This window comes from Pseudomonas graminis (assembly GCF_900111735.1).
GTDB classification, from domain to species: Bacteria; Pseudomonadota; Gammaproteobacteria; order Pseudomonadales; family Pseudomonadaceae; genus Aquipseudomonas; species Aquipseudomonas graminis.
In genome coordinates this window covers 1-115,343 of record NZ_FOHW01000010.1, presented here as the reverse complement: position 1 = coordinate 115,343, position 115,343 = coordinate 1, and the positions used below count along the sequence as shown (strand labels likewise).

The window sequence follows — 115,343 nt, the reverse complement described above, 5'->3', positions numbered from 1 at the left end:
CCCTGCAAATGCGCCTGAACGCTGAAGACCCTGCGCGGAATTTCTTCCCGAGCCCAGGCCTGGTCGAGGAGCTGATCTGGCCGAACGGCGAAGGCATTCGCGTCGATACGCATCTGTATCAAGGCTACCGTGTGCCGCCTTACTATGACTCGCTGCTGGCCAAACTGATTATTCACGGTGCGGATCGAGACGAAGCCTTGGCGCGAGCGCGAATGGCCGTGGCGCACACCACCCTCACCGGCATGGCCAACACCCTGGCGTTGCACGGTGAATTGTTGGAACAACCGTGGCTGCACAGTGCCGACTTTAACACCGGCACCCTGGAAACCTGGCTGGCCGAGCGCCGCAGCGGAGGTGAAGCATGAGTACCCCCATCCGCTACAGCTTTGGCGCCGATGAGCACTTGTTTGCCGAAGTCAGCGACAGCATGTCCCTGGACGCATTCTTCAAAGGCCTCGCCGTCACCCGCGCCGTGGAAGGGCTGGCGCTGGATGGCGTACTTGATATCTGCCTGGCCAACGCGTCATTCCAGATCCGTTTCGACCCGGATCGCATCGCCCCTCACACCTTGCTCGAAGCGGTCAAAATCGCCGAGGCCGGCGCTGTTGCCGAGCGCACGCTGCAGACGCGGATTATCGAGATTCCAGTGCTCTACAACGACCCCTGGACCCACGAAACCCTGATGCGTTTTCGCGACCGCCATCAAGACCCGAGTGCAACGGACCTGGAATACGCCGCACGCATAAACGGTCTGGCCGACGTCGAAGCATTCATCGCGGCCCACAGTGGCGCGCCGTGGTTTGTCTCGATGGTGGGCTTCGTTGCCGGCCTGCCATTCATGTTCCAGATGGTCGAGCGCGAGCGTCAGTTGCAGGTGCCCAAGTACCTGCGCCCGCGCACCGACACGCCGAAATTGACCCTTGGTCACGGCGGTTGCTTTGGATGCATTTACTCGGTGCGCGGCGCCGGGGGTTATCAGATGTTTGGTGTTACCCCCGCGCCGATCTACGACCCGCAACAGAACCTCGCGTATCTGAAGGAACACATGGTGTTTTTCCGTCCAGGCGACATCGTGCAGTTCAAACCGATGGACCGTGAAGCGTACGACCACGCGGTGGCCGAAGTGGAAGCCGGTCGCTTTGATCTGCGGATTCGGCCGGTGGAGTTTTCGCTGGACGCGTTCCTCGCCGATCCCGTCGGCTATCCCAAGTCGTTGCAGGAGGTGTTGGCATGATCAAGGTTCTCAAACCCGGCCTCGCCACTTCGGTACAAGACTTGGGCCGCGAAGGGTATTACCACCTGGGCATTCCGCCATCCGGCGCGCTTGATCAATACGCATTGAGCGCGGCCAATCAATTGGTAGGCAACCCGGCAGGTTTGGCGGCGCTGGAATGCACGCTACTCGGGCCTGAGCTGGAGTTTCAGCAGGATGCTTTGGTTGCGGTCAGCGGTGCGCACATGACGCCTCGGGTCGATGGCGTGGAAATGCACCTGGACACCGCGTTCACCGTGAAGGCCGGGCAGGTGCTGAGTTTTGACTTCCCCAGGGCGGGGGCCCGCGCTTATCTGGCGGTGGCCGGTGGCATTGATGTGCCGGTGGTGCTCGGCAGTCGCTCCACCTATGCGCTGGGCGCGCTCGGTGGTTTTCAGGGAAGACGCCTGATTGCAGGTGACCAATTGCCGGTGGGCATCGCCAGTGGCAAGAGCCGCGCAGGGGCCAGTTTGCCCATGGCGTTACGGCAATCGTTGGCTGGCGAAATCACCTTGCGGGTGGTGCCCGGTTTGTACTACCACCGCTTGACCGAGTCGGCGGCGAAGAGCTTTTTCGCCGAGCCCTGGACGGTCGGTTCGGAAGCCGACCGCATCGGCTATCGCTTCAAGGGCGGCAGCGCGCTGAGCTTTCAGCCCCGGGAGCAGCCGTTCGGCGCCGGTTCTGATCCGTCGAACATTGTCGACAGTTGCTACCCGATTGGCTCGATTCAGGTGCCCGCCGGGCTCGAACCCATCGTGCTGCACCGTGACGCAGTGTCCGGTGGCGGCTACGCAATGATTGGCACGGTGATCAGCGCCGATCTCGACTTGATTGGCCAGATGCAACCCAACCAGAAAGCCCGCTTTGTGGCGGTAACCCTCGAAGAGGCGCTGGAAGCGCGACGGTCTTACAAGAAAAAACTCAGCTGCCTGAGCAAGCTGTTCCCTTCCTGATACTGCCGGCCGCTGCCGCGGGCAAGCGCGCTCCGGCAGGATGCTGTGAAAGAGGTGACCGGGCTGGTTTCAGATGAGGCCAGCACAGCCTTTACTCACGGAAAGTCGATACTGGCCACTGCTGGCCCGCGAACCAACTGCCGTTTTGCCTATCACAGCTATCGCCGCCCACTCTGGCGGCAGCTCAGGGAGCGTTTCAATGGCAGATAAACAAAAGGTTTTTTGGTACGGCACTGCGGGTAAGGATGAGTTTTTCAGTACATTCGATCTCAATGTTATCTACGGCGGTGCTGGCGACGATTACATTGAGGGTCGAGGTGACAGCGTACTGATCGGCGGGGCCGGTTCGGACAGTTTCTATGCCTATGGAAACGCCGTACTGCGCTATGCGTCCATCAGCGACAGTAGCGGCTCGCAAGTCGACTATATCGATTATTTCGATAAGGCTGATCGCCTTGACCTGACCGCGCTAGGTATTTCCGGCATTGGTGACGGCACACACGGAACCGTTCAGATCGTCAGCAATACAGATGACGGCTATTACCGGACGATTCTCAGAAGCGACGATGTCGATGAAAACGGCAACCGGTTCGAGCTGCTCCTGAGTGGCGATTACACCCTGACCAACGCCAACTTCCAGCGCCTGATTGCAGGCAGCGATGCGGGCGACAGCGTTGTCGGCACCTCGGCGGGCGCAGAAACCCTGATGGGCTACGAGGGGCGCGATACCTTGTCTGGCCTGGCCGGCGATGATCGTCTGGTAGGCGGCCTGGGCGGCGATACCCTGACTGGCGGCACCGGCGCCGACGAGTTCGTATTCAGTTCCGTGTCCGACAGCATCCGCACTTCGACAGGTTCTGCGCACACTGCCGGTCGGGATCTGATCACTGATTTCAATGCAGCTGAAGGCGATCTCGTGGATCTGTCCAGCCTGGGGTTCAGCGGCTTGGGCAATGGCTTCAATGGCACTCTGAAGGTCGTGGTCAACGGCGCAGGTACGCAGACAGCCTTGAAATCGCTGGAAGCCGATGCTGACGGCAATCAGTTTGAAATTCTGTTCAGCGGTAATCTCAAGGCCGACCTGAATCGCGACACGGTGGATTTCGGTAACACCACCGGGCCCAAGATCGTCAATACGATGACCCGCGATAACATGGATGTGCTGGGCACCGGCGGCAATGACATCCTGGCCGGCGGCGTGGGCGATGATCAGATGGTGAGTTTTCAGGGCAACGACATCATAAACGGTGGCGCTGGTAACGACGTCATGGCCGGTGGCATGGGCAAGGACACACTCACCGGTGGCAGCGGCCTTGACGACTTCGTCTATTACCGCATGACCGACAGCTATCGCACGGCGGACGCCAGTCATTCGGACCTTATCACCGACTTTGAAAGCGGAGACCGTCTGTTCATTCTCGATCTGGGGTTCGACCGCACGGGCGATGGACGAAATGGCACCTTGAAGCTCGACTACAACGAAGACCAGGACAGGACCTACCTGCGCTCCTTTGAAGCCGATGCAGACGGGCGTTTCTTCCAGATTGCACTGAGCGGCAACCACACAAGCGTTCCGGTCCTTTATGACGGCCTTTATCTGGATGAACCGCTGATTTCTATTGTCGGCATCAATCCAGCCGAGCCTGCGCCTGTGTAAACGGTCTTAACGCCTGAAGAGGCGGTGAAGAAAGTGGAAGAGCAGGCCCGGGTGCTCAAAAGCAGCGCAGGGCCTGTCATGACACCGCACTGGAATGCGCTGATTCGCGAATGAAAGCGCCGTTAGCAGGAACCGTGAGCCACAGCCTTTGTTCACGCCACCTTTTCGTTCTTCTCCTGCTCGCGTCGCGCGATCAGTTTGCGCGTCAGCGGGATCAGCTTTTTGCCGTAATCGACCGCATCTTCCAGCGGATCAAAACCGCGAATCAGGAACGTCGTGATCCCCAGATCGTAATAATCCAGCAGCGCCTCGGCGACTTGCTCTGCGGTACCCACCAGCGCCGTGGAATTGCCTTTCGCGCCGAGCAACCCGGCAATGCCGGTCCACAAGCGTTTGTCCAGGCGCGCGCCTTTGGCCGCGGCGTCCAGCAAACGCCGCGAACCTTCATTCGGCGGCTCGCGACGCTCGATCCCTGACGCCTGGGCCAAGGCCTTCGCCCGCTCCAGAATACTGTCTGCACGCGCCCAGGCCTTTTCCTCCGTCTCCGCCAGAATGGGCCGCAACGACAAACTGAAACGCACCGTCCGCCCATGCCTGGCGGCTTCGGCCCGCACCTGTTTGACGATGTCCCTGACTTGCTCGTAGGTCTCGCCCCACAGCGCATAGACATCAGCGTGTTTGCCCGCAACTTCCAGCGCCGCCTGCGAGGCACCCCCGAAATACAGCGGAATGTGAGGCTGCTGCGCTGACTTGACCAGCGAATGAGCGCCCTCGAACCGGTAGTAATCTCCCTGATGATCGAACGGCTTGTCGGCCGTCCATTCCTGGCGCACCACGCCGAGGTACTCGTCCGTGCGGGCGTAGCGCTCATCCTTACCGATGAAACTGCCGTCAGCGCGCAGCTCCTGATCGTCGCCGCCGGTGATGATGTGCACAGCGATACGCCCGCCAGTGAACACATCCAGCGTAGCGAATTGCCGAGCGGCGACGGTGGGTGAGATAAACCCCGGCCGGTGTGCGACGAGAAACTTCAATGTTGTCGTGACGCTGGCCGCGTACGACGCCACGAACGCGCTGTCCGGGCTGTTTGAGTGATAAGCGACCAGTGCCCGGTCAAAGCCGGCCTCTTCATGGGCTCGGGCGACTTTCTCGACATACTCAGGCTGAACGGCCGTCCCGCTGCGAGGATGAATTTCCGATCCAGGCTGGGTAGCGATATAACCGATGAACTCGACGCTCATGACAACTCCTTGTACTGATGGGCCAACCGACGCGAGAGGACACGCGTGGGCAAGTCAGCAACATAGGGGCAAGCGAAGGGTCTGTGAAATTCGATTTGGCGCTAAGCTAATTATAAAAAATATGCATTTAGCTCGGCGGTAAGATCAGGAAATGTTTTGTTGGCTGGATGTTTACGGTAAAGCTCAAGCATGACGCGGAGCGTCACAGGATGCATTCCCACGCAGAGCGCGGGAACGATCTGCATCAAAAGCTTCCCGGCTAAAGCCGGTCCCACGAAGAGCAGCCCGTGCAGTCAGTAGGACCGGGTTCAGACGGGAAGCCTTTGATCTGCCATTGATCTTGATCTTGATCTTCATACGCAGAAGGTCCAGACACCGCAGAACGCGACTTGGGCGCAGGCCGAACGCAGACGATGCGCAGTGGGTCGAGCCGCATGGATGCGGCGAGAGCGCCGTCAGGACATGGATGTCCGTTCGGCGCGGGCCCACGGAGCGTCGTCGGAGTGAGGGTATCCCGACGGAGGAGGGACCTAGCCAGGAGCAAGCACCCTTGGTTACTTGGGGTGCTTTTCCAAGTAACTCGCCGAAGGCGAAACAGTACGCCCCCAGGCGGACGCTCTTGATGTTGATCCGGATAGCTTCAGATCAATGCTTGGACTCAGACTGCGACATCGCCAACAACTGCTTCTCCTGATTCCAGTCAAACGGCTCATCGTTCTCCATCGCCTCAAAGCGACGCTCCTCCAGCGCCGTATACAAATCAATCTCATCGTCCGGCATGAAATGCAGACAATCGCCCGCAAAAAACCACAACAAATCCCGCGGCACCAAATGCGCAATCTGCGGATAACGCTGAATCACCTGACACAACAAATCCTGCCCCAGATACTGACTCTCGATCGGATCAGCCGGCAACAGCGTCAGCAACTCATCGTACCGCTCCAGAAACAGCGCATGACTTTCTTCGGGGACCTGCTCGGCCTCTCCCAGCGCGACCAGGATGCCGCGCAAATGCAACAGCAGATTCATGATGTGGTCGAGATTGGCGTCGGCCATGATGAAGCCCTCAGAGACAAAAACAGGCGCGGGAGTATAGAGGGCCCCGCCGCCTGCGGCTATCTCAATGCCACAACCCGGCCAGATACCGGTGGCCTGCTTCAGTGAGGGCGAGGTGCGCAAAGGTCCGGTCGGGACTGGGCAGACGGGTGACGAAGCCCATCATCAGAAGGGTTTGCAGCGTTTGTGTTGGCTTGCCGCTGGAAAGATCCTCCCCCGAGGCGATTTCGGAGAGCAGGCAGCGATGGGTCAGGCGTTGGTCGATCATGATGCGTCCCCTTGGTGTTTTCTTGTTGTTACCAAGGAGTGTAGGACAATTCGCCAGAGCGGTGTATGTAGACGTAAGTCGTGGGCAGCGCCTGTAGGAGCGCGCTTGCCCGCGAATGTTGCGTGTCAGCTAACGTTTATGGTGCTGACCCACCGCAATCGCGGGCAAGCGCGCTCCTACAGGGTTTGCCTCAATTAATCAGCGGATTTTGCCTTCGGTGGCGACCAGCTCCTCCTTGTCGAAATCATCCACATCAATCACCTTGCGGCGCGCCGCCTCTGCAGCGCGCAAGGTTTCCGCTTCCGCTGCCTGCAAAACGCCCGCGTTGAGCGCGGCGTCGATCAGATGCGCGCCTCCTTCAGGCTTGACCTGACCGCTTTTCACCGCGTGATGAAGTTTGCCGCGAATAGCCTTGGCGCCGCTGAGCAAGTCGCTCGCGTGCTGCAACGCACCGACCGGATCCTCTGAGTCGGTCGGGCGATAGCAACCGGCAAGCACCGATTCCAGCGCCGGGTCGCCTTTGGCGCGACCAAGGATCTCCGCGACCTGGGCATCAAGCCGGTCCGATGGCCCTTTGTGGCGACGGCCGAACGGGAACACGATGACCCGCAGCAGCCCGCCGAGAATCCAGTTCGGGAAATTGCTCAGCAACTCGTCCAGCGCACGCTCCGACTCACCCAGCGCTTCTTCCATGGACCAGCAAAACAGCGGCGCCAGTGCTTCGGGGTAATCCAGATCGTGGTAACGCTTGAGCGCGGCGGACGCCAGGTACATGTGGCTCAGCACATCGCCCAGGCGTGCCGAGAGACGCTCGCGACGTTTCAGTTCGCCGCCCAGCAGCATCATGCTCAGATCAGCCAGCATTGCGAAAGCGGCCGCCTGACGGTTCAGCGCGCGGAAATAACCCTGACTCAGGCGATCGCCCGGCACGCTTTCGAAATGCCCAAGGCCCAGGTTCAACACCAGCGTACTGGCCGCGTTACGCACGGCGAAACCAATGTGCTGCATCAGCAGGCCGTCGAATTCCACCACCGCCCGGTCATGATCCTGACGACCGGCGAGGGCCATTTCCTTCAGCACGAACGGATGGCAACGAATGGCGCCCTGACCAAAGATCATCAAGTTGCGCGAGAGAATGTTCGCGCCTTCCACGGTGATAAAGATCGGCGCGCCCTGCCACGAGCGGCCCAGATAGTTGTTCGGGCCCATGATGATGCCCTTGCCGCCGTGCACGTCCATCGCGTGGGTGATGCACTCGCGGCCGCGCTCGGTCAGGTGGTATTTCAAAATTGCCGACAGCACCGAAGGCTTCTCGCCCAGGTCGACCGCGTTGGCAGTCAGGATGCGTGCGCTGTCCATCAGCCAGGCGTTGCCGCCGATTCGCGCGAGGGATTCCTGAATCCCTTCGAACGCTGCCAGGGGTACGTTGAACTGCTCGCGAACCTGGGTGTACTGGCCGGTGACCAGGCTGGTGAACTTCGCGGCGCCGGTACCGACTGCAGGCAGGGAAATCGAACGCCCGACCGACAGACAATTCATCAGCATCATCCAGCCTTTGCCAAGCATGTCCTGGCCGCCGATGAGGTATTCCAGCGGAATGAACACGTCCTTCCCGGAGTTCGGCCCGTTCATGAACGCCGCGCCCAGTGGCACATGACGACGACCGATCTCGACACCAGCGGTGTCGGTCGGAATCAGCGCCAGGGTAATGCCCAGGTCTACTTCTTCGCCCAGCAGATGCTCAGGGTCGTAGGCCTTGAAGGCGAGGCCGAGGAGGGTAGCCACCGGGCCAAGGGTGATGTAGCGCTTTTCCCAATTCAGGCGCAGGCCGATGACTTCCTCCCCTTCCCACTGGCCCTTGCAGATGATGCCGGTGTCCGGCATCGCCCCTGCGTCGGAGCCAGCCAGCGGGCCGGTCAATGCAAAGCACGGGATCTCGTCGCCACGGGCCAGGCGTGGCAAGTAGTGATTGCGCTGCTCATCGGTGCCGTAATGCAACAGCAGCTCTGCCGGGCCCAGCGAGTTGGGCACCATCACGGTGGAGGCCAGATCGCCGCTGCGGGTCGCCAGCTTCATCGCCACTTGCGAGTGGGCGTAGGCCGAGAACCCCTTGCCGCCGTATTCCTTGGGAATGATCAAAGCAAAGAAGCCGTGCTCTTTTATATGGGCCCACGCTTCTGGCGGCAGGTCCATGGCCTGACCGATTTCCCAGTCGCTGACCATGGCGCAGAGTTCTTCGGTTGGGCCATCAAGGAAGGCCTGCTCTTCGTCGGTCAGCGTGCTCTTAGGGTAGCTGAGCAGGGTGTTCCAGTCCGGTCGGCCGCTGAACAGCTCGCCATCCCACCACACCGTGCCGGCGTCAATGGCGTCGCGTTCGGTAGCGGACATCGGCGGCAGCACTTTCTGAAACCACGAGAACATTGGCGCACTGAAGTGTTTGCGGCGCAGGTCCGGCAGCGCCAGCAGCAACGCGACGCCCAGCCACAACACCCATGGGATGACCATCCAGCCGTGGGCATGGCTGAACGCGCCCATTGCCAGCAGGTACACGGCGACGATGCCCAAAGCGGGGAAGGGCGCAATTCTGCGATGGGCCAGCCAGGCCACGCCAACCACCAACACTACGATCCACAGCAACAACATAAACAGCCCTCCATGATGACGGCGCGATAAGCGCGACCGGCTGCGCAGTCGACCGCTCTGGTCCGCGCATCGATAGTGACCCCGTGCTACCAAGGGAGTTCGGGGGCTGGCCGATGCGCAGGAAGTTGTGGCTTGAACACCCGCATCCCGGAGTAGACTGTGGCCCGCCGCAAACGCCACTCATCGCTCGTTGACCACACGGAGAATGACAACATGTTGAAGATCTGGGGCCGCAAGAACTCGTCCAATGTGCGCAAGGCATTGTGGATCGCCGAGGAACTGGGGCTCGACTACGAGTCGCTGAATGCCGGCGGCGCCTTTGGCATCAACGATCAGCCCGAGTACCTGGCGAAGAACCCCAACGGCGTGGTGCCGATGATCGAAGATGGCGACTTCGTGCTGTGGGAGTCCAACACCATCGTTCGCTACCTGGCCGCGCAATACGCGCCGGACTCTGCTCTCTATCCGGCCAGCCCCAAAGCGCGTGCCCAGGCTGAAAAGTGGATGGACTGGACCACCTCGACGCTCGCCGGCCCCTTCCGCCCTGTGTTCTGGGGCGTATTACGCACGCCAGCCGACAAACAGGACTGGACGCAGATCAACGCGGCGAAAGCCGAGGTCGAGCGCCTGCTGGTCATCGTTGACGCAGCACTGGCGCATCAGCCGTACCTCTCGGGCGACGAATTCGGCGTGGGTGACATTCCTCTGGGCTGCTTCGCTTATCCCTGGTTCGAAATGCCGATTGAACGCCTTGAGCTGCCCCACCTCAAAGCCTGGTACGAACGTTTGCAGCAGCGTCCGGCGTATCAGAAGGCCGTGATGACCGCGCTCACCTGAGTTAAGCCCGTGTCGAGTTAATACTGACTATCAACCGATGTCGCTGTACTTGGGCGGCATCGGCCCGCAACATTGCGGCCGCTGCATTTGTAGCCTTGTGTCGCGCCTGATATTCCAGCTGCGCGGCACGGTAAATGTCAGCGCGCCGCTGAGCCCGGCAACTGCACGTTCGTATTCGTTTATCTTCCCTTTTCATTTCTATTGGTGTGTGTTCAGTCATGAGTTCAGCTCTGTCCATCCGGCAGCTAACCAAGACCTACGGCAACGGTTTCCAGGCCCTCAAGGGCATTGATCTGGACGTCGCCGAGGGTGATTTCTTCGCATTGCTCGGCCCCAACGGCGCCGGCAAATCCACCACCATCGGGATCATCTCGACCTTGGTCAACAAGACCAGCGGCACGGTGAACATTTTCGGCCACGACCTTGATCGCAATCCGGCGCAGCTCAAGCGCTCGATCGGCGTGGTACCGCAGGAATTCAATTTCAATCAGTTCGAGAAGACCTTCGACATCGTCGTGACCCAAGCGGGTTATTACGGCATTCCGCCGAAGATCGCCAAAGAGCGTGCCGAGCAGTACCTGACCCAATTGGGGCTGTGGGACAAGCGCGATGTGCCTTCCCGTTCGTTGTCCGGCGGCATGAAGCGCCGTTTGATGATCGCCCGCGCACTGATTCACGAGCCGCGTCTGTTGATCCTCGACGAGCCTACCGCCGGCGTTGACATCGAGCTGCGCCGTTCGATGTGGACCTTTCTCACCGAGCTGAACGAGAAAGGCATCACCATCATCCTCACCACCCATTACCTGGAGGAGGCTGAGCAGCTGTGCCGCAACATCGGCATCATCGATCACGGCACGATCATCGAAAACACCGGCATGAAGACGCTGCTCAACAAACTGACCGTCGAGACCTTCCTGCTGGACCTGCGCGATCCGCTGCAAGCGGCGCCTCAGCTCAACGGCTATCCGGTGAAACTGGTGGACAACCAGACGCTGGAGGTGCAGGTCGACAAAACCATCGGCATCACCTCGCTGTTCAGTCAGTTGTCCCTGCAGAACATCCAGGTGTTGAGCCTGCGCAATAAAACCAATCGCCTTGAGGAGTTGTTCGTGGGTCTGGTCGAGAAGAATCTGGCGAAGGTGGCGATATGAGCTCGGAGCTGCGCCCCAATCTGATTGCCTTGAACACCATTGTTTACCGTGAGGTCCGGCGTTTTATGCGGATCTGGCCGCAGACCCTGCTGCCGCCGGCGATCACCATGGTTCTGTACTTCGTGATCTTCGGCAACCTGATCGGTCGGCAGATCGGCGACATGGGTGGCTTCACCTACATGCAGTACATCGTGCCCGGCCTGATCATGATGTCGGTGATCACCAACTCCTACGGCAACGTGGTCTCGAGCTTCTTCGGTGCCAAGTTCCAGCGTTCGGTTGAAGAGTTGATGGTTTCGCCGGTGTCGCCGCACACCATTTTGATCGGCTACACCATCGGCGGCGTGCTGCGCGGGCTGGCGGTGGGGGTGATCGTCACGATGCTGTCGATGTTCTTCACCGACCTGCAGGTGCATCACCTGGGCATCACCATCATCGTGGTGCTGCTGACCGCGACGATTTTCTCGCTGCTGGGCTTCATCAACGCCGTGTTTGCGCGCAACTTCGATGATATTTCGATCATCCCGACTTTTGTGCTGACGCCGTTGACCTACCTGGGCGGGGTGTTTTACTCGATCAACCTGCTGCCGCCGTTCTGGCAAACCGTGTCGCTGGCCAACCCGGTGCTGCACATGGTCAACGCGTTTCGCTTCGGTATTCTCGGCGTGTCGGACATCAAGATCAGCATCGCCCTGGCGTTCATGGTCGTTGCGACCATCGTGCTGTACCTCGGCTGCGCGCGGCTCCTGGTGAGCGGGCGCGGGATGCGTCAGTAACGGATTTCAGAACGATCGTTCCCACGCTCCGCGAGGTAATGCCGCCCCCAAACGCTCTGCGTTGCCAGTGACGCGGAGCGTCATAAGAGGCATTACCACGCGGAGCGTGGGAACGATCATTTCCTGTGTCCTTGCTATTGGCGTTTAGCCTTGCGCGCCTTCCACTGCCGTCCGACCCACCAGCGCCAATACGCCATCGTCCCGAAATACCCCGCCACCCCCAGCACAATCCCCGCAACCACCGATCCCAGCAAAAACGGCTGCCACAAGGTCGACAGCTGTCCGCTGATCCAGTCCCAGCTCAGTTCGTCCGGGAAATGCCGCGGCGGCAAACCCATCAGCAGTGCGCCGATTTTATAGGTGCAATAGAACACCGGCGGCATCGTCAGCGGATTGGTCAGCCAGCACAGACTGACGGCGATCGGCATATTGGCCCGCACCCAGATTGCCAGCACGGCGGCCAGCAGCATCTGCAACGGCATCGGCATCAAAGCGGCGAACAGCCCGATCCCCATCGCGCGTGCCACGGAATGTCGATTGAGGTGCCAGAGGTTGGGATCGTGCAGAAGAGAGCCAAGAAAGCGTAAGGATTTGTGTTCCCGGATGCTGTTCGGATCGGGCATGTACCGCTTGATCAGGTGACGTGGCATACGGGAATCCGGGGATGTGGGCGGGAAATTCGGGGAAGTATGCACGGATAGTCGCAAACGCAAATTCAGACTTTGTGACAATTAATAAGCGCGCGTGCCGGGGCATCGACTAAGCCATGGAGGTCGATTTCACCCGCAGACAAGGAAAGCCTCATGCGCACAGGGATGCTCGCCCTCGCACTCGGATTGCTGACGCTACGATTTTTGCCCGCATTACCGCCGGTCTGGTTGCTGCTGGCGATGCCCGTGATGGCGCTGATGCTGCTGCCGTTTCGCACCTACCCCTTGGCGTTTTACCTGCTCGGCCTGACCTGGGCCTGCGTCTCGGCGTCGTCGGCGCTGGACGACCGACTGGCCGAGCGCCTCGACGGGCAGACGCTCTGGCTGGAAGGCCGCGTCGTCGGGCTGCCGCAGACAATCGACGGCGTGGTGCGGTTTCAGCTGGATGATCCCGTATCACGACGCGCGCAGTTGCCCGAACAGATCCGCATTGGCTGGTATGGCGGTCCGCCGATCAGCAGCGGCGAGCGCTGGCGTCTGGCGGTCAAGCTCAAGCGACCCGGTGGACTGGTCAATCCCGGCGCCTTCGATTACCAGGCGTGGCTGCTGGCCCAGCGCATTGGCGCCACCGGCACCGTGGTGGACGGCCAGTTGCTTGAACCGGCCCGGGGCAACTGGCGCGACGGGATTCGCCAGCGCCTGCTCAGTGTGGATGCTCAGGGGCGACAGGGCGGGCTGGCTGCTTTGGTGCTCGGTGACGATTCCGGACTGAGCGCCGCCGATTGGCAAGTCCTGCAGGACACCGGAACGGTTCACTTGCTGGTCATTTCCGGAACGCACATCGGCCTGCTCGCCGGCTTGCTCTACGGCCTCGTCGCGGGGTTGGCCCGATGGGGCGCGTGGCCGCCGTTTCTGCCCTGGCTGCCCTCGGCGTGCATCGCGGCGTTCGCGGGCGCGTTGGCCTACGGCGTGCTGGCGGGCTTTGAAGTGCCGGTGCAGCGGGCTGTCATCATGCTGGGTCTGGTGCTGGTCTGGCGCCTGCGTTTCCGCCATCTGGGCACTACGTGGCCGCTGTTGCTAGCGCTGAATCTGGTGCTGATCGCCGAGCCGCTGATCACGTTGCGGCCGGGGTTCTGGCTGTCGTTTCTGGCCGTCGCCATCCTGATGCTGATTTTCAGCGGGCGACTCGGGCGGTGGAGCTGGCTGCAGAGCTGGACCCGCGCGCAATGGCTGATCGCGGTGGGGCTGCTGCCGGTGCTGCTGGCGCTGAACCTGCCGGTGAGCGTGAGCGGCCCGGCCGTCAATCTGCTCGCCGTGCCGTGGGTGAGCCTGTTGATTTTGCCTCTGGCGTTGCTCGGGACGCTGCTGCTGGCGATCCCGCTCATCGGCGAAAGCCTGCTGTGGCTGGCAGGCGGCGCGATGGACGGCCTGTTTCGATGGCTGACGTTCATGGCCGATCTCGCCCCTGCCTGGACCGGCCCGCATGTGCCGGTGTGGGTCTGGCCGCTCAGCCTGCTCGGCGCCGCGCTGTTGTTGCTGCCCAAAGGCGTGCCCATGCGGCCGTTGGGCTGGCCGATGCTGTTGCTGTGCGTCTTCCCGCCGCAGAAAACCGTTCCCGCCGGGCAAGTCGAAGTGTTGCAACTGGACGTGGGGCAGGGGCTCTCCATTCTGCTGCGCACCCGCGACCACACACTGTTGTATGACGCGGGGCCGCGTTTCGGTGATTTCGATATCGGCGAGCGCGTGGTGTTGCCGGCCATTCGCCGCGCCGGAATCAGACAGCTGGATACGCTGCTGCTCAGTCATGCCGATTCCGACCACGCTGGTGGCGCCGCCGCCGTTCGAAAAGGCCTGCCGGTTGCAAGAGTGCTGGCGGGTGACGTAGGGCGCATGCCTGCCGAGTTGTCAGCCGAGTCCTGCCGTAACGGAGAAACATGGACGTGGGATGAGGTCAATTTCTCCACCTGGATATGGGAGCAAGCCGCCGAGGGCAATCAAGCCTCTTGCGTGCTCAGCGTCGAAGCCAATGGCGAGCGGCTGTTGCTCACCGGTGATATCGACGTCGAGGCGGAACGCGCGATGCTCGACGACGGGTTCGACGTCCGCGCCCAATGGCTGCAATCTCCTCACCACGGCAGTCGCAGCTCCTCGTCCCGGGCGTTCCTGCGCGCGGTCGGGGCGCGCGATGTGCTGATTTCCCGCGGCCGCAATAATGCGTTCGGTCATCCCCATCCTCTAGTGATGTCGCGGTACGCGTGGTCAGGGATGGAGATTCACGACAGCGCAGAACTGGGCGCCATCACCCTGCAGTTGGGCGCCTACGAAGAAGCTTGGGCAGAACGCAGGACGCGACGCTTCTGGCGTGATTGAAAGGGAGGGTTATTCATCGACACGTTCGGCGAGGCGCCGACGCTATGTTAGAGTGGCGCCACTTTTTTTCAGGGGGTGGACGCTGTGTGGGAGCTGGTCAAATCAGGTGGCTGGATGATGCTGCCGATCATTTTGAGTTCCATTGCCGCCGCCGGAATCATCATTGAACGCCTCTGGACCCTGCGCGCCAGTCGCATCACACCGCCGCATTTGCTCGGCCAGGTGTGGCGCTGGATTCAGGACAACCAGCTGAGCGCCGAGAAGCTCAAGGAGCTGCGCGCCGACTCGCCGCTGGGTGAAATCCTCGCCGCCGGTCTGGCCAATTCCCGTCATGGTCGCGAGATCATGAAAGAGTGCATCGAGGAAGCCGCGGCCCGGGTCATTCACGAGCTCGAGCGCTACCTGGCAACACTCGGCACCATCGCTGCCATGGCGCCATTGCTGGGTCTGCTGGGCACCGTCCTCGGCATGATCGATATCTTCAGCTCATTCACCAGCAGCGGCATGACCGGCAACGCCGGTATGCTCGCCGGCGGTATCGGCAAGGCGCTGATCTGCACCGCCTCGGGCCTGACCGTCGCGATTCCCGCGATCTTCTTTCACCGCTATCTGCAAAGCCGGGTCGACGAGTTGGTGGTCGGCATGGAACAGGAAGCAATCAAGCTGGTGGAAGTCGTGCAGGGCGATCGTGACGTCGACCTCACCGACGCCAAGCCCGACATCAAGGCTGCCGCGCGTGGCGAGGGCAAGAAGAAGTGAAATTCCGCCGTCGCAAGCCCAGGGAGACCATCGACATCAATCTGGTGTCGCTGATCGACGTGGTGTTCATCCTCCTGCTGTTCTTCGTCGTGACCACGACGTTCACCCGGGAAACCCAGCTGCGCGTCGACCTGCCCCAGGCAGTCACCGGTGCTTCGGCCGATGACGTCGACAAAAAACACCTCGACATCACCATCAATGCCGACGGCGTTTATTCGGTGAACAACACCCTGCTGGGCGACAGCAAACTGGAAACCCTCATCGATGCCCTACAGAAGGAATCCGAGGGCGACACCAGTCTGCCGCTGTCGATCAGCGCCGATGGCAAGACGCCCCATCAGGCGGTGATTACCGCCATGGACGCCGCCGGCAAGCTCGGTTTCGCTCATTTGCGCATGACCACCGTCGAGGCCGCATCGGCTAACTGATGGCATTCACGGACCGACTGCTCGACGCCTGGTACAAAGGCCATCCGGCGCTGGCGCTGCTGCGCCCGCTCGAATGCCTGTACCGGCGCGTGGTGAACCGCAAGCGCGCGCGTTTTCTTGCAGGGCAGGGCAACAGCTATCAAGCGCCCGTCCCGGTCGTGGTCGTCGGCAATATCACCATTGGCGGCACCGGCAAGACGCCGCTGATTCTCTGGATGATCGACCATTGCCGGGCGCGCGGGCTGCGCGTCGGTGTGGTCAGCCGGGGTTACGGCGCCAAGCCCCCGAGCCTGCCCTGGCGGGTACTGCCGCAACAGCCCCCGGAGCACGCGGGCGATGAGCCGCTACTGATCGTCAACCGCACCGGCGTGCCGCTGATGATCGACCCGGACCGCTCGCAAGCCGTGCGCACCTTGCTGGCTGAAGAGTCCCTCGATCTCATCCTTTCCGACGACGGCCTGCAGCACTATCGCCTGAACCGCGACCTCGAACTGGTCCTGATCGATGCCGTCCGCGGCCTCGGCAATCGCCGCTGCCTGCCGGCGGGCCCGTTGCGCGAACCGGTGGAGCGGCTGCACAGCGTGGATGCGCTGCTTTACAACGGCGCGGCCGCGGATCGCGAAGACGGCTTTGCGTTTCAGCTCAAGCCCTCCGCGCTGGTCAACCTGGTCACCGGTGAACGCCGGCCGGTCGATCATTTCCCGCCCGGGCAGCAGGTCCATGCGGTGGCCGGGATCGGTAATCCGCAACGTTTCTTCAACACCCTCGAAGGACTACACTGGCGGCCTGTTCCACATGCGTTCGCCGACCACGCCGTGTTCAGTGCCCAGGCACTGTCGTTCACCCCGGCATTGCCCGTGGTCATGACCGAGAAGGACGCCGTCAAATGCGCATCCTTCGCCGCACCGGACTGGTGGTACCTGGCCGTGGAAGCCGTGCCTTCGCCGGCGTTCGTCAGTTGGTTCGATTCGCAGTTAACCCGTCTTTTGCCATGACTCGCTCAGGATTTCTTATGGACACCAAATTGCTCGACATTCTTGCCTGCCCGATCTGCAAGGGTCCGCTCAAGCTCAGCGCCGACAAAACCGAGCTGATCAGCAAAGGCGCCGGCCTTGCCTATCCGATTCGCGACGGCATCCCGGTAATGCTGGAAAGCGAAGCGCGGACCCTCACCACCGACGAGCGTCTGGACAAATGACCGCAGCGTTTACCGTTGTCATTCCGGCGCGCTACGGTTCGAGTCGCTTTCCGGGCAAGCCGCTGAAAACCATCGCCGGCAAGCCGATGATCCAGCACGTCTGGGAACAGGCGCGAAAGAGCAGCGCAGAGCGTGTGGTGGTTGCCACCGATGATCAGCGCATCGTTGAGGCTTGCCAGGCCTTCGGCGCCGAAGTGCTGATGACCCGCGACGATCACAACTCCGGCACCGACCGCCTGGCGGAAGTCGCCGCCAAGCTGGGTTTGGCCGACGACGCCATCGTGGTCAACGTCCAGGGCGACGAACCGATGATTCCGCCCGCCGTGATCGATCAGGTCGCCGACAACCTCGCCGCGCACCCTGAAGCGCGCATGTCGACCCTCGCCGAGCCGATCGAGGACGTGGCATCGCTGTTCAACCCCAACGTGGTCAAGGTCTGCTCGGACCTCAATGGCCTGGCGCTGACCTTCAGCCGCGCGCCGCTGCCCTGGGCTCGCGATGCGCTCGCGAAGACCCGCGACGAGCTGCCGCAAGGCGTGCCGTATCGCCGCCATATCGGCATTTATGCCTACCGCGCCGGGTTCCTCCACGACTTCGTCAGCTGGGGCCCATGCTGGCTGGAAAACACCGAAAACCTCGAGCAGTTGCGTGCACTCTGGCACGGCGTGCGCATTCATGTGGCCGACGCCCTTGAGGCGCCCCCGGCCGGCGTAGACACCGCTGAAGACCTGGAACGCGTTCGTCGTCTGCTGGAGGTTTGATGAGCATGGCTCTGGTCGTTCTTCCACTGTTTTCGCGGATGCACCCATGACGCTGAATGTGCAACACGAGGTGTCTCTCAAAGCCTACAACACGTTCGGCGTGGATGTGCATGCCCGGCGTTTTGCCGAGGCGTTCAACGACGACGACGTTCGCGAGGCCCTCGCGTATTCGGCCAGCCACGACGTGCCGTTGATGGTCATCGGCGGCGGCAGTAACTTGCTGCTGACCCGTGATGTCGATGCCCTCGTGTTGCGCATGGCCAACCGCGGCATCCGGATCGTTCACGAGGATTGCGACGGCGCCATTGTCGAAGCGGAGGCGGGCGAGCCCTGGCATCCTTTCGTGCTGGACACGCTCGCCCAGGGGTTGGCCGGGCTGGAAAACCTCAGCCTGATCCCCGGTACCGTCGGCGCTGCACCGATGCAAAACATCGGCGCTTACGGCGTTGAGCTCAAGGATGTTTTCCACAGTCTCACGGCGATCGACCGACACAGCGGCGAGTTGCGGGAATTTGCCCTGGCCGACTGCGAGTTCGGTTATCGGGACAGCCTGTTCAAGCATCAGCCAAATCGCTGGCTGATCCTGCGGGTTCGCTTCAAGCTCAGCTATTCGGCCAACCTTCATCTCGATTACGGTCCGGTGCGTCAGCGCCTGGAAGAGCAAGGCATCAAACAGCCTTCGCCGATGCACGTAAGCCGGGCGATCTGCGCCATTCGCAGCGAAAAACTGCCGGACCCCGCGACGCTGGGCAATGCCGGGAGCTTCTTCAAGAACCCGCTGGTGTCCGCCGAGCGTGTTGCTGCCATCAAGCTCACCCATCCTGGCGTGGTCGGCTACCCTCAGGCCGATGGTCAGGTAAAGCTGGCGGCCGGCTGGTTGATCGAGCAGGCGGGCTGGAAGGGCTTTCGTGACGGCGACGCTGGCGTTCACGCGCTGCAGTCGTTGGTACTGGTCAACTATGGCGAGGCATCCGGCGGGCAATTGCTCGGCCTTGCGCAGCGGATCCAGGCGGACATTCTCGAACGCTTCGGCGTTGCGCTGGAAATGGAACCCAATCTGTATTGAGCAAGAACCGGGGATCGCCTTTCCCCGGCTGAGCTTCAGTCATCGTGTATCCCATGAGGGTTGAACATGAGTGACACCCTGTGTGCCATCGTGCTGGCTGCGGGCCTCGGCAGCCGTTACCGAGCGGTTGCCGGTCACCACCGCAACAAACTGCTCGCGCAATGCGTCGGGCGTGATGGCATGGAGCGATCGGTGCTGGAACAGGTGCTCGCCAACGTAAAACCCTTCGCCGACAAAACCGTCCTGTTGACCCGATCCGACTACTGCAGCGTTGCCGAGTTGGGCCTGCGCCATGGCTATGAAGTGGTGGTGCTGGATTCCCCCGGCATGGGCGACAGCATCGCCGCTGCCGTCTCGGCCGAGCCCGCCCATCGCGGCTGGTTGATTGCCTTGGGCGACATGCCCTTCATTCATGTGGACACACTCGAGCGCTTAACGCGTTCGGTGGAGGACGACGCCATCAGCGTGCCGGTCCATGGCGGACGGTATGGGCATCCTGTCGCTTTTGGTCGTGCGTTCGGGCCAGCGCTCATGGCACTGGCTGGGGAGAAGGGCGCCAAGCGGCTTTTCCAGGGCGCGCGGATCAAGGAGGTCGAGGTCGACGACCCGGGTGTGTTGTGGGATGTAGACGTGCCTGCTGCGTTGACCTTTAAACCGCGCTGATCTCAGTCAAGCCCAACCGCGCTAACTTCCACACTCCTAAACGCCAGGCATAAAAAAGCCCCACCTGCTCACACAGGTGGGGCTTTTCATTTACCGGCGATTAAACGAGCGGCTTAGGCTCATCCGAGGCTTGCGCCTCTTTCTGCTGACGCTCGGCTTCCAGACGACGGCGGCGCACTTCACGAGGATCGTTCGGTGCACGGCCATTGCTGGCAACCGGAAGCGCTGGCGTCTCTTCAGCAACAGGTTCTGCAACCGGCGCCTGAGGAGTTTCGACTGCCACTGGTGCGGCGACGATTTCCGGTGCTGCGGTCTGAGCTGGCGCTTCGACGGCTGGCGCGATGACCGGTTCAGCCGCTACAGGCTGTTGGGCAGCCGGTTCAACCACTGTTGGCGCATCGATTTCCGAGGCCTTGGCCTGCACGGGCTCTGCAGCTTGTGCAGGTTCAGTAATCTGAACGAGCTCAGGTGCTTTGACAGGCTCTGCCGCCTCAACAGGCTCCACGACGTGAACCGGCTCAGCGACGGCCACTTCAACGACCTCGTGGACCGGTGCAGAAGCCGGAGCTTCCATGAACGCGGGCACGTCAACAGCGACCGGGATCTCGGCACTGGCTGGCGCGTCGTTCGATTCGGCTTCAGCAGCTGCTTTCACCTGACGTTCGAACGGGCTCAGCGAGGCGTCGAATGTGGCCACTTCAACTTCCGGCATAACCGAACGCTTGGCTTCAGGCGCAGGGGCCTCGACGACCGGTGCTTCTGGTGCTGCTTCGAAAGCCTGAGCGGCCGGTGCAGCGTCAGTCGCGCTGGCGTCAACGGATGCGGTGGCGCGTTCAGCCTGGCGGTGGGCATCGGCTTCGGCAGTGGCGCTGATAACGCGCTCCGCTACGGCAGCAACGCTTGCACTGGCGGCGACATTGCCGCGGTCTGCGTTCGCGTGCACTTCGTCATGGGACTCATGACCGTGCTCGTTGCCTTCGCCGTTAATGGCTTCAGAACCTTCTGAACCCTCAACGCCTTCGCTGCCTTCGATTTCATTGCCGTTGGCATCACGCTGACGCTCGCGACGGTTGCTGCGACGACGCTGACCGCGTGAACGACGACGAGGGCGATCGCCTTCGGCGTGCTCCTGGTTGTCATCCTGTTGCTCTTCGGTGGTCAGCAGGGCTTCGTCTTCGACAGCAACTGGAGCCTGTTCAGCTCGTGGTTGGCGCTCTTCACGCGGCGCACGTGGCTGACGCTCTTCACGCGGGGCGCGCTCAGGGCGTTCTTCGCGGGGCAGATTGACAGCCGGAGCGGCATCGATCGGCTCACGCAGTTCACGCACACGCTCTTCACGAGGCTTGCGGTCTTCACGCGAGGTACGTGGTTGACGCTCTTCGCGCGGCGCACGGGCCGGACGCTCTTCGCGTGGTGCAGTGGTTTCGTCACGGGTCTCACGCGGCTCGCGCGTTGCACGCTCTTCACGAGGCGCGCGCTCCTCACGTGGGGCACGTTCTTCACGAGGTGCGCGTTCTTCGCGATCGGCACGCGGCGCACGTTCTTCACGCGGCTTGCGTTCCTCGTCACGGCGACCGTTACGGCTGCGGCTCTGCTGACGGCCATTACGGCGCTCGTCGTTGCGCGCAGGACGCTCGGCAGCCGGTTTTTCGACCACGGCCGCAGGCGCGGGAGCAGGCTCTTCCTTGGAAGCGAACAGGCTGACCAGCGATTTCACCAGACCTTTGAACAGGCTTGGCTCGTGGGCGACCGGTGCGGGGGCAGCGGCGACCGGCGCAGCGGCTTCAACCGGAACCGGTGCATTGGCGCGGGCCGGGGCGGTCTTGACTGCCGCTTCCTGGCGAACCAGGGTGCGGGTAGCGGCGGCAGGCGGTGCCACTTCTTCCACTTCAGCAGCAGCGGCAGCGATTTCATAGCTGGTCTGCAGGCTGTGAGCTTCCGGACTGTCATCACGCAGACGCTGCACTTCGAAGTGCGGCGTCTCGAGATGGTCGTTCGGCAGGATGATGATGCGCGCGCGGGTGCGCAGTTCGATCTTGGTGATCGAGTTGCGTTTTTCGTTGAGCAGGAACGCAGCGACCGGGATCGGCACTTGAGCACGCACTTCGGCAGTGCGGTCTTTCAGCGCTTCTTCTTCGATCAGGCGCAGGATGGCCAGCGACAGCGATTCAACGTCACGGATGATGCCGGTGCCGTTGCAACGCGGGCAGACAATGCCGCTGCTCTCGCCCAGGGAGGGACGCAGACGCTGACGGGACATTTCCAGCAGGCCGAAGCGCGAGATGCGACCGACCTGAACGCGGGCGCGGTCGGCCTCGAGGCTTTCACGGACCTTTTCTTCCACGGCGCGCTGGTTCTTGGCCGGGGTCATGTCGATGAAGTCGATGACGATCAGACCGCCGATGTCGCGCAGACGCAGTTGACGGGCGATTTCCTCAGCCGCTTCAAGGTTGGTCTGCAGGGCGGTCTCTTCGATGTCGCTGCCTTTGGTGGCGCGCGCCGAGTTGATGTCGATGGACACCAGGGCTTCGGTCGGATCGATGACGATGGAGCCACCGGAAGGCAGTTCGACGACACGCTGGAAGGCGGTTTCGATCTGGCTTTCGATCTGGAAACGGTTGAACAGCGGAACGCTGTCTTCGTAGAGTTTGATCTTGCTGGCGTACTGCGGCATCACCTGACGAATGAACGTCAGCGCTTCTTCCTGGGCTTCAACGCTGTCGATCAGCACTTCGCCGATGTCCTGGCGCAGATAGTCGCGGATGGCGCGGATGATGACGTTGCTTTCCTGATAGATCAGGAACGGCGCGGAGCGGTCGAGGGAAGCCTCTTTGATCGCGGTCCACAGTTGCAGCAGGTAATCGAGGTCCCACTGCATTTCTTCGCTGCTGCGGCCAAGACCGGCAGTACGAACGATCAGCCCCATGTCGGCAGGGGCGATCAGGCCGTTCAGCGCTTCACGCAGTTCATTGCGCTCTTCGCCTTCGATACGACGCGAGATGCCGCCGGCGCGCGGGTTGTTCGGCATCAGGACCAGATAACGGCCTGCGAGGCTGATGAACGTGGTCAGGGCCGCGCCCTTGTTGCCACGCTCTTCTTTCTCGACCTGAACGATGACTTCCTGGCCTTCGCTCAGGACGTCCTTGATGTTGACGCGGCCTTCAGGCGACTTCTTGAAGTATTCGCGGGAGATTTCTTTCAGCGGCAGAAAGCCGTGACGCTCGGAGCCGAAGTCGACAAACGCGGCTTCAAGGCTGGGTTCGATACGCGTGATCCGGCCTTTATAGATGTTGGCCTTCTTCTGTTCGCGGGCCCCGGATTCGATGTCCAGGTCGTAGAGGCGCTGGCCGTCTACCAGCGCAACACGCAACTCTTCGGGTTGAGTTGCGTTAATCAGCATTCTTTTCATGTAGTACCGTCGGTTTCCGGGCTGCCGGAAACGGCGTTCGGCACACACGACTTCTCACGGTCGGTGTCAGGGCACGTCAGGAGTGCTTGAACACTCCAGTGTCTAACGAGGTTCGGCCAGCGGGGCCGAGTCGCGACGACGTTCCTGCTTGCTGTGGTGACAAATGACACCCTGTCAGCAAAAGCTTTGTCAGGAGGAGGAATCAACCATCGGTAGCGGACGATATGAAGCGTCTTGAATAAAGCCTTGTGCTACACAGTCCGACGGTTGTGCGTCTCCACCCCACACGTATCCCTGATAATTCGGGTGCTGCCGCGCGCTGAATCCGCAGCGGGTTGCATTTATCGCAATCTTCCATGGGAAGTTCGCGCGTCATGGCTCAAATAAGGCGTGGTTTCCGAAGCATTCGCCCGGAGCGACTGCCAGCGACTGCACTTTGTGAACTGGCCTTGAACGTGGGCCTCGATGGCGAGTGACTCACTCTGCGATCGGGCTTGTTTCAGGCCTCATGTCACCTGCGCTCGTTACGCTTGCATATCTTCCGTTGTCACCGAAAGCCCCGTAGGACGGCCTCGCGCCCTCGTGAATTGCGTTGGGCAGGGCCGGTTGTCATACCGTTTGTCCGCTGTCCAGGCCGCTTTTGGCGGCGTTCGCGACTATAGCAGCAATCATTAAGTGCTTCAAATCCATAAAAAATTGTTATGATTTGCGCCATGACAAATATCACCCCCCCAACCCCCGGCGTCCGGCTGGTAGAGGTTGCGCCGGAATTTGCCGGTCAACGCATCGATAACTTTCTGATCACGTACCTCAAGGGCGTTCCCAAGACCTTGATTTACCGCATTTTGCGCAAGGGCGAAGTGCGTGTGAACAAGGGCCGGATCAAGCCCGAGTACAAGCTTCAGGCGGGCGATGTCGTGCGCGTCCCGCCCGTTCGCGTGCCTGAGCGCGACGAGCCTGTGCCGGTTGCCCAGGGTTTGCTGCAGCGCCTTGAAGCCGCCATTGTCCACGAAGACAAGGGACTGATCGTCCTCAACAAGCCCGCTGGCATCGCGGTTCACGGCGGTAGCGGATTGAGCTTTGGCGTCATCGAAGCCTTTCGTCAGCTGCGCCCCGACGCCAAGGAGCTGGAGCTGGTCCACCGCCTGGACCGTGACACCTCCGGGCTGTTGATGATCGCCAAGAAACGCAGCATGTTGCGTCACCTGCATGAGCAGTTGCGCGGCGACGGCGTGGACAAGCGCTACATGGCGCTGGTCCGTGGAAACTGGCCGACCGCGCAGAAGCAGGTCCGTGCGCCGTTGCTCAAAAGCAACCTTCGCTCCGGCGAGCGCATGGTCGAGGTCAACGACGAGGGCAAGGAGGCGCTGACCCTGTTCAAGGTCCTGCGCCGCTTCGGAGACTTCGCCACCATGGTCGAAGCCCGGCCCATCACCGGCCGTACCCACCAGATTCGCGTGCATGCCTTGCATGCCGGTCACTGCATTGCCGGTGACCCCAAGTACGGTGATGAGGATTTCAGTCGCGAGATCCGTGACCTCGGGGGCAAGCGCCTGTTCCTCCATGCGTATGCCCTGACCGTGCCGCTGCCGGATGGCGGCGAGTTGAAACTCGAAGCGCCCGTCGACGAGATGTGGGCCAAGACCGTGGAGCGACTCCTGCTTGCGCCCTGATTACGAACTGCTGATCTTCGACTGGGACGGTACGCTGTCTGACTCCGTCGGCCGTATCGTCGATGCGATGCAGGCCGCCGCGCAGCTTGCCTTTCGCCCGGTCCGTGATGATGAAGCAATCAAGGGCATCATTGGTCTGGGTTTGCCGGAGGCGATTCGCACGTTGTACCCGGACATCACTGACAGCGACCTGATCGATTTCCGGCAACACTACGCCGACCATTACATGGCGATGGACGTCGAGCCGTCGAAGCTGTTCGAAGGTGTCCGTGAGTCGCTGGAGGCGTTCCGTGCCGAGGGTTATCGTCTGGCGGTCGCCACCGGCAAGGCCCGGCGGGGTCTGGATCGTGTCCTCAAGGCCCATGGCTGGGGCGACTTCTTCGACGCCACGCGCGCAGCGGACGAAACGGCCAGCAAGCCTGATCCGCTGATGCTCAATGAAATCCTGCAACATTGCGGCGTCAGGCCTGAAAGGGCCCTGATGGTTGGCGATGCTTCATTCGATCTGTTGATGGCACGTAACGCCGGAATGGATTCAGTGGCTGTCGGGTACGGCGCGCAAACGCTAGGCTCTCTGCTTCAGTACCAGCCGCGTCTGGCGATCGAGCACTTTTCCGAATTGCGCACCTGGTTGGGTGCGCGGACTGCTGAAACTTCGTTGTTGGGGTCAATGATCTATGTCGGACGAATGGAAGTCTCCGTCTTCGCCAGAGCGCGATGACGCAGGGGATGCAAAAAGCTGGAAACTGCTGGAAAAGACCCTGCTCGCCAGCGTGCAGGAGCAGCGCCGGTCGCGGCGCTGGGGGATCTTCTTCAAATCCCTGACCTTTCTTTATCTGTTCGGCGCGCTGGCGTTGTTCTCGCCGCTGATGGATTTCGGCAAGGGCGGTTCACGCAGCACCAGCCACACCGCGCTGATCGAAGTGAAGGGCATGATCGCTGACACCGAGGCCGCGAGTGCCGACAACATCGTTGGCAGTCTGCGGGCAGCGTTCGAAGACGAAAAAACCAAGGGCGTGATTCTGCGCATCAACAGCCCGGGCGGCAGTCCGGTGCAGTCCGGCTATATCTACGATGAAATCCGCCGTCTGCGTGCGCAGAAGCCGGACATCAAGGTGTATGCAGTGATCACTGATCTCGGAGCGTCCGGTGCGTATTACATCGCCAGCGCCGCCGACCAGATCTACGCGGACAAAGCCAGTCTGGTGGGTTCGATCGGTGTCACCGCGGCCGGTTTCGGTTTCGTCGGCACGATGGAAAAGCTCGGCGTTGACCGTCGTACCTATACCTCGGGCGAGCACAAGGCATTCCTTGACCCGTTCCAGCCGCCAAAGCCTGACGAGACTGCGTTCTGGCAGGGTGTTCTGGACACCACCCACAAGCAGTTCATCGCCAGCGTGAAGGCGGGTCGCGGTGATCGCCTGAAAGACAAGGACCATCCGGAGTTGTTCTCGGGTCTGGTCTGGACGGGTGAGCAGGCAGTGGGCCTGGGTCTGGTCGATGGGCTAGGCAGCGCCAGCTACGTGGCGCGAGATATCATCGGCGAGAAGGAGATGGTCGATTACACGGTTAAAGAGTCGCCGTTCGATCGTTTCTCTAAAAAGATGGGCGCCAGCGTCGCCGAGCAGATCGCGATGTGGGCAGGCTTCAAAGGGCCGTCCCTGCGCTGATCGTTACAGTCTTGATGTGTGATGAGAAGCCCGGCCATTGGTCGGGCTTTTCGCATCAGTATCACGGCAACTCGACGCCTTCGTTCATCAGCATGTCCACCAGGCGTATTAAAGGAAGGCCGATCAGACTGGTCGCATCCGGGCCCTCAGTGCTGCGGAACAGGCTGACGCCCAGTCCCTCGGCCTTGAAGCTGCCTGCGCAGTCATAGGGTTGTTCGGCATGGAGGTAGCGGCTGATGCGAGTGTCGTCCAGTTGGCGCATGTGCACGGTGAAGGGCACGCAACCCACCTGGCACTGACCTGTGTGGCTGTTGAAGAGCGCAAGGCCGGTGAGGAAGCTGACGCTGTTGCCGCTGCTCGCCTGGAGCTGTTCCAGCGCGCGCTCGAAAGTGTGGGGCTTGCCGAGGATCTGCTCGCCGAGCACTGCCACCTGGTCCGAGCCGATAATCAGGTGGTCGGGGAATTGTTCGGCCAGTGCCATGGCTTTCTCGCGCGCCAGGCGGGTGACAAGGTCGATTGCCGGCTCGTTTGGCCGACGGCTTTCATCGATGTCGGGCGACGCGCAGACGAATGGCAATCGCAGGCGGTCGAGCAATTCGCGGCGATAGGGAGAGCTGGAAGCAAGGAGGAGAGGCAGCATGGGTGGCTCCGTAACATGAAAGTCGAGTGTAATCAGCGGCTCCGGTGGCGAACAGGCCTGAATTTCCTTTGACAGTCGCAAGGGTCGTCCCTAGAATGCTGCGCCTATGTTGAATGACCCGATTCCACCTCACGTTGACCCGCGCAAATTAGCTGATCGTGGCACTACTCTTCAGGGAGAGATGCTGCTGGCTGATTTGGAGAGACTCTGCGACCCGCTTGCTGACAATCTCGGTACGGTGCAGGCGAAATTCGTTTTTGAGCGAGACGAGCAGCGAGCTGTGGTTATCCACAGTGAAATTGACGTCGAAGTCAAAATGGTTTGCCAGCGTTGTCTTGAGCTGGTCACCTTTCCGATCCACAGCGAATGCAGTTATGCGGTGGTGAAGGAGGGTGCAAACACCCAGTCGTTGCCGAAAGGCTATGACGTGCTGGAACTCGGCGAAGATCCCATGGATCTGCTGGCTTTGATCGAGGATGAGCTTCTGCTCGCCTTGCCCATTGTTCCAACTCATGATCCGAAAGAATGCCAGCCGCCGGCGGACCTTAATGAGTCCGAGCCGAGCGAGGACGAGGTAACGCGGTCCAACCCGTTCAGTGTATTGGCGCAGTTAAAGCGTGACCCAAACGTTTAGGAGTTAATCAATTATGGCTGTTCAGCAGAACAAAAAATCCCGCTCTGCCCGTGACATGCGTCGTTCCCACGACGCTCTCGAGGCTAGCACTCTGTCTGTAGAAAAAACCACCGGTGAAGTTCACCTGCGTCACCACGTATCGCCAGAAGGCGTATACCGTGGCCGTAAAGTGATCGACAAGGGCGCTGACGAGTAATTTCTTGTCTGCTCCGGTCATCGCGATCGACGCAATGGGCGGGGACTTCGGTCCCCGCAACATTGTTCAGGCCAGCATTGCCTGCCTGCTTGCTACTCCCTCGTTACACCTGACCCTCGTCGGTCAATCCTCCCTTCTTGAAGAACTCATCGCACGCCACTCCGGTGTCGATCGCTCGCGCCTGCACGTTGTGCACGCCAGTGAAATAATCACCATGGATGAGCGTCCGTCCCAGGCCTTGCGTGGCAAGCCTGATTCGTCGATGCGTGTTGCGCTGGGGCTTCTCGCCGAGGGCAAGGTCCATGCCTGCGTCAGCGCAGGTAATACCGGTGCCTTGATGGCGCTGTCCCGATTCGTGCTGAAAACCCTGCCGGGCATCGACCGACCAGCCATGGTGGCTGCAATTCCGACACAGGGCGGTTATTGCCAGCTGCTGGATCTGGGCGCGAACGTGGATTGCACCGCCGAGCATCTTTATCAGTTCGCCGTGATGGGTTCGGTGGCGGCGGAGGCGCTGGGTGTGGTGCGACCCAGAGTCGCACTGCTGAACGTCGGTACCGAAGACATCAAGGGCAATCAGCAGGTCAAGTTGGCGGCCAGTCTGCTACAGGCTGCACCTGGGCTGAATTACATCGGCTTCGTCGAAGGCGATGGGTTGTATCGGGGTGAGGCAGATGTCGTGGTCTGCGATGGCTTCGTCGGCAATGTGCTGCTGAAGTCCAGCGAAGGCCTGGCAATGATGATTGGCGAGCGCATTGAGCGGCTGTTTCGCCGCAACGTGCTGTCGCGGCTGGTGGGTTTGATGGCAAGGCCTGTACTCGGCAGGCTCAAGGCCGATCTGGCCCCGGCGCGGCACAACGGCGCCAGCTTTCTCGGTCTGCAGGGCATCGTGGTAAAGAGCCACGGCTCGGCCGATGCACAGGGGTTCCAGAGCGCGATACAGCGGGCGCTGATCGAGATTCAGGAAAACCTGCCGCAGCGCTTGCGCGGTCGTCTGGACGATCTGCTTTAAGGCTTCGACGGGCGTCTTGGGCTAGAATGTGACGCCTGTGACCGCATGGTCATCCAACTGTCCATCGCAACACATTGAATTACCTCGCGTTCGGCCCGCCGGACGCTCATTTTGACGAGAATAATCAGGGGCTTGTTAATGTCTGCTTCCGTCGCATTTGTCTTTCCGGGCCAGGGCTCGCAGTCCCTCGGCATGCTGGCCGAGCTGGGCGCGCAGCATCCGCTGGTGCTGGAGACGTTCAAAGAGGCTTCCGCCGCTCTGGGCTACGACCTCTGGGCGTTGACCCAGCAGGGCCCTGAAGAGAGCCTCAACCAGACCGATAAAACCCAACCTGCCATCCTCACCGCATCGATCGCCTTGTGGCGTCTGTGGCTGGCGGAAGGCGGCGTGCGCCCGGCGTATGTCGCCGGTCACAGTCTGGGTGAGTACAGCGCGCTGGTTGCGGCCGGCAGCCTGACCCTCACAGACGCGGTGAAGCTGGTCGAGCGCCGTGGTCAGTTGATGCAGGACGCCGTGCCTGCGGGGCAGGGCGGCATGGCGGCCATTCTGGGTCTGGACGATGCGGTGGTTATTGATGCCTGTGCCGAAGCCGCTCAGGGCGATGTGGTCAGCGCGGTGAATTTCAATTCGCCCGGACAAGTCGTCATAGCCGGTGCCAAGGCCGCCGTGGAGCGTGCCATCGAAGTGTGCAAGGCCAGAGGCGCCAAGCGTGCCTTGCCGCTGCCGGTCAGCGTGCCTTCCCATTGCGAGCTGATGCGCCCGGCGGCGGAACGCTTCGCTGAGGCGATCGCAGCCATTGACTGGCAGGTCCCGCAGATCTCGCTGGTGCAGAACGTCACCGCGAGTGTCGTCTCCGACCTCGAGACGCTGAAAGCCGATCTGCTGCAGCAGCTCTACAAGCCGGTACGTTGGGTCGAATCGATCCAGACGCTGGCCGCCCAGGGCGCCCTGCAACTGGTCGAGTGCGGCCCGGGCAAGGTCCTCGCTGGATTGAACAAGCGTTGCGCCGATGGCGTGGCCACCCACAACCTCAATACCCCAGACGCCTTCGCCGCCGCTCGTGCGGCGCTGGCCTGATTAGGAGACGCCTGCATGAGTCAGGGTAAAGTTGCACTTGTCACCGGCGCGAGCCGTGGCATTGGCCGGGCGATCGCCCTTGAACTGGGTCGTAACGGCGCCATTGTCGTAGGCACGGCGACGTCCGAGGCCGGCGCCGAGAAGATCACCGCTTATTTCAAGGAAAACGGCATCGAAGGTTTCGGCCTGGCGCTGGACGTAGGCAATAACGAGTCCGTTACCAGTGTTCTGGCGCAGATCACCGAGCGCGTCGGAGCGCCGTTGATCCTGGTCAACAACGCCGGGATCACGCGTGACAACCTGATCATGCGGATGAAGGATGACGAGTGGCATGATGTCATCAACACCAACCTGAACAGCCTGTTTCGCCTGTCCAAGGGCGTTCTGCGCGGGATGACCAAGGCGCGTTGGGGCCGGATCATCAGCATTGGTTCGGTGGTGGGTGCCATGGGCAACGCAGGTCAAGTAAACTACGCAGCCGCCAAGGCGGGTCTGGAAGGCTTCAGCCGTGCCCTGGCACGTGAAGTCGGGTCGCGCGCAGTGACGGTCAACTCGGTAACGCCGGGTTTCATCGACACCGACATGACGCGCGAGCTGCCGGAAGCACAGCGTGATTCCCTGACGGCACAGATTCCTCTGGGCCGACTGGGGCAGGCAGAAGAGATCGCGCATGTTGTCGCTTTTCTTGCCTCAGAAGGTGCAGGCTACGTTACCGGGGCTACAATCCCCGTTAACGGCGGCATGTACATGTGACCGGTCGTATCGAAAAAATGTCATACGGGCTGTCTAAAATCCGTTATAAAGCTGAAATCTTTTAAGGGGCAGAGAGCTGTTGGGCGTAGCGGGAATTGCGTTTAGCTTGAAATGCGCAAAACCTCTTCTATACACTTACCCATCGGCCAGCTGCCTGAATTTGTCCACTAGGAGTTAAAACACGGTATGAGCACCATCGAAGAGCGCGTCAAGAAAATCGTTGCCGAACAACTTGGCGTCAAGGAAGAGGAAGTCACCAACAGTGCTTCTTTCGTTGAAGACCTGGGTGCCGACTCCCTTGATACCGTTGAGCTGGTAATGGCTCTGGAAGAGGAATTCGAGACCGAAATCCCTGACGAAGAAGCCGAGAAGATCACCACTGTTCAAGCGGCTATCGATTACGTTACTGCCCACCAGGCGTAAGATTTTGTAATCGTAGTTTGTTGTCCTGGAGAAACCGCACTGCCCCTGGCGTGCGGTTTTTTCTTTGAATAGGGCAGCGTTTCATCAATAGAAGAAAGGAGAGTCCTGTGTCGCGTAGACGCGTCGTGGTCACCGGTATGGGTATGCTGACGCCTTTGGGCACGGATGTGCCGAGCACCTGGCAAGGCATTCTGGCTGGCCAGAGTGGCATTGGGCCTATCGAACACACGGACCTGTCCCAATACACCACCCGCTTTGGCGGTTCGGTGAAGGGGTTCAACGTCGAGGAATACCTGTCGGCCAAAGAGGCCCGCAGACTCGACCTGTTCATCCAGTACGGGCTGGCTGCCAGCTTTCAGGCCGTGCGCAATTCCGGTATCAAGATCGACGACACCAATCGCGAGCGCGTCGGCGTAGCGATGGGATCGGGCATCGGGGGCCTCACCAATATCGAGAACACCAGCCGGCTGATGCATGAGCAGGGCCCAGGCAAGATCTCCCCGTTCTTCGTACCGGGGTCGATCATCAACATGATTTCCGGGTTCCTGTCGATCCATCTCGGCGCACAGGGCCCCAACTACGCGATCGCCACCGCTTGCACGACGAGCACGCACTGCATCGGCATGGCCGCGCGCAACATCGCCTACGACGAAGCCGACGTGATGATTGCCGGCGGCGCTGAAATGGCGGCCTGCGGTCTGGGCATGGGCGGCTTTGGCGCCTCGCGCGCGCTGTCTACCCGCAACGATGAGCCTGAGCGCGCCAGCCGTCCGTGGGACAAGGGCCGCGACGGGTTCGTGTTGTCCAACGGTGCTGGCGCCATGGTCCTCGAAGAACTCGAGCACGCCAAAGCGCGTGGCGCGACCATTTATGCCGAGCTGATCGGCTTCGGCATGAGCGGCGACGCGTTCCACATGACCTCGCCGCCCGATGACGGCGCCGGTGCTGCGCGCTGTATCACCAATGCCCTGCGCGATGCCAAGATCCGTCCCGAAGACGTGCAATACATCAACGCCCACGGCACCTCGACGCCTGCGGGCGATCTGGCTGAAGTCAGCGCCATCAAGAAGGTGTTCGGCGAGCACGCCTACAAGCTGGCCGTCAGTTCGACCAAGTCGATGACGGGCCATCTGCTGGGCGCCGCCGGTGCAATCGAGGCGATTTTCAGTGTGCTGGCGATCAAGGATCAGGTAGCGCCACCGACGATCAACCTGGACGAGCCGGACGAAGGCTGCGACCTGGACTTCGTTCCCCATGAGCCGCGCAAAATGCCGATCGACGTGGTGATCTCCAACTCCTTCGGTTTCGGTGGCACCAACGGCTCGCTGGTCTTCCGCCGGTACGCCGAATGACCGTGAGCTGGATCGATGGCCTTTCAGCTGACTCCCTAGCCGTCAAGGATCGGGGGTTGGCGTACGGCGATGGTCTCTTCGAGACCGTCCTCGTCAAGGCCGGACAGCCATTGCTCTTCCAGCGTCATTTGCAGCGTCTGGCACTGGGTGCGCAGCGCCTTGCGTTGAATCTCGATCTGGCGCTGGTCGAGGAGGAGTGCTGGCGCTTCGCCGCTCAATTGGGTGAAGGCGTGATGAAGCTCATCGTCACCCGGGGCGACGGCGTGCGTGGCTATGCGCCCGTTTCTGACGCGCTGCCGCGACGCATCCTCCAGGCAGGTCCGCTGCCGGCTTACCCTGAAAGTCATGCAGAGCAGGGCATCAAACTGTTCGCCTGTCAGACCCGTCTCGCCGAGCAGCCGCTGTTGGCAGGGCTCAAGCACCTTAATCGTCTTGAGCAAGTGATGGCCCGTGGGGAATGGCAAAGTGCCGACTACGCCGAAGGGTTGATGCGGGACGTGTCGGGGCGCATCGTCGAAGCGGTCCACAGCAATCTGTTTATGGTCAAGGGCGGGGTGTTGCTGACGCCGGACCTGCGGCGCTGTGGCGTAGCCGGTGTGATGCGGGCCGAGATTTTGGCACTGGCGGAGCGGGAGAACATGCCAGCCCGCGAGCTGGAGCTGCAGATGTCCGACCTGCAAAAGGCCGATGAAGTATTTGTGTGCAACAGCGTGTACGGCATCTGGCCCGTGCGTGGCGTCGAGCATCTGAACTGGCCGGTTGGGCCGCTGACCCGTAAACTCCAACACCTTGTTCGCGGGCTTCTGGATATCTGATTCGTGATCCGAAAATTACTCGTCTTGCTGGAAACAGGTGTGGTTCTGGCGGGGCTGTTGCTGGGTGTGGCTTATTGGCAGCAGAACAGCGCGCTGCACCAGACCCTCAATCTGACCCAGGAACAACTTCTGGATGTGCCGTCGGGCTCTTCGCCGACCGGCGTGCTGAATCGGCTGCAAGCCGAAGGCGTCATCAAGGATGCGTTCTGGCTGCGGCTGTACTGGCGCTTCAATCTGCAGAATCAGTCGCTGCACAGCGGCGAATACCGCATGGCGCCCGGCATGAACGCCGAGTCTCTGCTCGACCTCTGGCAAAAAGGTGAAGTGGTTCAGTACAGCGTCACCCTGGTGGAGGGCTGGACATTCCGACAGGTGCGCGCGGCGTTGGGCAAGCAGGTCAAGCTTGAGCAAACGGCGAGCGACCTCAGCGACACCGAGTTGATGGCGAAGCTGGGGCATCCGGACGTCTTCCCGGAAGGCCGTTTTTTCCCGGACACCTACCGCTATGTGCGCGGCATGACCGACGTCGAGCTGCTCAAGCAAGCTTACAACCGTCTGGATGAAGTGCTTCAGGAAGAATGGGACCAGCGCGCTCCCGATGTGCCGTACACCGATCCCTACCAGGCGCTGATCATGGCGTCGCTGGTGGAGAAGGAAACCGGCGTGCCCCAGGAACGCGGCCAGATTGCCGGCGTGTTCGTGCGTCGCTTGCAACAGGGCATGTTGCTGCAGACCGATCCGACCGTCATTTACGGCCTCGGCGATCGGTACAACGGCAAGATCACCCGGGCGTTGCTGAAAGAGCCTACGCCGTACAACACCTATGTCATCTCCGGATTGCCACCAACGCCGATCTCCATGGTCGGGCGTGAAGCGATCCATGCGGCCATGCACCCGGTGGCCGGCAACAGCCTGTACTTCGTGGCAAGAGGGGACGGCAGTCACGTATTCTCCGCCGATCTGGATGCGCATAACGCGGCGGTGAAGGAATTCCAGCTCAAGCGTCGCACGGACTACCGTTCCAGTCCTGCGCCAGTGGTTGTACCGGCGCAGCCTGTGGATGCCGTGGAAACGCCCGCATCCGCGCAGCAGTCTCCAAATCCACAAGGTACTGGTGCGCAGGCGACACAGTCCAAGCCTGAAGAGGCCAAGTCTGAAGAGCGTAAGGGCGCAGCGCCGGACCCGAGCGAACCCTCGCCGAAACCTCAGACAGACGCTGCAGCTCCGTCGCCCCCAGCCAGTGACCCCGGCAAATGACAACCGCGAGCACACTCGCCATGAATCTGATCAAGGACTGCCCGTGACCGGCTTGTTTATTACCTTGGAAGGCCCCGAAGGCGCGGGCAAAAGCACCAACCGCGACTATCTGGCCGAACGCCTGCGCAGTGAGGGCATTGATGTCGTCCTGACCCGCGAACCTGGCGGTACGCCATTGGCCGAGCGTATCCGCGAGCTGCTGTTGACGCCCGGTGACGAGCAGATGTTCGTTGATACAGAGCTGCTGCTGATGTTCGCCGCCCGCGCGCAACACCTCGCTGCTCTGATTCGTCCGGCGCTGGCGCGGGGCGCTGTGGTGCTTTGCGACCGATTCACCGATGCCACATACGCATATCAGGGAGGCGGTCGCGGCCTGCCCATCGAGCGCATCGCCGTGCTGGAAGATTTCGTCCAGGGCGCGCTGCGTCCGGATCTGACCCTGGTGTTCGATCTGCCCATCGAGATCGGCCTGGCCCGCGCATCCGCCCGGGGTCAGCTCGACCGCTTCGAGCAAGAGGGCCGGGCGTTCTTCGATGCGGTCCGCAGCACCTACCTTTCCCGCGCGGCCGCGGCGCCCGAGCGTTATCGTCTGGTGGACGCGGCGCTGCCGCTGACTGAAGTGCAAGCGTCCCTTGATGTCCTGGTTCCCGATTTGATCGCGCTGCTGGCGGCTCGCCGGCATGGCTGAGGCTTACCCCTGGCAGCACGGCCTGTGGCAGCAACTGGCAGGCCGCAAGCAGCATGCGCACGCCTATTTGCTGCACGGCCCTGCTGGCATCGGCAAGCGGGCGCTGGCCGAGCGTTTGATGTACCTGCTGTTGTGCCAACGCCCGGCAGGCCTTGAAGCCTGTGGTCAGTGCAAATCCTGCTCGCTGCTGGCGGCCGGCAGTCACCCTGATCATTACGTGCTGGAGCCTGAAGAAGCCGACAAGGCGATCAAGGTCGATCAAGTGCGAGACCTGGTCAGTTTCGTGGTGCAGACCGCGCAGATGGGCGGGCGCAAGGTGGTGCTGATCGAGCCGGTCGAGGCGATGAACATCAACGCCGCCAACGCCTTGCTGAAAAGTCTGGAAGAGCCCTCGGGGAACACCATTCTCTTGCTGGTCAGCCATCAGCCAAGTCGGCTGTTGCCCACGGTGAAGAGCCGTTGCGTGCAACAGGCGTGTCCGCTGCCCAGCGATGCCATGAGCATCGCCTGGCTGGCCGATGCACTGCCCGACTGCACAGAGCAGGAGCGCGCCGATCTGCTGACCCTCGCGGCCGGTTCGCCATTGGTCGCGGTCAAGCTGCACGCCCAGGGCGTTCATGAGCAGCGCGCGCTGGTGGTGGAGGGCGTTAAAAAGCTGCTCAAGGGCCAGCAATCGCCAACCCAGCTGGCCGAAGGCTGGAAAGACATTCCGCTGTTGTTACTGTTCGACTGGTTCTGCGACTGGTCGAGCCTGATCCTGCGCTATCAACTGACCCAGGACGAAGAGGGCCTCGGCCTGACCGACATGCGCAAGGTCGTGCAGTACCTGGCGCAGAAATCGTCCCAGCGCAATGTGCTGGCGATTCAGGACTGGGTGTTGCTGCAGCGCCAGAAGGTCATGTCAAAAGCGAACCTGAACCGGGTTTTGTTGCTCGAAGCATTATTGGTGCAGTGGGCAGGCCTGACCGGACAGGGTTAGACTGGCCATCTGCATGACATCATGCATTGCCTGAGGAAACGAGATGAGCGTGCCACTGAGTCCAGGTCCACGTAACGGCATTCTGTCCCTGACCATCAAGGACAAGTCCGTCCTGTACGCCGCGTACATGCCGTTCATCAAAAACGGCGGCCTGTTCATTCCCACCAGCAAAAGCTACAAGCTGGGCGATGAAGTGTTCATGTTGCTCAACCTGATGGACGAGCCTGAAAAGATTCCGGTTGCCGGCAAGGTCACCTGGATCACGCCGAAGGGCGCTCAGGGGAACCGCGCCGCTGGCGTTGGCGTGCAGTTCAACGATGGCGACAACACCGCCCGCAACATGATTGAAAACTACCTGGCCGGAGCTCTGAAATCCGACCGTCCTACCCATACGATGTAAGTTGCCCCCGCCACCATGCTTGTAGATTCCCATTGCCACCTTGACCGCCTCGACCTCAGCGCCCACGACGGCTCCCTCGATAACGCCCTGCAAGCGGCGAGAGAGCGCGGCGTCGGGCATTTTCTGTGCATCGGCGTCAGCGCTGAAAATGCCGGTGCCGTAAAAGCGCTGGCTGACCGCTACGACGACGTCGACTGCTCGGTCGGTATTCACCCGCTGGACCTCAAGCCCGGCGAGGCGCCTGCGCTGGAGTGGCTGCTCGGCGAGCTGAATCATCCGCGCGTAGTGGCCATCGGCGAAACCGGTCTGGATTATCACTACGAACCTGAGGCAGCCGAGGTGCAACAGGCCTCGTTCCGGCTTCATCTGCAAGCGGCCAACGTGACCGGCAAGCCGGTAATCGTCCATACCCGTGGTGCCCGGGCCGACACACTGGAGCTGCTGCGTGAGGCCGCGCTGCCTCAGGCGGGCGTGCTGCATTGCTTCACCGAAGACTGGGACATGGCCAAGGCCGCGCTGGATCTGGGGTTCTATATCTCGCTGTCCGGCATCGTCACCTTCCGCAACGCCGACGCGCTGCGGGACGTCGCCAGCAAGGTGCCTGCCGACCGGCTGCTGGTCGAGACCGACTCGCCTTACCTGGCGCCGATCCCGTATCGGGGCAAGCCCAACCTGCCGCAGTACGTGCGTGAAGTGGCCGAGTTTCTGGCGATGCTCCGTGGCGAGACTTACGAGCGTTTTGCCGAGCAGACCAGCGAGAACTTCAAGCGGCTGTTCCCGCTGGCACGCGTCAAGGGCTGATTCGCCCGGAAGCGTGGCGCTGCCTTTCAATCTTTGATGCTTGCCACGCCCTGACGCTCCGCAAATCGCGGGCAAAAAAAACCCGGGTTCTGGGGGGTGAATCCGGGTTAAGACCATTAGGAGTAAACAAGGACGCGCTATCCATAGGTGTCCTTACCAACGCTGGCACTTGGGGGAGATGCTGCGTTGGCGAATATAAGTATTGGCTATAATTCGCAGGCGTCCAGCCGCGTGCTGTACGATTTTTAAACAGTTTTGGAATACCTGACGCGCTGCTGATACCGCAATTCCACGGATGCTCCGAATTTTTGACCGCCCACCCCATCCCGCCAAAAAACAAGACTGGTAAGGCCTCGTGCGTTTCCTTTTTGCGTGCTGACGGCTAAATGCGTCAGAAAACGGATGCAGGTCGGATGATCCGTGCATTCTTCTGCGGGATAGGCATAATGCCGCTTCCGATTTCCGAATCCACAGTCCCCTCCTATGCAGAAAGAACCTCGTAAAGTCCGTGAGTTTCGCCGCCGTGAGCAGGAGATTCTCGACACCGCGCTCAAGCTGTTCCTCGAACAGGGCGAAGACAGCGTTACCGTCGAGATGATCGCGGACGCCGTGGGTATCGGCAAAGGCACCATCTACAAGCACTTCAAATCCAAGGCGGAGATTTACCTTCGCCTGATGCTCGACTACGAGCGCGATCTGAACGAGCTGTTGCATTCGGCGGATGTCGACAAGGACAAGGAAGCACTGTCCCGCGCCTACTTTGAGTTCCGCATGCGCGACCCACAGCGCTATCGCCTGTTCGACCGGCTCGAAGAGAAAGTCGTCAAGGGCAATCAGGTCCCGGAGCTGGTCGAGGAACTGCACAAGATCCGCGCCTCGAACTTCGAACACCTGACCTTGCTCATAAAAGGCCGGATCTCCGAAGGCAAGCTGGAAGACGTCCCGCCGTATTTCCATTACTGCGCCGCCTGGGCGTTGGTGCATGGCGCGGTGGCGTTGTACCACTCGCCGTTCTGGAGCAATGTCCTCGAGGATCAGGAAGGTTTCTTCCAGTTCCTGATGGACATCGGCGTGCGCATGGGCAACAAGCGCAAGCGTGATATCGATCATACGCACGAGGCCAAACCCGACGCCCGGCCCGATCCGGCGGCTGAGTAAAGCGCGGTATGTAAAACCGATTCGGCAAGCCAGACAGTCTCCACCTCCGACATGGCGCAAAAGCTGCATTAACCGGCCATTCGCCGGTTTTCCGTCGCCGGACTTTGGAGATAAACATGCGTAGCCTGGTTTTACTGCTGGCTCTACTGGCGTTGAGTGGCTGCATGCACGTCAGCGATCTGGCACAAGGCGCTCACGATGAGCTCAGTGACGCCGGGCTGCTGGATCACAGTTCGACCCGTCGGTTGAACAACTTCCGCGTGCAGCCCGACTCGTTCATCTATATCGCCCAAGGGGCCTTTGCTCCGCGTGGCGGTGCCTACCCGCGGTCCAACGTCGTGGCCGAAGAAGCCTTCAACGGGTTTATCGAATACTTCCCGATGGTCCGCCGCGCTCGCGCCCCGGAAGGTCTGGATGACGCGATGAATGAGGCCCGGGCCGCTGGCGCGCACTATCTGCTGTACACCCGTTTCGCCAAGGCCGACGACCGCATCGGTACGTTTGACGAGTGGTCGGACCAGGAAGCGGTTGACCGTCTCGGCATCGACAACGGCGTTATCCAGTTGATGCTGATCGAAACCAACACCCGCTATCTCATCGATTCGGCACGCATTCACCTGCGTGGTGGTCTGCTGACTTTGTACGACACCAAACCCGAGGATTTGCTAGGCCCCCCGATGGAAGCTTACGCTCGGGGTTTGCTGGGCGTCGAAGCCCGCTGAGGAGTGGCGTATGAGTGGGCAGGACAAAGCCAACGATCTGTTGGCCCAGATTGCCAAGAGCGGCAAGGGCTTGCCGCCGGTGCACCTGTGGAACCCGGATTTCTGCGGTGACATCGACATGCGCATCGCTCGCGATGGCACCTGGTTTTATCTGGGCACGCCCATTGGTCGCAAGCCGATGGTGCGGCTGTTTTCCACCATCATTCGCCGTGACGGCGACGACTACTTTCTGATCACCCCGGTGGAGAAGGTCGGCATCAAGGTCGACGACGCCCCTTTCGTGGCGGTGCTGCTGGACGTTGAAGGCAGCGGGGAGTCGCAGTTGCTGCGATTCACCACCAACGTCGAGGACGTGGTGGAGGCGGGGGCTGATCACCCGTTGCGTATCGACCTCGATCCGCAAACCCAGGAGCCGGCGCCCTATGTTCATGTGCGCAACAACCTCGAAGCGCTGATCCACCGCAATGTGTTCTATCAGTTGGTCGACCTTGCTGTGGTGCGTGAAATCGACGACCAGCGCTGGCTGGGGGTGTGGAGCGGTGGCGAATTCTTCCCCATCGGTCTTGAGCCCTGATCGATCCCTTTCAATGTGGCTACTCACTTGCGGCCAATTGCCTGACTGGCACCGGGCAGTTAAAGTGCCGCCCCCCGATTTTTCCTGAGGTTTTTCCATGAGTCAGTCCTTTGATATCGCCGTGATCGGCGCCACCGGTACTGTCGGCGAAACCATCGTGCAGATTCTCGAAGAACGCGACTTCCCGGTCGGCGATTTGCACCTGCTCGCCAGCGTCGAATCGGCCGGCAGTTCGGTGCCGTACCGTGGCAAGAACGTCCGTGTGCGTGAAGTCGACGCCTTTGATTTCAGCAAGGCCGGGATTGCCTTCTTCGCAGCAGGCGCCGCCGTGACACGCAGCTATGCCGAACGCGCCACAGCCGCCGGTTGTGTGGTGATCGACCTGTCCGCCGGCTTGTCCGTCGAGCAGGCGCCGAATGTGGTGCCCGAGGTCAACGGCGCCCGCCTGGCTGATCTGGCCGGACCGCAGCAGGTTGCCTGCCCGAGTTCAAGCGCCGCCGCCCTCGCGCTGGTGCTGGCGCCGTTGCGCGCACTGCTGAACATCGAGCGAATCACCGTGACGGCGTGCCTGGCGGTGTCGAGCATGGGCCGAGAGGGTGTCACCGAACTGGCGCGGCAAACGGCCGAACTGCTCAACGTTCGTCCGCTGGAGCCGAAGGTGTTTGACCGGCAGATGGCGTTCAACGTGCTGGCCCAAGTGGGCAAGCCTGACGCCGGGGGTCATGTGCCACTGGAAAAACGTTTGGTCAGCGAGTTGCGCGAGTTGCTCTCGCTGCCTTTAATCAAGGTCGGCGTCAGTTGCATTCAGGTGCCGGTGTTCTTCGGCGACAGCCTTAGCGTGTCGGTGCAGACCCGCGAGGCGGTCGACATCAAGTCGGTCAATGCCGCGCTTGAAACGGCCGAGGGCATCGAGCTGGTTGAGGCTGGCGATTACCCGACGCCGGTGGGCGACGCCGTAGGACAGGATGCTGTCTATGTAGGACGTTTGCGCGGGGGCGTTGACGACAGTTGTGAGCTGAATTTCTGGGTCACGCTGGATAATGTGCGCAAGGGCGCAGCGTTGAACGCTGTGCAGGTGGCTGAGTTGTTGATAAAAGACGTTGTGTAAAAGATACTTGCCCACAATTCGAAGAATCATTCTAGCTGCGGCGTGTCGATACGCCCTACACCCGAGCAGGCATTATCTTCGCGATTGCCGGGGAAATTTCAAACAAGGGATGGGCTATGGTTCAGGTTCGTAAACTCGTTTTAGCAATCGCTGCGGCTTCGGCGCTGTCATCGGGAATGGCCCAAGCGCTTGGCCTCGGCGGTCTGACCGTGAAGTCGACCCTGAATCAGCCGCTGTTGGCCGAAATCGAGCTGACAGAAGTGCAGGACCTCAATGCCTCCCAGGTGGTGCCAAGTCTGGCGACCTCGGCGGAGTTCGCACAGGCCGGCGTTGGCCGGGTGGCGATCCTGGATGACCTGACCTTTACCCCGGTCGTCAACCCGGGCGGCAGGAGCGTGTTGCGCATCACCTCCACCAAGCCTATCCGCGATCCCTACGTGAAGTTCCTCGTTCAAGTGCTCTGGCCCAATGGCCGTGCGCTGCGCGAGTACAGCCTGTTGCTGGATCCGCCGAAGTTCTCGCCGCAAGCCGCTGCGGCCGCCGCGCAACTGCCTTCGACGGCACCGAGCGCCGCCCCTGCACCGGCTCCTGCCGCCGAGACACCGGCCGCTGCGCCTTCGACGCCTGCTCCGGCGCCGGCCCCGGAACCCAAGTTCACCCAATACACCACTGCCAATAACGACACGCTCTGGGAAATTGCCGCGCGCGTGAAGAATGGCGGGACCGTGCAGCAGACCATGCTGGCGATCCAGGCGCTGAACCCTGATGCTTTCATTGCCGGCAACATCAACCGCTTGAAGAAAGGTCAGGTGTTGCGTCTGCCGTCGCCGCAGGAATCAACAGCGCTGGCTCAGCCTCGCGCAGTGGCCGAAGTGGCCGAGCAGAACCGCGCGTGGCGCGAAGGCCGACGCTTGCCGAGCGGCGCACGTCAGGTCGATGCGACCCGTCGTGACCGTGCGGGCGCCGCGCCGTCGCAGATCGACGCCAAGGATAATCTCAGCCTCGTCTCTGCCAACAAGGCGGGTGCCAAAGGCAAAGCGGGCGACAACTCCGATATCAGTAATCAGTTGGCGACTACTCAGGAAAACCTGGACACCACGCGTCGGGACAATGCCGAGCTGAAAAGCCGCATGACCGACCTGCAAAGCCAGGTCGACAAGCTGCAGCGCTTGATTCAACTGAAAAATGACCAACTGGCGAAAATGCAGGCTTCTGGGGCAGCGGTTCCGCCGCCCACTGATGCCGCCAATCCTGCCAATCCCGCGGTCAGCCCCAACAGCGTGACCAATCCCAACAACGCCGCCAACCCGGCGATGCAGGCCCAAGTGGTGCCGAGCGCCGCGGCGCCTGATGTTGCCGGCAAGGCACCCGACGAAATCGCCCCTGAAGACGCATTGCCGGTTGATGGGGCGGCGGTCACCAGTGCGACGCCTGATCAAGCGCTGATCGTTCCGACGGAGCCGGTGGTTGATGAAGACAACCGCAGCGCCCTCGACAAGATCCTCGCCAGCCCGATGCTTATGGGCCTGATCGGTGGCGGCGCGCTGTTGGTATTGCTGCTGCTTCTGTTGCTGCTGGCCCGTCGACGCAATGCGCTGATCGAAGCCGAACGGCACCGCCAGATGGCGCGCGCGTTGTCCGAAGAGTCGGACTTCGCCTCCGACATGGACATGCCTGCCAGCAGTTTCGAAGGCCTGGAGACGCCAGCGCCCCTCGCAAAGACGCCGTCGCCGACCGTCGCCGAGCCGGCCCGCGAACACCCGGCTGACGCGCTCGTTCAGGCTGAAATCCACATTGCGTACGGCCGCACGAATCAGGCTGCTGCCGTTCTCGAAGACGCGATCAAGCATGAGCCACAGCGCAGCGACCTGCGCCTCAAGCTCATGGAGGTCTATGCCGAGCAGGACAACAAATCCGGGTTTGTCGCGCAGGAGCGGCAACTGGTGGCCACGGGAAAGAACCACGCTGAAGTCGAAGAACTGAAATCTCGCTATCCGTCCATGGCAGCAGCAGCTGCGGCGGTAGCCGGGGTAGCAGCAGCATCGGCTTTGGCGGCGGAAATGGACGCAAAGTACGTTGAAGAACTGCTCCACGACGAGCCTGAAGTCCCCGCACAACCTGCTCCGGTTGCAGAAACGGTGACCGAGGTGCCGCTGGACGAAGAGTTCGATAACGCCTTTGACCTGAGCCTGGATGATCTGGACAGTGAGCCCCCGGCTGTTGCGCCCAACCGCGCTGCGGCACAGGACAACGCTGCCCTCGACGATCTGGACTTGGACGCACCGTTCGCCGGCTCGGCATCCGATGACCTGGACTTCGACGCGATTCTGCGCGAGCAGCAGGCGACATCCGGTCCCGCCGAACCAGCCGATCTGGACGATTTTGACCTCAACCTGGCGGAAGATCAGCCGGCGTTGAAAGCAGAAGACGATTACTTGCTGGGGATGGAGGACGATCTGCGTGATCTGCCTCCGTTCGAACAGCCTGCATCGTTGGGCGCCGACAAGCCTGGGCTGGAGGATGACATCGAGTTGCCTGCCGATTTCGATCTCTCCCTGGCTGACGAGATGGAAACCGAGCAAGCGTCCGAGGCGTTCGCGTCAGAGATCGACGACGTGAATGCCGAGCTGGACCGTCTCTCCCAGAGCCTGGAACAGCCGCCGATTGCCAAGCCGTTCGATACGGCGTTGGACAAGCCGGTGGACGCGTCGCCGCGTTTCACTGAAGACGACGCACTGCTGGCGGACGACGAGCCGGAATTCGACTTCCTCTCGGGTACGGACGAAGCGGCCACCAAACTGGACCTGGCCCGCGCCTACATCGAGATGGGTGACGCCGATGGCGCTCGCGATATCCTTGATGAGGTGGTGGCCGAAGGTGACGATGGCCAGAAGACCGAAGCGCGGGACATGCTGTCGCGCCTCGTCTGACGTTATTCATCGCCGCAAAAAAACGACCGCTTCGGCGGTCGTTTGCGTTTCCGGGTCGGGCCTTTTCGCTTCTCCGTTGCACCGGGTTAACCGTTGGCCACTGCAGATGGCGTCTTTTTTTTCGATCCGTATAATGGCCGCCCTTGCGCATATCGACAGGCTTTAAGCTCTTGGCAACTACAGACACCGAGGCAGAAACAGCGGCAGCCGAACTGGCCGCCGAGGGTTTTTCCAGAATCGCCCTGGGCGTGGAATACAAAGGCTCGCGCTACAGCGGCTGGCAGCGGCAGTTGACCGGCGTCCTGACCGTTCAGGAAACGCTGGAAAATGCCCTGTCGAAGGTCGCGGACTCGCCGGTGTCGCTGATGTGCGCCGGGCGCACCGATGCCGGTGTTCACGCGTGCGGTCAGGTGGTTCATTTCGACACCCGGGCCGAGCGCAGCATGAAAGCCTGGACCATGGGCGCCAATATCAATCTGCCCCACGACATCAGCGTGACCTGGGCCAAGGTCATGCCTGCGCACTTTCACGCGCGTTTCAAGGCCATCGCCCGGCGCTATCGCTATGTGATCTACAACGATCAGATCCGCCCGGCGCACCTGGGCCAGGAAATCACCTGGAACCACCGCCCGCTGGATGCCGAGCGAATGGCGCTGGCCGCCGAGTCTCTGGTCGGCACCCACGACTTCAGCGCATTCCGTGCCGGGCAGTGCCAGGCGAAATCGCCGATCAAGCAGCTTCACCACCTGCGCGTCACCCGACACGGCAAGATGATTGTCATCGATGTTCGCGCCAATGCCTTTCTTCATCATATGGTTCGCAACATTGCCGGTGTGCTGATGACCATCGGGGCAGGGGAGCGACCGATCGAGTGGGCGCGCGAGGTGCTGGAGAGTCGGGTACGACGCACGGGCGGGGTGACGGCTCATCCTTTCGGCCTGTATCTGGTTCAGGTGGAATACCGCGACGAGTTCCCGTTACCGGATCGCTACATCGGCCCGCATTTTCTCACCGGCTTCACGGAACTGGACGGCTGACGCGGGTGACTGCATTTGCTACCATCCGTGACTTTCGCAAGGCTTGAGGTCTCCACTACATGTCAGCCGTTCGCAGCAAGATCTGCGGGATTACCTGCATAGAAGATGCGCTGGCCGCCGTCGATGCGGGGGCCGACGCCATCGGTCTGGTGTTTTATCCCAAGAGCCCGCGCTTTGTGACCGTTGAGCAGGCCCAGGCAATCGTTGCTGCGCTGCCGCCTTTTGTCAGCACCGTTGGCCTGTTCGTGAATGAAGAGCGCGCCGACTTGCAAGCGCTGCTGGACATCGTTCCCCTCGACCTCATCCAGTTTCACGGCGATGAATCCCCGGAGCAGTGCGAAGGCTATAGCCGCCCCTACATCAAGGCGCTGCGCGTCCAGGCCGGCGACGACATTGCGGCCACCTGCGATGCCTACGCCAACGCCTGCGGCATCCTGCTCGACACCTATGTCGCCGGTATTCCGGGCGGAACGGGTGAAACCTTCGATTGGGCGCTGATTCCAAAACACTTGAGCCTGCCGGTGATTCTCGCCGGCGGTCTGACCTCGGCAAACGTTTCACAGGCCATCGCGCAGGTGCAGCCCTACGCGGTTGACGTGAGCGGCGGGGTGGAGAAATCCAAAGGCTTGAAGGATCACGACAAGATCCGTGCATTCATGAGTGCCGTACACGGCGCTTAGGGCGTTTGTCCGGGGAGGCTGTCGTTGGGATCGCCTCGACGTGGCCGGATGTGGTCAGCACGTGGCCGGGATGTGACGGGGGACCGACGGTCGCCGTCCACTAGCCTGCCATCCGCTGATGCGGGTGGCCGAATTGATTGAGCGAAGACGTCTTGCGTCTCGTGATGGAAGTTGAGAGTGGTGTTCGTGAGTATTGTCTCGGCAGGTCCGGCCTCGCGCCGATCGTTGTACGACATTCACGGCGCCTTACATGACATTGGTTTAAGGGCATGCGCATGGCACCGATTGCCATCGCGTTCGAGCCATCGGTACTGGAGAAAGAAAGCATGAGCAACTGGTTGGTAGACAAACTGATCCCTTCGATCATGCGTTCCGAGGTCAAGAAGAGCTCGGTGCCCGAAGGTCTGTGGCACAAGTGCCCGTCCTGCGAAGCGGTGCTGTATCGCCCGGAGCTGGAAAAGACCCTGGACGTCTGCCCGAAGTGCAACCACCACATGCGCATCGGCGCTCGCGCCCGTCTGAATATCTTTCTGGATGCCGAAGGCCGTCAGGAGATCGGCGTTGATCTGGAGCCGGTGGACCGTCTGAAATTCCGCGACGGCAAGAAGTACAAGGATCGCCTGGTCGCTGCGCAGAAGCAGACCGGTGAAAAGGATGCGCTGATTTCCATGAACGGCACCCTGCTGGGCATGCCGGTGGTGTGCAGCGCATTCGAGTTTTCCTTCATGGGTGGCTCGATGGGTGCGGTCGTGGGTGAGCGCTTCGTGCAAGCGGCCAACTACGCGCTGGAAAACCGCTGCCCGATGATCTGCTTTGCTGCATCCGGCGGTGCGCGCATGCAGGAAGCGCTGATCTCGCTGATGCAAATGGCCAAGACCTCGGCCGTCCTGGCGCGTCTTCGTGAAGAAGGCCTGCCGTTCATCTCCGTGCTGACCGACCCGGTCTACGGCGGTGTTTCCGCCAGTCTCGCGATGCTGGGCGATATCATTGTCGCCGAACCTAAGGCACTGATCGGCTTCGCCGGCCCGCGCGTGATCGAGCAGACCGTGCGCGAGAAGCTGCCGGAAGGCTTCCAGCGCAGTGAATTCCTGCTCGACCACGGCGCCATCGACATGATCATCCACCGTCAGGAACTGCGTCAGCGTCTGGGTAACGTCCTGGCCCAGATGATGGGGCTGCCTACGCCGAAATTCGTGGCGCCGACACTTGAGCCGATCGTTGTTCCGCCTGCTCCGGCGAACATATGACCGCACGCTCTTTGAGCGACTGGCTCGGCTACCTGGAACACCTGCACCCGTCGGCCATCGACATGGGGCTGGAACGTTCTCGCCAGGTAGCGACGCAGATGGGCCTGGCCCGGCCGGCACCGAGAGTGATCACGGTCACCGGCACCAACGGCAAAGGCTCGACCTGCGCGTTTGTTGCTTCTTTGTTGCAGGCCCAGGGCCTGAAGGTCGGCGTTTATAGCTCGCCGCACCTGCTGCGCTACAACGAGCGTGTGCAGGTGCAGGGCGTTGAAGCCACCGACGCCGAGCTGTGCGCGGCGTTCGAGGTGGTTGAGCGCGGCCGTGGCGACATTTCCCTCACCTATTTCGAAATGGGCACGCTGGCAGCGTTCTGGCTGTTCGAGCAGGCCGGGCTGGACGCAGTGGTGCTGGAAGTGGGCCTGGGCGGGCGGCTTGATACGGTCAATCTGATCGACGCCGACATGGCGCTGGTCACCGGCATTGGCGTTGATCACGCGGAGTTTCTCGGTGATACACGCGAGACCGTGGCCTTCGAGAAGGCCGGGATATTCCGTGAGGGACGCCCCGCGCTGTGCGGCGATCTTGATCCACCGCAGCCGTTACTCGACAAGGCGCAGGCGCTGAATTGCCCGCTGTCGTTGCGCGGCCGCGATTTCGATCTGCAGATCGACGCGACGGGGTGGGACTGGTCGGGTACCGATGCGCAGGGCCGGAAGGTCGAACTGCACGCCCTGCCGTTGCTCGATCTGCCCATGCAGAACGCCGCCCTGGCGCTGCAGGCCTACCTGCTGCTGGATTTGCCATGGAATGAGGCGACCCTACGCGATGCGCTCGTCAATACGCGCGTCACCGGTCGCCTTGACCGTCGCAGCATCGACTGGCAGGGCAAATCGCTGAGCCTTCTGTTGGACGTCGGCCATAACCCCCATGCGGCGACGTTTCTCGCCCAGCGCTTGAATCAGCGACCGGTGGCGGGGAAGCGTCTGGCAGTGTTCGGCCTGCTCAGTGACAAGGACCTGCCGGGTGTTCTGGCGGAGTTGAGTGAAACGTTCAGTAGTTGGGCCGTGGCACCGCTGCCAACGCCACGAAGCCGTCCGGCGCAAGAGATCGAACAGGCGTTGCAGAACCTTGGCGCTCGCGTGACGTCTCACCCGAGTATCGCGCTGGCACTTGAAGCTCAATGCGACCACGCGACAGCCGACGACGAGATTGTTCTGTTCGGATCTTTTTACTGCGTAGCCGAGGCCCTGGAATGGCTTGCTGGCGCGTCACGGAGGAAGTGACACATGGCTTTGCTGGATAAAGCGTACAAACAGCGCATGGTTGGAGCGTTGGTGCTGATTGCCATCGCGGTGATTTTTCTGCCGATGCTGTTCTCGCGTCAGGACGAAGCCCGCCGTGTGCAGGTCGATGCGCCTGCTGCTCCGCAAGCGCCGGCTACCTCGCAGATCAAGGTAGAGCCCGTCAGCGTGCCTGAGCAGCAGCCATTGCCGCAGGAACCGGTGCCGACCGATGACGAGCTGACGCAGCCTGCTCAGTCCGCCCATCCTGCTCAGCCTGTCCAACAGCGCACCAGTCAACAGCCGCCTGCCATGCCGATTGCGCCTGCGCCTTCCAAGCCTGTGGCTGCGGCGACTAAACCGGTTCAGACCGCGCCTGCGAAACCTGCTCCGACACCCGCGCCCGCTCAGGCGACAGCGCCTGTCACACCTGCGGCTGACACCAGCCGGGTCGATGCAAATGGTTTGTCCGTCACCTGGGCGGTGCAACTGGCGAGCCTGTCAAACCGCGCCAATGCCGACAATCTGCAAAAGACGCTGCGCACTCAGGGCTACAACGCCTACATCCGCACCTCCGATGGCGTGAACCGCGTCTTCGTCGGCCCGGTGATCGAACGAGTCGAGGCCGATCGCCTGCGTGACACGCTGGAAAAGCAGCAGAAGATCAAAGGCATCGTCGTGCGTTTCCAGCCGGAGCGTAAGTAAGCCCTCTTTCGTCTGCCAGGATGTCTTCCCGGCTAAAGCCGGTCCCACGCAATGCACGGGTTGTCTTAGTGGGACCGGCTTCAGCCGGGAAGGCGCCGGATCAGCCACCCTCGATTTCGCGATGTGGCAACTGCCGCCTTCCCGGCTAAAGCCGGTCCTACCAGGGAAGGGGGCTGGTCTGACACGCTTGATTTCGGGATTAACCCATCCCGACCTTAAACAAAGTCCAATAGTTCGCCTTAATTGCCCTTCATCCGCAATCGCTGCTTACCGGCAGGCGAGTGCTCTGCTAAAATCCGCCGCCTTATCAGTCTGTAGGCTGCGACGTGTCATTTACTCCGGTTGACTGGGCGATCATTGCAATTGTCGCCATCTCCGCTTTGATCAGTCTCAAGCGCGGCTTCGTCAAAGAAGCATTGTCCTTGCTGACGTGGATCATCGCAGGTGCCGTCGCCTGGATGTTTGGCGGATCGCTGGCCCAGTATCTGGTCAACTACATCGAAGCACCTTCGGCGCGCGTGATTGCGGGCTGCACCATTCTTTTCGTCGCCACACTGCTGGTCGGCGCCATGGTCAACTTTCTGATTGGAGAACTGATTCGCGTCACCGGGCTGTCCGGGACCGATCGTTTTCTGGGTATGGTCTTCGGCGCTGCGCGCGGGGCCTTGCTGGTTGTGGTCGCGGTCGGGCTGTTGAGCCTGGGCCCGGTGCAACAGGATCAATGGTGGCAGCAGTCAAGGCTGCTCCCGCAATTTGTCATGGTCGCTGACTGGTCGAAAAACCTGATTCTCGGGATGTCCAGCAAGTGGCTAGCCAGCGGAGTCAGCGTACCTGTTGACATCCCGTTCAAGGATCACCTCCTGCCGCCTACAACGCCGCCGGAAGTGTTCGGTAAATCCAGTTCCACTAAGTAGGGGTTGTGTCGCATGTGTGGCATCGTCGGTATCGTCGGCAAGTCGAACGTCAATCAGGCGCTTTATGACGCGCTCACCGTCCTCCAGCACCGCGGCCAGGACGCTGCCGGTATCGTGACCAGCCATGACGGCCGGTTGTTTCTGCGCAAGGACAACGGGCTGGTGCGTGATGTGTTCCACCAACGCCATATGCAGCGTCTGGTCGGGCACATGGGCATTGGTCACGTACGTTATCCAACGGCGGGCAGTTCCACATCAGCCGAAGCCCAGCCGTTCTACGTCAACTCGCCTTACGGCATCACCCTGGCGCACAACGGCAATCTGACCAACGTCGAGCAGCTGGCCAAGGAGATTTACGAATCCGACCTGCGCCACGTCAACACCAATTCCGACTCCGAAGTCCTGCTCAACGTGTTCGCCCACGAGCTGGCCGTGCGCGGCAAGCTGCAGCCTACTGAAGAAGACATCTTCGCTGCCGTCACTGACGTGCATAAGCGCTGCCGTGGCGGTTACGCGGTCGTGGCCATGATCACCGGTTACGGCATCGTCGGCTTCCGCGACCCGGATGCCATCCGCCCGATCGTCTTCGGCCAGCGTCATACCGACGAAGGCGTCGAGTACATGATCGCGTCCGAAAGCGTTTCCCTGGACGTGCTCGGTTTCACCCTGATTCGTGACCTCGCCCCGGGCGAAGCGGTGTACATCACCGAAGACGGCAAGCTGCACACCCGTCAGTGCGCCACCAACCCGAAATATGCCCCGTGCATCTTCGAACACGTCTATCTGGCGCGTCCGGATTCGATCATCGACGGCATCTCGGTCTACAAGGCGCGTCTGCGCATGGGCGAGAAGCTGGCCGACAAGATCCTGCGCGAGCGTCCTGATCACGACATCGACGTGGTCATCCCGATCCCGGACACCAGCCGTACGGCGGCGCTGGAACTGGCGAACCACCTGGGCGTGAAATTCCGCGAAGGCTTCGTCAAGAACCGCTACATCGGCCGCACCTTCATCATGCCGGGCCAGGCTGCGCGGAAAAAATCCGTGCGCCAGAAGCTCAATGCGATCGAGCTGGAATTCCGTGGCAAGAACGTGATGCTGGTGGACGACTCCATCGTTCGCGGCACCACGTGCAAGCAGATCATCCAGATGGCCCGCGAAGCCGGCGCCAAGAACGTGTATTTCTGCTCCGCGGCCCCGGCCGTGCGCTTCCCCAACGTCTACGGCATCGACATGCCGAGTGCCCACGAGCTGATCGCTCACAACCGTTCCACCCAGGACGTGGCCGACCTCATCGGTGCCGACTGGCTGGTCTATCAGGACTTGAATGACCTGATCGAGGCGGTGAGTGGCAGCAAAAAGATCAAGATCGACAATTTCGACTGTTCGGTCTTCGACGGCAAGTACGTGACCGGTGATATCGACGAGCATTACCTGAACAAGATCGAGCAGGCGCGCAACGACGCCTCCAAGGTCAAGACTCAGGCGGTCAGCGCGATCATCGATCTGTACAACAACTAATCCAGACAAGGAGCAGGCGGCATGACTCAGGAATGGGATGCCGGTCGACTGGACAGCGATCTCGAGGGCGTCGGTTTCGACACCCTCGCGGTTCGTGCCGGTCAGCACCGCACGCCGGAACGCGAGCACAGCGATCCACTGTTTTTCACGTCCAGCTACGTGTTCCGCACGGCAGCCGAGGCGGCCGCGACCTTTGCCGGTGAGATCCCCGGCAACGTCTATTCGCGCTACACCAACCCGACCGTCGCTTCGTTCGAAGAGCGCATGGCTGCGCTGGAAGGCGGCGAGCAGGCGGTCGCGACGTCCACCGGGATGTCCGCCATCCTCGCCACGGTGATGAGCTTCTGCAGCGCCGGCGACCATGTACTGGTGTCGAAAAGCGTATTCGGTTCGACCATCAGCCTGTTTGAAAAGTACTTCAAGCGCTTCGGGGTCGAGGTCGATTACGTCCCCCTTGCCGAATTGTCCGGCTGGGACGCGGCGATCAAGCCGAACACCAAAATGCTGTTCGTCGAATCGCCTTCCAATCCGTTGGCGGAGTTGGTCGACATCAGCGGGCTGGCGGAAATCGCCCACGCCAAGGGCGTGCTGCTGGTGGTCGACAACTGCTTCTGCACACCGGCGCTGCAGCAACCGCTGCGCATGGGTGCGGACGTAGTCGTGCACTCGGCGACCAAGTTCATCGACGGACAAGGCCGCGCCATGGGTGGCGTGGTGGTCGGTCGTAGCGAGCTGATGAAAGAAGTCGTCGGCTTCCTGCGCACCGCGGGCCCGAGCCTGAGCCCGTTCAACGCCTGGCTGTTCCTCAAGGGGCTCGAGACGCTGAACATCCGCATGCGTGCCCATTGCCAGAGCGCCCTTGAACTGGCGCAGTGGCTTGAGCAGCAGGAGGGCATCGAGAAGGTGCATTACTCCGGTCTCGAGAGCCATCCGCAGCATGGACTGGCCAAGCGTCAGCAGAAAGCGTTTGGCGCGGTGGTGAGCTTTGAAGTGAAGGGCGGGAAGGACGGCGCATGGCGCTTCATCGATGCCACGCGATTGATCTCGATCACCGCGAACCTGGGCGACACCAAGACCACCATTACCCATCCGAGCACCACGTCCCACGGTCGGCTGTCTCCGCAAGAGCGTGAGGCGGCCGGCATTCGTGACAGCCTGATTCGCGTGGCGGTAGGTCTGGAAGACGTCGCTGACCTGCAGGCGGATCTCGCGCGGGGTCTGGCTGCCTTGTAGGCAAGGTGTTTGACACGAAAGCGAGCCTTGGGGCTCGCTTTTTTGTTTCTGATGTGCAGCTTCGTGCTTGCTGCAAAAAATGGCGTTTTTGAAAAAAACTTCAAGCAGGCTATTGACTTAGGTTCGTCACCTGCGTAAATTTCGCGGCCTCAGCGAAGCAAGGGTGATTAGCTCAGCCGGGAGAGCATCTGCCTTACAAGCAGAGGGTCGGCGGTTCGATCCCGTCATCACCCACCATCGTTGAGTGCTTCAAAGCTGCCACAGACGCTGTACGTGTTGAATGTTACTGAGATTCAGCAGGACGAAAGTCCACGCAATGCGCAGCGGTAGTTCAGTCGGTTAGAATACCGGCCTGTCACGCCGGGGGTCGCGGGTTCGAGTCCCGTCCGCTGCGCCATATTTTCCGAATCGGGTTTTCCCGGTTTGAGATTGAAAACCAGGGTTTTCAGTCAGTGTTTCACGAAGCAGGCCCAAGGGTCGGTTTCAACAGCGTTAAGCAGATGAAAGTCTGTGCGACAAGCAGCGGTAGTTCAGTCGGTTAGAATACCGGCCTGTCACGCCGGGGGTCGCGGGTTCGAGTCCCGTCCGCTGCGCCATACATCGCTTCGAGGCCCTTGAACTCCTTGAAGCAACAGAGAAAGCGATCCCAGGATCGCTTTTTTTGTGCCTGCGATTTGGTGAAAGCGTCGCCTGTCGCGCTGGATGCTGCAGAGCTCGGCGATAAATGCCATGATCGCCGGCTGTTAACACGGCGCTGTGCGGTGCCTGATTTCGAATTTGGAGAGCTGGACCATGGGCATGAACCAAACCATCACTGTCATCCCGCCGGGCGTACCGCTGACGGGCCATGTGTCGCCGCCCGGCTCGAAGTCCATCACCAACCGCGCGCTGCTCCTGGCTGCACTCGCCAAGGGCACCAGCCACCTGCGTGGCGCGCTTAAAAGCGACGACACCCGGCACATGTCCAACGCTTTGCGGCAGATGGGTGTGACCATCGACGAGCCAGACGACACCAGCTTCGTCGTGACCAGCAGCGGTCACCTCGAGGCGCCCCAGGACGCGTTGTTCCTCGGCAATGCCGGGACGGCGGTGCGATTCCTCACAGCGGCAGTCTGTACGGTGAATGGCAGCGTCACACTGGACGGCGATCACTACATGCAGAAACGCCCGATTGGCCCGTTGCTGGAGGCATTGCGCAAAGGCGGCCTGAACGCTGAAAGCGCCACCGGTTGCCCTCCGGTCTTGGTGCACGGGACGGGTTCGATCACCGCCACACGCTTCGAAATCGACGGTGGCCTGTCGAGTCAGTACGTCTCTGCGCTGTTGATGGTGGCGGCCTGTGGCGATGCGCCGATTGAAGTGGCGCTGACCGGCAAGGAGATCGGCGCCCGCGGTTACATCGACCTGACCGTCGCCTGCATGCGCGCGTTCGGTGCCGAGGTCGAGGTGCTGGATGACGCGTTGTGGCGCGTTGCGCCGACGGGTTACACCGCTTGCGATTATCAGATCGAGCCCGATGCTTCGGCGGCGACCTATCTGTGGGCCGCCGAGGCGCTGACCGGGGGCAAGATCGACCTGGGCGTAGCGGGGGAGGCGTTCACGCAGCCAGACGCCAGGGCAATGGAAGTGATTGCGCAGTTTCCGAAGATGCCTGCGGTCATCAATGGCTCACAGATGCAGGACGCGATTCCTACGCTGGCGGTGCTGGCGGCCTTCAACGAGACGCCTGTGCGCTTCGTCGATCTGGCCAACCTGCGGGTCAAGGAGTGCGACCGTGTTCAGGCGTTGCACGATGGCCTGAATCAGGTCCGGGCCGGGCTGGCCTCGGTAGAAGGGGATGATCTGCTGGTTGCCGCTGATCCGAGTCTGGCGGGCACCAGCAGCCACGCCCTGATCAACACCCATTCCGACCACCGCATCGCCATGTGTTTCGCGCTGGCGGGTCTGAAGGTGGCAGGCGTGCGGATTCAGGATCCGGAATGCGTCGGCAAAACCTACCCCGGCTACTGGCGGGCGCTGGAATTCCTCGGCGTAAAACTGGTGCACGGCGAGGTCTGAGGCACAGGGCATGCCGGGCCGCGAGCCGTCGACTGATCGACGCCAGGCCCGGCGTGCCGACTTTTCCGATCCTGTTGCTGTCTGATCAGCGCAACCTGCGCCTCCCTGAGAGGCCCAATGGAGCAGGCCCCGTGCACCGTTACCCTCTCGATGTATCCACACGGTTGCAAACTCTGCGTTGATCCCATGGCAGGCTTGTTGCAGACTTACCGGCGTTTTCTCCGGTCCACTTTCAGTCGACCAATTGCCCCAGGATGTTTGATGCCTAAATTACTGAGCTTTCGTACCGCATGCTGGGTGATCACCCTGCTGGCTGCCGCAGGCTGCTCGTCGAAGAAACCGACGGTCTATGAGCATGAGAATTTCGACGATGCCGGGACGTTCTCCCGCAACTATCCGGTCTCGGATGCAGCCACCTGCGAAGCGGCCCGACGGGCGCTCCTGAGTCAGGGCTACATCATCACCAGCAGCGATCCTAAAGTGATCAGCGGCCATAAAAGCTTTCAGCAGACCGGCGAAACCCACATGGAGATCAGCTTCAACGTGGTGTGCGCGCCGGACGGCAGTGCCGACAAGCGGACCACGATGTTCGCCAACGCGCTGCAGGATCGCTATGCGTTGAAAAAGGTCAACAACTCCGCGAGCCTGGGGGTAGGCGTGCTGGGTTCGTTGTCGATGCCGATTGGTTCGACCGACGACTCGATGGTCAAGGTCGCCAGTGAAACCGTGGCGTCGCCCAAGTTCTATGATCGGTTCTTCGCGCTGGTGGAAAACTTCCTGCCGCCCGAACTGAAGAAGGCCGCGCACATTGAAGAAAAGCCCAAAACCGACCTGGGCATGCCCGAGCCGGTACCGGGCAAACCGGTGGCGTTGACGGAGCAAACGCCGGCCGCTGCACCTGCTGCAGTTGCACCTGCCACGCCAGCAGCCGCTACGCCCGTGGCACCAGCGCCATTGGCGACCCCTGCGACTCAGCCTGCGGCCGCCGCCGAGCAAGGCAGCGAACCGATGCCTGCACCTGCCGAGCCGGAACCGTTGAAGGCCGAAACGGCGACGCCTGCCGAGGCTGCGCCAGCCACAACGCCTGCGCCAGCAACCACCACCGAGCCGAGCGCTGCGCCAGCGGCTGAGTCAACGCCAGCGCAGTGAACCCTGTAGGCGCGTGGCTTGTCCCGCGATCTGGGCGGTGTTTGAGGCGTAGCAGCCGGTCCATGTCGCCGCCGCTGTTGATCCTGTAGGAGCGTGGCTTGTCCCGCGATCTGGCGCGAAGCGGCAGCCCATGAGCGACCTTGCTTTTTCAGTCCGGAGACCGCATGCACGGTATTGCTGCCGGTTCCCGGCAGATCGCGGGACAAGCCTCGCTCCTACAGTCCCGGGCATGAACCGCTGAAGTCAGCAGTGTCAGTCTTCGGAGCTCACCCCAAAAACAGCTTGTAAGCCGGGTTCTTGGTCTCGTCCCAATACGGGTAACCAATCTCTGCCAGCGCCTGCGGCACTAGATGCCGCTCATCTTCCGGCACCACCAACCCCGCCACCACTCGGCCATCCGCCGCGCCGTGATTACGGTAATGAAACATCGAAATATTCCATTTCCCGCCCAGCTTGTTCAGGAAATTGAACAGCGCACCCGGCCGCTCCGGGAATTCAAAGCGCAGCACCACCTCATCGCTGACCCGCTCCGAATGCCCGCCGACCATGTGCCGAAGGTGCAGCTTGGCCAGTTCGTTGTCGGTCAGGTCCAGCACCGGGAAACCCTGTGCCGTCAGACTCGCGATCAGGGCCTTGCGAGGGTCGGTGTCGGGGTGGGTCTGCACGCCGACGAAGATGTGCGCCTCGCGGTCGGTGTGGTAGCGGTAATTGAATTCGGTGATCTGGCGTTTGCCGATGGCTTCGCAGAACGCCTTGAAGCTGCCCGCCTGTTCCGGAATGGTCACGGCAATGATTGCCTCGCGGCCTTCGCCCAGTTCGGCGCGCTCGGCCACATGGCGCAGGCGGTCGAAGTTGACGTTGGCGCCGGAGTCGATGGCGACGAAGGTCTGTCCGGTGACTTCGTACTGTTCGGTGTACTTCTTGATCCCGGCCACGCCTAGGGCGCCGGAGGGTTCGGTGATTGAGCGGGTGTCGTCGTAAATGTCCTTGATCGCCGCGCAAATCTCGTCAGTGCTGACGGTGATCACCTCGTCGACGTAATCCTTGCAGATCTCGAAGGTGTACTGACCGATCTGCGCCACGGCCACGCCATCTGCGAACAGCCCGACCTGTTGCAGCACCACGCGCTCGCCGTAGGCCATGGCCTGTTGCAGGCAATTGGAGTCATCCGGCTCGACGCCGATCACCTTGATCTCCGGGCGCAGGTATTTCACGTACGCCGCGATGCCGGCGATCAGTCCGCCGCCGCCGACCGGGACGAAGATCGCATCCAGTGGCCCCTGATGCTGACGCAGGATTTCCATCGCCACCGTGCCTTGCCCGGCGATGGTGTCGGGGTCGTCGTACGGATGAACGTAGACGTAGCCGTGTTCCTCAACCAGCTTCAGCGAATACGCCAGCGCCTCGGGAAACGAGTCGCCATGGAGTACGACTTTTCCGCCCCGGGAGCGCACGCCTTCGACTTTGATCTCTGGGGTGGTCTTCGGCATCACGATGGTGGCCGCCACTCCTAGGGTCTTCGCTGCCAGCGCCAGGCCCTGGGCGTGGTTGCCCGCCGATGCCGTCACCACGCCGCGCGCCAGTTCTTCCGGGCTCAGCTGCGCCAGCTTGTTGTACGCGCCACGAATCTTGAAGGAGTACACCGGCTGCAAGTCTTCGCGCTTGAGCAGCACGTTGTTGCCCAGGCGCGCGGAAAGCTGGCGGGCGGCGTGCAGCGGGGTTTCCACGGCAACGTCGTACACGCGGGAGTTGAGGATCTTTTTGACGTAGTGATTGAGCAGGTCGCCCTGAGCGATCGAGTAGGCTGGCGTCTGACTCATCGTGTGGGCCTCGTCGGCAGGCTTGGGAGGATCAGGCGGTCGACGAAGAAGGCGAGGGAAGGGCGAATGATCATGTCTGGCTCCTGATGTGGTTTTTGGCCCGGGAGACAGAGAGAAAAAACCCGCCTCTAGGGCGGGTTGGGTGCAAACGTCGGCTAACCCGCCATGACTGGAATGGCGGTAATAATTATCTGGCCGAAGAAATGCTGGGATGCGTTCATGGCGTCGAGACTATGGCGAACATGGCGTGGACGTCAAGTGGGCTACCCCGTCATCGCTCAAAAAACTGACAGTCAGGAAAAAACGAACTGCCAGACCCAGGCCAGGCTAACAATCACTAGGGCCGTCGCCGTTTATCCGCGCGCGTCTAGTGTTCAACGGCCCTTCATTTTTTGTTCATGAGGGCACTTTAGGGTTGGGTTCGTAGTCAGTGAATCTGCAGCTGAATGACTCAGCGACACAAGAACCCCATCGATCACAAGAACCCGCCACGAGGGCGCGAAAATGGACGAGTACCAAGAAGAACTGCTGGAATACCAGGCGTATGAATTGGACCCGCTGGAACCAGCAGAAGACGCCACCGAGTTGTAGGAAAAATCACGGCTGCCAGTCAGAGCGACTGGCGCTGGCTGCGACGAAACGCACCGGGCGTCTGTTCGGTCCAGCGTTTGAAGGCCCGCTGAAAGGCTTCGGCCGACGCAAATCCCAACAAGTAAGCGATTTCGCCAAAGGCCAGTTCGGTGTCCCGGATGTAGGTCATGGCGAGGTCGCGCCGGGTGTCATTGAGGATCGCACGAAACTGCGTGCCCTCGTCCGCCAGCTTGCGGCGCAGGGTCCAGGTCGGCAGTTTCAGTCGCGCAGCCACTTCTTCGAGATCCGGTTCACGGCCTCCATTCAACAACGGCCCGAGCAATTGGGTGATGCGCTCGCGCAGACTGCGGGTGCGCGTGAGCTGCTCCAGTTCCCGTTCACACACCTGCAGCAAGTGCCGCCAGGTACTTGGCACGTGGTCGGGATTGCGCAGGCCAAGCTGCTGCTGGTTGAGGCGCAGCTGATTGACGCCCGCGGCGAAACTCACGGGCTGCTCGCAGAGCGCGGCGTATTCAGCAGCGTAGGCGGGGGCGTCGAACTCGATCTCCAGACATTCGGCTCTCAACGTCGTCCCGCTCAGGGTCGACAGTTGATGCAGCCAGCCGCCGAGAATCGAATCCACCACGAAGCGGTTGTAGTCGTTGTACGGGCTGATGGAATAGAAGCGCAGCCAGGCGCCGTTGCTGTCTTCGTGCAGGCTCGACTGGCCGCGATAATTCGAGCCGTACAGCGGTTCGAAACGAATCAGCGTGCGCGCCGCTTCACGCACGGTCGGCGCCTGAGCTGCGGTGATGCCGGCCAGCCCGGCGTGGCTCAAACGACTGGATTGACCCATCCGCAGTCCCAAGGCAGCCACGCCGGTCAGCTCAATGGCCCCATGGCCCAGGCGCATGTAGCGCGGGATCGACAGCCGGGCGCCGGCTTCTCCCAGTCGCGCGGCATCCAGGCCGTATTGCAGCAGCAGCGGTTGCGGGTCCTTGCCTTCATTGTGAACAGCGTCGGCGAGGCTGTGGACGAAACCTACGGACAAATCGCCCAGACGCACGCGAGGGGAGGTCATCGGTTACAACCACAGATTGATCAGGCGCGCGCCATACCCGGGGCGTACGCCTTTCTGGGCTGCGCTGATGGACTGCTCGGCGACGCTTTGCCCGCCGCGACTGGCGAAACTGTGACCGGCGCTGCCTTGATCCCAGAATTGTCCGCGCATGAACACGCTGATGCCGGCCTTTGCGGTGCTGGCCGGTGTCAACGCCAGTCGACGCCAGGCTTCACCCTGGGTGATTGGCTTGGCACCCAGGTTCAAATGGGCCGCCAGCGCCTCGTGCCTGTCGCTGCGCCAGGGTTGCGACCAGCTGTCCGTGCCGGCGACGTAGGCCGGTACTGCGATCAGCTCGACGCCGCTGGCATTGAGGCGCGCGTAGTTGTCGGGGTACCAGCTGTCACTGCCGATCAGTGTCGCCAGCCGCCCGGCGGGGGTTTCGATCACGTTGAGCGGCGCGTCCTTGCCGGGACGGATGTAGCCCCGCTGATTCCAGCCCGGGAACAACTGACGCTGGGGCTGCCCGAGGGGCAGGCCGTCCGGGCCGAACACCAGGCTGCTGTTATAGAGTGCGCCATGGCCAGTACGCAGTTCGCCGTTTTCCACGTGCGGGCTGGGCAGCACGATCGAGCCGGCCACCACCGTCACGCCAAATTCCTTCGCCAGCCCACCGAACACGTTTTGATAATCCTGCGCCATGCTGTGCGCCTTCATGCGCAAGCGTGCGTCCTCGAAGCGGCTGCTGCCCCGCGCGTGAATCGCTGCGTCGATAAACAGCAGCGGGTTGCTGAACGCCAGCCAGTTCATCGCCTCTTGGAAGGTGGTGGCCTCGTAGAACTGGGCCTTTTCGTCCACCGCCAACAACCAGGTGCCGATGTGCTCGGGCAGCACCACGATGGTTTTATCGTTGAGCAGCCCATGGTCGCGGGCTTGCACCAGATACGACGCCAGCTTGCGATGCAGGCGTTTGACGCTTGAATAATCGGAAGGGAACAGCTCGGGTTGAATGCCCAGCAGGTTGCCGCGCTCGCCGGGTTGCCCGTCGTTGATGACCAGTTGAATGCGCAGGTCCGTCAGGTAATGCCCGACATGACGCTTGCTCGTCCACAGCCCATAGCTGACGAGAAGAATCACCAGCACTGCAGCGGTAAGTGAGCCGAGAACTTTGCGCATGAAGAAAGGAGAACTGCCTCTGAAGAAAGCGCGCAGGGCGCCATGACGTTGCCGGAAGGCTACGGCAAAACGCTGCTTTGGAGAAGACGCCCGGCTGCCTGGGGGTTGGCGAGACACTAGTAGGGGGCTGCGTCTCGCATGGCGTTAGTAGAAATGCGCTGGATAGAGACTGACAGCAAGGACTCTGCGCGGTTTGATCATTAACTTGTCGTTTTCGGTCATTGAGCGGCCGCTACTCGCTGTTTACTGTCTGTGTCATACACAGGCCGTCATTTCGGCCCTGACTGACTCGACGGGCGCCACAGAGCGCTCGCGTCCCGTGATGATGCTCGATGGAGTTTTTATGGCCGCCCCCCACTACCCGCATTTGCTCGCACCCCTGGACCTGGGTTTCACCACGCTGCGCAACCGCACCCTGATGGGCTCGATGCACACCGGGCTCGAAGAGAAGCCGGGCGGGTTCGAGCGCATGGCGGTGTATTTCGCCGAGCGCGCACGGGGCGGGGTTGGCTTGATGGTCACCGGCGGTATCGCACCGAACGCTGAAGGCGGGGTGTATTCGGGGGCGGCCAAGCTGTCGACGCCGGAAGAAGCCGCCAACCATCGCATCGTCACCCAAGCCGTGCATGAGGCCGGCGGCAAGATCTGCATGCAGATCCTCCACGCCGGGCGTTATGCCTACAGCCCCAAGCAAGTGGCACCGAGCGCCATTCAGGCGCCGATCAACCCCTTCACACCCAAAGCGCTGGACGAAGAGGGCATCGAGAAGCAGATTCAGGATTTCGTCACCTGCGCGACTCTGGCGCAAACCGCCGGGTACGACGGCGTCGAAATCATGGGCTCTGAAGGTTATTTCATTAACCAGTTTCTCGTCGCCCACACCAACCATCGCACCGACCGTTGGGGCGGCAGCTATGAAAACCGCATGCGCCTGCCGGTGGAGATCGTGCGCCGCGTGCGTGAAGCCGTCGGGCCGAATTTCATCATCATTTATCGCCTGTCGATGCTCGACCTCATTGAGGGCGGCAGCAGTTGGGAAGAAGTGGTGCAACTGGCCCAGGCCATCGAGCGTTCGGGCGCCACGCTGATCAACACCGGCATTGGCTGGCACGAAGCGCGGATCCCGACCATCGCGACCAAGGTGCCGCGCGCTGCCTTCGCCAAAGTGACGGCGAAAATGCGCGGCTCGGTGTCGATCCCGCTGATCACCACCAACCGCATTAATACCCCCGAGGTCGCCGAGCAGATACTCGCCGAAGGTGACGCCGACATGGTCTCCATGGCGCGCCCGTTTCTCGCCGACCCCGAGTTCGTCAACAAGGCTGCGGCCGGTCGCAGCGACGAGATCAATACCTGCATCGGCTGCAACCAGGCGTGTCTGGATCATACCTTTGGCGGCAAGCTCACCAGCTGCCTGGTCAACCCTCGCGCCTGTCATGAAACCGAGCTCAATTACCTGCCGGTCACCCAGGTCCGGAAAATCGCCGTCATCGGTGCCGGTCCTGCCGGTCTGGCCGCGGCGACTGTCGCCGCTCAGCGCGGGCATGATGTGACGTTGTTCGACTCGGCCAGTGAAATCGGCGGGCAGTTCAACATTGCAAAGCGCATTCCGGGCAAGGAAGAGTTCTTCGAGACCCTGCGCTACTTCGGCCGCACGCTGCAGACCACCGGCGTTGACCTGCGCCTGAACACCCGCGTCACGGCCGATGACCTGCTTGGCAAGGGCTATGACGAAGTGATTCTGGCCACCGGCATCGCGCCACGAACGCCCGCCATCCCCGGCGTCGACAACGCCAAGGTGCTGAGCTACCTCGACGTGATCCTGGGCCGCAAGCCGGTCGGCAAGTCCGTCGCCGTGATCGGCGCGGGCGGCATCGGCTTCGACGTGTCGGAATTCCTCGTCCATCAGGGCGTCGCCACCAGCCTGGATCGCGATGCGTTCTGGGACGAGTGGGGCATCGACACGCATCTGGCGGCGCGAGGCGGTGTCGCCGGGATCAAGCCTCATCCCCACGCCCCGGCGCGTCAGGTGTTCCTGCTTCAGCGCAAAGCCACCAAGGTCGGCGACGGACTCGGCAAAACCACCGGCTGGATTCATCGCACGGGGCTCAAGAACAAACAGGTGCAGATGCTCAACAGCGTGGAATATTTGAAGATCGACGACGCCGGTTTGCACATTCGGATCGGCGCGGAAGGCGAGGAGAAACTGCTGCCGGTGGACAACGTGGTGATCTGCGCCGGGCAGGATCCGCTGCGTGAACTGTATGACGGATTACAGGCGGCGGGGCAGAGTGTGCATTTGATTGGCGGGGCGGATGTGGCGACCGAACTGGATGCCAAACGGGCGATTGATCAGGGATCGCGGTTGGCGGCGGGGTTGTAGGGGGTTGGGTTCTGGCGGGTGATGTGGCTGGTGGGTTTGACGGAGTTGGATCGCGTGCCGCCAGGGTCTGTGGGGACTCTGGCGGTTGAGGGGGATTACCAACTGCCATACGGAATGCCGTGCTGGTCGACGTAGGCTTTGTTTTCAGGTTCGAGTGGGATGTACTTGCCCTTGCTCGCCCCACGATAGGGTCCGAGCGGTTCGATTTCAGCCTGAAAGCGGCCGACCTCCTTATGCTCTAAACACCCCGATCCGACCCAGACCTTTGCGATGCCTCCGGGCGCCATGCCCAAGCTTATGGTGTCCCGATATAGAGTGACGACTTCCTGATCCCAGCTACAAAACTCCCGCTGTGGCTTGATCATTTCATCGCGTACCCATTGGGGTATGTTGATCAAAACTTTATAGGTTTGTGGTTCAACTAAGGATTGCCAGCGCAGAAAAATTTGATCTGGCAAATCGACGTTATTGATGGGTTTGGACTTGCCTCCTCCTTTGTGCCAGCCATCCGGCTGACCCGTGTAGCTAGCGACGCCACCGTGCACGCGAAAAAAGGCAAGGCCGCGCTGATCCAGCACATCAACCGTCTCCACCCACACCTCCATATTTTGGGGCGCCGCCAACCCTACATACCACGCCGGATACGGCAGCTTCGGTCTCGCTGGAAGTGGAGAGTTAGCTGCACAGGCACTCAGGCTGATTAGTAATCCCAGTGCATACGCCAGGCGCCTCATTCGGGATAACCTTCTTGCGGACGATTGAGGTGCACGTTCCTACGATTCAGCGGCGCCGGTTTGCTGAATAGAAAGGGGCCCTCTGGAGTCCAGTGCGCGGACAGGTGGATGTAACGTGCTCGTAGCAACTCCTCTTGCGCAGGCTCAAGGCGTACGAGCCGGTCCGTCATTACCTGCTGCAAGATTCGCTTAGCGATAGGCATAAGCTCCTCTGGCACTGCGAGTTCAGGCCGCGCTTCCAGACCCTTGAAGGGAACGCCGTGACGTATCCCCAGCTCACTCATGACACGCAGTGCAATCAGGCTCAGTTCGCCATGCACTGGGCGTTCAAGCAGCACTGTTACCCAGTAGTCCTGCATGACCGGCTCAACTTTCCCGCGAGGGTTAGTTGCTGCTGGCCAGGCTTTCACAGCAACGTTGCCATCGCGCGCAACGCTTGACTCCCGCAAGACCTTGGCGTCCGCCTCTGCACGAACCCATGCGGCATGAGATTCAATCCTTTGACCGTCCGGAACACTGGCCTTGCAGGGCTGCGTCATCCACAACTTTTCTCGTGCTTGTGGGAGATAGCCCCCGCCGACATCAGAGTGAGCGCCGCACTGGATTCTGAGACGTTCATTTGTGCGGTGGCGCGATGGGTGCGAGGCCGCAGCAGCATTACCAACTGCCATAGGGAATACCGTGTTGGTCTATCCAAGCCTGTGCTTCTGGATTTGGTGCACGGTAAAACAGCCCTTTTCCGTCTTGGTTGGGCCCCAGCGGCTCGATTTTCGCCTGGTAACGGCCGACTTCCTTAAAGCCCAAACATGGCCCGCCGACCCAGACTTTCACGATCCCTCCTGGGGCCATGCCCAGCGTAATCGCGAAACGGTAGTCGTCTATCCATTCTTTTGAGCCTCGGCAATAGACCCGCTCCGGCCTAACCATCTCATCCCGCACCCACCGAGGTATTTGTATTCTTGCCCTGTAAGCCTGTGGCTCTACCAGTGACTGCCAGCGCAGGAAAATTTGTTCAGGAAGATCGACGTTATTTATGGGTTTTGACTTGCCCCCTCCTTGATGCCAGCCCTCGGCCTTCCCGGTATAACTTGCGACGCCGCCATGCACTCGAAAAAATGCAAGGCCGCGCTGATCTAAAACATCCACAGACTCTACCCACACTTCCATGTGCTTTGGTGCGGCCAGTCCTACGTACCACGCCGGATAAGGCAGCTTGTGGAGGGGCGGGACTCTGGACTCACTCGCACAACCGGCAAGGGTCAGCAGCAAGCCTGCCATATAAATTAGCCGTTTCATTCTGGATAACCATCTTGCGGGTAATTGAGGTGTACGTTCCTACGATTAAGCCGTGCCGGTTTGCTTAACAGAAAGGGACCCTCAGGGGTCCAGTGCGCGGACAGGTGGATGTAACGTGCTCGGAGTAGTGCTTGGTGCGCAGGTTCAAGTTGTACAAGCCGACCTGTCATTACCTGCTGCAAGATTCGCTTGGAGATAGGCAGGAGTTCATCCGGTAGCTTGAAGCGTTTATCCGTATCGGGAATGACGTCGAATGGAACGCCGTGGCGTATCCCCAGCTCACGCATGACACTCAATGCAATCAGGCTCAGTTCGCCATGCACGGGGCGTTCGAGCAGCACGGTTATCCAGTAGTCCTGCATGACCGCCTCAGCTTTCCCGCGAGGGTTAGTTGCTGCTGGCCAGGCTTTCACAGCAACGTAGCCATCGCGGGCCACGCCTGATTCGCGCAATGCTTTGGCGTCTGCCTCTGCACGCGCCCAGGCCGCATGGGACTCAACCCTTTGACCGGTCGGAACGCTGGCCTTGCAGGGCTGCGTCATCCACAGCTTTTCTCGTGTTCGTGGCAGATAGCCTCCGCCGACATCGCAGTGGGCACCGCACTGGATTCTGAGACGTTCATTTGTGCGGTGGCGCGATGGGTGCGAGGCCGCATCAGCGTTACCAACTGCCATACGGAATGCCGTGCTGGTCGACGTAGGCTTTGTTCTCTGGTTCGAGCGAGATGTACTTGTCCTTACTAGCGCCGCGGTAGGGACCGAGCGGCTCGACTTCGGCCTGGTAACGGCCGACTTCTTTGTAGCCCAAGCAAGATCCACCCACCCAGACTTTAACAATCCCCCCCGGCGCCATTCCAAGGGTGATCGCGTCGCGATAGTCCTCCTCCCATCTGCCTGCCCATAAGCAAAAGGCTTGCTCTGGCTTGATCATCTGATCGCGCACCCACTGCGGTATCTGAATACTGATCTTGTAGGCTTGCGGCTCGACCAGGGATTGCCAACGCAGAAAGATTCGCTCAGGAAGATCGACGTTGTTGATGGGTTTCGACTTGCCCGCGCCATTTCCCCAGCCCTCCGGCTGACCGGTGTAACTCGCGACCCCACCATGCACACGAAAAAAAATCAGACCTCGCTGATCGATCACATCAACCGTCTCCACCCACACCTCCATATGTTGGGGAGCCGCCAGACCGACATACCATGCTGGATATGGCAGCCTGGGGGGCGGTGACATTGAGGGGCTCATTGCGCAGGCAGTCAGACTGATCAGTAACCCAGCCACTAAGAGCAGTCGCTTCATTCTGGGTACCCTTCTTGCGGGCGGTTGAGATGCACATTCCTACGATTCAGCGGTGCCGGCTTGCTAAGTAGGAAGAGGCCTCTTGGGGTCCAGTGTGCAGACAAATGGATGTAACGCGCTCGCAGCAATGCCTCCTGTGCAGGCTCAAGTCTTACGAGCCGGTCAGTCATTACCCGTTGCAAGATTCGCTTGGCAATAGGCACGAGCTCGTCCGGTATCGCAAGTTCAGGCCGCTCCTCCAATCCCTTGAATGGAACTCCGTGACGTATCCCCAGCTCACGCATGACACGCAGTGCAATCAGGCTAAGTTCGCCATGCACCGGGCGTTCAAGGAGTACGGTTATCCAGTAGTCCTGCGTGACCGGCTCAACTTTGCCGCGGGGGTTAGTTGCTGCAGGCCAGGCTTTCACCGCAACGTAGCCATCGCGAGCCACGCCTGATTCGCGCAGTACCTTGGCGTCCGCCTCTGCACAGGCCCAAGCGGCGTGGGATTCAACCCTTTGACCGGTTGGAACGCTAGCCTTGCTGGGCTGCGTCATCCACAGCTTTTCTCGCGCGCGTGGCAGATAGCCCCCACCGACATCGGAGTGGGCGCCCGGCAGTCCGATCTGGAGGTGCGTGTGGTGCACGTTGTTAAGAGAAAAGTCGGCGCGGTACTCGTGGAGCGCCTGTAGCTGAATGACCTGCCGCGCGCAGTCGGGTGGCAGGTAGAGATTGACGCAACGATTAACGTCGTCGCCAGGACTAAAGTCGCCATGTAGAGGGTCTGAGATGGCCGCAACAGTATCGAACAGGCCAATCAGATTAATGCTGACGTCAGATGCTGCATCAAAACTCTTCAACAGCCCGAACCCGCCGACTTTGAGCATATCTTCAAATATTCCACGTGCAGGCTTCAGCAGTTCATTGGCACAATGCCGGGCAGCCGCCGCGCCACGACTGAAACCGAAAATATCGAATTCGATCTGCTGGATATAAATTCCAGGATTTTTTTGGCGAAAACGCTCCAGCTCCTTCGCCGCCAAAGTTGGCGCTTGCAGAACTCGTGCTACGACACCCGTTTCACCCTGCCCGAGAGCTTGGCCAACCAGCATGTCGTCCTCGCCGCCACTACGAGTGCCGATCCCTTCTATGTAAGCGGAGATGTAGGCGCTTGTTTGGTCTGTCTTAACCGGAGTGGTGCTGTTATCCGGATACAAGTCATACAAATACGCCACATTGCTCGGCGCATTCCCATAACTGTTATTCGGCGCGCTGTTAAACGCACTCCCGTCAAACTCCCCAAACCCATACTGCTTGCACGTCGCGGCGATGCTCTCCAGCTCTTCACGGCTGAAGCTGTCCAGATCCGATTGTCGGCACTGCGCGGTCGCCGCCGCATTACTTTGATTATTCCCCGTCCCGTCAAAGAACAACCCGATGCGCAGCGTGATGCCTTCGGTGATTTCCTCTTCCTCTTCTTCCTCCTCCAGTTCAGGTGTGGGACGCGGCTTCAGTCTTTCTTCGGACTGCGGAAAGTCGATCGCCACATGTCCGGGCAGCATCGTGTGGACGGGCATGGTCTTCCCGTCCTTGTCGGTCACGCCGTTGAACACTTCGCCGTTCTGCGTGGTGATCCGGTAACGGACGAAACGGGCGGCGGCTTGTTGCGCGTCGACCAGGGTGTACCCCGCCCCATAGCCATAAGGTATTGGCGTCACCGGTGTCGTAAGCATGGTGGCACCGGCCTTCAGCACATAAGCGGCCCGGTGATAGATATTCCCCGGCGCGCCCAGCTCGATCTCGCCATCCTTGATGCGGATGAACGCGCCGCCGCAACTGAGGACGAGTTCCTTCGGGGCGCTGATTTCGATCCGGCCGGCGAGGCTTTCAATCTTGATGTCGTGCTGGGCGAGCGCGTGCAGTGCGGCACTTTGTGCGTGAAGCTGGACGTCGCCCTGAACCGCTTTGATTTGCAGGCCCTTGGTCACAGCGCACAGGCTGATCGCACCCTCGGCGGTACCGGTCATGTTGCGTCCGGCACTGATATCGGTTGAGCGTGACGAGGTGATGGCGACGCTCTCGCGACCGGAGGACAGGCAGATCGCTTCAGGAGTGACGATGCCGATGCCGGCCGGCGCGTGCAGCAGCAGACCGGGCTCGGTGAGGTGAGTTAGCGCGTTGTTCAGTTGCGTATGGCTGCTTGTATCGGCGGGAATGGCGCCCGCACCTTTTGCGGCCTGGGCCATGGTACGGGCCAGGGACAGCGCGGTTTCGAGCTGGTCGATTGCAGCGTCCATGTCGAGCTGCATCCCGTGGGCCCTGGTCTGTTCATCCGCACTGATCAACAGCCCATTCCCAGCCCGAATCGCGCCCCAGCTATCCGTGCGCAATTCAAACCCTTCGCCGCGCTTATCCTTCTCGTTGTCGACCAGATGCCCAAGGTTCAGCTGGCTCTTTCCGCTGTGCTCGGTGCTGAGTTTGATGTGTTCTTTGCCGCGGTCGTCCTCCATCCGCAGCTTGTTATTGGCCGGAGTACGCAGCACGTTGCGTTTGTAATCGCTGCGCAGCAGCGTCACATGGTCGGGATGGCGATTATCGTGAAGGGCATGGGCGATGTAGGGCCGGTCCGGGTCGCCTTGCTCAAACGCGATGGCTACTTCGGTGCCGCAGATCAGCGGCAGGTGCAGGCCGTGGGTGTCGCCCGCATAGGGACGGGCCAATCTAAGCCACAGGCTTTCTTCGCCCAGCTTCCAGCTGTCGCGGTCGAACAGAAAGCTGACCTTGTAACGACCTTCGCTGTCGATGTGGCTGTAGGGATCGTTGGCCAGCGAACTGGTGACACGGGCCGGAACAGTGCCGGCTATCTTAGGTTTTGCCTGCAGAGGCGGCCGGAAACACACGCTCTCCGAATACGGAATTGCCGCAAAGCTCAGCTCGAAACTGCGGTCCCGCGCAGCATGCAACCGCAATCGAGTGATCACCGCCCCGGGCTCAAACGCTCGCGGCGCATCACCGGAAATTGCCAGCACCTGCGCCAATCCCAACGAAGCACTGCTGCTAATCCCGGTCAGCCGAGTCTGGTTATTCAGATACTTCTCATGCCGCAACCGGGCATAGAAAAACCCGCTTTCGCCTTCTAAATCCTCGTCCTGATCCAGCTTGTCGCCCAATACGCGATACGGCTCCGCATAGCGATACGCCTCGCCATAAGTTGTGGTGTCACCCCGCGTCTGATCCACATCCCCATCCAGCCATGCGTTCGCATCCCGATGGTGGTAAGCCCGAAAGTGAACGTTCTTCTCCACCACTTCATGACTGACTTGCAGCCCCCAAACCCCGTCGGCTCCGCTGCTGCCCAATCCCGACTGAGGCCTGAACGGCAAACTGATCCGAGGGCGAACGTAATGCCGCTGATCGTCATGAAACTCGACCACCGCAATCCCCAATCGCTCGTCATTGGTGAAGCGATACCAGATCCCCACCTCGGCCAACAACCGCGCAATAAACGAAAGATCACTCTCGCCGTACTGCATCACCTGCTCGCGCTTCGGGTACTCCCGCACCAGCGTGAACAGAAAATCCTGCCCTTCGAAATCATGCCGAGTGCGCAAGATGCTTTCGACAATCTGCGGCACGGATTGGTGCTGATAGATCCGGAACTGCCGCCCACGGCCCAGCAACGCCAGCCGCGGCTGCAAAGTAATCTCGTATCTGGCCTCGTCAGCAGAACCGGAAAGCCGCTTAAAACCCGTGACCACCCCATGCAACGTCCGAAATGCTTCAACCCGAGGCACCGGCAAGCCACGAATCGCAACAGGCAACGTATGTGCCGCAGCATGCAGGCTGAACTGAGCGGTCTTCCCCAGCATCCGCTCGGCGCCGATGTCCTGCTCGACCGAAGTAAATTCCACGCGATAAAGAAACGGCCGGCTCAGCTGTTCTTCACCTTCAAAGGCTAAAACGTCGAGGGCGATAGGCAGGCTGTGAACAACCAGTTTATGGCGACTGTGATCGAAGAAAGGCGGCAATACGGTGAGCATTAGGGGCGTCCCTGGCAGGAAAATGCGCCTCTGACCGATCCGTAAAGAACCGATCAACTCGTCCATGAGAGAGGGCTGAGGCGGGCGAAGATGACGCTTTTCAAAGCGTCATTCCATAGGGGAAACACGAACCGGACGCGTCCTAATGAAGAACAAGAATTCCCCTACACAGCCTCCAAAATCGAGACCCCGCGCGACGAGTGCTAGACTCCCGCACCGTCCATTGCCCGACCGATTTCATGTTTGCTCCCTCATCACCACTCCCTCGTGCACCGCTGCAACCCCTCCGTTTCGACTGGCTCCAGGCAGCCGGCGTGGAGGCGGCGATCCTGCGGCTGGACCTTGTCGACCCCCTGATCAGCGGCAATAAATGGTTCAAGCTCAAGCACCATCTGGCGGCCGCCGAGCAAGCCGGGGCGCGGGGTGTGATCAGCCTGGGCGGTGCGCATTCCAATCACCTGTATGCGCTGGCGGCGGCGGGCAAACGCTTTAGGTTTGCCACAGTGGGGCTGTTGCGCGGGCACGCGGTCGAGACGCCAACGGTGCTGGATCTGCAGGCGTTCGGGATGGAGTTGCACTGGCTGGGTTACGCCGGGTATCGCGCGCGGCATGAGGCGGATTTCTGGGTGCCATGGCGCGAGCGTTATCCGCATCTTTACCCGGTGCCTGAAGGCGGCGGCGGACTCGACGGCGCGGAGGGCTGCGCTGAAATCGTTCAGCAGGCGCGCAGCCAGCTCGGCGTTTTGGGGTGGGAAGATTATGACTGCTGGTGGCTGGCGTGTGGCACTGGCACCACCCTTGCCGGACTGGTGCTCGCGGAGGTGGGGCAACACGCGGTGATTGGCGCGATGGCGGTGCCTGAAGGTCATGGGGTTGAGGGCAATGTGGAGGGCATTCTTGAGGCCTTCGCGAGCACGCACGCTCCCACAGGAGCTGCGTCGTTGTCGAAACCAGCGACCTTGGCCGAACGTGATCAAAAGCCGCTTAACGCCGCTTTGCCTGCCAGCTGTAAACCTCAGGGTTACCGCCTGCTCGACGCCAGCCGTGGCGGCTTCGCAAAGACCGATCCCGCGTTGCTCGATTTCATCGCGCGCCACGAAGCCGAATCCGGTATCCCTCTCGAACCGCTGTACACCGGCAAGGCATTGCTTGCCCTGCATGACGAGGTGGTCGCGGGCCGGATCGCCAAGGGCACGCGGCTGATTTTCCTGCACACCGGGGGATTGCAGGGCAGACGGACTTTCGAATCTGCGTTGGCACATCCCTGACGCCGGCCCGAGCATCCGGGCACTGGCACGAATCCTGCGGACCACACCCTCCGATAGGTCGGTCCTGAGTACGTCGGCGGCATTTCTGGAGTCAGGCGGGCAGGGCGCAGTGCCGATAATCGGATCTTTCCCACGCGCGCCGAGGTTTCCATGACCACTCCCGTCCTTGAGCAGGTTGATCCTGCCACCCTGAGAAAAGTCATCGTGGCGGCCGCCATCGGCAATTTCGTCGAATGGTTCGACTTCGCGGTGTACGGCTTTCTGGCGACGACCATCGCCCAGCAGTTCTTCCCCAGCGGCGATGCCAGCGCGGCGTTATTGAAAACCTTCGCGGTGTTCGCCGTGGCCTTCGCGTTTCGGCCGCTGGGCGGGGTGTTCTTCGGCATGCTGGGCGACCGCATCGGCCGCAAGCGCACGCTGGCGTTCACCATTCTGCTAATGGCCGGGGCGACGACGATCATCGGTCTGCTGCCAACCTACGCGGCAATCGGCGTCATGGCGCCCGTCTTGCTCACCCTCATTCGCTGCGCCCAGGGTTTTTCTGCCGGCGGCGAGTATGCGGGGGCGTGTGCCTACTTGATGGAACACGCCCCGCGCACGCAGCGGGCGTGGTACGGCAGCTTCGTGCCGGTGTCGACCTTTTCGGCGTTCGCGGCGGCGGCGATCATCGCCTACGCGCTGGAAGCCTCTTTGAGTGTTGAGGCCATGGGCAGTTGGGGCTGGCGGCTGCCGTTTCTGATCGCCGCGCCGTTGGGGCTGGTCGGGCTGTACCTGCGCTGGAAACTGGACGAAACCCCGGCGTTTCAGGCGGTCAAGCAGGAACACGCGGTTGCTCATTCGCCGCTCAAGGAAACCCTGCGCAACCATGGCGCGGCGATCTGCTGCCTCGGCGCGTTCGTGTCGCTGACGGCGTTGTCGTTCTATATGTTCACCACCTATTTCGCGACCTACTTGCAGGTCGCGGGCGGGCTGAGTCGGGCGACCGCGCTGTTGGTGTCGTTGATTGCCTTGCTGTTCGCCGCCGCGATCTGCCCGGTGGCCGGGGCGTTTTCCGACAAGGTCGGGCGACGCAAGACAGTGCTCAGCACCTGCGTCCTGCTGATCGTGGTGGTGTATCCGTCGTTTTTGATGGCCAGTTCCGGGTCGTTCGTGGCGTCGATCGTAGGCGTGATGTTGCTGGCGATTGGCGCTGTCCTGTGCGGCGTGGTGACGGCGGCTTTGTTGTCGGAGACTTTTCCTACGCGTACCCGTTACACCGCTTCGGCGATCACCTACAACATGGCGTACACCATCTTCGGCGGAACGGCACCGCTGATGGCGACCTGGCTGATCGGCGCGACGGGCAGCAACCTGGCGCCGGCGTTTTACCTGATCGTGATTGCGCTGCTGGCGCTGGCGGGCGGGCTGGCATTGCCGGAGACGTCAAAAGTGTCACTGCATGAGGTGGAGGGCTCGTTGACGGCGCGGGGGAGACTGCAGACGGCGATCTGACTGCCGCCCCTGCTTCACGCAACCCAACGCACAAATCAGCAACAAAACATGGCAGCGGCGCCCCAAAAAATGGCACATTGGCGGCCCCTTGTGCCGCTGACATGTTCTGTAACGAGTCCCGACGGCGCATCAACGTTCGATGGATGGACCCGATGGCCGTCACCAGCCCTGCAACCGTGCCCGCGACCGATACCCAACCCGTTCCCGCCTCGCAATCAACGCAATCCAGCCCTCTGGTCATGCGCATCATTGGTGCAGTGGCCTTGGCGCACCTGCTCAATGACCTGATTCAGTCGATCCTGCCTTCCATCTACCCCATGCTGAAGGCCTCCTACGGCCTGACTTTCACCCAGGTCGGGCTGATCACCCTGACGTTCCAGGTCACGGCGTCGTTGCTGCAGCCTTGGGTCGGTTATTACACCGATCGCCACCCCAACCCGCTGGTGCTGCCGGTGGGCTCGTTGTGCATTCTGGGCGGTGTGATGATGCTCGCGACCGTGGGCAGTTTCCCGCTGATCCTGCTCGCCGCAGGGTTGATCGGCATCGGCTCGTCGACCTTTCACCCCGAAGCCTCGCGCATTGCCCGGCTGGCCTCAGGCGGGCGCTTTGGCCTGGCGCAATCGACCTTTCAAGTGGGCGGCAACAGCGGTTCCGCCATCGGGCCGCTGCTGGCGGCGGCGATCATCATCCCGTTCGGTCAGGGGCATATCGCCTGGTTCGGGCTGGTGGCGCTGTTTTCCGTGGGCCTGCTGTACGCCATCAGCCGCTGGTACAAATCGCACCTGGCGCTGTTCAGGATGAAGGCCGGCCAGGCGGCGACCCACGGGCTGTCGAAACGTCGGGTGACCAGCGCGCTGGTGGTGCTGGCGCTGCTGGTGTTCTCCAAATATTTCTACATGGCCAGCTTCACCAGCTACTTCACGTTTTACCTCATCGACAAATTCCAGCTGTCGGTCGCCAGCTCGCAGCTGCACTTGTTCATGTTCCTGGCGGCGGTGGCGGCGGGCACGTTTTTCGGCGGGCCGATCGGTGATCGCATCGGGCGCAAGGCGGTGATCTGGTTCTCGATTCTGGGCGTCGCGCCGTTCACCATCGCGCTGCCCTACGCCGATCTGTTCTGGACCAGCGTGCTCAGCGTGATCATCGGTTTCATTCTGGCCTCGGCGTTCTCGGCCATCGTCGTCTACGCCCAGGAACTGGTGCCGGGCAACGTCGGCATGATCGCCGGCATCTTCTTTGGGCTGATGTTCGGCTTCGGCGGCATCGGCGCCGCATTATTGGGTCACCTCGCGGATCTTCACGGCATCGTTTATGTCTACACCCTGTGCTCCTGCCTGCCGCTGTTAGGCATCCTCGCCATCCTGCTTCCGAGAACTTCAAAAAGATGTTGATAGCCGTCGCGATTTTTCTGGTCACCATCACCTTGGTGATCTGGCAACCCAAGGGCCTTGGTGTCGGCTGGAGTGCAACGTTTGGCGCAGTGCTCGCGCTACTTTTCGGGGTGGTGCACCTGAGTGACATCCCCCAGGTCTGGCACATCATCTGGAACGCGACCGGGACGTTCATTGCGCTGATCATCATCAGCCTGTTGCTCGACGAGGCCGGGTTTTTCAACTGGGCGGCGCTGCACGTGGCGCGTTGGGGCAACGGCAAGGGCAGGCGGCTATTTGCGTTTATCGTGCTCCTCGGCGCGCTGGTCTCGGCGCTGTTCGCCAATGACGGCGCGGCGCTGATCCTCACGCCCATCGTCATGTCGATGCTGCTGGCGCTGCGCTTTTCGCCAGCGACTACCCTGGCTTTCGTGATGGCGGCAGGGTTCATTGCCGACACCGCGAGCCTGCCGCTGGTGGTCTCCAACCTGGTCAACATCGTGTCCGCCGACTATTTCGGCATCGGTTTCAACCGCTACGCGTCGGTGATGGTGCCGGTCAATCTGGTCAGCGTCGCTGCGACGCTGGCAGTGCTGATGCTGTTCTTTCGTCTCGACATCCCGAAGACCTTCGACGCCTCGCAACTGGCCGAGCCGTCTTCGGCGATTAAGGACCGCGCGACCTTCATGACCGGTTGGTGGGTGCTGGGGATCTTGCTGGTGGGCTGCTTCGCCCTGGAACCGCTGGGGATTCCCATCAGCGCGATCTCCGCCGTGTGCGCCGCGATCCTGCTGGGCATCGCCGCCAAAGGCCACCGCATTTCGACGCGCAAGGTACTGAAAGACGCGCCGTGGCAGATTGTTATTTTCTCGCTGGGCATGTACCTGGTGGTGTACGGCCTGCGCAATCAGGGCCTGACCGATTACCTCGCAACCTGGCTCGATCGTTTCGCTGAACATGGTTTGTGGGGGGCGGCGATGGGCACGGGCGTGCTGACGGCGCTGCTGTCTTCGGTGATGAACAACCTGCCGACGGTGCTGATCGGCCTGTTGTCCATTGATGCAAGCCACGCCCACGGCGTGCTGCAGGAAGCGATGATTTACGCCAACGTGATCGGCAGCGACCTGGGCCCGAAAATCACCCCGATCGGCAGTCTTGCCACTTTGTTGTGGCTGCATGTGCTGGCGAAGAAGGGCGTGACCATCGGCTGGGGTTATTACTTCCGCGTCGGCATCGTGCTGACCGTGCCGGTTTTGTTGATTACCCTCGCGGCGCTGGTGCTGCGACTGAGTCTGTAACGCGGCGCGCATCCGGCAGGTTCGGCCACAGGTCCGACACCAGAAACAGCCGCTCGGCCTCTTCCCAGTGGCCGTCGGCGTGGCGCATCAGGCGCACCAGCAGTTGCGCCGGCGCCAGCGGGTCGAGGGCGTCCAGCCAGTTCTGAAACTGACGCGGTGTCCAGGCCTCGTCGCAGCGCGCCGGCGCCAGCCAGGCCGGACGCGGCAGCAATTGCCAGCGGTCCTCCAGGCTGCTTTCTGCGTACCCGCTCCAGTCCTTTTGATGCAGCCACTTTCCCCGCGGATGCTCAGGGTGTGCCCCTTGAGGGGGAGGGGCAGTCTTCGGCCAGGGATAAAACAGATAACCCCCCAGCCAGAGCGACGCGCTGAAGGTTTCCACGCCCCGCGCGGCGAGTATCGTGGTGCTTTCCGGGCGCGCCGACATGGGCAGTTGATGCTCATTCAGGTGGGCGAGCTTCACATCCAGCCGGTCGACGGCGCCGGGGCCGAGCCAGTGGGCCGGCTCTTCGCCGTCCTGATCCTGCCGCCCCAGATACAGCTTTATCGCCAATTCAATGTGGTGATCGCCGTCCTTATCCCGCAGCAGCAAGTCCAGCTCGCCCAGTGTGCGACCGTCGCCCTGAATCGGCAGATTCGCCGCGAGCAACTCGACGCCGGGCGCGTGCTGGATTGCGAACTGCCAGAGCCGCTCGTAATACAGCCCCAGCCGGCGCGTCGAGCTTCTCGCCAGCCAGGCATTGAGGGCGCTGTCGTCTTGGTCCAGCTGGGTTAAAAAAGCTCCCAGCGCTTCAGGGTGTTGCACCCAGTCGCTGCCGCTGAGGGGGTGACGCTGGGGCCATTGGGTTTCAGCCAGCAGGGGAGGCGACAGGATCACCCACGCCAGGTCCCGCACGGTGGGCGTAAGAAGCTGACGGGGCAGGGCGCTCAGGGTCGGGAACAGGTTCTTCATCGGGGCAGGATAGCGGGTGATGGGCGGTTGCAGCCACCGGATCATTATCGCCGTCGGTGCCCGACACCATTTGCGTGTTTGACGTAAATCTTCCTACGGATGCAATGTTTTTGCGCCGGATTTGAGGTGATAGCACGGAGGGCAGAGCGCTTCATTTGCCGCACCCGACCCCTTCGCCCATAATCGCGTTCTTTACACGCATCAAGCCTGCGGGAGCCCCATGGAGCAATTTCGAAATATCGGCATCATTGGTCGCCTGGGCAGTACCCAGGTGGTGGAGACCGTTCGCCGACTCAAGAAATTCCTGATATCGCGGCACCTGCATGTGATCCTCGAAGACGCCATCGCCGAGGTCTTGCCGGGCCATGGTTTGCAGACGTCTTCGCGCAAGATGCTCGGTGAGGTCTGCGACATGGTCATCGTGGTCGGCGGCGACGGCAGTCTGCTCGGCGCCGCCCGTGCGCTGGCCAAGCACAATGTGCCGGTGCTGGGCATCAACCGTGGCAGCCTGGGCTTCCTCACTGACATCCGCCCCGACGAGCTGGAAGTCAAAGTCGCTGAAGTGCTCGACGGCCACTATCTGGTGGAAAACCGCTTCCTGTTGCAGGCCGAAGTGCGCCGTCACGGTGAAGCGATCGGCCAGGGCGACGCCCTCAACGACGTCGTGCTGCACCCCGGCAAATCCACCCGGATGATCGAATTCGAAATCTACATCGACGGCCAGTTCGTCTGCAGCCAAAAGGCCGATGGTCTGATCGTCGCCACCCCGACCGGCTCCACGGCCTACGCGCTGTCGGCGGGCGGTCCGATCATGCACCCCAAGCTCGACGCCATCGTCATCGTGCCGATGTACCCGCACACGCTGTCCGGCCGGCCGATTGTCGTGGACGGAAACAGTGAGCTGAAAATCGTTGTCTCAAAGGACATGACGATCTATCCACAGGTTTCCTGCGATGGCCAGAACCACTTCACCTGCGCACCGGGTGACACCGTGACCGTGAAAAAGAAGCCGCAGAAGCTGCGACTCATTCACCCCCTCGATCACAATTACTACGAAGTCTGCCGGACCAAACTCGGTTGGGGCAGTCGGCTTGGCGGCGGGAGCGACTGATGCTCGATCCCGCGCGTGGCTACGATCTGATCGGTGACGTGCATGGTTGTGCCCAGACCCTTGAGCACTTGCTCGACACCCTTGGTTACCGCTTTCAGGCCGGCGTCTGGCGCCACCCTGAACGCATCGCCGTGTTCCTCGGCGACATCATCGACCGCGGCCCGCGTATTCGCGAAGCGCTGCACATCGTCCGTGACATGGTCGAGGCCGGCCAGGCGTTCTGCATCATGGGCAACCATGAATTCAACGCGCTGGGCTGGAGCACGCCGGCGCCGCCCGAGAGCGGCCATGAGTGGGTGCGCGAACACACGCCGCGCCATGCCCGTCTGTTGGGCGAAACCCTGGCGCAGTTCGAGCAGCATCCCGGTGACTGGAACGACTTTCTCAAATGGTTTTACCAACTGCCGCTGTTCATCGACGCCGAGCGCTTCCGTGTCGTCCACGCCTGTTGGGATGCCAGCCTGATCGCGCCGTTGCGCAGCGTTCATGGCGACGGTCGCATCGACCAGGCCTTCGTGCAGGCGTCGGCGGAGCCGGGCAGTTTTGCCTGCGCGGTGTTTGATCGCCTGCTGCGCGGCACTGACATGCGCCTGCCCCACGGCATGACCCTGACCGGCGGCGACGGCCTGACCCGCGCCTCGTTCCGCACCAAGTTCTGGGAAGACGACCCGCAGACCTACGGCGACGTGGTGTTTCAGCCTGACGCGCTGCCGGAGCCGGTGGCGCGGCGGCCGCTGTCCCCCAGCGAGAAGAACGCGCTGCTGCGATACGGCGCCAATGAACCGCTGTTGTTCGTCGGCCACTACTGGCGCAGCGGCATTCCCGCGCCGATCCGGCCCAACCTGGCGTGCCTGGACTACAGCGCCGTGCTCTACGGCAAGCTGGTCGCCTACCGGCTGGATCAGGAAACCCAGATCGACCCGGACAAGTTCGTCTGGGTCGACGTCACCCGACCGGAGATAGGTCAATGAGTCCGGTTGCTGTTTTACGCCTGCCGCTTCAAACCGACCTGAGCGGTTTCGTCGAGTTGCTGCGACGCCTCAACGTGCCCCATCGGGTCAGCGAAGAGGCCGGCGAGCAAGTGCTGTGGGTGCCCGATGCACCGCAACTGGCCGATGACGTCCGTCAGTTGTATCAGCAATACCCTGAAGGCGACCCGACCGCGCAGTTGCCCCCGGGCCGTGAAATCGTGACCGTAAGCCGGCCCAGTCCGCTGGTGCAGGTGCGCAACAGTCCGGTGACCAGCGTGATCTTGCTGATCTGCCTGATCGTCGCCGGCGTGACTTTGCTCGGCGACAATTTTGAAGCCTTGAGCTGGTTGACCTTCAACGACTTCCGCGTCAACGGCGAGTACATCAGCTTTTTGCCGGTGGAAACGTCGCTGGGGGCGGGGCAGTGGTGGCGGGTTGTCACGCCGATGCTGATTCACTTCGGCGTGCTGCACCTGGTGATGAACGCGCTGTGGTTCTGGGAGCTGGGCCGGCGCATCGAAATGCGCCAGGGCAGTTGGCAGTTGCTCGGCCTGACCCTGGCGTTCAGCGCCTTTTCCAATTACGTCCAGTATTTCTGGAGCGGCCCGAGTCTGTTCGGTGGTCTGTCCGGCGTGCTGTATGGCCTGCTCGGTCACTGCTGGATCTTTCAATTGCTCGCCCCCAACCCCATGTATCGTTTACCACGCGGTGTTCTGGGGATGATGCTGATCTGGCTGGTGGTGTGCCTGTCCGGCGTCGTCGGTGTGCTCGGGTTTGGCGAAATCGCCAACGGCGCCCATGTCGGCGGCCTGATCATCGGTTGTGCTACAGGTCTTGTGGGCGGTGCACTGGCCCGCCGCAGACATTAAAATCGCCCGCTTAATTCTGGGAGAACCCAATGTCCTCTTTTGTCGAAATGATCGAAAACATCACCCCGGACGTCTACGAAAGCCTGAAGCTGGCGGTGGAGATCGGCAAATGGTCCGACGGCCGCAAGCTGACCCAGGAACAACGTGAGCTGTCGCTGCAGGCGCTGATTGCCTGGGAAGTGCGCAACGTTCCGGAAGACCAGCGCATCGGCTACATGGGCCCGCAAGAGTGCGCGTCGAAGTCGGCGCCGGTGCCCAATATCCTGTTCAAATCGGACTCCATTCATTGATTGAAATCGGCAGAGGCTCCGTCAACAAAATGTCCGCGCGGCTTGAGGCCTCGCGGGTGGAATACGCGTTCCGGCTGGGGGATTCGCAGATTCCGGTCAACCCGCTGATCGGCAAGACCGTGCGCCTTGAATTTCTGGGTGTGATTCATTGCAGCCATTGCGGCAAGCGCACCAAAACCAGCTACAGCCAGGGTTATTGCTACCCGTGCATGCTCAAGCTGGCCCAGTGCGACCTGTGCATCATGAGCCCCGAACGCTGTCACCACGAACATGGCACCTGCCGCGATCCGGCGTGGGGCGAGCAGTTCTGCATGACCGATCACGTGGTCTATCTGGCCAATTCGTCGGGCGTCAAAGTCGGCATCACCCGTGCCACCCAGCTGCCCACCCGCTGGCTGGACCAGGGCGCAAGCCAGGCGCTGCCGATCGTGCGCTGCGCCACACGCCAGCAGTCCGGTTTCGTGGAAGATCTGTTCCGCAGTCAGGTGGCTGATCGCACCAACTGGCGCGCGTTGCTCAAGGGCGACGCACCGGCGGTTGATCTGACGGCGATTCGTCAGCAACTGTTCGAGTCCTGCGCCGAAGGCTTGGTCGCGTTGCAGATGCGCTTTGGCCTGCAGGCCATTCAGGTGATGAACGATGTCGAGCCCATCGAGATCCGATACCCGGTAGAGGCCTATCCGACCAAGATCGTCAGCTTCAACCTGGACAAGGATCCGATCGCCGAAGGCACCCTGTTAGGCGTCAAAGGGCAGTACCTGATCTTCGACACCGGCGTGATCAATATTCGCAAATACACGGCGTATCAACTCGCCGTGCATCAGTAGCCCGTATTAGCAGAAGAAGGGACAACCGCATGCGCACCGACCAGCCGAAAATGATTTACCTGAAGGATTATCAGGCGCCTGAGTACCTCATCGACGAGACCCACCTGACGTTCGAATTGTTCGACGACCACTCGCTGGTCCACGCGCAGTTGGTGATGCGCCGCAACCCGGACCGCGCCGCGCTGGCTCAGGGCGCGGCCTTGCCACCGCTGGAACTCGACGGCCAGCAGCTTGAGCTGCTGTCGGTGAAACTGGCGGATGTCGACCTGTCCGAGGGCGACCTGTCACAGAACGGCTATCAGCTGACCTCCGACAGCCTGACCGTGCAGCCGACGTCCGAGACCTTCACCCTCGACACCACCGTGAAGATCCACCCGGAAACCAACACGGCCCTGGAAGGCCTGTACAAATCCAGCGGCATGTTCTGCACCCAGTGCGAGGCCGAGGGTTTCCGCAAGATCACCTATTACCTCGACCGCCCGGACGTGATGAGCACGTTCACCACGACGGTCAGCGCCAACAAGCAGGCTTTCCCGATCCTGCTGTCCAACGGCAACCTGATCGCCGCCGGCCCCTCCGATGACAGCCAGCGTCACTGGGCGACCTGGGAAGACCCGTTCAAGAAGCCGGCTTACCTGTTCGCGCTGGTGGCCGGTGACTTGTGGTGCATCGAAGACACCTTCACCACCATGAGCCAGCGCAAGGTGACGCTGCGCATCTTCGTCGAGCCGGAAAACGTCGACAAATGCCAGCACGCCATGGACAGCCTGAAGAAGTCCATGCGCTGGGACGAAGAGGTCTACGGCCGCGAATACGATCTGGACATCTTCATGATCGTCGCCGTCAACGACTTCAACATGGGCGCCATGGAGAACAAGGGCCTCAACATCTTCAACTCCAGCGCCGTGCTGGCCCGCGCCGAAACCGCCACCGATGCTGCTCACCAGCGCGTCGAAGCGATCGTGGCCCACGAATACTTCCACAACTGGACCGGCAACCGCGTCACCTGCCGCGACTGGTTCCAGCTGTCGCTGAAGGAAGGCTTCACGGTGTTCCGTGATTCCGGCTTCTCTGCGGACATGAACTCGGCCACGGTCAAGCGCATCCAGGACGTCGCCTACCTGCGCACCCACCAGTTCGCCGAAGACGCCGGCCCCATGGCCCACGCCGTGCGCCCGGACAGCTTCATCGAGATTTCCAACTTCTACACCCTGACCGTCTACGAGAAGGGCGCGGAAGTGGTCGGCATGATCCACACGCTGCTAGGCGTGGAGGGATTCCGCAAGGGCAGCGACTTGTTCTTCGAACGCCACGACGGCCAGGCCGTGACCTGCGATGACTTCGTCAAAGCCATGGAAGACGCTAACGGTGTCGACTTCACCCAGTTCAAGCGCTGGTATTCCCAGGCCGGCACGCCGCGTCTGGCGGTCAGCGAGTCTTATGACGCTGCCGCTAAAACTTACAGCCTGACCTTCCGTCAGAGCACGCCGACCACGCCGGGCCAGCCGGGCGATCAGAAACTGCCGTTCGTGATTCCGGTCGCCATGGGCCTGCTGGACGCCCAGGGTCAAGAACTCCCTCTGCGCCTGCAGGGCGAGGCCCCGGCGGTGAACACCTCCCGCGTGCTCTCGGTGATCGAAGCCGAGCAGACCTTCACCTTCATCGACATCGCCGAACAGCCGCTGCCTTCGCTGCTGCGCGGGTTCTCGGCGCCGGTGAAACTGAGCTTCCCGTACAACCGCGATCAACTGATGTTCCTGATGCAGCATGACAGCGACGGCTTCAACCGCTGGGATGCCGGTCAGCAACTGTCCGTGCAAGTGCTGCAGGACCTGATCGCCCAGCACCAGAAGGGCGAGCCGCTGGTCATGGATCAGCGTCTGATCACCGCGCTGCACACGGTCCTGACAGACGAAAGCCTGGATCAGGCCATGGTCGCGGAAATGCTCTCGCTGCCGGGCGAGGCGTATCTGATCGAGATCAGCGAAGTGGCTGACGTCGATGCGATCCACGCCGCGCGCGAGTTTGCCCGTCAGCAATTGGCCGACAACCTGAGCGACGCGCTGTGGCAGCGTTACCAGGCCAACCGCGAGCTGTCGAAGCAGACGCCGTACGTGGCTGCGTCCGAGCACTTCGCTCGCCGTGCGTTGCAGAACATCGCCCTGTCTTACCTGATGCAGACCGGCAAGCCAGAAGTCCTGGCCGCCGCCATCGATCAGTTCGACACCGCCGACAACATGACCGAGCGCCTGACCGCGCTGGCTGTGCTGGTGAACTCGCCGTTCGAGGCCGAGAAAGCCAAGGCGCTGGAAGTGTTCGCGGAGAACTTCAAGGACAACGCGCTGGTCATGGATCAGTGGTTCAGCGTGCAGGCCGGCAGCACCTTGCCGGGCGGGCTGGAGCGGGTGAAAGCGCTGATGCAGCACCCGGCGTTCACCATGAAGAACCCGAACAAGGTGCGTGCCTTGATCGGCGCCTTTGCCGGACAGAACCTGATCAACTTCCATGCAGCGGATGGCTCGGGCTATCGCTTCCTGGCCGATCTGGTCATCGAGCTGAACGGCTTCAACCCTCAGATCGCCTCTCGCCAGCTGGCGCCGCTGACCCGCTGGCGCAAATACGACAGCGCGCGGCAAGCGCTCATGAAAGCGGAACTGGAGCGCATCCTCGCTTCCGGCCCGCTGTCGCCGGACGTGTATGAAGTGGTGAGCAAAAGCCTGGCGTAAATCGGGCGGATGTTGAAAAGGGCTGTCCGTTTGCGCGGACAGCCCTTTTTTATGGCCGCTGATTTATGGTTTTAGCGGCTTCGGATGCTTTCCTGCACGCGATACCTTGGAAGGACTGGCTTTAGCCGGGAAGAGGCCGGTTCGTGCGCCATCCATTTTGCGGTGTAACGAATGGCGCCTTCCCGGCTGAAGCCGGTCCCACAAGGCGATACGTCCAATGATTCCGGCGAGCGGGGGATCAGGCGTTGAAACCGATAATCGCCTTGGTCTCCAGATACTCTTCGAACCCCTGCACGCCGTACTCGCGGCCATTGCCCGAGCGCTTGTAGCCGCCAAAGGGTGCCATGGGGTCCCACGCCGGATGGTTCAGGTGGACTTGTCCGGCACGGATGCGCGAGGCGACGGCGCGGCCCAGTTCCAGGTCCTGCGCCTGCACGTGGGCGCCCAGGCCATAGACCGTGTCGTTGGCGATGGCCACGGCTTCGTCGATGGTGTCGTAGGCCAGGATGCACAGCACCGGACCGAAGATTTCCTCCTGGGCGATGCGCATCGCTGAGTCGACTTCGGAGAACACCGTTGGCTTGGTGTAATAACCTTTTTCAAACCCCGGCACGCGGCCCGGTCCGCCGCACAGCAATTTCGCGCCTTCGCTGACGCCGGTCTGGATCATGGCTTGAACGCGGCTGAACTGGGCTTCGTTGGCGATCGGGCCGAGTTGGGTGTCGGGGGATTGCGGGTCACCGACGATCAATGCGTTGGCGGTGGCGGCGGCCAGCGCTTCGACTTCGGCGAGGCGGGCGCGGGGCACGATCATTCGGGTCGGTGCGCTGCACGACTGGCCGACGTTGCGCAAGGCCGACATCACCCCCAAGGGCACGACTTTGGCGAAGTCGGCGTCAGGCAGCAGGACGTTCGGCGACTTGCCGCCCAGTTCCTGGGTCACGCGCTTCACCGTTACCGCCGCCGCTTGCGCGACGAGAGCACCGGCACGGTTCGAGCCGGTGATTGAGATCATGTCGATGTCGGGGTGCGCGGCGATGGCAGCGCCGACGTCCGCGCCGCTGCCGTTGACCAGATTGAACACCCCGGGCGGTAGGCCGGCGTCGTGGACCAGTTGGGCGAACAGCAGGGCGCTTAACGGCGACAGCTCGCTGGGTTTCAGTACCACGGTGCAACCGGCGGCGAGGGCCGGCGCGACTTTGGCGGTGATCTGGTACAGCGGCCAGTTCCACGGGGTGATCAGGCCGCAGACGCCGATGGCTTCCCGCACGATGGCGGTGCTGCCTTCAACGGTTCTGAACGGGTAAGTGGACAGCAGATCCCGGGCGACCCGCACGTGTTCGGCGGCCAGCGGCACCTGCATGGCGCGGGAGAAACTGATGGCCGCGCCCATTTCCAGGGACAGGACCTGGGCGAGGGACTCTTTGCGCTCAAGGATGAGTTCGTGGATTTTGCTCAGGATCGACGCGCGTTCTACGACCGGCGTTGCCGACCAGCCGGGGAAGGCCGCGCGTGCTGCTGCGACGGCACGATCAACGTCCTCGGCCGAACCCCGCGCGACCTCGGCGACCACCTCTTCAGTGGCCGGATTGACCACGGGCAAGCTGGCGGGGACCTTTGGGGATATCCACTCGCCGTTGATGTAGAAAGCTCCGGCGTTTTGCAGCTCGATGCCGTGGGTGTTTGAAGAGTGTGAGGTCATCCAGCTAGCTCCCTGGAGCGGTGATAAGTGCTGCGAACAGCGAGTCCTGACGCCTCGATACGCTAACAAACCGGCCCAGGCAAAAGATGCCGTTGTTGCGACCTGCAAGGGAGAATCTGCTGAATCCGCCGGTGTTACCGCTGACGCCTTCCCGGCTAAAGCCGGTCCTACAAAGTCGTGCGCTGCCTGAGTGGCGGTGTACGGGCTTTTGATTTCAGTGGGACCGGCTTCAGCCGGGAAGAGGCCAGTATGAGCGCCATCAATTTCGCGGCGTGACGCCTGACGCCTTCCCGGCTAAAGCCGGTCCTACTAAAGGCAGCGCGCGCTGCATCAGTGGGCTGTGCACGCGCTTTTGATTTCAGTGGGACCGGCTTTAGCCGGGAAGAGGCCAGTGTGAGCGCCATCAAATTTGCGGTGTTGCGCCTGACGTCTTCCCGGCTAAAGCCGGTCCTACAAGGTATTGCGTGCGCTGCCTGATTGGCGGGATGCACGCGGTCTGTTTTTGTAGGACTGGCTTCAGCCGGGAAGAGGCCTGTGTGGGCACCATCGATTTCGCGGCGTGGCGCCTGACGCCTTCCCGGCTAAAGCCGGTCCTACAAGGGATTGCGTACGCTGCCTGATTGGCGGGATGCACGCGGTCTGTTTTTGTAGGACTGGCTTTAGCCGGGAAGAGGCCAGTGTGAGCGCCATCAATTTTGCGGCGTGGCGCCTGACGCCTTCCCGGCTGAAGCCGGTCCCACAAGGGATTGCGTACGCTGCCTGATTGGCGGGATGCATGCGGTCTGTTTTTGTAGGACTGGCTTCAGCCGGGAAGAGGCCAGTGTGAGCACCATCAATTTCGCGGTGTGACGCGTGACGCTTTCCCGGCTGAAGCCGGTCCCACTAAAGGCAGCGCGCGCTGCATCAGTGGCGGTGTGCACGCGCTTTTGATTTCAGTGGGACTGGCTTCAGCCGGGAAGAGGCCAGTGTGAGCACCATCAATTTCGCGGTGTGACGCGTGACGCTTTCCCGGCTGAAGCCGGTCCCACTAAAGGCAGCGCGCGCTGCATCAGTGGCGGTGTGCACGCGCTTTTGATTTCAGTGGGACTGGCTTCAGCCGGGAAGAGGCCAGTGTGAGCACCATCAATTTCGCGGTGTGACGCGTGACGCTTTCCCGGCTGAAGCCGGTCCCACTAAAGGCAGCGCGCGCTGCATCAGTGGCGGTGTGCACGCGCTTTTGATTTCAGTGGGACTGGCTTCAGCCGGGAAGAGGCCAGTGTGAGCGCCATCAAATTTGCGGTGTCCCGCCTGACGCTTTCCCGGCTGAAGCCGGTCCCACTAACGGCAGCGCGCTGAGTCAGTGGCGGTGTGCACGCGCTTTTGATTTCAGTTGGACTGGCTTCAGCCGGGAAGAGGCCTGTGTGGGCACCATCGATTTCGCGGTGTAACGCCTGACGCTTTCCCGGCTGAAGCCGGTCCTACAAATAGCTGCGGGCCTGGCAACGTTTAGCCAATCGCCTGTGTCACCATTGTGAATTGGACAATGCCATCCCGTGACTGCGGTGGCTCACCCAGCACCATGCGGGGCGCGCGATCAACGCACGGCAGCCCCAGACTCTCCAGCCAATCCACCAGCCCGCAATCAGCCAGAATGTCGAAACGGACAAACGCGCCGGGGATCAGGCCCAGCAGGTGCGTGATCATCTGTTTTGCCTGCGCCAGATCCTGCGCAACCACTGGCCCGATAAGATGCCCGCGACCAAAACGACGGAGCAGGGCGCACCCCTTCAGTTGCCCGTGCACCTCGACGCCCACCACACACTCCGCCATCGGCAGCAGATCGTTGAGCACCGCCGTGCGGTCCAGCCCGCTGCCGGCATTGGCCAGTTCTATCACCTGCGGGTACTCGGCCTCGGTCACTTCACGACACAGCGCGTCTCTCGTTGCAGCCAGAACCGGCGGCATGTGAGGCACGCCCTGATGCTGTTGAATGCGCGCGTATTCGACGAAACCCATGCTCACGTACAGCGGCGCCCCCGATTCAGTGGCATTGAGGATCGGCGAGCGCGGCGCGGCGGCATCCAGGCACAGGTTCATTAACTGACGGCCAATGCCTTTGCTCTGGTGCTGATCACTGACGATCACCAGTCCGATGGAGGAATAAGCCCCCTGATGGCAGGCAAACGCCACGCCCACCAATTGCCCTTCATGTTCAGCAACAAAGCCCTCGGACGTGCGCTGCACCATCGCCCAGTCTTCCTCGCGATGGGGCCACTTCAACTGCACGGAGAGGGCGTGGGCGGCGGGCATATCCTCCGCTTTGGCCGTGCGGTAAACGTAGGCGTCGCTCATATGAGTTTTCCTGTGCTGAGAAGGCTGGTCGCCAATTGCGGTACGAGTGATGGCTGAGTAAACCGGCGGATGTCGAAGGGACTGATAGACGTGCTGGTGCTGCCGGTGCTGATCAGTTCGGCCATCACGTCGCCGACGCCAGGGCCGAGCTGAAAGCCATGGCCGCAGAAGCCGAAAGCGTAAAACAGCCCATCGACCATGCCGCTGGGGCCCATCACCGGCAGCGAGTCCGGCGTGTAACTTTCGATGCCGCTCCAGGTGCGGATGATGTTGAGTTTTTCGGCACCGGGGACCAGCCGCTTCATCTGGCGCATCTGATTGATCAGGCTTTCAGGCTTGAAAAACGCCCGACGGTTGACCATGTCCGGCGCGCAGCGAGCGCCGCCACCGATGATGATGTTGCCGCGGGGAATCTGCCGAAAGTAGATCACCTCTTCTTTGATCTTGGTGAACACGCCGATCACCGTCGGCAAGGCGTAAGGCACGGGCTCGGTGACCGACATCTGCGGGCCATTGGGCTCCAGGGGCACGGGTTCATCGAACTGTTGAGACAGCCTGGTCGCCCACGCGCCGGCAGTGATCAACAGCTGCTCGGCGACGAACAATTGCCCGTCGGTGGTGGTGACATGGAACACGCCGCCGACCTTTTGCACGTCGGCGACTTCGGTGCGCTCTTCGATGCGTGCACCCAGTCGCCGGGCCGCGCGGGCAAAGGCCGGGGCCGCCAAACGCGGGTTGGCGTGACCGTCGTGAGGCGCGTAAGAGCCGCCCTTGACCTCTGCGCCGAGGAAGGGAAACCGCTCGTGCAACTCGGCGCCGCGATAGATTTTCAGGTCCAGTTGCTCGGCCTCTGGCGCAGCGGCGTAGGCCTCCAGTTCGGCGATTTCATCCTCGCGATAACACACGCGCATGTGCCCGCTGGGGATGAATTCCAGGTCATCGTCGATCAACTCCGGCAGGCGTTTCCACAAACCCCACGAGCGGTTCGCCAGTTCGAGCTGACCCAGATAGCGCCCTTGGCGACGGACGTTGCCGAAGTTCACGCCGCTGGCGTACTGACCGATCTGGTCGCGTTCCAGCAGGGTCACCGAGCGGCCGCGCCGTTGCAGAAAAAACGTCGACGAGGCGCCCATGACGCCGCCGCCGATCACCAGCACATCGCTTTTTTGCGGGTTCATGAAGGTTCCTCTTGCAGGTGACGGGATTGCAGGTCACGGGGCTGCAGGTCCCGCGCGATTGCTTCTATTTCGATCAGGTAACCGTGATGCAAAACCGGGACCGGCACCACGGCGCGGGCGGGCCGATGCTCGCCCAAGTACCGCGCATAGAGTCGATCAAACGCCGGCCAGTGTTCAATGCCGACCACATAGACCGTTACTTTCAGCAAGTCGGTTGGGCTCAAACCCGCTTGCCGGAGGATCGCCATGAGGTTGTCGAGGGCAATCGAGGCCTGCACCTCGAACGGCTGATCGGCGCTGTGCTCGCCGTTGGCGCGCACCGGCAATTGGCCGGACACGTAGACCACGCCGCCGTACGCCACTGCCTGGGAATAGTGCCCGCCCGGCGCAGCTGCGTCGGCCGTGTGAATGATTTCGAGATCACCAGCCATGTAGACGACTCCAGGTGTGCACGGCGCCTTGGGCGTCGAGGGCGTGATAATCCGGGAACTGCGCGCCGGTGGCGCAGGCGTGGTTGGGCAGAATGCGCAGGCGGCGGCCGATGGGGAAGCGCTCGGCTAGGTCTGAATGGCTGGCCCCGCCCAAGGTGATAATCCCGTGCTCCTGATTGGCGCCGGTGACCAACGCCCCTTCGATCCACTCGCCCGTTTCAGTGCACACCTGGCCGTAACCGAAATCGTGACGCTGACGCTGGGTGCCGCGATCACGACTCATGGCCATCCAGCCAGCGTCGGTGATGATCCAGCCTTTGTCCTGCTGATGGCCGATCACCGTGGTCAGAACGCTCAGCGCCATCTCGTCGGCCTGGCAGACGCCGATGTTGTGCATGACCAGATCGAAGAACACATAAACGCCCGCGCGCACTTCCGTCACGCCGTCCAGATTCAGGGCTGAGAGGGCGGTGGGCGTGGAACCGATGCTTACGTCCGGGCAGTCCATCCCGGCGTCACGGATGCGTTGAGCGGCCTGAACGCAGAGGGCGCGCTCCTGTTCGGCGAGGGCTTGCAGGGCTTCGCGGGTGTCGAGTTCGTAGCTGGAACCGGCGTGGGTCATCACGCCGCGCAGTTGCACGCCGCCTTCGCTCAGGATGCGCGCGACGTCGATCAGCGCCGGGTCCTCAGCGGCGAGGCCCGAGCGATGGCCGTCGCAGTCCACCTCAATCCAGACGGGGAATCGTTCATCGTGCTCCTTCGCGAAGGCGACGATGGCATAGGCGCCCTGAACGCTGTCGGTCAGCACGCTCAGGTTGCAGCCGGCGCGCCGCAACGCCAGTGCCTGAACCAATTTGCCGGGGGCGATGGCGACCCCATACAACACGTCGTTGATGCCTTGGTTAAAACAGTGTTCGGCTTCTTTCAGCGTGGACACCGTCACGCCCCTCGCACCGGCCGCGATCTGCGCCTGAATCACCGGCAGGCATTTGCTGGTCTTGACGTGGGGACGCAAACGCACGCCGAGGCTGTCCATGCGTTGCTGCATGCGCTGGATGTTGCGCTGCATGCGCGGGACGTCCACCAGCGCGGCGGGCGTGTCGAGAGAGGCGATCGGCGTAGACATGATGGAACTCGGGTGGCGAGGGACAGGCTGCACTCTACTCAGCTGTCGTTAAGGTGTGGTTCAATCCAGCCTCATCAATCATTAAGTAAAAATGAATGATTTCCATCGAAGACCTGCGCCTGGCGGTCGCCCTGAGCCGTGCCGAGTCCCTGAGTGCGGCGGCCAGAGCGCTCAATGTCTCGCCGCCAGCGCTGTCCATGCGCCTGCGAAAACTGGAGACGCTGCTGGGCCTGACCCTGGCCAACCGCGACGCGCGCCGCCTGAGCCTGACCGCCGATGGCGAACGCTTCTCCCGGGAAAGCGCGCTGTTGCTGGAACAGCTCGAAGCGCTACCGGAATCGTTCCGGCAGAAGGACGAAAGGCTGGTGGGCACCTTGCGGCTGGCGGCGCCGTTCGGTTTCGGACGACAGCGACTGGCGCCGCTGCTGGCGCGTTTCATCCGGTTGCATCCTCAGTTGTGCCTGCACCTGGACCTGCGCGAAACACCCTGGCCGGATCGGCACGACAGCGATGCGGTGATCCACATCGGCCACCTTAACGACAGCCTGTGGACCGCGCGGCAACTCTCGCCCAACGAACGCTGGCTCTGCGCAAGCCCGGCCTATCTGGAGGAACACGGCGAGCCGACCTCGCCGGACCAACTCAGCGCCCACCGCTGCATCTGCATCCGCGAGAACGACGAAGACGTCACCCTGTGGCACCTGCGCAAAGGCCCCGCCCGAAAAACCCTGCGCGTCGAACCGGCCCTGCTCACCAACGACGGCAGTGTCGCCCGCCGCTGGGCCGAACAAGGGCTGGGCCTGGTCCTGCGCTCGCAATGGGACGTCAGCGACGCCATCGCCAGCGGCAACCTCGTGCGCGTCCTCGCCGACTGGAACTTCGACAGCGCCCCCGTCAACCTCCTCGTGCCCTCCCGCAAACTACGGAGTCCGAGGGTGCAGGCGCTGGTGGCGTTTCTGGAAGATGCGTTGAAGGTGTGAGTGTGGAAGTTTGATCGGGAAGCAGGCGTCACGCCGCACAATTGATGGCGCCCTGGCTGGCCTCTTCCCGGCTGAAGCCGGTCCCACAGAAAACACACCGCGCGCGGCCAGTAGGACCGGCTTTAGCCGGGAAGGCGTCGGGTGTTACACCGCAAAATCGCCGGCGTCCCAAATGACCTATTCCCGGCTAAAGCCAGTCCCACTAAAAGCGCGTTGCATCAGCGAGACCGGTGACGCGGAGCGTCAGGGGATGGATTCCCACGCAGAGCGTGTGAACGATCAAGATCAAAGGCTTCCCGGCTAAAGCCGGTCCCACTAAAAGTGCGCGTAAATCAGTGAGATCAAGATCAAAGGCTTCCCGGCTGAAGCCGGTCCCACTAAGCGTAAGCGCGCTTTTGATCTTCATACGCAAAAAGCCCAGACACCGCTAATCGCGACTTGGGTGCAGGCCGAACGCAGACGACGCGCAGTGGGCCGAGCCGCATGGATGCGGCGAGAGCGCCGTCAGGACATGGATGTCCGTTCGGCGCGGGCCCACGGAGCGTCGTCGGAGTGAGGGAATTCCGACGAAGGAGGAACCCAACCAGGAGCAGGCACCCTTGGTTACTTGGGGTGCTTTTCCAAGTAACTCGCCGAAGGCGAAATGTCTGCCGTTAGGCAGACGCTTTTGATGTTGCATCTAACGCGTTGAGACCGCTTTGGTCATTTCACCGCGTAAACCTTGCGGACGTAAACCGTACTCGTCCACGCACAAAACGCCCCCTTCACCACAAACACCGTATCCCCCGGATTAACCGTCACCTCGCCCCCCTGATCATCGGCCAGCGTCACGCTCCCCTCCAACAGATGCATCAACTCATGCAACCGATGCGCACGACCATGGCGCTGATAGGGCGTCGAATCCCAAATCCCCACCTTCAGCGCCGTCACCTCATCCTCGAACAGACTCAACGCCCGACACTGCGGCGCAGGCCCGATCAAAATCGGCGGCTCCAGCGTCGCCGACGGATTGAGCCAAAGATTCGCCGGCAACAGCGTCAACCCGGGACGCGCAGGCGCGTTCTCCACATCCACCGCACAAAACGCCCATTCACTGCCACTGCTGGCATGCACCGCCACCCGACTGCCACGGCCAATCACCGCACTGCCGCCGACGCCCAACTCCAGCGTCTGCTCCGCACTGCTCAACACCACATGGCCGGCATGCACCACCAGCGTCTCGCTGTAGGGGAAGTCCTCAATCAACACGTCGCCGGTGAACCGCACCAGTCCGGCCGACACCCCGTCATCGCCGCGCCACGCCACCTGTCGCGCCTCGGCAAAAGGATCGAGCGCGCTCAAAGGCGCAGAGCTGAAAGACGTAGAAACGCCGCTGCCATCAGCGCGCGCCAACAGCAAAATACCGGGAGATGACATGGTTGATGCTCCGTAAGAAAAGTCAGCCGATCGCCTGAGTGATCAGCGCGAAAGGGTGCACGCCCTGGCTGGCCTCGGGCGCAGCGCCCCTCGCCATCTGCACCACGGTGTCGACGTTCTTCAGGCCCGCCGCTTCCAGCCAGTCGCTCAGACCGCAGGTCACAGGGATGTCGATGCGCACAAACGTGTCCGGCACCTGCGCCAGCAAGACGGCGATCAGGTGTTGAGCCTGATGGATGTCTTCTGCCACCACCGGCCCGATGCAGCGCCCGCGGCCAAACGGCCGCAGCAGGGCGAAACCGCGCAGCTGACCGTCACGCTCTATGCCCACGGCGTGCTCCACTTGCAGGTCGCGCAGCACATCGCGGCGGTCCAGGCCGCTGGCGGCTTTGGCGAGGGCGAGCAGGCAGGCGTGGTCGTCGGCGGTGAGGGCGCGGCAGGTTTCGCCGTCAGCCAACGCCACCAGCGCCGGCACGATGGCCTGGCCCTGATGCTGCTGCACCCGACCAAACTCAACAAAGCCCTGGCTGGCATACAACGGTTTGCCCGCGACGGTGGCGTTGAGAACCGGCGTGCGCGGCTCGCAGGCGGCGAGGGCCGTCTCCATCAAGCGGCGGCCAATGCCCTGGCCCTGATAATCGTTGCTGACGATCACCAGGCCGATGGTCGCGAAATCACCTTGAGGGCAGACAAACGCGCTACCGATCAGGCGGCTGCCGTCCATGACCACGAAGCCGTCGCTGACCCGATGCAACATCGCCCAGTCGTCCAGGCGGTGGGGCCATTTCAGTTGCACCGACAGGTCATGGGCGGCGGTCAGGTCGGCGACGGTCATTCGGCGGTAGGTATAAGAAGGGTGCGGCAGGGCGGACATGGCGAGGCTCCGTTATGCAGTATTCAAGTAGCACTGGCGCCCTGTATCCCACCTGATTAAAGGGCTGACAAGAGGGCGCGGGATATTCGGCAGATTCGTCGCACGGCGGGGGACGCGACCCTACTTCGTACTTAAATCCGGGGTGAGGGCGGCAGCAAATGCCAGGGACGGATTTTATCGTTTCAGCCCCGATGATCGTTCCCGCGCTCTGCGTGGGAATGCATCCCCTGACGCTCTGCGTCAGCTTGCGCAGGCCGCAGGATCTTCGCCTGAGTTGGGACGCGGAGCGTCCTGGGCGGCATTCCCTCGCTCTGCGTGGGAACGATCAACATTATCTGCCGCCGCAACCCCCATTCTTAAGCCCTTCCACCCCGCAATCCCCGGAAAAGCCCCCTAAAAGCGCACAAACACTGGCCCTGCCCAAGGCTGGCGCGCACCGCAAACTCTGCTGAGGCCAGCCACCAAAACGGTGGTTTGTATTGAGCACGGGTCGTTTTAGACGGCATATGCTGATTTCACAGTGATGTAATGAACCTGTGCTGCAACGAGGCCGACGCGCCGCCAGGGCAGCGAACGCTTGCCACACTCAACTGACTTCAGGACCGCACTCAATGAGCTTTCTTCGTCCCAAATTCATTACGTTCGACTGCTACGGCACGCTCACCAATTTCCATATGGGCACCATGACCCGCGAGCTCTTCGCCGACCGCGTCAAGCCTGAACAGATGGACCAGTTCGTCAAAGACTTTTCGGCCTACCGTCTCGATCAGGTCATGGGCGACTGGCAGCCGTACGACGTCATCCTCAAGACCGCCCTGGCCCGAACCTGCAAACGCTGGGGCGTCGAGTACCGCGATGAAGGCCAGCTGTATTACGACGCGGTGCCGACCTGGGGTCCCCATGCGGACGTGCCGGCGGGTCTGTCGAAGATCGCCGACAAGATTCCCCTGGTGATCTTCTCCAACGCCAGCGACAGCCAGATCATGTCCAACGTCGACAAGCTCGGCGCGCCGTTTCACAAGGTCTTCACCGCCGAACAGGCCCAGGCTTATAAGCCACGCCTGGCAGCTTTTGAGTTCATGCTCGACAACCTCGGCTGCGGCCCGGAAGACATCTTGCATGTGTCTTCGAGCTTCCGTTACGACCTGATGTCGGCCCACGACATGAAGATCAAGCACAAGGCCTTCGTGGCCCGTGGTCATGAAGTGCCGGCGAATGCGTACTTCGAGTACCAGCAGATCACCGACATCGGTGGGTTGCCGGCGCTGGTGGGCCTGTAACTCAAACGCCGGCTCCACGCCGTTTCAGCGCCGCCGTTTTAGCAATAAGGGGTTAAAGATGGGCAGTGAATCCTATTGGCTCGACACTTCACCGGCCTTCACCGGTGCTCAACTGGGCGGCTTGCCCGGGCAGGTCGACGTGGCCGTGATCGGCGGTGGATTCACCGGCCTGTCGGCGGCGCGAGCCTTGGCGCTCAAGGGCGCCAGCGTGGTGGTGCTGGACGCCGGTCGTGTGATCGGTGAAGCCTCCGGTCGCAACGGCGGTCAGTGCAACACCGGCGTGGCCCAGGATTACGCCGGGCTGCATGCCAGTCTCGGTGCAGCAAAAGCGCGTGCCTATTACCAGGCCTATGAAAGCGCGGTGCAGACCGTGGTTTCGTTGGTCGAGCAGGAGAGGATCGCCTGCGATCTGCTGCGCAACGGCAAGCTCAAACTGGCCGCCAAACCTTTGCATTACGAGGGCCTGGCCCGCACCTGCGAGCTGATCCGCCAAGAGGTGGACGCCGACGTCGAGCTGCTCAATGCCGAGCAGACCCGAGCCGAAGTCAACTCGGCGCAATTCCATGGTGCGTTGTTGCAGCGCAACGGCGTGCAGATGCACGTTGGCCGCTTCGGTGTCGGTCTGGCGGAAGCGGCTGCCCGACGCGGCGCAATGATTTACGAACACACCCCGGTCAAGGACTGGAAGCCCGAGGCTGGCGGTTATCAGGTCAACACCGCCAAGGGTTCGCTGCACGCCGGGCAGGTATTGCTGGCGACCGGCGCGTGCCAGCACGGCGACCTCGGCTGGTACCGCCGGCGGATCGTGCCGGTGGGCAGTTTTGTCATCGCCACCGAAGTCTTGCCCCAGGCGCTGATCGACGAGTTATTGCCGCAGCACCGGGCCTACGTGACAAGCCGCATGATCGGCAACTACTTTCGCCTGACCCCGGACAACCGCCTGCTGTTTGGCGGGCGTGCGCGGTTTGCCATGTCCGACGGCGTGTCCGACGCCAAGAGCGGCAAGGTGCTGCAGGCGGCGATGCTGAACATGTTCCCGGCGTTGGCCAACGTGAAAATCGATTACTGCTGGGGCGGCCTGGTGGACATGACGTCCGACCGTCTGCCCCGCGCCGGCCAGCACGGCGGCGTGTTCCATTCCATGGGCTACAGCGGCCATGGCGTGCAGATGTCCGTGCACATGGGCCAGGTCATGGCCGAGGTGATGGCCGGCAACGCGGCGGCCAACCCCTGGCGTGAACTGGAGTGGCCGGCGATCCCCGGTCACTTCGGCAAGCCGTGGTTTCTGCCGTTCGTGGGCGCGTATTACCGCTTCCAGGACTATTTGCACTGAGTCATGCACCGAGCCGTGCACTGAGTCGCCCGCTGTAGCGTCACCGTCGTCTGCGTTTCCAGGACGCTCCGGACATCCGTGAGCACTCGAATATTCCGATCATCGACAGGTAGCCTTGATATGACTGACCACAAAGACACCCCCGAGCTTATCTCCGGCCCAGACAGCCTGCGGGTATTCGAAGGCCTCAATCGCGGCATGTCGCGGCGCAACGCCTTGCAGATGCTCGGCCTGGCCGGTGTCGCCGCAGCGGGGGCGGGCAGCCTGTTTGGCAGCGCCGGCAAGCTGTTCGCCGAAGAAGCCACCGCCGGGGGCAAGGGCAAGCCCGGCGGCAAGATTCGTGTGGCCGGCATGTCGAGTTCCACCGCCGACACCCTCGATCCGGCCAAGGGCGCGTTGTCCACCGACTACGCCCGTCACTACATGTTCTACAACGGCCTGACCCGCTTCGATAAGCATCTGGTACCGCAGCTGGAACTGGCCGAGCGCATCGACAACGTTGACGCCACGCTGTGGACCATCACCCTGCGCAAGGACGTGACTTTCCACAACGGCAAGGGCCTCAGCGCCGCCGACGTGGTGTTCTCCCTCAGCCGCCACAAGGACCCGCTCACCGGTTCCAAAGTCATGCCGCTGATGGAGCAGTTCGCCGAGATCAAGGCCACCGGCCCGAATGAAGTGCAGATCCGCCTCAGCGCGCCGAACGCCGAACTGCCGTCGATTCTCGCCGTGTCGCACCTGCTGATCGTTCCCGAGGGCACCACCGACTTCAACAAAGGCATCGGCACCGGGCCGTTCACCGTCGGCGAGTTCAAGCCGGGTGTGCGTTCGGTGGCGGTGCGCAACAAGAACTACTGGAAGCCGGGCCTGCCGTACCTCGACGAGATCGAATTCATCGCCATCGCCGACGAGCCGTCGCGGGTCAACGCGCTGCTGTCCGGCGACGTGCACATGATCAACGAGGTCAACCCGCGCTCCACCACGCGCATCGCCGCCAGCCCCAAACACCGCGTCGTCGATGCACCGTCCGGCAACTACACCGACTTGATCATCCGCCAGGACCAGCTCCCCGGCAAAAGCCCGGAATTCACCCAGGCCATGAAGCTGCTGCTGGACCGCGAACAGGTCAAGTCCGCCGTGTTCCGGGGCTTTGCCGTGGTCGGCAACGATCACCCGATTGCGCCGGGTTCGCGCTACTTCAACACCGACCTGCCGCAGACGGTCTATGACCCGGAAAAAGCCAAATTTCTGCTGAAGAAAGCCGGCATGGAAAGCATCACCATGCCCGTCATGGCGTCGCCTGCCGCAACCGGTTCCGTGGACATCGCCGTGCTGTTGCAGCAATCGGCGAAACAGGCCGGGCTCAAGCTGGACGTCAACCGCCTGCCCAGCGACGGCTACTGGTCCAACCACTGGATGAAGCACCCGTTGAGCTTCGGCAACATCAACCCGCGACCGAACGCCGACGTGATGTTCTCGCAATTCTTCCAGTCCAAGGCGCCGTGGAACGAGTCCGGCTGGCAGAACGATCAGTTCGACCAGTTGCTGATGCTGGCCCGGGGCGAAACCGACGACGCCAAGCGCGCCAAGATGTACGGCGACATGCAGACCCTGGTCCACGATCACTGCGGCATCGGCGTGCCGGTGTTCATCAGCAACATCGACGGCGTCGACCAGCGCATCAAGGGCTACGACTCCAACCCGTTGGGCGGCTTCATGGGTTACATGTTCGCCGAGCAGGTGTGGCTGGACGCTTGAGGAGGCAGTGCGATGAATAGCCATACGCTGTGGTTGATCTGCCGGCGCTTCGGTGCCGGGGTCGTGACCCTGTTGATCGTGTCCATGGTCGTGTTTGCGATCACGGCCGTGCTGCCGGGCGATGCGGCGCAGCAATCCCTTGGCCAGTTCGCCACCCCGGAACAGGTGGCGGCCCTGCGCCTGAAACTGGGGCTGGATCAACCCGGCGTGTTGCGCTATCTGCACTGGTTGATGAATTTGCTGACCGGCGACATGGGGCAGTCGGTGTCCAACGCCATGCCGGTGGGTGAATTGATGGCGGGCCGGGTGCCGAACACGCTGATGCTGGCGGGCGCCACGGCGCTGGTGTCGGTACCGCTGGCGCTGATCCTCGGCATCGGTTCGGCGATGGGGCGGGGCGGGCGCATCGACAGTTGCCTGAGCTTCATCACCCTGGCCATGGTCGCGGTGCCGGAGTTTCTGGTGGCGACCCTGGCGGTGCTGATTTTCGCGGTCAACCTCGGTTGGCTGTCGGCGCTGTCCTATGCCACCGACATCACCTCACCGCTGCAATTTCTGCGCACCTACGCGTTACCGGTGATGACCCTGTGCTGCGTGATCGTGGCGCAGATGGCGCGGATGACCCGCGCCGCCGTCATCGACCAGCTCGACAGCCCGTACGTGGAAATGGCCCGCCTCAAAGGTGTCAGCCCGATCCGCATCGTGCTGCGCCACGCCTTGCCCAACGCGATCGGGCCGATTGCCAATGCCATCGCCCTGAGCCTGTCGTACCTGCTCGGCGGTGTGGTGATCGTCGAAACCATCTTCAACTATCCCGGCATCGCCAGCCTGATGGTCGATGCCGTGACCAACCGCGACATGGCCCTGGTGCAAGCCTGCACCATGCTGTTCTGCGCGGCCTATCTGGCGTTGGTGTTGCTTGCCGACCTCTGCGCCATCCTCTCCAACCCGAGGCTGAGAAACCAATGAACCCGCTCATTGCGAAATCCAGGCCTGCGTCTTCAGCCCTGGCCCTGGCCAAGGTCTCCGGCAACCCGTCCTGGCTGGGATTGGTCGGTGCTACCGTCTGCGTGATCTGGCTGCTGGTGGCGCTGTTCGGCCCGTGGCTGGCGCCGCACCCGGTCGGCGAAGTGATCTCCGACAACATCTTCGAAGGCTTCAGCCTGGCGCATCCGTTCGGCACCGACTACCTGGGCCGCGACATGCTCAGCCGGGTGCTGGTGGGGGCGCGCTTCACCGTCGGCCTGTCGCTGGTGGCGGCGCTGTTGGCCAGCTTCTTCGGCACCGGCTGCGCGCTGCTGTCGGTGGTTTCGCCCAAGTGGCTGGACGAAATCATCAGCCGGATCATGGACGCGTTCATTTCGATCCCCAGCAAAATGCTCGCGCTGATCATGGTCTCGGCCTTTGGCTCGTCGGTCACGCTGCTGATCTGCACAGCGGTCATCAGTTACATCCCCGGCTCGTTCCGGGTAGCCCGCAGCATGGCGGTCAATATCGAAGCTCTGGAATACGTGCAAGTGGCGCGCACCCGGGGCGAAGGCAAGTTGTACGTGGCGTGCCGGGAAATCCTGCCGAATATGCTCAACCCGGTGCTGACCGACCTCGGCCTGCGTTTTGGTTACATCGTACTGTTGCTCAGCGGCATGAGCTTTCTGGGCCTCGGCGTACAGCCGCCCGACGCCGACCTTGGCTCGCTGGTGCGGGAAAACATCGGCGGCCTCAATCAGGGCGCAATGGCGATCATCATTCCGGCGCTGGCCATCGGCACGCTGACCATCGGCGTCAATCTGCTGATCGACTACCTGTCATCGCGACGCGGTCGCCGCTCGGGAGGCCATTGATATGACCCAGTTGATTCGCGTCGAAGACTTGCGCGTGGTGGCCGGTGATCCAGGCAGCGAGGTGGAGATCGTCAAGGGCGTGAGTTTTGCCTTGGAGAAGGGCGAAGTGCTGGCGCTGATTGGCGAGTCCGGCTCCGGGAAAACCACGATTGCCCTGGCCTTGCTCGGTTACGCGCGAAGGGGCTGCCGGTTGTCCGGCGGCGTGGTGCAGGTCGGTGAACACGACATGCTCGCCCTGAACGAAAAACAGCTGCAGGGTTTGCGCGGCAACCGTGTTTCGTACATTGCTCAGAGCGCGGCGGCCGCCTTTAATCCGGCGAAAAAACTCCTCGATCAAGTGGTGGAAGGGCCGTTGATCCACGGCCTCGGCACCCGCGCAGAGCTGGAAGCCAAGGCCATCGGCCTGTTTCGTGATCTGGCCCTGCCGAATCCCGAACGCATCGGCCGCCGTTACCCGCACCAGGTCTCCGGCGGGCAACTGCAACGGGTGATGGCCGCCATGGCGCTGATCAGCGACCCGCTGCTGGTGGTGCTCGATGAGCCAACCACCGCCCTGGACGTCACCACCCAGATCGACGTGCTGCGGGCGTTCAAACGTGTGGTACGCGAGCGGGGCGCCACGGCGGTTTACGTGTCCCACGACCTGGCCGTGGTGGCGCAGATGGCCGACCAGATCGTCGTGCTCAACGGCGGGCAGATCCTCGAACAAAGCGCCACCGCGCCACTGCTCAAGGCACCGACCCACGAGTACACCCGCAGCCTGCTGGCGGCCGCGCGGCCTGACACGGGCATTCGCCCGCCCTGTGGCGTTGCTGAAGAGGGACCGCTGCTGACCATCACCGGCCTGACCGCCGGCTACGGCAACAAAAACCTGCACGGCATGCCGGCGATTCGCGTGCTGGAAGACATCGACCTGACCGTGCGGCGGGGCCAGGCCATCGGTGTGATCGGCGAATCGGGCTCAGGCAAATCCACCCTGGCGCGGGTGGTGGCGGGGCTGCTGACCCCGGCCTTGGGTGGTCTGACCTTCGACGGCCAGCCGTTGGGCGGCAGTCTGTCCGAGCGTACGCCGGAGCAGTTTCGGCGCATTCAGATGGTCTTTCAGAACGCCGACACTGCGCTCAACCCGATGCACAGCGTGGCGAACATCCTCAGCCGTCCGCTGAAAATGTATTTCGGTCTCAAGGGCGCGGCGTTGCAGGCGCGCATCGGCGAGCTGCTCGATCTGGTGCGTCTGCCGCGAGACATGGCCGAGCGCCGCCCCAATGAACTGTCCGGCGGGCAGAAGCAGCGGGTCAACCTGGCCCGTGCGCTGGCGGCCAAGCCCGACCTGATCCTCTGCGATGAAGTCACCTCGGCCCTCGACACCGTGGTTGGTGCGGCGATTCTTGAACTGCTCCGGGACCTGCGTCAGCAACTGGGCGTGTCCTACCTGTTCATCAGCCACGACATTTCCACGGTCCGCGCCCTGTGCGACGACATCGTGGTGATGTACAGCGGTCACAAAGTCCATGCCGGCCGCCGCGAGTCGTTTGCCGAAGCGCCGTACCACCCTTACACCGATCTGTTGATTCACTCGGTGCCGGAACTGCGTCAGGGTTGGCTGGAAACCTGCGGCGCCACCCATGGCGAGCTGCCGCCGATCGGCGAACGGGCCAACCTGCCGGAGCTGTGCACCTTCCTCAATCGCTGCCCGGTGCGCGTCGACGGCCTGTGCAACCGCACTGCGCCGAAGCGCCGAACGCTGGACAACGGCAGCGAAATTCTCTGCCACCGCGACGGCGCCGATCTGCTGGCGACCCAGCGCGGCGTTACCACTACAAGCTTTGGAGCGTATGCATGAAAGGGCGTTTTGTGAGGCTGGCCGAACAGGGCCGGCCGACGGTCAAACTGACTGTTGATGGCGCGCCGGTCGAAGCATTACAGGGCGACACGCTGATGGTGGCGTTGCTGACCCAGGGCGGCTCGCTGCGCCAGTCGGAATTCGACAGCGGCCGCCGCGCCGGTTTCTGCCTGATGGGCGCCTGCCAGGATTGCTGGGTCTGGACCCGTGGTGGCGAACGCCTGCGCGCCTGCTCCAATGAAGTCCGCGACGGGCTAGACATCGTCACCACACAACCGGAGGCGACATGGCCACTGCACAGCTGAGCACTCATCGCGTGGTCATCGTCGGTGCAGGACCGGCCGGCGTGCGTTGCGCCGAAACCTTGCTGGCGGCCGGCATCAAACCGATTCTGGTGGACGAAAACCGGCGTGATGGCGGGCAGATCTACCGCCGCCAGCCGGACGGATTCACCCGCGATTACTCCACCTTATATGGCAGCGAAGCCGACAAGGCCAAGCACCTGCACCAGACTTTCGATCGCCTGCGCGGCGCAATCGATTATCGGCCCGACACATTGGTCTGGAACCTCACGCCAGGGCAGTTGTGCTGCGCGAATCAGGGCCGCCACGCCACGCTGAACTACGACGCGCTGATCCTTTGCACCGGCGCCACCGACCGCCTGATGCCCATTGAAGGCTGGCAACTGGCAGGCACCTACAGCCTGGGCGGGGCGCAGATCGCGTTGAAGAATCAGGCCGTTTCCATCGGCCATCGCGTAGTGTTCATGGGCAGCGGGCCGTTGCTGTACCTGGTCGCCAGCCAGTACGTCAAAGCCGGCGCCATAGTCGCGGCGGTCCTCGACACCTCGCCCTTCAGCCTGCGCCTCAAAGCGCTGCCTAAACTGCTGGCACGACCGGGTTTGCTGTGGACCGGCATGAAGTTTCTGGCGCAGTTGTACCAGGCCAAAGTACCCGTGCATCTCGGCGTCAAGCCGTTAGAGGTGTTGGGCGATGCCGCCAATGGCGTGGCAGGCGTGCGCTTCACCACGGGCAGCGGCAAGGCCGTGACTGTGCAGGCCGATGCGGTGGCGCTGGGTTATCACTTGCGTCCGGAAACCCAGCTGGGTGATCTGGCCGGTTGCGCCATGGCCTTCGATCAGGCTTCCAGCCAATGGTGGCTGGCGACGGACGAGGCCGGTCGTACCTCGGTAAACGGCGTCTATGCCGCCGGTGACGGTGCAAAGATTCGCGGCGCCGATGCCGCCGAGCACGCCGGACGCCGAGTGGCCCTGGCGCTGCTCGAAGACCTCAAACAACCGTTCAATGCCGGGCTGCGCGACGAAGAACAAAAAGCGCTGGGGGTGATGGACCAGTTTCGTCTGGGCCTTGCCGAAGCGTTTCCCTGGCCCGCCGAACAGGCCAAGGCCTTGCCGGACAGCGCCATCGTCTGCCGCTGCGAGATGATCACCGCCGGTGAGTTGCGCCGCACGGTCAACGAGAAGGGCGCCTGTGAAGTCAACCGCGCCAAGGCTTTCAGTCGGGTCGGCATGGGTCGCTGCCAGGGGCGTTATTGCTCCCAGGCGGGGGCTGAAGTGATCGCCGCCGAAGCCGGTGTGCAGGTGCAGGAAGTCGGTCGCCAGCGCGGGCAGGCGCCGGTCAAACCGTTGTCGATGCTCATCGAGGAGGTGTCGCCATGAGCGTGCAAAAAGCAGATGTGGTGATTGTCGGCGGTGGCTTCATGGGCGCGGCGACGGCGTTTTTTCTGCGTCGGCGCGGGCAGTCGGTGATCCTGCTGGAGCGCGATCAGATCGGCCAGTACGCCAGCGGCGTGAACTTTGGCAACGTCCGCCGGCAAGGGCGTTTCCTCGGGCAATTGGCGCTGGCCAATCGTTCGTGGGCGCTGTGGAAACGCCTGCCGGAACTGATCGACGATGACCTTGAATTCATCTCCAGCGGGCACATGCGCGTGTGTTATCGCGAAGACGAAATCGCCGAACTGGAGGCCTACGCGGCCGCGCCGGAAGCCGAGCAACTGGACCTGAAAGTCTACCGTGGCGCCGAGCTGCATCAGCGCTTCGGCTTTCTCGGCGCGGACGTCAAAGGCGGCTCCTACGCGCCCCACGACGGTCACGCCAACCCACGCCTCGCTGCGCCGGCCTTTGCCCGGGCCGCACGCCGCCTGGGGGCGCAGATTGAAGAGCGCACTGAAGTGGCCGAAGTGGAGAAGGTCGGCGGTGATTTTCACGTCACCACCACCGACGGCCGGCAGTTTCACGCCGCGCAGCTGTTGATCACCGCCGGCGCCTGGGGCCAGAAGCTCTCGGCGCAGTTTGGCGAACCGGTGCCGCTGGACACCCATGGCCCGCAGATGGCGGTCACCGAGCCGGTGCCCTACGCCTTGCCGACAGTGATCGGCGTGTACACCAAGATTGCTGAAGAGGTGATCTATTTCCGTCAGATCCCTCGGGGCAACATCGTCATCGGCGGCGGATTTCGCAGCAAACCGGACATGCTCAACCGCCGCGCCGCTGTCGAGCCGCGCAGCATCCTCAATCAGGCCGAGCAGATGCGGCGCCTGCTGCCGGGCGTGGGGAATCTGAACATCATCCGCGTGTGGAGCGGCATTGAAGGCTACCTGCCGGATTCGCTGCCGGTCATGGGGCCCAGCGGCACTGTCGACGGCCTGTTCTACGCCTTCGGCTTTTGCGGCCACGGCTTCCAACTCGGCCCTGGCGTCGGTGATGTGATGGCCGAACTGCTCGACACCGGTCGCACCACGACCCCGATCGAGGCATTCTCCATCACACGTTTTGCCCTGCCTGCCGAGCAAAGGAGCCACGCCTCATGAAATCCCGCGTTCTCGAGATTCTGAAACGGCTGATGGCCTTCGAAACCGTGTCGTCGGAGTCCAACATGGCGCTGATCGACTACGTCCGCGACCTGCTGCTGAGCAAGGGCATCGAGTCGCTGATCGTCAAAGACGAGAGTGGCAAGAAGGCCAACCTGTTCGCCAGCACCGGGCCGAAAGACCAGCCCGGCGTGTTGCTCTCCGGCCACACCGACGTGGTGCCGGCGGCGGGGCAGGCGTGGACCTTTCCGGCCTTTGCCGCCACGGTGCAGGACGGGCGCATCTATGGCCGCGGCAGCTGCGACATGAAGGGCTTCATCGCCCTGGCCATCGATGCCATGCTCGACGCGGCAGAGCACTCCCTCACACGCCCACTCAACCGCCCCCTGCAACTGGCCCTGTCCCATGACGAGGAAATCGGTTGCGTCGGCGTGCGGCGCTTGCTTGACGTGCTGCACCTGGCACCGGTGCGGCCGTTTCTGTGCGTGATCGGCGAGCCGACTAACATGCAGTTCGTGCTGGGCCACAAGGGCAAGGGCTCCTACCGCACCTATTGCCGGGGTCAGGAGGCGCATTCGTCTCTGGCGCCGCGTTCGGTCAACGCCATTCACGTGGCCTGCGACTTCATCGCCTCCCTGCGGGAGAGCCAGCAGCATTTGCAACACCACGGCGCCCAGGACACCGACTACGACGTGCCCTACAGCACCGTGCATGTCGGCCAGATCAGCGGGGGCAAGGCGCTGAACATCGTGCCGAACCTGTGCACCCTGGATTTCGAGGTGCGCAACCTGCCGGCGGACAATCTGGAGCAGTTCATCGAGCAGATGCGCGAGCGCGCCGAAGTCATCGTTCGCGAGGCGCAGAAGCTCTCCAGTGTCGCGGCCATCGAGATCGAGACCATCAACGTCTACCCCGGCCTCGACACGCACCCGACGGTCGAAGCGGTGAGTTTCCTCAAGCAATTCGCCGCGCCGGACACCGGCATGACCAAGGTCTCCTTCGGCACTGAAGGCGGCCTGTTCAAGCAGCGCCTCGACGTTCCGGTGGTGGTGTGCGGCCCGGGTTCCATTGAGCAGGCGCACAAGCCGGACGAGTTTATCGAGGTCAGCCAGATGGACGCCGGCGAGCGTTTTTTGCAAGGCTTGCTGGGCTCGTTGAAGGCGTAGCAGAGCCTGCCGTCCTGACGTGAATTTCAGCACGGCACACTGGTTTGAAGACGCTTTCGGCATCCTCGTTCGAGGCAGATCCCTAGACTGGAATCTGTCTCGGATCAGGACTCGACCATGCTCAAGAATCGCTTGCAAGACCCCGGCCTGCTGGCTGAACGCGCCTACGTGAACGGTGAGTGGATCGTCGCCGACAGCGGCGCCACCCTCGACGTCCGCGACCCCGCCACCGGCGAACTGCTTGCGCAGGTTCCGGCCATGGACGCGGTCGATACCCGCCGCGCCATTGAAGCCGCCGAACGTGCCTGGCCGGCGTGGCGCGCGCGCCCGGCGGCAGAACGGGCGGTGCTGCTGGAGCGCTGGTTCCAGGCAATGATTGACCACCTCGACGACCTCGCGCTGATCATGACCTGCGAGCAGGGCAAGCCGCTGAACGAGGCCAAGGGCGAAATCCGCTACGGTGCCGGCTTCGTCAAATGGTTCGCCGAAGAAGCGCGCCGGGTCTACGGCGAAACCATGCCGGCCCCCAGTGGCGACCGACGCCTGCTGACCCTCAAGCAACCCGTGGGCGTCTGCGCCGCGATCACCCCGTGGAATTTCCCCAACGCGATGATCACCCGCAAATGCGCGCCGGCCCTGGCCGCCGGCTGCCCGGTCATCGTCAAGCCATCTGACCTCACGCCGCTCTCGGCCCTCGCCCTGGCGGTGCTGGCCGAGCGCGTCGGTATTCCGGCCGGCGTTTTTAACGTCCTCACCGGAATGCCCGCCGGCATCGGTGAAGAACTCACCGGCAACCCGGCGGTGCGCAAGATCTCCTTCACCGGCTCCACCGCCGTCGGCCGCCTGCTGATGCGCCAGAGCGCCGAACACATCAAGCGCCTGAGTCTGGAACTGGGCGGCAACGCGCCGTTTGTGGTGTTCGACGACGCCGACCTGGAACAGGCCGTGGCCGGGGTGATGATCAGCAAGTTTCGCAACGCCGGGCAGACCTGCGTGTGCGCCAACCGCATCCTCGTGCAGGCGGGCATCTACGACCGATTTGCCGCGCGATTGGTGGAGGAGGTGGCTAAGCTCAAGGTCGGCAACGGCCTGGAAGAGGGCGTGACCATCGGCCCGCTGATCAACCCGGCGGCGGTCGCCAAGGTGGCGCGGCACATCGACGACGCCCTGAGTCAGGGTGCGAAATTGCTCTGCGGGGGGATTCCCACAGGCGACAGCCAGTTCGTGCAACCCACCGTGCTGGCTGACGCCCACGCCGGCATGCTGCTGGCCAACGAAGAAACCTTCGGCCCGGTGGCGCCGTTGATGCGCTTTACTACAGAAGACGAAGCGCTGGCCCTGGCAAATGCCACCCCATTCGGTTTGGGCGCCTACTTTTTCACCCAGAACCTGAAGCGCTCGTGGCGTTTCGGCGAGGCGCTGGAGTTCGGCATGGTCGGCCTCAACACCGGGATCATCTCGATGGAAGTCGCGCCGTTCGGCGGCATCAAACAATCGGGCCTCGGCCGCGAGGGCAGCAAGTACGGCCTGGACGAGTACCTTGAAGTCAAAGCCTTCCACATCGGCGGCTTGAACTGAGTCAACCCAAGGGGCGCACCATGAGCAAGGCATTCAGAATCGCCGCGATTGCGGGCGACGGCATCGGCAAGGAAGTCCTGCCCGAAGGGCTTCGGGTACTGGAACAGGCGGCGAAAAAGTGGGAACTCAACCTGAGCATCGACGTGCTCGACTGGGCCCACTGCGACTACTACCTCGCCCACGGGAAGATGATGCCCGACGACTGGTTCGAGCAGCTCAAGGGCTATGACGCGATCTACTTCGGCGCCGTGGGCTGGCCCGACAAAGTGCCGGACCACATTTCCCTTTGGGGCTCGCTGCTCAAGTTTCGCCGGGACTTCGATCAATACGTGAACATCCGCCCGGTGCGCCTGTTCCCCGGCGTGCCCTGTCCGCTGGCCGGGCGCGAACCGGGCGACATCGACTTTGTGGTGATCCGGGAAAACACCGAGGGCGAATACTCCTCGGTGGGCGGCAAGATGTTCGAAGGCACCGAACACGAGTTCGTGCTGCAAGAATCGGTGTTCACCCGCCGCGGCGTCGATCGCATCCTCAAATTCGCCTTCGAACTCGCCCAGACCCGCCCGCGCAAACGCCTGACGGCTGCGACCAAATCCAACGGCATCTCCATCAGCATGCCGTATTGGGACGAACGCACGGCACTCATGGCGGCGAATTATCCCGAAGTGACGTGGGACAAGCAGCACATCGACATCCTGTGTGCACGCTTCGTGCTGCAGCCGGACCGGTTTGACGTGGTCGTGGCGTCGAACCTGTTCGGCGACATCCTGTCGGACCTCGGCCCGGCATGCGCGGGCACCATCGGCATCGCCCCCTCGGCAAACCTCGACCCCGAACGCCGCTTCCCCTCGTTGTTCGAACCGGTGCACGGCTCCGCGCCGGACATCTACGGGCAAAACATCGCCAACCCCATCGCGATGATCTGGTCCGGCGCATTGATGCTCGACTTCCTCGGTAACGGCGACGAACGCTACCGCGAGGCCCATGACGGGATATTGCAGGCTATAGAGGAAGTGATTGCAGAGGGGCCGATTACGCCGGATTTGGGCGGGAAGGGCTCGACGCAAGATGTGGGGGCGGCGATTGCCGAGAGGTTGGGTTAGGGGGGGGCCGTCAGGCTACGCGTTCCAATAGTGGGACCGGCTTCAGCCGGGAAGAGGCCGGTGTGTGCAATATCAATTTTTCGGTATGGCCGCTGATGCCTTCCCGGCTAAAGCGAGTCCCACAGGGACGCAGAGCGTCCGGGGCTGCATTACCACGCGGAGCGTGGGAACGATCTGCATGTGTCTGGCTCACCGATTACAGGTTTTGATCTCAGTGGGACCGGCTTTAGCCGGGAAGGCGTCGGTTGCTACACCGAGAAATTGATAGCGATTGCGCGAGCCTCTTCCCGGCTAAAGCCGGTCCCACTAAATGCAAGCGCTGTGTCAGTAGAACCGGCTTTAGCCGGGAAGGCGTCAGTTGCCCAACTGAAAATTGATAGCGATTGCGCGGGCCTCTTCCCGGCTGAAGCCGGTCCTACAGGGACGCGTAGCGTCCGGGGCTGCATTACCACGCAGAGCGTGGGAACGATCTGCGTGTGTCTGGCTCAACGATTACAGGTTTTGATCTCAGTGGGACCGGCTTTAGCCGGGAGGGCGTCGGATGTCACACCAACGGACCGGGGGCAGATTAATTTACGGAGAAGCGCTGTAAATAAATCAGTCCCCTTTAAACGAGTCCCCTTTAAACGGTCGAGCTTTAAGCGACATTGCATGTAAGTTGGAAGATATGAACCTCATCAAAGAATTTTCTTCCAACCAATGCCTCAATGGCTGAAGCCTGATCGCGGTTCAGGTCGTATCCTTCGTCGCCGCGTTGCGGTTCCGACCACTCCATGATTTCGCTCAATTGAGCGTCGCAACCGTCGGGCAGATTGATTTCAAGCTTGAGCTGTTCGCTCTCTCTGTCGAATACCTCAACGATGTATTTCAAGGTTCAACCTCGCGTGTGCTGTCTGCACTTTTGGTTTGAGTGCCTGTTTCTGCGTCGAACTCTCCCAAGTGTTTTCCTCGCTTGTTGTATTTTTCAATTGCCCCGTGCTGGCTGTCCCATTCGAAAATCTCGCCTGCCTGGGTTTTCCAGCGTTTGCGCAGACCTCCACCGCCCTTGACCGATGTCTTCCGGGGCGCAACCTTTGCGTCGGGAAATGCGGCGAGTTCTTTCGGAGGCTGATGATACCCATGATCCCCATTAAACGGCCGCGCATACACCACATACATCGACCTCAACCCCGAATCAGCCGGGAAGACCAGGATGCAGTCTTCTGCGGTGATGTCTTCGCCGGGGAGGCCTTCGAGCTGGCTGTCGGTGTCGTCCGGGATCGGGTGGACGAGGAGGGTGCCTAAACGGGCATCGCTGTTTTCAGGGTAGACCAGCGGTTCCAGTGTCCCGTGTCGGCCCCGGCGGGGCGTCATCAGAATGGTGATGCCGTTGAGGTGTGCCTCCATCGCGCTCTTGTCGGCATTCCAGCGGGCTTGCACGGTGCGGACCGAGTCGTCGCCGGAGGCCTTGGAGTGGATGCCGTAAATCTGCAATTCACCTTCGGTATCACGGCGCAGCTGGAAACGCACCCGTGTTGTCGCCTGAGTCAGGTTGCGCAATTCGTCATCGGTGTAGAGCGTGCCGTCGCCCATCTTTGCTGGGAGCATGCCCACGATGAACAAACTCGCCGGGCCGCCTGCTCCGCGAAGCAGCCACGTGTGGCTGCGTTGCATGATGCCGCCACCGGCCATACGGCCCAGTCCCATGTCTGCGCCGAGTGCGGCGGCAATGGCGTCGGAGGCGGAAGGCAGCAGCATGGCACCCGCCATCATGATCGCGCCGAAGTTGGAGGCGGGTTCTACGGTGGTGCCGGCGTCAGTGCTGCACCATTCCCCGGTACAGGATTTGGCGAATACCTTGTCGGTACGCGCCTTCGGCTCGGGCCAGCGCTCTGGCATCAGTGTGGGCTCCCGCACGGGTTCGGGAGGCGGGTTCCACGGTGTCCATGACGCGCCCCCGTTGGGAAGCCCTTTAAAAATCGAGTTGTCCCCAAAGGGATCTTTTTTGTCGTCCTTGAGCATGACCTTGCTGATGTCCGCCAATTTGAGGCGGCGCAGGATGCAGGCGGTCCGACGAGTGGTCAACGGTAGGGCGGTTTCGGGATGTTGCCGTGCCGACAGGCTTTTGATGTCAGTGGGACCGGCTTTAGCCGGGAAGGCGTCAGATGGCACACCACATAATTGTTGGCGACTGGACTGGCCTCTTCCCGGCTAAAGCCGGTCCCACTAAAAGCATGTGCTGTGTCAGTGGGACCGGCTTTAGCCGGGAAGACGTCAGGTGTCACCTAACGGACCGGGGACAGATTAATTTACGGTGAAGCGTTGTAAATAAATCAGTCCCCTATAAGCGCTATAAGCGTGGGAACGATCAGATCAACAGCTTCCCGGCTAAAGCCGGTCCCACTAAAAGCATGCGCGGTGTCAGTGGGACCTGCGCCTACCCCTGTAGGACCGGCTTCAGCCGGGAAGCCCTTGATCCGATTTTGATCTGCTTTTGATCTTCATACGCAAATAGCCCAGACGGCGCCAATCGCGACTTTGGTGCAGGCTGAACGTAGACGACGCGGAGTGGGTCGAGCCGCATGGATGCGGCGAGAGCGCCGTCAGGACATGGATGTCCGTTCGGCGCGGGCCCACGGAGCGTCGTCGAAGTGAGGGTACTCCGACGAAGGAGGAGCCCAACCAGGAGCAAGCACCCTTGGTTACTTGGGGTGCTTTTCCAAGTAACTCGCCGAAGGCGAAACCCGAGGCCGTTAGGCCGACGCCTTTGATCTTGATCTTGATCTAGATCTCAATAGCCCCGATTACGATCTATCTCACCCACCATCCGCTCCCCCCGCTCAAACCGCCGAATATTCTCCAGCAACACCCCAAACGCACTCGCCGGCTGCGTCATCGCCGCCACATGCGGCGTCAACACCACCTGCGGATGATCCCAAAACGGATGATCAGACCCCGCCGGCTCCACCTGCAACACATCCAGCACAGCGGCCCCCAACTGCCCGCTCTCCAGCGCCTCCAGCAAATCCCCCTCCACCAGATGCCCGCCGCGGCCCATATTCACCAGCCCCGCGCCCCGCGGCAGCAACGCAAACAGATTGCGGTCCAGAATCCCCTCCGTCTGCTCCGTCAACGGCAACACACACAACAAAATATCGCACTGACCCAGAAACCCCGACAACTGCGCCTGACCCGCAAAACACGCCACCCCTTCAATCTCATGAACACTGCGTGCCCAGCCCGACAGCGCAAACCCGAACGGCGCCAGCGTCGCCAGAATCTGCTGCGCCTGGGTACCCAACCCCATCACCCCCACACGCCGATGCTCCGCCGGCTGCAACAGATGCGCCTGCCAACAGCGCGCTGCCTGCTGCTCGCGGTACCGCAGCATGTCCCGATGCAGACTCAACACCGCCCACGTCGCGTACTCGCACATCCCCCGCGTAATGCCCGGATCCAGCAACCGCACCACCGGCAGATCCGCCGGCAAACGCGACAGATCCAGCTGGTCCACTCCGGCGGACAGCGCGAACAGCACCTTCAGATTCGGCAGCAACTGCGTCAGATCATCCGGGGCCTGCCAGGCCGCCAGGTACTCGACCTCTTCGGGATTACCGATGTCCGGCCAGGCGCGCCATTCGATGTCCGGGGCGTGTTCGGCGAACAGCGTCTGCCAGTGTGGCGCGCGCGCGGGGTCGGCTTTGTAAAGCAAGGCCATGGGCATTTCCTGTTGAAGGGAGGTTGTAGGAAAGATGTTGGGAAGTCGCCCACATCATCCCCCAAGGCCGGCGCAGGATCTGTCGAAAGGCGGGGCCAAAACAGTTGATCCGAATTTCTCACGGGCCAAGTTCGGCTAAGTGCGTTGCCCGCACGCCGTAACCTGATCAGCATCGCAACCGCCTCCAGGTTGCCGGACTCACGATGGGAAATGCCATGAACAGCAAAGTCGACGAAACCCCTCATTTGCTCCGTCAGCGCGAGCAATTTGTGCCCCGTGGCCTGGTGACCGCGCACCCGCTGGTGATCGACCGCGCCCAAGGCACTGAATTGTGGGACGTGGATGGCAAGCGCTACCTGGATTTCGTTGGTGGCATCGGCGTACTCAACATCGGCCACAACCACCCGAAAGTGGTCGCCGCCGTGCAGGCTCAACTGCAAAAAGTCTCCCACGCCTGCTTTCAGGTGGCGGCCTATACCCCCTATCTCGACTTGGCTCAGCGCCTCTGCGAAATGATCGGGGGGCGGGAAGCCTACAAGGCCGCGTTCTTCACCTCCGGCGCTGAAGCGGTGGAAAACGCCGTGAAGATCGCCCGTGCCCATACCAATCGCTCGGCGGTCATCGCCTTTCGTGGCGGCTTCCATGGACGCACCTTGCTCGGCACCACGCTCACCGGCATGAGCCAACCGTACAAACAGAACTTCGGGCCGTTTGCGCCGGAGGTGTTCCACACGCCTTACCCCAACACGTATCGCGGCGTCAGCAGCGAGGCGGCACTCAGTGCGCTGATGGAACTGCTGGCGACCCAAGTGGCACCGGACCGCGTCGCCGCCATCCTCATCGAACCCATGCAGGGCGATGGCGGCTTCCTCACCGCGCCGCCTGAGTTTCTCCAGGCCCTGCGCGCGTTGGCCGACAAGCACGGCATCGTGTTGATCCTCGACGAGATCCAGAGCGGCTTCGGTCGCACCGGTACCTGGTTTGGCTACCAGCACTCCGGTATCCAGCCTGATCTGGTGACAGTCGCCAAGAGCCTCGCCGGTGGCTTGCCTTTGTCCGGCGTGGTCGGCAAGGCGCACATCATGGATGCGCCACTGCCCGGGGGCCTCGGCGGCACCTACGGCGGCAACGCCCTGGCCTGCGCGGCGGCACTGGCGGTGATCGACGCGTTCGAGGAAGAACAACTGCTGGCGCGCAGCCAACTTCTGGGGGAACGCCTGCGCCGTGGCCTGATCGGTTTGCAGGCGCGCTACCCACGCATCGGCGACGTCCGTGGCACCGGTTTCATGCTGGCGATCGAGCTGATCAAGGATGACGCCGCGCGGACCCCCGATGCCGACCTCAACCAGCGAGTGATCGACGAAGCCCGCGCCGGCGGTTTGCTGGTGATCAAATGCGGCGTTTACCGCAACGTACTGCGCTTCCTTGCGCCATTGGTCACCACCGAAGCCCAGGTCGACGAAGCGGTACAGATCCTCGACGCGGCCTTGGCACGGGTCTTGAAGTCTTGAACTCTTGAACCAGAGCAGTGCCCGCGCTGGGCTAAATGCATCCAGGAGGTTTGATCCACATGGGGCTGACAGAATTGGGGCTGACCGGAATCGGACTAACAGAGTACCGAGCGTTACTGATCGATTGCGACGAAGTGCTGGTGGATCGCGATTCGGGCGTCTGGGCCGCGCTGCAACCGCTGCTTGACAGCCGCGGCGGGCAACCCGCCAAAGATGAAGTGCTGGCGGAATTCAACGCCGTCGTTGCGACCCTGTATCCGCGCTTCGCCGAGCTGGGCTTCAGCGGCCTGTTGTGCTTCGCCCATCGCCAACTCGCCGAAAAGTGGGGCCTGCACGCCAGTTGGGAGGAGGGCATGAGCTTCGCCCGTTCGGCGGGCAACTGGTCGTTGTTCGAAGACGCACCGGGGGCGATGCTGTACTTGCGCAAATTCTATCGACTGCTGGTGCGCGGCGACCGCGATGCCGAGGACCGTGGCGTGCTCTGTGAGCGGCTGGGAATTGCACCGGAAGATTTCATTTCCCTGGCCGAAGGTCCGCAATGGCTCACTGATCAGGGCGATCAGGTGCAACCGGTCCTGCACGTCACGGGACCGTCGGTCGACACGTTCGCCGGTCTGGACCGCTGCCTGATCGGCCGCCACCGGGCGCGTCAGCCTTCACCCTGCGCGGCGGAGTACTGCATCAACAGCATGGCTGACCTGGTGGCGCAGCATCAGCTGTCTTTACGGCGCTGATTTTGCTAGAAGATTGTCTTACAACGGCAGTCAAGAGGTACGTGATGGAAGGGCTCGTAAAACTGGATCGGATCGACATCAGTATCCTGGTCGAACTGCAGAAGGACGGCCGGATGACCAATGTCAGCCTCGCCGATGCCGTCGGCCTGTCCGCCAGCCCGTGCCTGCAACGGGTCAAGCGGCTGGAATCGGCCGGTTATATCTCCAGCTACAAGGCGCATCTGAACCTGGCCAAGATCACCGACTCGGTCACCGTCTTCACCGAAATCACCCTCAGCGACCACAAGCGCGAAGACTTCGCCAAGTTCGAATCCAACATCCGTCTGGTCGACGAAGTCCTCGAATGCCACCTGATCAGTGGCGGCTACGACTACCTGGTGCGCTTCATGACCCGCAGTATTCAGCACTATCAGGAAGTGGTGGAAAGCCTGCTCGACAAAAACATCGGGATCTCCAAGTACTTCAGCTACATCGTCATCAAGTCGCCGGTGCTCAAGGATGGAGTGCCGTTGCGCAAGTTGCTGCGCCATTGAATTAAACGCGGTTTAAACCGCAACCTGCGTCCCTCAAGAGATGAGATGTCGGGACGATAAAAGGGCTGTCCGTTTTCGCGGGCGGCCTTTTTTTGTGGCGAGCTTTGGCCAACCGAGGGAGGTCCGCGACCGACGATTCGGGCGAACATGAAACTTCATGCCGGCTTATTGACGTCAGTCTAATGGCTAATTACTATCGCGCCGTTTATTGATATCACTGTGCTATTGCAAGGACGCTCCGTGAATTTCCCCGCACTCAGAGTTGGGCTGTTTTGCCTGCTCGTCGCCATTCCGCTCACCATCCTCGCGGCGCCGAATCCGGGCGATCAGGATTTGTTGCGCGACCGTCAGGAACAGCTGCTCCAGGAGCAGCAGCGCCGCCTCGAAGACCTCAAGAGTCTGCCCGGCAAGCAAGCTGCACCTGTCCAGACCGTGTGAAAACCAGATACCCAGTAGCTAACCAAAAATAATGCCCCGATCAACTCGGGGCATTTTCCATTTACACAGAGAAGAAAAAGGCCTTCCTCAGGCCAGTAACTCCATCATTCGGCGCACACCCAGCACGTTGATCGCTCTTTTCAGGTTATAGGCATTCACCGCCAGCGCCATTTCCGTTCGCGCACCTTTGAGCTGGCGAAGCAGGAAACGGCCATTGCCGTAAATCCATTGTTTGAGGTTGCCAAACGGGTGCTCAACGATGCTTCGTCGAGCCTCGACCATTTCCGGGTGGGCCTGCATTCGCAGC

Annotated in this window: 102 protein-coding genes, 3 tRNA genes and 1 pseudogene (1 of these 106 running past the window's edge); 77 read left to right on the top strand and 29 right to left on the bottom strand. The window is 61.8% G+C overall.

The window, feature by feature from the left end; translation table 11 throughout:
• The 4 genes from BMY98_RS10145 to BMY98_RS27800 form a co-directional block, all read left to right on the top strand.
• On the top strand, positions 1-365 hold the 3' portion of the coding sequence (locus BMY98_RS10145) for an acetyl-CoA carboxylase biotin carboxylase subunit (RefSeq protein WP_074888196.1). It extends 1,009 nt beyond the left edge of the window; the window shows 365 of its 1,374 coding nt (coding positions 1,010-1,374); its start codon lies beyond the left edge, outside the window; its stop codon occupies positions 363-365.
• Complete coding sequence (locus BMY98_RS10140; RefSeq protein ID WP_074888194.1) at positions 362-1,234, top strand: 5-oxoprolinase subunit B family protein; 873 nt, start codon at positions 362-364, stop codon at positions 1,232-1,234. Before BMY98_RS10145 ends, BMY98_RS10140 begins: the two co-directional genes overlap by 4 nt.
• A complete protein-coding gene (locus tag BMY98_RS10135; RefSeq protein ID WP_074888191.1) occupies positions 1,231-2,205 on the top strand; it encodes a 5-oxoprolinase subunit C family protein in 975 nt (324 codons plus the stop codon). The genes BMY98_RS10140 and BMY98_RS10135 overlap by 4 nt, the downstream gene beginning before the upstream one ends.
• 199 nt (positions 2,206-2,404) lie before the next feature.
• Entirely contained in the window at positions 2,405-3,862 is a 1,458-nt protein-coding gene (locus tag BMY98_RS27800; RefSeq protein WP_083398760.1) for a calcium-binding protein, read from the top strand.
• 152 nt (positions 3,863-4,014) lie between these two features.
• Here the strand turns inward: BMY98_RS27800 and BMY98_RS10125 are convergent, their stop codons facing one another.
• The 5 genes from BMY98_RS10125 to BMY98_RS10110 all read right to left on the bottom strand — a co-directional run bounded on the left by BMY98_RS10125 (position 4,015) and on the right by BMY98_RS10110 (position 9,070).
• A complete protein-coding gene (locus tag BMY98_RS10125) occupies positions 4,015-5,103 on the bottom strand; it encodes an LLM class flavin-dependent oxidoreductase (protein WP_074888185.1) in 1,089 nt (362 codons plus the stop codon).
• Between the two features lie 110 nt (positions 5,104-5,213).
• Positions 5,214-5,348 (bottom strand): hypothetical protein, encoded by a 135-nt coding sequence (locus BMY98_RS27795; RefSeq protein WP_281248164.1) that lies wholly within the window; start codon positions 5,346-5,348, stop codon positions 5,214-5,216.
• Positions 5,349-5,748: 400 nt separating this feature from the next.
• Positions 5,749-6,159 carry a PA2817 family protein gene (locus BMY98_RS10120; protein WP_074888183.1) on the bottom strand — a complete coding sequence of 137 codons (411 nt, stop codon included), beginning with the start codon at positions 6,157-6,159 and terminating at the stop codon, positions 5,749-5,751.
• A 64-nt stretch (positions 6,160-6,223) separates the two neighbouring features.
• On the bottom strand, positions 6,224-6,427 hold the full coding sequence (locus BMY98_RS10115) for a helix-turn-helix domain-containing protein (RefSeq protein WP_074888180.1): 204 nt from the start codon (positions 6,425-6,427) through the stop codon (positions 6,224-6,226).
• A gap of 198 nt (positions 6,428-6,625) precedes the next feature.
• Complete coding sequence (locus tag BMY98_RS10110; RefSeq protein ID WP_074888176.1) at positions 6,626-9,070, bottom strand: acyl-CoA dehydrogenase; 2,445 nt, start codon at positions 9,068-9,070, stop codon at positions 6,626-6,628.
• 213 nt (positions 9,071-9,283) lie between these two features.
• On the opposite strand from BMY98_RS10110, the gene BMY98_RS10105 reads away from it, so the two are divergent.
• The 3 genes from BMY98_RS10105 to BMY98_RS10095 all read left to right on the top strand — a co-directional run bounded on the left by BMY98_RS10105 (position 9,284) and on the right by BMY98_RS10095 (position 11,834).
• Positions 9,284-9,907 (top strand): glutathione S-transferase family protein, encoded by a 624-nt coding sequence (locus BMY98_RS10105; RefSeq protein ID WP_074888320.1) that lies wholly within the window; start codon positions 9,284-9,286, stop codon positions 9,905-9,907.
• 218 nt (positions 9,908-10,125) lie between these two features.
• Positions 10,126-11,058 carry an ABC transporter ATP-binding protein gene (locus BMY98_RS10100; protein ID WP_074888172.1) on the top strand — a complete coding sequence of 311 codons (933 nt, stop codon included), beginning with the start codon at positions 10,126-10,128 and terminating at the stop codon, positions 11,056-11,058.
• Complete coding sequence (locus tag BMY98_RS10095) at positions 11,055-11,834, top strand: ABC transporter permease (RefSeq protein ID WP_065993104.1); 780 nt, start codon at positions 11,055-11,057, stop codon at positions 11,832-11,834. Before BMY98_RS10100 ends, BMY98_RS10095 begins: the two co-directional genes overlap by 4 nt.
• A 134-nt stretch (positions 11,835-11,968) precedes the next feature.
• Here BMY98_RS10095 and BMY98_RS10090 read toward each other — a convergent pair whose 3' ends face one another.
• A complete protein-coding gene (locus tag BMY98_RS10090) occupies positions 11,969-12,484 on the bottom strand; it encodes a DUF2062 domain-containing protein (RefSeq protein WP_074888169.1) in 516 nt (171 codons plus the stop codon).
• A gap of 153 nt (positions 12,485-12,637) precedes the next feature.
• On the opposite strand from BMY98_RS10090, the gene BMY98_RS10085 reads away from it, so the two are divergent.
• The 8 genes from BMY98_RS10085 (at position 12,638) to BMY98_RS10050 (ending at position 19,729) form a co-directional block, all read left to right on the top strand.
• Complete coding sequence (locus BMY98_RS10085; protein ID WP_074888168.1) at positions 12,638-14,854, top strand: DNA internalization-related competence protein ComEC/Rec2; 2,217 nt, start codon at positions 12,638-12,640, stop codon at positions 14,852-14,854.
• An 84-nt stretch (positions 14,855-14,938) separates the two neighbouring features.
• Positions 14,939-15,613, top strand: coding sequence for a MotA/TolQ/ExbB proton channel family protein (locus tag BMY98_RS10080; protein ID WP_074888166.1), 675 nt, complete (start codon positions 14,939-14,941; stop codon positions 15,611-15,613).
• Complete coding sequence (locus tag BMY98_RS10075; RefSeq protein WP_065993112.1) at positions 15,610-16,041, top strand: ExbD/TolR family protein; 432 nt, start codon at positions 15,610-15,612, stop codon at positions 16,039-16,041. The genes BMY98_RS10080 and BMY98_RS10075 overlap by 4 nt, the downstream gene beginning before the upstream one ends.
• A complete protein-coding gene (gene lpxK / locus BMY98_RS10070; RefSeq protein WP_074888163.1) occupies positions 16,041-17,036 on the top strand; it encodes a tetraacyldisaccharide 4'-kinase in 996 nt (331 codons plus the stop codon). The genes BMY98_RS10075 and lpxK overlap by 1 nt, the downstream gene beginning before the upstream one ends.
• Before the next feature lie 17 nt (positions 17,037-17,053).
• Positions 17,054-17,239: a Trm112 family protein gene (locus BMY98_RS10065; RefSeq protein ID WP_003174668.1), complete on the top strand. Its 186-nt coding sequence runs from the start codon at positions 17,054-17,056 to the stop codon at positions 17,237-17,239.
• Positions 17,236-18,000 (top strand): 3-deoxy-manno-octulosonate cytidylyltransferase, encoded by a 765-nt coding sequence (gene kdsB / locus BMY98_RS10060; protein ID WP_074888161.1) that lies wholly within the window; start codon positions 17,236-17,238, stop codon positions 17,998-18,000. The genes BMY98_RS10065 and kdsB overlap by 4 nt, the downstream gene beginning before the upstream one ends.
• A 46-nt stretch (positions 18,001-18,046) precedes the next feature.
• Positions 18,047-19,066, top strand: a complete 1,020-nt coding sequence (gene murB, locus BMY98_RS10055; RefSeq protein ID WP_074888157.1) for a UDP-N-acetylmuramate dehydrogenase — start codon at positions 18,047-18,049, stop codon at positions 19,064-19,066.
• A 66-nt stretch (positions 19,067-19,132) separates the two neighbouring features.
• Entirely contained in the window at positions 19,133-19,729 is a 597-nt protein-coding gene (locus BMY98_RS10050; protein ID WP_074888153.1) for a nucleotidyltransferase family protein, read from the top strand.
• A 100-nt stretch (positions 19,730-19,829) separates the two neighbouring features.
• Here BMY98_RS10050 and rne read toward each other — a convergent pair whose 3' ends face one another.
• Positions 19,830-23,138, bottom strand: coding sequence for a ribonuclease E (gene rne, locus BMY98_RS10045; RefSeq protein WP_425438863.1), 3,309 nt, complete (start codon positions 23,136-23,138; stop codon positions 19,830-19,832).
• A 713-nt stretch (positions 23,139-23,851) separates the two neighbouring features.
• Here rne and rluC point away from each other — a divergent pair.
• From rluC to sppA, 3 genes are read left to right on the top strand one after another with little or no spacing between them, the layout of a single operon-like run.
• Positions 23,852-24,811: a 23S rRNA pseudouridine(955/2504/2580) synthase RluC gene (gene rluC / locus BMY98_RS10040; protein ID WP_074888150.1), complete on the top strand. Its 960-nt coding sequence runs from the start codon at positions 23,852-23,854 to the stop codon at positions 24,809-24,811.
• Positions 24,801-25,532: an HAD-IA family hydrolase gene (locus tag BMY98_RS10035; protein WP_074888146.1), complete on the top strand. Its 732-nt coding sequence runs from the start codon at positions 24,801-24,803 to the stop codon at positions 25,530-25,532. The genes rluC and BMY98_RS10035 overlap by 11 nt, the downstream gene beginning before the upstream one ends.
• Positions 25,489-26,481, top strand: coding sequence for a signal peptide peptidase SppA (gene sppA / locus BMY98_RS10030; protein ID WP_074888143.1), 993 nt, complete (start codon positions 25,489-25,491; stop codon positions 26,479-26,481). Before BMY98_RS10035 ends, sppA begins: the two co-directional genes overlap by 44 nt.
• 61 nt (positions 26,482-26,542) lie before the next feature.
• On the opposite strand, the gene BMY98_RS10025 is transcribed toward sppA, so the two are convergent.
• On the bottom strand, positions 26,543-27,121 hold the full coding sequence (locus tag BMY98_RS10025; RefSeq protein WP_074888138.1) for a Maf family protein: 579 nt from the start codon (positions 27,119-27,121) through the stop codon (positions 26,543-26,545).
• 106 nt (positions 27,122-27,227) lie between these two features.
• On the opposite strand from BMY98_RS10025, the gene BMY98_RS10020 reads away from it, so the two are divergent.
• From BMY98_RS10020 to BMY98_RS09870, 31 genes and pseudogenes are all read left to right on the top strand, one after another.
• On the top strand, positions 27,228-27,755 hold the full coding sequence (locus tag BMY98_RS10020; protein ID WP_074888135.1) for a YceD family protein: 528 nt from the start codon (positions 27,228-27,230) through the stop codon (positions 27,753-27,755).
• 13 nt (positions 27,756-27,768) lie between these two features.
• Positions 27,769-27,951, top strand: coding sequence for a 50S ribosomal protein L32 (rpmF, locus tag BMY98_RS10015; RefSeq protein WP_003179396.1), 183 nt, complete (start codon positions 27,769-27,771; stop codon positions 27,949-27,951).
• Between the two features lie 4 nt (positions 27,952-27,955).
• The gene (plsX, locus tag BMY98_RS10010; RefSeq protein WP_074888133.1) at positions 27,956-28,963 is read left to right on the top strand and encodes a phosphate acyltransferase PlsX; all 1,008 of its coding nucleotides are present in this window, start codon (positions 27,956-27,958) and stop codon (positions 28,961-28,963) included.
• A 138-nt stretch (positions 28,964-29,101) separates the two neighbouring features.
• Complete coding sequence (gene fabD, locus BMY98_RS10005; RefSeq protein WP_074888130.1) at positions 29,102-30,040, top strand: ACP S-malonyltransferase; 939 nt, start codon at positions 29,102-29,104, stop codon at positions 30,038-30,040.
• Positions 30,041-30,055: 15 nt separating this feature from the next.
• Entirely contained in the window at positions 30,056-30,793 is a 738-nt protein-coding gene (gene fabG / locus BMY98_RS10000; RefSeq protein ID WP_074888127.1) for a 3-oxoacyl-ACP reductase FabG, read from the top strand.
• Between the two features lie 186 nt (positions 30,794-30,979).
• Positions 30,980-31,216, top strand: a complete 237-nt coding sequence (gene acpP / locus BMY98_RS09995) for an acyl carrier protein (protein ID WP_016973676.1) — start codon at positions 30,980-30,982, stop codon at positions 31,214-31,216.
• A gap of 107 nt (positions 31,217-31,323) precedes the next feature.
• Positions 31,324-32,568 (top strand): beta-ketoacyl-ACP synthase II, encoded by a 1,245-nt coding sequence (gene fabF, locus BMY98_RS09990; RefSeq protein WP_074888124.1) that lies wholly within the window; start codon positions 31,324-31,326, stop codon positions 32,566-32,568.
• Entirely contained in the window at positions 32,565-33,383 is an 819-nt protein-coding gene (pabC, locus tag BMY98_RS09985) for an aminodeoxychorismate lyase (protein ID WP_074888121.1), read from the top strand. The genes fabF and pabC overlap by 4 nt, the downstream gene beginning before the upstream one ends.
• 3 nt (positions 33,384-33,386) lie before the next feature.
• Positions 33,387-34,640, top strand: a complete 1,254-nt coding sequence (mltG, locus tag BMY98_RS09980) for an endolytic transglycosylase MltG (protein WP_074888118.1) — start codon at positions 33,387-33,389, stop codon at positions 34,638-34,640.
• 43 nt (positions 34,641-34,683) lie between these two features.
• Positions 34,684-35,328, top strand: coding sequence for a dTMP kinase (tmk, locus tag BMY98_RS09975; RefSeq protein ID WP_074888113.1), 645 nt, complete (start codon positions 34,684-34,686; stop codon positions 35,326-35,328).
• Positions 35,321-36,307: a DNA polymerase III subunit delta' gene (locus tag BMY98_RS09970; RefSeq protein WP_074888110.1), complete on the top strand. Its 987-nt coding sequence runs from the start codon at positions 35,321-35,323 to the stop codon at positions 36,305-36,307. The genes tmk and BMY98_RS09970 overlap by 8 nt, the downstream gene beginning before the upstream one ends.
• Positions 36,308-36,350: 43 nt before the next feature.
• Entirely contained in the window at positions 36,351-36,707 is a 357-nt protein-coding gene (locus BMY98_RS09965) for a PilZ domain-containing protein (RefSeq protein WP_037011754.1), read from the top strand.
• Between the two features lie 15 nt (positions 36,708-36,722).
• Positions 36,723-37,508, top strand: coding sequence for a TatD family hydrolase (locus BMY98_RS09960; protein WP_074888107.1), 786 nt, complete (start codon positions 36,723-36,725; stop codon positions 37,506-37,508).
• 483 nt (positions 37,509-37,991) lie between these two features.
• Entirely contained in the window at positions 37,992-38,666 is a 675-nt protein-coding gene (locus BMY98_RS09955; RefSeq protein ID WP_074888105.1) for a TetR/AcrR family transcriptional regulator, read from the top strand.
• 116 nt (positions 38,667-38,782) lie between these two features.
• Positions 38,783-39,388, top strand: coding sequence for a DUF4823 domain-containing protein (locus BMY98_RS09950; RefSeq protein WP_074888102.1), 606 nt, complete (start codon positions 38,783-38,785; stop codon positions 39,386-39,388).
• Positions 39,389-39,398: 10 nt separating this feature from the next.
• A complete protein-coding gene (locus tag BMY98_RS09945) occupies positions 39,399-39,962 on the top strand; it encodes a DUF1285 domain-containing protein (RefSeq protein WP_074888099.1) in 564 nt (187 codons plus the stop codon).
• 97 nt (positions 39,963-40,059) lie between these two features.
• Positions 40,060-41,070, top strand: a complete 1,011-nt coding sequence (locus tag BMY98_RS09940; RefSeq protein WP_074888096.1) for an aspartate-semialdehyde dehydrogenase — start codon at positions 40,060-40,062, stop codon at positions 41,068-41,070.
• Positions 41,071-41,186: 116 nt separating this feature from the next.
• Positions 41,187-44,000, top strand: a complete 2,814-nt coding sequence (locus BMY98_RS09935) for a FimV/HubP family polar landmark protein (protein ID WP_074888092.1) — start codon at positions 41,187-41,189, stop codon at positions 43,998-44,000.
• A 212-nt stretch (positions 44,001-44,212) separates the two neighbouring features.
• Complete coding sequence (truA, locus tag BMY98_RS09930; protein WP_074888317.1) at positions 44,213-45,037, top strand: tRNA pseudouridine(38-40) synthase TruA; 825 nt, start codon at positions 44,213-44,215, stop codon at positions 45,035-45,037.
• A gap of 59 nt (positions 45,038-45,096) precedes the next feature.
• Complete coding sequence (locus BMY98_RS09925; protein WP_074888089.1) at positions 45,097-45,717, top strand: phosphoribosylanthranilate isomerase; 621 nt, start codon at positions 45,097-45,099, stop codon at positions 45,715-45,717.
• Between the two features lie 326 nt (positions 45,718-46,043).
• Positions 46,044-46,964: an acetyl-CoA carboxylase, carboxyltransferase subunit beta gene (gene accD / locus BMY98_RS09920; protein WP_074888314.1), complete on the top strand. Its 921-nt coding sequence runs from the start codon at positions 46,044-46,046 to the stop codon at positions 46,962-46,964.
• Positions 46,961-48,267: pseudogene (folC, locus tag BMY98_RS09915) on the top strand (bifunctional tetrahydrofolate synthase/dihydrofolate synthase). Before accD ends, folC begins: the two are co-directional and overlap by 4 nt.
• Entirely contained in the window at positions 48,251-48,949 is a 699-nt protein-coding gene (locus BMY98_RS09910) for an SPOR domain-containing protein (RefSeq protein WP_074888086.1), read from the top strand. Before folC ends, BMY98_RS09910 begins: the two are co-directional and overlap by 17 nt.
• 326 nt (positions 48,950-49,275) lie before the next feature.
• Complete coding sequence (locus BMY98_RS09905; RefSeq protein ID WP_037011737.1) at positions 49,276-49,863, top strand: CvpA family protein; 588 nt, start codon at positions 49,276-49,278, stop codon at positions 49,861-49,863.
• Between the two features lie 12 nt (positions 49,864-49,875).
• Positions 49,876-51,384 (top strand): amidophosphoribosyltransferase, encoded by a 1,509-nt coding sequence (purF, locus tag BMY98_RS09900; protein WP_065986403.1) that lies wholly within the window; start codon positions 49,876-49,878, stop codon positions 51,382-51,384.
• A 21-nt stretch (positions 51,385-51,405) separates the two neighbouring features.
• Complete coding sequence (locus BMY98_RS09895) at positions 51,406-52,617, top strand: O-succinylhomoserine sulfhydrylase (RefSeq protein ID WP_074888083.1); 1,212 nt, start codon at positions 51,406-51,408, stop codon at positions 52,615-52,617.
• Between the two features lie 161 nt (positions 52,618-52,778).
• Positions 52,779-52,854: transfer RNA gene (locus tag BMY98_RS09890), tRNA-Val, on the top strand.
• An 83-nt stretch (positions 52,855-52,937) separates the two neighbouring features.
• Positions 52,938-53,014 (top strand) — tRNA-Asp (locus BMY98_RS09885).
• A gap of 122 nt (positions 53,015-53,136) precedes the next feature.
• Positions 53,137-53,213 (top strand) — tRNA-Asp (locus BMY98_RS09880).
• A gap of 196 nt (positions 53,214-53,409) precedes the next feature.
• Positions 53,410-54,675, top strand: coding sequence for a 3-phosphoshikimate 1-carboxyvinyltransferase (gene aroA, locus BMY98_RS09875; RefSeq protein WP_074888080.1), 1,266 nt, complete (start codon positions 53,410-53,412; stop codon positions 54,673-54,675).
• Positions 54,676-54,936: 261 nt separating this feature from the next.
• On the top strand, positions 54,937-55,824 hold the full coding sequence (locus BMY98_RS09870) for a DUF2242 domain-containing protein (protein WP_074888077.1): 888 nt from the start codon (positions 54,937-54,939) through the stop codon (positions 55,822-55,824).
• Between the two features lie 266 nt (positions 55,825-56,090).
• Here the strand turns inward: BMY98_RS09870 and ilvA are convergent, their stop codons facing one another.
• The 3 genes from ilvA to BMY98_RS09855 all read right to left on the bottom strand — a co-directional run bounded on the left by ilvA (position 56,091) and on the right by BMY98_RS09855 (position 60,450).
• Positions 56,091-57,644 carry a threonine ammonia-lyase, biosynthetic gene (ilvA, locus tag BMY98_RS09865; protein WP_074888073.1) on the bottom strand — a complete coding sequence of 518 codons (1,554 nt, stop codon included), beginning with the start codon at positions 57,642-57,644 and terminating at the stop codon, positions 56,091-56,093.
• Positions 57,645-58,254: 610 nt separating this feature from the next.
• A complete protein-coding gene (locus tag BMY98_RS09860; RefSeq protein ID WP_074888069.1) occupies positions 58,255-59,295 on the bottom strand; it encodes an AraC family transcriptional regulator in 1,041 nt (346 codons plus the stop codon).
• A 3-nt stretch (positions 59,296-59,298) separates the two neighbouring features.
• Complete coding sequence (locus tag BMY98_RS09855) at positions 59,299-60,450, bottom strand: carbon-nitrogen hydrolase family protein (protein WP_074888066.1); 1,152 nt, start codon at positions 60,448-60,450, stop codon at positions 59,299-59,301.
• 343 nt (positions 60,451-60,793) lie between these two features.
• On the opposite strand from BMY98_RS09855, the gene BMY98_RS09850 reads away from it, so the two are divergent.
• The gene (locus BMY98_RS09850; RefSeq protein ID WP_074888063.1) at positions 60,794-62,833 is read left to right on the top strand and encodes an NADPH-dependent 2,4-dienoyl-CoA reductase; all 2,040 of its coding nucleotides are present in this window, start codon (positions 60,794-60,796) and stop codon (positions 62,831-62,833) included.
• A 95-nt stretch (positions 62,834-62,928) separates the two neighbouring features.
• Here the strand turns inward: BMY98_RS09850 and BMY98_RS09845 are convergent, their stop codons facing one another.
• The 6 genes from BMY98_RS09845 to vgrG all read right to left on the bottom strand — a co-directional run bounded on the left by BMY98_RS09845 (position 62,929) and on the right by vgrG (position 70,184).
• Positions 62,929-63,567 carry a DUF2931 family protein gene (locus BMY98_RS09845; RefSeq protein WP_074888059.1) on the bottom strand — a complete coding sequence of 213 codons (639 nt, stop codon included), beginning with the start codon at positions 63,565-63,567 and terminating at the stop codon, positions 62,929-62,931.
• Entirely contained in the window at positions 63,564-64,106 is a 543-nt protein-coding gene (locus tag BMY98_RS09840) for a hypothetical protein (RefSeq protein ID WP_074888056.1), read from the bottom strand. Before BMY98_RS09840 ends, BMY98_RS09845 begins: the two co-directional genes overlap by 4 nt.
• A gap of 118 nt (positions 64,107-64,224) precedes the next feature.
• The gene (locus BMY98_RS09835) at positions 64,225-64,863 is read right to left on the bottom strand and encodes a DUF2931 family protein (protein WP_074888052.1); all 639 of its coding nucleotides are present in this window, start codon (positions 64,861-64,863) and stop codon (positions 64,225-64,227) included.
• Entirely contained in the window at positions 64,860-65,537 is a 678-nt protein-coding gene (locus BMY98_RS09830; protein ID WP_139214468.1) for a hypothetical protein, read from the bottom strand. The genes BMY98_RS09835 and BMY98_RS09830 overlap by 4 nt, the downstream gene beginning before the upstream one ends.
• The gene (locus BMY98_RS09825; RefSeq protein ID WP_245760046.1) at positions 65,524-66,033 is read right to left on the bottom strand and encodes a DUF2931 family protein; all 510 of its coding nucleotides are present in this window, start codon (positions 66,031-66,033) and stop codon (positions 65,524-65,526) included. The genes BMY98_RS09830 and BMY98_RS09825 overlap by 14 nt, the downstream gene beginning before the upstream one ends.
• Before the next feature lie 125 nt (positions 66,034-66,158).
• On the bottom strand, positions 66,159-70,184 hold the full coding sequence (vgrG, locus tag BMY98_RS28060; RefSeq protein WP_074888042.1) for a type VI secretion system tip protein VgrG: 4,026 nt from the start codon (positions 70,182-70,184) through the stop codon (positions 66,159-66,161).
• Positions 70,185-70,423: 239 nt separating this feature from the next.
• On the opposite strand from vgrG, the gene BMY98_RS09815 reads away from it, so the two are divergent.
• From BMY98_RS09815 to BMY98_RS09800, 4 genes are all read left to right on the top strand, one after another.
• Entirely contained in the window at positions 70,424-71,452 is a 1,029-nt protein-coding gene (locus tag BMY98_RS09815) for a 1-aminocyclopropane-1-carboxylate deaminase/D-cysteine desulfhydrase (RefSeq protein ID WP_074888039.1), read from the top strand.
• A 150-nt stretch (positions 71,453-71,602) separates the two neighbouring features.
• Positions 71,603-72,943, top strand: coding sequence for an MFS transporter (locus tag BMY98_RS09810; protein WP_074888036.1), 1,341 nt, complete (start codon positions 71,603-71,605; stop codon positions 72,941-72,943).
• 152 nt (positions 72,944-73,095) lie between these two features.
• Complete coding sequence (locus tag BMY98_RS09805) at positions 73,096-74,334, top strand: MFS transporter (RefSeq protein WP_074888033.1); 1,239 nt, start codon at positions 73,096-73,098, stop codon at positions 74,332-74,334.
• Positions 74,328-75,611, top strand: a complete 1,284-nt coding sequence (locus BMY98_RS09800; RefSeq protein WP_074888030.1) for an arsenic transporter — start codon at positions 74,328-74,330, stop codon at positions 75,609-75,611. Before BMY98_RS09805 ends, BMY98_RS09800 begins: the two co-directional genes overlap by 7 nt.
• On the opposite strand, the gene BMY98_RS09795 is transcribed toward BMY98_RS09800, so the two are convergent.
• A complete protein-coding gene (locus BMY98_RS09795) occupies positions 75,574-76,605 on the bottom strand; it encodes a DUF1853 family protein (RefSeq protein WP_139214467.1) in 1,032 nt (343 codons plus the stop codon). The two genes, BMY98_RS09800 and BMY98_RS09795, sit on opposite strands and share 38 nt — an antisense overlap.
• Before the next feature lie 175 nt (positions 76,606-76,780).
• Between BMY98_RS09795 and BMY98_RS09790 the strand changes: the two genes are divergently transcribed.
• Genes BMY98_RS09790 through pepN form a run of 6 tightly spaced genes read left to right on the top strand, consistent with a single transcriptional unit; the run spans position 76,781 to position 83,354 of the window.
• Entirely contained in the window at positions 76,781-77,671 is an 891-nt protein-coding gene (locus BMY98_RS09790; protein ID WP_037011709.1) for an NAD(+) kinase, read from the top strand.
• A complete protein-coding gene (locus BMY98_RS09785; RefSeq protein ID WP_074888027.1) occupies positions 77,671-78,642 on the top strand; it encodes a metallophosphoesterase in 972 nt (323 codons plus the stop codon). Before BMY98_RS09790 ends, BMY98_RS09785 begins: the two co-directional genes overlap by 1 nt.
• Entirely contained in the window at positions 78,639-79,511 is an 873-nt protein-coding gene (locus BMY98_RS09780) for a rhomboid family intramembrane serine protease (protein ID WP_074888024.1), read from the top strand. The genes BMY98_RS09785 and BMY98_RS09780 overlap by 4 nt, the downstream gene beginning before the upstream one ends.
• Positions 79,512-79,540: 29 nt before the next feature.
• Positions 79,541-79,801: a YeaC family protein gene (locus BMY98_RS09775; protein ID WP_074888021.1), complete on the top strand. Its 261-nt coding sequence runs from the start codon at positions 79,541-79,543 to the stop codon at positions 79,799-79,801.
• Positions 79,798-80,628, top strand: coding sequence for a DUF2797 domain-containing protein (locus BMY98_RS09770; protein WP_074888018.1), 831 nt, complete (start codon positions 79,798-79,800; stop codon positions 80,626-80,628). Before BMY98_RS09775 ends, BMY98_RS09770 begins: the two co-directional genes overlap by 4 nt.
• Before the next feature lie 29 nt (positions 80,629-80,657).
• Entirely contained in the window at positions 80,658-83,354 is a 2,697-nt protein-coding gene (pepN, locus tag BMY98_RS09765) for an aminopeptidase N (RefSeq protein WP_074888015.1), read from the top strand.
• 238 nt (positions 83,355-83,592) lie between these two features.
• On the opposite strand, the gene BMY98_RS09760 is transcribed toward pepN, so the two are convergent.
• The 5 genes from BMY98_RS09760 to BMY98_RS09740 form a co-directional block, all read right to left on the bottom strand.
• A complete protein-coding gene (locus BMY98_RS09760; RefSeq protein ID WP_074888012.1) occupies positions 83,593-85,056 on the bottom strand; it encodes an aldehyde dehydrogenase family protein in 1,464 nt (487 codons plus the stop codon).
• A gap of 1,485 nt (positions 85,057-86,541) precedes the next feature.
• On the bottom strand, positions 86,542-87,387 hold the full coding sequence (locus BMY98_RS09755; protein ID WP_074888009.1) for a GNAT family N-acetyltransferase: 846 nt from the start codon (positions 87,385-87,387) through the stop codon (positions 86,542-86,544).
• On the bottom strand, positions 87,384-88,565 hold the full coding sequence (locus BMY98_RS09750; RefSeq protein WP_074888006.1) for an NAD(P)/FAD-dependent oxidoreductase: 1,182 nt from the start codon (positions 88,563-88,565) through the stop codon (positions 87,384-87,386). The genes BMY98_RS09755 and BMY98_RS09750 overlap by 4 nt, the downstream gene beginning before the upstream one ends.
• The gene (locus BMY98_RS09745) at positions 88,562-88,996 is read right to left on the bottom strand and encodes a RidA family protein (protein ID WP_074888004.1); all 435 of its coding nucleotides are present in this window, start codon (positions 88,994-88,996) and stop codon (positions 88,562-88,564) included. Before BMY98_RS09745 ends, BMY98_RS09750 begins: the two co-directional genes overlap by 4 nt.
• A complete protein-coding gene (locus tag BMY98_RS09740; protein ID WP_074888001.1) occupies positions 88,986-90,122 on the bottom strand; it encodes a DSD1 family PLP-dependent enzyme in 1,137 nt (378 codons plus the stop codon). The genes BMY98_RS09745 and BMY98_RS09740 overlap by 11 nt, the downstream gene beginning before the upstream one ends.
• Before the next feature lie 95 nt (positions 90,123-90,217).
• Between BMY98_RS09740 and BMY98_RS09735 the strand changes: the two genes are divergently transcribed.
• Complete coding sequence (locus BMY98_RS09735) at positions 90,218-91,102, top strand: LysR family transcriptional regulator (RefSeq protein WP_074887998.1); 885 nt, start codon at positions 90,218-90,220, stop codon at positions 91,100-91,102.
• 702 nt (positions 91,103-91,804) lie between these two features.
• Here BMY98_RS09735 and BMY98_RS09730 read toward each other — a convergent pair.
• On the bottom strand, positions 91,805-92,518 hold the full coding sequence (locus BMY98_RS09730; protein WP_074887995.1) for a cupin domain-containing protein: 714 nt from the start codon (positions 92,516-92,518) through the stop codon (positions 91,805-91,807).
• A 22-nt stretch (positions 92,519-92,540) separates the two neighbouring features.
• The gene (locus tag BMY98_RS09725; RefSeq protein ID WP_074887992.1) at positions 92,541-93,392 is read right to left on the bottom strand and encodes a GNAT family N-acetyltransferase; all 852 of its coding nucleotides are present in this window, start codon (positions 93,390-93,392) and stop codon (positions 92,541-92,543) included.
• Between the two features lie 611 nt (positions 93,393-94,003).
• On the opposite strand from BMY98_RS09725, the gene BMY98_RS09715 reads away from it, so the two are divergent.
• The 12 genes from BMY98_RS09715 to BMY98_RS09660 all read left to right on the top strand — a co-directional run bounded on the left by BMY98_RS09715 (position 94,004) and on the right by BMY98_RS09660 (position 108,123).
• Complete coding sequence (locus BMY98_RS09715) at positions 94,004-94,672, top strand: haloacid dehalogenase type II (RefSeq protein WP_074887989.1); 669 nt, start codon at positions 94,004-94,006, stop codon at positions 94,670-94,672.
• Positions 94,673-94,730: 58 nt separating this feature from the next.
• The gene (locus tag BMY98_RS09710; RefSeq protein ID WP_074887986.1) at positions 94,731-96,005 is read left to right on the top strand and encodes an NAD(P)/FAD-dependent oxidoreductase; all 1,275 of its coding nucleotides are present in this window, start codon (positions 94,731-94,733) and stop codon (positions 96,003-96,005) included.
• 120 nt (positions 96,006-96,125) lie between these two features.
• Entirely contained in the window at positions 96,126-97,763 is a 1,638-nt protein-coding gene (locus BMY98_RS09705) for an ABC transporter substrate-binding protein (protein ID WP_074887984.1), read from the top strand.
• 12 nt (positions 97,764-97,775) lie between these two features.
• Positions 97,776-98,732, top strand: a complete 957-nt coding sequence (locus BMY98_RS09700) for an ABC transporter permease (protein ID WP_074887981.1) — start codon at positions 97,776-97,778, stop codon at positions 98,730-98,732.
• Entirely contained in the window at positions 98,729-99,604 is an 876-nt protein-coding gene (locus BMY98_RS09695) for an ABC transporter permease (RefSeq protein WP_074887978.1), read from the top strand. Before BMY98_RS09700 ends, BMY98_RS09695 begins: the two co-directional genes overlap by 4 nt.
• A gap of 1 nt (position 99,605) precedes the next feature.
• Complete coding sequence (locus BMY98_RS09690) at positions 99,606-101,447, top strand: ABC transporter ATP-binding protein (protein ID WP_074887975.1); 1,842 nt, start codon at positions 99,606-99,608, stop codon at positions 101,445-101,447.
• A complete protein-coding gene (locus BMY98_RS09685) occupies positions 101,444-101,752 on the top strand; it encodes a (2Fe-2S)-binding protein (protein ID WP_074887973.1) in 309 nt (102 codons plus the stop codon). The genes BMY98_RS09690 and BMY98_RS09685 overlap by 4 nt, the downstream gene beginning before the upstream one ends.
• The gene (locus BMY98_RS09680) at positions 101,734-103,125 is read left to right on the top strand and encodes an FAD/NAD(P)-dependent oxidoreductase (protein WP_074887971.1); all 1,392 of its coding nucleotides are present in this window, start codon (positions 101,734-101,736) and stop codon (positions 103,123-103,125) included. The genes BMY98_RS09685 and BMY98_RS09680 overlap by 19 nt, the downstream gene beginning before the upstream one ends.
• The gene (locus tag BMY98_RS09675; protein WP_074887968.1) at positions 103,122-104,276 is read left to right on the top strand and encodes an NAD(P)/FAD-dependent oxidoreductase; all 1,155 of its coding nucleotides are present in this window, start codon (positions 103,122-103,124) and stop codon (positions 104,274-104,276) included. The genes BMY98_RS09680 and BMY98_RS09675 overlap by 4 nt, the downstream gene beginning before the upstream one ends.
• Positions 104,273-105,442 (top strand): acetylornithine deacetylase, encoded by a 1,170-nt coding sequence (gene argE / locus BMY98_RS09670; RefSeq protein WP_074887965.1) that lies wholly within the window; start codon positions 104,273-104,275, stop codon positions 105,440-105,442. The genes BMY98_RS09675 and argE overlap by 4 nt, the downstream gene beginning before the upstream one ends.
• A 117-nt stretch (positions 105,443-105,559) precedes the next feature.
• Positions 105,560-107,020, top strand: coding sequence for an NAD-dependent succinate-semialdehyde dehydrogenase (locus BMY98_RS09665; protein ID WP_074887962.1), 1,461 nt, complete (start codon positions 105,560-105,562; stop codon positions 107,018-107,020).
• A gap of 20 nt (positions 107,021-107,040) precedes the next feature.
• Positions 107,041-108,123 carry a tartrate dehydrogenase gene (locus tag BMY98_RS09660; protein ID WP_074887958.1) on the top strand — a complete coding sequence of 361 codons (1,083 nt, stop codon included), beginning with the start codon at positions 107,041-107,043 and terminating at the stop codon, positions 108,121-108,123.
• Between the two features lie 637 nt (positions 108,124-108,760).
• Here the strand turns inward: BMY98_RS09660 and BMY98_RS09655 are convergent.
• The 3 genes from BMY98_RS09655 to BMY98_RS09645 all read right to left on the bottom strand — a co-directional run bounded on the left by BMY98_RS09655 (position 108,761) and on the right by BMY98_RS09645 (position 111,820).
• Positions 108,761-108,994 carry a DUF7683 domain-containing protein gene (locus BMY98_RS09655; RefSeq protein WP_074887955.1) on the bottom strand — a complete coding sequence of 78 codons (234 nt, stop codon included), beginning with the start codon at positions 108,992-108,994 and terminating at the stop codon, positions 108,761-108,763.
• Entirely contained in the window at positions 108,991-110,274 is a 1,284-nt protein-coding gene (locus BMY98_RS09650) for a colicin E3/pyocin S6 family cytotoxin (RefSeq protein ID WP_245760043.1), read from the bottom strand. The genes BMY98_RS09655 and BMY98_RS09650 overlap by 4 nt, the downstream gene beginning before the upstream one ends.
• Positions 110,275-110,893: 619 nt before the next feature.
• A complete protein-coding gene (locus tag BMY98_RS09645; protein ID WP_074887951.1) occupies positions 110,894-111,820 on the bottom strand; it encodes a 2-hydroxyacid dehydrogenase in 927 nt (308 codons plus the stop codon).
• A gap of 215 nt (positions 111,821-112,035) precedes the next feature.
• On the opposite strand from BMY98_RS09645, the gene gabT reads away from it, so the two are divergent.
• The 4 genes from gabT (at position 112,036) to BMY98_RS09625 (ending at position 115,036) form a co-directional block, all read left to right on the top strand.
• Positions 112,036-113,331 (top strand): 4-aminobutyrate--2-oxoglutarate transaminase, encoded by a 1,296-nt coding sequence (gene gabT, locus BMY98_RS09640; protein WP_074887948.1) that lies wholly within the window; start codon positions 112,036-112,038, stop codon positions 113,329-113,331.
• An 89-nt stretch (positions 113,332-113,420) separates the two neighbouring features.
• A complete protein-coding gene (locus BMY98_RS09635; RefSeq protein WP_074888306.1) occupies positions 113,421-114,065 on the top strand; it encodes a tautomerase family protein in 645 nt (214 codons plus the stop codon).
• Positions 114,066-114,109: 44 nt separating this feature from the next.
• On the top strand, positions 114,110-114,598 hold the full coding sequence (locus BMY98_RS09630; protein WP_003174918.1) for an Lrp/AsnC family transcriptional regulator: 489 nt from the start codon (positions 114,110-114,112) through the stop codon (positions 114,596-114,598).
• A 240-nt stretch (positions 114,599-114,838) separates the two neighbouring features.
• Positions 114,839-115,036, top strand: a complete 198-nt coding sequence (locus tag BMY98_RS09625; RefSeq protein WP_074887947.1) for a hypothetical protein — start codon at positions 114,839-114,841, stop codon at positions 115,034-115,036.
• A gap of 87 nt (positions 115,037-115,123) precedes the next feature.
• Here BMY98_RS09625 and BMY98_RS09620 read toward each other — a convergent pair.
• A partial coding sequence (locus BMY98_RS09620; RefSeq protein WP_139214465.1) for a transposase occupies positions 115,124-115,343 on the bottom strand: 220 nt, incomplete at its 5' end.

Excerpts from the sequence above, each read along its gene's own strand:
- BMY98_RS10140 (WP_074888194.1), top strand. The coding sequence starts at position 362 with ATGAGTACCCCCATCCGCTACAGCTTTGGCGCCGATGAGCACTTGTTT.
- BMY98_RS10135 (WP_074888191.1), top strand. The coding sequence starts at position 1,231 with ATGATCAAGGTTCTCAAACCCGGCCTCGCCACTTCGGTACAAGACTTG.
- BMY98_RS27800 (WP_083398760.1), top strand. The coding sequence starts at position 2,405 with ATGGCAGATAAACAAAAGGTTTTTTGGTACGGCACTGCGGGTAAGGAT.
- BMY98_RS10125 (WP_074888185.1), bottom strand. The coding sequence starts at position 5,103 with ATGAGCGTCGAGTTCATCGGTTATATCGCTACCCAGCCTGGATCGGAA.
- BMY98_RS27795 (WP_281248164.1), bottom strand. The coding sequence starts at position 5,348 with ATGCAGATCGTTCCCGCGCTCTGCGTGGGAATGCATCCTGTGACGCTC.
- BMY98_RS10120 (WP_074888183.1), bottom strand. The coding sequence starts at position 6,159 with ATGGCCGACGCCAATCTCGACCACATCATGAATCTGCTGTTGCATTTG.
- BMY98_RS10115 (WP_074888180.1), bottom strand. The coding sequence starts at position 6,427 with ATGATCGACCAACGCCTGACCCATCGCTGCCTGCTCTCCGAAATCGCC.
- BMY98_RS10110 (WP_074888176.1), bottom strand. The coding sequence starts at position 9,070 with ATGTTGTTGCTGTGGATCGTAGTGTTGGTGGTTGGCGTGGCCTGGCTG.
- BMY98_RS10105 (WP_074888320.1), top strand. The coding sequence starts at position 9,284 with ATGTTGAAGATCTGGGGCCGCAAGAACTCGTCCAATGTGCGCAAGGCA.
- BMY98_RS10100 (WP_074888172.1), top strand. The coding sequence starts at position 10,126 with ATGAGTTCAGCTCTGTCCATCCGGCAGCTAACCAAGACCTACGGCAAC.
- BMY98_RS10095 (WP_065993104.1), top strand. The coding sequence starts at position 11,055 with ATGAGCTCGGAGCTGCGCCCCAATCTGATTGCCTTGAACACCATTGTT.
- BMY98_RS10090 (WP_074888169.1), bottom strand. The coding sequence starts at position 12,484 with ATGCCACGTCACCTGATCAAGCGGTACATGCCCGATCCGAACAGCATC.
- BMY98_RS10085 (WP_074888168.1), top strand. The coding sequence starts at position 12,638 with ATGCGCACAGGGATGCTCGCCCTCGCACTCGGATTGCTGACGCTACGA.
- lpxK (WP_074888163.1), top strand. The coding sequence starts at position 16,041 with ATGGCATTCACGGACCGACTGCTCGACGCCTGGTACAAAGGCCATCCG.
- BMY98_RS10065 (WP_003174668.1), top strand. The coding sequence starts at position 17,054 with ATGGACACCAAATTGCTCGACATTCTTGCCTGCCCGATCTGCAAGGGT.
- kdsB (WP_074888161.1), top strand. The coding sequence starts at position 17,236 with ATGACCGCAGCGTTTACCGTTGTCATTCCGGCGCGCTACGGTTCGAGT.
- murB (WP_074888157.1), top strand. The coding sequence starts at position 18,047 with ATGACGCTGAATGTGCAACACGAGGTGTCTCTCAAAGCCTACAACACG.
- BMY98_RS10050 (WP_074888153.1), top strand. The coding sequence starts at position 19,133 with ATGAGTGACACCCTGTGTGCCATCGTGCTGGCTGCGGGCCTCGGCAGC.
- rne (WP_425438863.1), bottom strand. The coding sequence starts at position 23,138 with ATGAAAAGAATGCTGATTAACGCAACTCAACCCGAAGAGTTGCGTGTT.
- rluC (WP_074888150.1), top strand. The coding sequence starts at position 23,852 with ATGACAAATATCACCCCCCCAACCCCCGGCGTCCGGCTGGTAGAGGTT.
- sppA (WP_074888143.1), top strand. The coding sequence starts at position 25,489 with ATGTCGGACGAATGGAAGTCTCCGTCTTCGCCAGAGCGCGATGACGCA.
- BMY98_RS10025 (WP_074888138.1), bottom strand. The coding sequence starts at position 27,121 with ATGCTGCCTCTCCTCCTTGCTTCCAGCTCTCCCTATCGCCGCGAATTG.
- BMY98_RS10020 (WP_074888135.1), top strand. The coding sequence starts at position 27,228 with ATGTTGAATGACCCGATTCCACCTCACGTTGACCCGCGCAAATTAGCT.
- rpmF (WP_003179396.1), top strand. The coding sequence starts at position 27,769 with ATGGCTGTTCAGCAGAACAAAAAATCCCGCTCTGCCCGTGACATGCGT.
- fabD (WP_074888130.1), top strand. The coding sequence starts at position 29,102 with ATGTCTGCTTCCGTCGCATTTGTCTTTCCGGGCCAGGGCTCGCAGTCC.
- fabG (WP_074888127.1), top strand. The coding sequence starts at position 30,056 with ATGAGTCAGGGTAAAGTTGCACTTGTCACCGGCGCGAGCCGTGGCATT.
- acpP (WP_016973676.1), top strand. The coding sequence starts at position 30,980 with ATGAGCACCATCGAAGAGCGCGTCAAGAAAATCGTTGCCGAACAACTT.
- pabC (WP_074888121.1), top strand. The coding sequence starts at position 32,565 with ATGACCGTGAGCTGGATCGATGGCCTTTCAGCTGACTCCCTAGCCGTC.
- BMY98_RS09970 (WP_074888110.1), top strand. The coding sequence starts at position 35,321 with ATGGCTGAGGCTTACCCCTGGCAGCACGGCCTGTGGCAGCAACTGGCA.
- BMY98_RS09965 (WP_037011754.1), top strand. The coding sequence starts at position 36,351 with ATGAGCGTGCCACTGAGTCCAGGTCCACGTAACGGCATTCTGTCCCTG.
- BMY98_RS09960 (WP_074888107.1), top strand. The coding sequence starts at position 36,723 with ATGCTTGTAGATTCCCATTGCCACCTTGACCGCCTCGACCTCAGCGCC.
- BMY98_RS09955 (WP_074888105.1), top strand. The coding sequence starts at position 37,992 with ATGCAGAAAGAACCTCGTAAAGTCCGTGAGTTTCGCCGCCGTGAGCAG.
- BMY98_RS09950 (WP_074888102.1), top strand. The coding sequence starts at position 38,783 with ATGCGTAGCCTGGTTTTACTGCTGGCTCTACTGGCGTTGAGTGGCTGC.
- BMY98_RS09945 (WP_074888099.1), top strand. The coding sequence starts at position 39,399 with ATGAGTGGGCAGGACAAAGCCAACGATCTGTTGGCCCAGATTGCCAAG.
- BMY98_RS09940 (WP_074888096.1), top strand. The coding sequence starts at position 40,060 with ATGAGTCAGTCCTTTGATATCGCCGTGATCGGCGCCACCGGTACTGTC.
- BMY98_RS09935 (WP_074888092.1), top strand. The coding sequence starts at position 41,187 with ATGGTTCAGGTTCGTAAACTCGTTTTAGCAATCGCTGCGGCTTCGGCG.
- BMY98_RS09925 (WP_074888089.1), top strand. The coding sequence starts at position 45,097 with ATGTCAGCCGTTCGCAGCAAGATCTGCGGGATTACCTGCATAGAAGAT.
- accD (WP_074888314.1), top strand. The coding sequence starts at position 46,044 with ATGAGCAACTGGTTGGTAGACAAACTGATCCCTTCGATCATGCGTTCC.
- BMY98_RS09910 (WP_074888086.1), top strand. The coding sequence starts at position 48,251 with ATGGCTTTGCTGGATAAAGCGTACAAACAGCGCATGGTTGGAGCGTTG.
- purF (WP_065986403.1), top strand. The coding sequence starts at position 49,876 with ATGTGTGGCATCGTCGGTATCGTCGGCAAGTCGAACGTCAATCAGGCG.
- BMY98_RS09895 (WP_074888083.1), top strand. The coding sequence starts at position 51,406 with ATGACTCAGGAATGGGATGCCGGTCGACTGGACAGCGATCTCGAGGGC.
- aroA (WP_074888080.1), top strand. The coding sequence starts at position 53,410 with ATGGGCATGAACCAAACCATCACTGTCATCCCGCCGGGCGTACCGCTG.
- BMY98_RS09870 (WP_074888077.1), top strand. The coding sequence starts at position 54,937 with ATGCCTAAATTACTGAGCTTTCGTACCGCATGCTGGGTGATCACCCTG.
- ilvA (WP_074888073.1), bottom strand. The coding sequence starts at position 57,644 with ATGAGTCAGACGCCAGCCTACTCGATCGCTCAGGGCGACCTGCTCAAT.
- BMY98_RS09860 (WP_074888069.1), bottom strand. The coding sequence starts at position 59,295 with ATGACCTCCCCTCGCGTGCGTCTGGGCGATTTGTCCGTAGGTTTCGTC.
- BMY98_RS09855 (WP_074888066.1), bottom strand. The coding sequence starts at position 60,450 with ATGCGCAAAGTTCTCGGCTCACTTACCGCTGCAGTGCTGGTGATTCTT.
- BMY98_RS09850 (WP_074888063.1), top strand. The coding sequence starts at position 60,794 with ATGGCCGCCCCCCACTACCCGCATTTGCTCGCACCCCTGGACCTGGGT.
- BMY98_RS09845 (WP_074888059.1), bottom strand. The coding sequence starts at position 63,567 with ATGAGGCGCCTGGCGTATGCACTGGGATTACTAATCAGCCTGAGTGCC.
- BMY98_RS09840 (WP_074888056.1), bottom strand. The coding sequence starts at position 64,106 with ATGACGCAGCCCTGCAAGGCCAGTGTTCCGGACGGTCAAAGGATTGAA.
- BMY98_RS09835 (WP_074888052.1), bottom strand. The coding sequence starts at position 64,863 with ATGAAACGGCTAATTTATATGGCAGGCTTGCTGCTGACCCTTGCCGGT.
- BMY98_RS09830 (WP_139214468.1), bottom strand. The coding sequence starts at position 65,537 with ATGGCAGTTGGTAACGCTGATGCGGCCTCGCACCCATCGCGCCACCGC.
- BMY98_RS09825 (WP_245760046.1), bottom strand. The coding sequence starts at position 66,033 with ATGGAGGTGTGGGTGGAGACGGTTGATGTGATCGATCAGCGAGGTCTG.
- vgrG (WP_074888042.1), bottom strand. The coding sequence starts at position 70,184 with ATGCTCACCGTATTGCCGCCTTTCTTCGATCACAGTCGCCATAAACTG.
- BMY98_RS09815 (WP_074888039.1), top strand. The coding sequence starts at position 70,424 with ATGTTTGCTCCCTCATCACCACTCCCTCGTGCACCGCTGCAACCCCTC.
- BMY98_RS09810 (WP_074888036.1), top strand. The coding sequence starts at position 71,603 with ATGACCACTCCCGTCCTTGAGCAGGTTGATCCTGCCACCCTGAGAAAA.
- BMY98_RS09805 (WP_074888033.1), top strand. The coding sequence starts at position 73,096 with ATGGCCGTCACCAGCCCTGCAACCGTGCCCGCGACCGATACCCAACCC.
- BMY98_RS09800 (WP_074888030.1), top strand. The coding sequence starts at position 74,328 with ATGTTGATAGCCGTCGCGATTTTTCTGGTCACCATCACCTTGGTGATC.
- BMY98_RS09795 (WP_139214467.1), bottom strand. The coding sequence starts at position 76,605 with ATGATCCGGTGGCTGCAACCGCCCATCACCCGCTATCCTGCCCCGATG.
- BMY98_RS09790 (WP_037011709.1), top strand. The coding sequence starts at position 76,781 with ATGGAGCAATTTCGAAATATCGGCATCATTGGTCGCCTGGGCAGTACC.
- BMY98_RS09785 (WP_074888027.1), top strand. The coding sequence starts at position 77,671 with ATGCTCGATCCCGCGCGTGGCTACGATCTGATCGGTGACGTGCATGGT.
- BMY98_RS09780 (WP_074888024.1), top strand. The coding sequence starts at position 78,639 with ATGAGTCCGGTTGCTGTTTTACGCCTGCCGCTTCAAACCGACCTGAGC.
- BMY98_RS09775 (WP_074888021.1), top strand. The coding sequence starts at position 79,541 with ATGTCCTCTTTTGTCGAAATGATCGAAAACATCACCCCGGACGTCTAC.
- pepN (WP_074888015.1), top strand. The coding sequence starts at position 80,658 with ATGCGCACCGACCAGCCGAAAATGATTTACCTGAAGGATTATCAGGCG.
- BMY98_RS09760 (WP_074888012.1), bottom strand. The coding sequence starts at position 85,056 with ATGACCTCACACTCTTCAAACACCCACGGCATCGAGCTGCAAAACGCC.
- BMY98_RS09755 (WP_074888009.1), bottom strand. The coding sequence starts at position 87,387 with ATGAGCGACGCCTACGTTTACCGCACGGCCAAAGCGGAGGATATGCCC.
- BMY98_RS09750 (WP_074888006.1), bottom strand. The coding sequence starts at position 88,565 with ATGAACCCGCAAAAAAGCGATGTGCTGGTGATCGGCGGCGGCGTCATG.
- BMY98_RS09745 (WP_074888004.1), bottom strand. The coding sequence starts at position 88,996 with ATGGCTGGTGATCTCGAAATCATTCACACGGCCGACGCAGCTGCGCCG.
- BMY98_RS09740 (WP_074888001.1), bottom strand. The coding sequence starts at position 90,122 with ATGTCTACGCCGATCGCCTCTCTCGACACGCCCGCCGCGCTGGTGGAC.
- BMY98_RS09735 (WP_074887998.1), top strand. The coding sequence starts at position 90,218 with ATGATTTCCATCGAAGACCTGCGCCTGGCGGTCGCCCTGAGCCGTGCC.
- BMY98_RS09730 (WP_074887995.1), bottom strand. The coding sequence starts at position 92,518 with ATGTCATCTCCCGGTATTTTGCTGTTGGCGCGCGCTGATGGCAGCGGC.
- BMY98_RS09725 (WP_074887992.1), bottom strand. The coding sequence starts at position 93,392 with ATGTCCGCCCTGCCGCACCCTTCTTATACCTACCGCCGAATGACCGTC.
- BMY98_RS09715 (WP_074887989.1), top strand. The coding sequence starts at position 94,004 with ATGAGCTTTCTTCGTCCCAAATTCATTACGTTCGACTGCTACGGCACG.
- BMY98_RS09710 (WP_074887986.1), top strand. The coding sequence starts at position 94,731 with ATGGGCAGTGAATCCTATTGGCTCGACACTTCACCGGCCTTCACCGGT.
- BMY98_RS09705 (WP_074887984.1), top strand. The coding sequence starts at position 96,126 with ATGACTGACCACAAAGACACCCCCGAGCTTATCTCCGGCCCAGACAGC.
- BMY98_RS09700 (WP_074887981.1), top strand. The coding sequence starts at position 97,776 with ATGAATAGCCATACGCTGTGGTTGATCTGCCGGCGCTTCGGTGCCGGG.
- BMY98_RS09695 (WP_074887978.1), top strand. The coding sequence starts at position 98,729 with ATGAACCCGCTCATTGCGAAATCCAGGCCTGCGTCTTCAGCCCTGGCC.
- BMY98_RS09690 (WP_074887975.1), top strand. The coding sequence starts at position 99,606 with ATGACCCAGTTGATTCGCGTCGAAGACTTGCGCGTGGTGGCCGGTGAT.
- BMY98_RS09685 (WP_074887973.1), top strand. The coding sequence starts at position 101,444 with ATGAAAGGGCGTTTTGTGAGGCTGGCCGAACAGGGCCGGCCGACGGTC.
- BMY98_RS09680 (WP_074887971.1), top strand. The coding sequence starts at position 101,734 with ATGGCCACTGCACAGCTGAGCACTCATCGCGTGGTCATCGTCGGTGCA.
- BMY98_RS09675 (WP_074887968.1), top strand. The coding sequence starts at position 103,122 with ATGAGCGTGCAAAAAGCAGATGTGGTGATTGTCGGCGGTGGCTTCATG.
- argE (WP_074887965.1), top strand. The coding sequence starts at position 104,273 with ATGAAATCCCGCGTTCTCGAGATTCTGAAACGGCTGATGGCCTTCGAA.
- BMY98_RS09665 (WP_074887962.1), top strand. The coding sequence starts at position 105,560 with ATGCTCAAGAATCGCTTGCAAGACCCCGGCCTGCTGGCTGAACGCGCC.
- BMY98_RS09660 (WP_074887958.1), top strand. The coding sequence starts at position 107,041 with ATGAGCAAGGCATTCAGAATCGCCGCGATTGCGGGCGACGGCATCGGC.
- BMY98_RS09645 (WP_074887951.1), bottom strand. The coding sequence starts at position 111,820 with ATGGCCTTGCTTTACAAAGCCGACCCCGCGCGCGCGCCACACTGGCAG.
- gabT (WP_074887948.1), top strand. The coding sequence starts at position 112,036 with ATGAACAGCAAAGTCGACGAAACCCCTCATTTGCTCCGTCAGCGCGAG.
- BMY98_RS09630 (WP_003174918.1), top strand. The coding sequence starts at position 114,110 with ATGGAAGGGCTCGTAAAACTGGATCGGATCGACATCAGTATCCTGGTC.